The organism is Ferrithrix thermotolerans DSM 19514, assembly GCF_900128965.1.
GTDB classification, from domain to species: domain Bacteria; phylum Actinomycetota; class Acidimicrobiia; order Acidimicrobiales; family Acidimicrobiaceae; genus Ferrithrix; species Ferrithrix thermotolerans.
In genome coordinates, this window is the sequence record NZ_FQUL01000001.1 from 47,932 (window position 1) to 163,274 (window position 115,343).

A 115,343-nucleotide genomic window follows, 5' to 3' on the forward strand; every position below is an offset into this window, starting at 1 on the left:
AGAGGGTGTCCTCCCATAGATCCATAGAACCCTGCATCTCCAAAGGTAAAGATCCCTCCATCGGACGCTACCTCCTCATACCCAGGAGAGTAGGAAGCCGCCGCTAACGACGACGCAACCCTTGCGACCGGAGGTCTCACGACCTCCGGTCGGGCCGCTACATACATAATCGAAGATAACGTTGCAAGGGAAACCAACAGGCCTCGCCAGAGAGTCTTTTTTATCAACCCACTAAAGTGAGATCTACCGTTGAGACTATAAGCACTAGGTATTTGAGATCGCAAGGATCGTGGGATAAGACGAGTTCTGATCCCGTCAGATTTACGTTCCATCGGCGCCTCTTAACTCCTATCTTACCCAACGGTTAAGTTGACCGTTATCTAAAGCAAACTACCACCGTAACTCCAATCGGCGCATCTAGAATTCTCTCCTCCCAAGAACTGCCTCTCAGCGCCCGATCGTAAACCCTCCACTGATGTAGTCGATAATGAATCGTTATCGACTCATTCGAGGTTGCACTTTAGAGTGATGCAGGGCCTAACTGTATCGCATGACACCATGCGATACATCTCCACCTGTTACAGCCCATTTCACCTCCTGCTCTATCTGTCCAGCGATGACCGATGAGATAGAAACAACCACCAACGAAATACCGCTACAGAGGTTGACTATACACAACGGAGTTGAAACCGCTTCCTTGGGCTTCTTGTAAGAACTCCCACTCTCCAAAGATAGTATCGAACTGATGCTCTGGCTTTAGGCCTCGTTGCCCTACTTTATCGTACTGACGAGCTATGGGCACAGTTGCTAAGTTAACACTGCTCCGCTTCCCCCTAAGTGCACGCTAGGATCAACACTAAAAACTCCTATTTGGCATCTACTGATGCTCCCCTAGCACCGCTTCGAAACGGCCATGCCGAACTACCTAGTTACCTCCCTTTACCTAAAGTCACACTCCTCCTATCACTATTCACCAGTACTTTTCGATCAGCTCTATCACCCATGCTTATCTTTAGGGGCGACGGTGCGTAGATTAGCGTTCTTTGGGAAAGGGTGGTCCTTCATCGATCAACCGTCACATACACATTGGCGTCATGGTGTCTCTAGGGCGCCTGTGCTATCGATGAGTAATCGGCGTCGGGTCTTGTGAAGATCTTTATATCATATAAGAGTGCCCTCGGCCCATAGTGTCGCCATCAACTAAGGCAAATGGAACGGCCGCGCGCTTTGACGATCTGGCTCCTCGGAAAAGCAGTGCCAAATGCTACGAGAATTGGCTAAGGCCTGAGTTACCTAGTCCTTGGACGGGAAGGCTCGAAGTCGAAGTCACAAATATAGGCGCTGTCTATCTATGCCTTATCCGACCCCAAAACATCCCTAAGTGGGTTACTAGGGCAGACGCAGCAAGCATCGTGTGCACATCCGCTCTTCGGAGCTTGGACATAAGGGCCTACGAATACCCCTACCCCAAGGGTCTCTATAACCCTGGTGAGAGCCTTCACAGGAGACGGTGGTCCAACGCGTCCGGATACAACCAAATCCTCCCGTAAATAGCGCCCTCACTCCGATTTGCTCCAACAGGAAAACGAACAAGATCCAGAGGTAGCCATAATCACGACAACCAAGAAATCGAGACTCACAGGCAGCAGATCGTTTAGGGCAACCTAGATCATCTAACCGTTTACGGCGTTTACCTCATTCGCTCAGTTCTGCTTCGTTCGATCTCCAAGGCAGCTCGAGACTTATAGTAGGGAACTAGCTCCACCTCTCTAAGACCTCTCTTTGGCTCACATACGATGGCTCTTTCTGGAGCAATCCATGCCAGTCGATGAGGTTCAAGCAAAGGAGACTCTTTCAACCTTATCGAACGCGAAAGCGCGCTCCTGCGACGATCCCTCTGGTCGCTGAAGGAGTACTCTTTGCTAACTTTTATACCTGACAGCGCCGAGAGGTTCCTAAGCGTCTCAACGTCGGCCACTCCTGGAAGAAGTACGGTGGTTCCAAAGAGAGTGAGAAGACCCTTCGATAGCTTTGGCCATCTGGCTTCGGCTTGGGAAAGGTCTTGTAGACAAGCCATAAGAGACATGTTCTGACTTGCGCCCTCTGAAAGAATCGAACCCAGATTGGGAAGAGGTGCAATGTTCGCCATCTCATCTAGGAACAAGGCAACCCTGTCTGTTCTACCTTCGTTGCTTGAACGGAACGCTTCTTCTCTTATGCGATCGATTAGCGTGACCACTAAAGGTGCAACTACCTTTTGAATCGCAGAGGGCGAGACGATAAAGAGGGTGTCCGTCGAAGATACGAACTCCCTCGGATCGAAGTTGAAGTCATCTCCAACATCTAACGCACCATCGTACCTATACATCGCCAAGGCACCAGATGCAGAAGAGAATATTGCAGAACGTTCACGTTCCTCACTCTGCTCCACGCTAGAGAGTATCTGCAGAGCCCTATAAGCGGAGTGCGCGCTCAGTATCGCTTTAGGCTCCTCTAGAGCCCTTACGTCGATCCACCCCACCACGTCAGAGATAGGCGCTCGTGCGTAACTCGCCGCTAGAAGCAGCGGCGCCAACAGCGCCTTTGACCGTTCCGACCAGTGCCTATCCGCACCAGTTGCGACCCCTAACGCAACGTCAACACATACATCTGCAACCTTTACGGCACGATCCAAGGTATCAGACCCTTCCACTGGAGACCATCGAGCCTCCTTGACCCCCTCAACAACCTTGATAGAGCGGGAAGGATCGAACAACCATACAGTTCCCACCCTTGATCGATCTTGCAGAGCAGCCCGCAAGACGTCAGGTTTGGTCGATGTAACAACAGCGGGTCCTTGAAAACCGATCAGGTTTGGAATAATCAGGGAAGACGTCTTCCCTGACCGAGGGGGACCCAAGACTAGCACATGCGACTCGGGGTCACTAAAGACAGCATCGGATCTGCGGTTACCAAGAAAAAACATTACGCCCCAAGGGAACAGTGTTAGGCCACCACTTGGGAGTTGTACAACTCCGATACTTGCTCTTTAGAGTAGCCTAACTCCTTCAAAATTTCAGCTGTTCTAAGAGATGCTCCAACCAAATCCTGGACCTGCTCCTGTAATTTATTGTCGAAAAATCGCGGGGCAGGAGCAGGTTGGGGCACTCCGTCCACAGAGACGAACGAATCCCTTGCGAGGTTGTGGGGGTGACACTGAGCCTCGTCTAGTGTCAGCACGGGAGTCACACACGCATCCTTATCGAAGAAGACCTCCTCCCACTCCTTGCGGTCTTTGTGACTGAACACCTCTGCGAGTTTTGCTTCCATCTTTGGCCATTGCGACCTGTCGTACTGACTTGAAAAGATCTCGTCATCATCAAGACCGAGCGTACTAATAAGTTCCGCAAAGAACTGGGGCTCCAAGGCTCCAACACTTACGAACCCGCCGTCTTTGCACCTATATGTTCGATAAAAGGGAGCGCCCCCATCAAGCAGGTTAGAGCCCCTTGTGTCTTGCCAAGAACCTTTAGCCCTAAAGCCGTGAATCATCGTTGCAAGAAGTGAAGAGCCTTCTACCATTGAGGCATCCACCACCCGCCCCTCCCCACTTCGTTGTGCATAGGCCAAAGCCCCAAGCACTCCAATTAGCAGAAGCATGGCACCGCCGCCAAAGTCACCTACGTAATTAACTGGTACAGTCGGAGCTCCATCTTTAGTCCCGATAGTTGAAAGGACACCAGAGATCGAGATGTAGTTGATGTCATGGCCGGCTCGACTAGAAAACACCCCTTCCTGCCCATAACCAGTCATTCGACCATATACCAAAGTCGGATTTAACGACATTGCGTAAGACGGACCGTATCCGAGCCTCTCCATGACACCAGGGCGAAAACCCTCCAACAAGACGTTGGACCGCCTTATCAACTCATCTACTACACCATTTGCCAAAGGGTTCTTTAGATTGATCTCAATGATCTCCTTGCCTCGTAGGAATGGATCACCCTTCCTAGCCTCCCAACTACGCCCCATGGACGCACTGGTTCCAACTCTCTCGACGGTTATCACCCTTGCACCCATATCGGCAAGCACCATTGCGGCAAATGGGCAAGGCCCGATTCCAGCAAACTCAAGTACCGTCACTCCGTTCAGAACCTTATCCACAGCCACCTTCCTTGACGTGAGAGACCGTCGAGATATGAAGTTGAAGCAACTCCCTTACCTTTTCGTCTTGGCGTTCTTGATAATCTCGTCCCTAATCAACGGCCAATTATCGGCGTTCACCTCATGGCCCATACCCGGGATGATGAACAGCTTAGACCCTCGAACTGCCTCGTGAGTTGCTACGCCACCTGAGACGTCGACCACTGGATCACTGTCTCCGTGGATCACGACGGTCGGAATAGCCAATCTCTTTAGCTCCTGCGTTCGGTCACCACTTACAAAGATCGCAGCTAGCTGCCTCAAGATACGATCCATACTCGGTACGATGGCGGTCGCCTCTTTTAGATGGTCTCTTACGTCTTCGATGTCAGCCTCCACACCTAAGACGTAAGGAGTCAAAGAAGAAGCCTCATTTTTCGATGCCTTGCCCTTTACCATCTCCGGAGCTATCCCATTGAGTAAGGCCTCAACCACCTCCTTGGAAGGCTGACCGACCGACTTCGAACCTGTCGTAGACATAATCGAAGCTAACGACAGCGCCGAGTCAGGATAAGAGATACAGAACTGCTGTGCCACCATAGCACCCATGGAGGCACCGACCATATGAACCTCCACGATCTCAAGGTGTTCGATAACCGCCTTTACATCCGCCGCCATATCCATAAGGGTGTACGGAGCCGCCGCCTTGTTCCCCAAGAATGCAGAGATTATATCGACGGGCACCTCTACAGTAGAAGACACTCCAGAGTCCCTATGGTCCACTCTAACCACATAGAAGCCCGCACCAACTAGCTGTGACACAGCCTCGTCGGACCAGTCCCTCATCTCGCCCCCAAGACCCGAAAGAAGCACCATGGCTTCGTCTTGGTCGTCTCCGAACGTCTCGTACCCTATCCTGAGACCCTTTACATCTACGAACTCTACCAAATCTCACCTACCTTTACATCTCTCAAGCTACCACCGCATCTTTAGATACACTAAGGCGTGGGCTAAGAGGTGGCTTAGTTAGCTGAGATCGACCCCTGATCGCTTGGGTCTATGTGCAAAAGTCTGTCTTTGGCGACTTGGAACTCTCTTTCTGTGAGCATCCCCTCCTTGAGAAGCAGCGCAAGCCGTTCCAGGTCGTCCACGAGTCCACCCGTCCTCGGACCAGAGCTATCCGCCTGAACAGTCGGAACCACAGCCGCTTTTGGTGTCTCCTTGGTCGAAGCTGTCGCAATCGTGGATCTCACGGCCAAGGGTTCAGGTACACAGATGATCTTCTCTGACCCACTTAGGTTGGCTGAAGCGATCTCTATGTTTCCATAGTGAAAGATCCGACCAAACGGACTCTGTTGACATGAAACGTTGTTGATCTTGTTCAACGGAATCTCTTTAGTGCTTCTTGTAAAAACTCCCTTTTCAAGTACCACCCGTTTGGAGGTGATGATCATAAACTCATCTTTCCAAAACAGCCAGTTGTAAGCAAAAAACCCCGATCCTAAGACCAAGACAGCTAGAGAAAGAACTGTTCTATAGCCAAGAGACAAAGGCAGATAAGCGGCTATCACGAGAGCCATCAAAAATGCCCCTAAAAGAACCAAACCCGGGCGCAGCAACTTAACCCATTTCAGCCTAACTACCTGAACCAGATCCTCGTCTTCTTGAAGTGTCTGCTTGAGCAAAGCCCGGTATCTGCGGCTGCCATCAACTTCGGCGCTCATAATGGCTCTGGTTGGATGCCTAGGCTAACTTCGAAGCTACCGATGAGGCCGACCGTAGCACGGTGCCGTCCGCTCCGGCGGTCGTGGAGTAGGTCGAAGGGGAACTCTTTGCCTCTTCTAGATAGATCATCAACTGATCACCAAAGCTAAGCTTAGGCTCTATCCACAGATAGTGTGACAGAGACCCAGGGATAGTATTTACCTCGTTTAGGTAAAGCTCGTCGCCTTCAGAGGCTAAGAAGTCAACACGAAAGACAGAGCGCACACCGATTACCGAAGCTACCTTGTGAACTATCTCAGATACCTTCTTCTCCACCTCGTGAGAGACTTTCGCCGGGAGCTCTCGGGGTGCTGTCGCCATACCCTCGCCAGCTATGTACTTGTCCTTGTAGCTAAGTATCTCTCCGGCAGTCCCACGCTTCATAGGTCTTTCAAGTGGTGACAACGTCAGCTCAGGAAACGACCTAACCGCTAGCTGTAGATCGAACAGATCCGCTCTGTAGGGCTCTACAACCGCTCCATAACGCAGGTGGACGTTTGCACTAAGTCTCATTTTCGCCGTTGCGAGATCTTCAACTACATCTATACCCAGAGATGAACCTCCATAACGAGGCTTTACGATATAGGGTCCCTCGAAAGGCAGGGTCTCGGTCGTAGAGTCGAGGTTGGCTCTTTGAAGAACAGGCACGCCAAGGTCTTTCATCAAAGACCCAAACGAAAGCTTATCCATTCCAAGCGCAGCTGCTCGTGCGGTGGGTCCGGTATAGGAGATGTTGGCCTGATCAAAGATACCTTGAAGTGTTCCGTCTTCCCCTGGACCACCGTGGCAACAGTTTACTACTATATCAACATCGACCCTCTTCGACTTCGACAACAGGCCGCTTGCTCCTTGATAAAACCCAGGCTCGGACCCTAACCTTAGATAGATCGGTGACGCCTTTGGCGGCAGACCATTTGCAAAGTCCTTAGCCTCAGCCTGCGAATCGATCAGGTAGAACTCTCCCTGCTTACTCCAGTAGATCGGCACAACAGGGACCTTCTTGGAACTCAGCGCTCTTACCGCTTGAAGGCCGGTGAGAATGGATATATCGTGCTCGGGCGAACGACCACCGAATACTACCCCTATCAACTCCATAGAACTACCTCGTCATAACTAGAAAACCACGCCCTTTATCCTAAGGCTTGTCTAGGGAAAGTGATCTGGTAAGTCGTTCTCATACAAAACGACGTCACGATCGCTTAGATGCTCGCGCACCCAAGCCACAGCCGCCTCTCTTGTTCTGACCTCCACGATCTGGGTAAGGGTGGCGTCGGGTCCTGAAGCCCCCTCTTTGGCACCCCTTCTCAGAGCCTCTTGGTTAGTTCGACCAACGATAATAAGGATAGAGGCAACCTCTGCGATAGCCCTTGCGAACCTATAGTTCTCGATAAACTGCTTATGACCTAGTTCTATCATTCCAGGGGTGACCACCACCCCGCGCTTTCCAGTATCCACTCTTCTCTTTAGAGCCGCAAGAGCTCGCCTAGCCCCCGCAGGGTTGGAGTTGTACGTATCGTCGAGCACCTCCACTCCCTGTTCACCGGCGACAACGGCGTTGAGTCTGTTCGGCGGTGCCTTTATCTCCGATAAGGAGTCCGCTACTGCACTCTCTGGAACACCCACCGCAAGCGCAGCGGCCACTGCGCACGCCAGATTACCAGGAGAGATATCACCTTCGTCGACCGCACCGATTCGTCGCTGCTCCAGGTAGACCACCAACTTGCCTTCATCGTCACTCTTCACGCTAACGAATGCTGAGAAGTCCTTTTCAGAGACCCGGTACACCTTCTTTCCTGCCTGCTCGAGGTCGTTTGCAGCTAGAGCTAGCTTTGGGTAGTCGACATTGACGATAACTACGTCACAGGCGTCAGTGACCTCAAGTTCCGCCTTTAGGATCTGGTCCTCCGAGCCAAATCGCTCCAGATGGACCGGTCCAAGAGCACACATAACCGCTACGTCAGGAGGAATCCAGGTGCAAAGACTCGCTATTTCGCCGTGCGAAAACGTACCCATCTCAGCTACGAAGAGTTCAACTGAATCTTCTAGGTGCTCGTTTATCGTTCTAGCCAGTCCAGCTCTGTTGTTGTACGAAGCAGGAGAGGCCACGACCGACATAGAGCTTCGAGCCAACGTAGCTATGTAGTTCTTGGTCGTTGTCTTTCCAAAAGATCCACTTATCGCCACGATCTTGGGCTGCGTTCGCTTTAGCTTCGCCTCTGCCTTGGAGACGAACCTCGATAAACCTCTCGCCTCGATAGGTCTAGTAATCCAAAGCGCAACTTCCACTAAGACAGGCATCAACAACGGGACTAGGGCTAGATAGAGATACTCAAATTCGAGGGCAAGCGACACTCCAACGCCCAGTAGATACACAGCGGCTAAAGCCACCATAAGCCTCTTCATCCTCGCAGTCACGGCTAGCTTAGATGTTCTGCCTCTGAGCGAGAGCCCGAGCGGGAACACTGCCACCACAACTAATACCACCCCGACAACCAGGTCTTTTAGAGAGAGGGGTAGATCGTTGCGACTCTCAAAGCCAGCTAAGAGGTACGCAAGCACAAAGACGATCGAATTAATTCGAGCTGTCTTGTAAGACCACCATCTAATAGCGAATCTCGTGGTGTATCCGACGATGTAATGTTCTCTCTGTGCCACCCGGAGCCACTTGATCGCTGAGACCACCGAAGCTCCAGTTCCGAGCACAATTGCTACGGCCAGTACGTAGTCTCCTGTGCTCATAGCCCCGTCCTAAGAAGCGATGCCGCTTTATCCAATACTATCTCTGCGAGCACCTTTGGAGCCTCTACAGGCAGGAGGTGACCCACATCAGGAACGGTAACTACTTTGGCATCTGGCATGAGACCTTGAGCTACCTTAGCCTGCGCCACGGATGTGACACCGTCTCTTTCTCCAAAGAGTAAAGTAGTGGGACACTTTATTATCGGGAAAAGTTCCTCATAACTCTCGTTGACCGACCGGACCAGGATCTCTCGCATAACCCCTGAAGCGTTACGGTAGTCCTCTGAACCGTATCTCTGTCTCATCTTTTCCATCTTTGCATCGCTTAGAAGACCCAGAGAGTGCAGCTTTCTGGCAACCTTCACAGAGGGACTTACACGCGCCTTTTTCACATCTCTTATAAGTGGGGTTCCCACCAGAACCATATGACCGACTCTCTCTGGCATCTTTTTAGCTGCTAGCGAGAGCGCTACTCTTCCACCAAATGAGTGTCCCACGATCAGCACCTTTTCATCCTCACCCCGTCCCCCAAAGAGTTCATCGATCATCTCAGCGATCAGATCCGCATACTCCGAGGTTGACAGGGCAGAGCCGGGTACCGGTGATGAACCAAAGCCAGGGAGATCCACACGCACGGTCTTTAGACGCTCAGACCCCGCCTCACCGATCATCTCCGCCACGGTTGGAGCGAAATCCTGCGAGCTTCTACCCCAACCGTGCATCATTACGACCGATAGTTCGCCCTCGCCCTCGATGTGAGCAAAGACCTTGCCCTCACAAAATCCTTTTAGCAAAGCGAACTCTCCCTAGTAGTAATCGCACAAAGACCCTGCGATTCTATCACCGAGAAAGTTTATACCGAAGCAAACAGGTGCCCTTCGCTACCTAATCCCCTAAAGCGTTGCTGTCATCTGTGTGCGATGAAGATGAAGTGAAGACCTCGTCTTCATCGTCAAGGTACGCCAAACACCACGAGGCGTGGCCTTCCTCGGAGTCCCCCCCGCACTCCTCACATCTAACCTTCGGTTCGATAAACGCTCGCTTGGCCTTTCTCGCCTCTTCAAATTTGCGGTGGCGTCCTTTTTTCACGAGCAGCTCCTCGAATAATTAGACAACTACATAACATATTAGAGCCTAGTCTGTAATCGAACACCTAGACCAGGCTGGAGATATGCATTTCATATCTATTCGTACAACCCAACTGAACCTTGAGTTATGCCCAGATCGCGTCAGATAACGCCTTGCATCCAACTAACGTTTTTCTCATTATGGACGAGGTTTTTGAACCACAAGAGATGATCGATCGTTTCAAGCTCAGAGCAGAAGCGGTAAAGGCGCGACAGATACCACCGGTTGAAGGACAGGAACGGAGACTCTTTGTCGAACAAGCAAGGCTTGACTACTTTGACTTCTCCATAATCGCAGACGGCGAAGCTACCCTCGAAGACGGAGTCTTGACCATTAGGGTCGATCTGCGTCCCAAGCAGGAGAGCTAGCGATCCTATAGGCAAACTCTTTTGCCTCGTGCGCTTTGTAGGTTACATGATGCCAAGATCTCCAACCGATCGAGTCTCCTCGGTCTCTAGGAACGACATGAAAGTGAAGATGAGGAACCGACTGGCCTACGACATTGTTATTTAGCAGCAACACACCTTGACTCAAGCAAGCCTCCTTCACAGCCGCTGCTGCCCGTCTCACGACTTCAAAGTAGCCTTGAACCTCTTGCTTTTCGAGGTTGTATATAAGTTCTACGTGGCGTCTGGGGACGACCAGGACGTGCCCTTTGGCGACTGGACTATGGTCCAGGAACGCCAACGTCGAGCTGTCTTCATAGACGAGATATGCTTCGAGCTCCTTTGAGACGATCCTACAAAACACACAACGACACATAAGCCTCCTGTAGGCCTCGGACCCCAAGACGCAAGCATAGCGCCAAAGGGTTGGGTAGTGCCTAAAATAACACCTATAGAAATCGACAGATACACATATAACATAGGTTCCACGATCGATGGGCGTAGCACCAAAGCTTACTGGATCGACACGGACGAGGCTTTGGAGCGCCTCGTCTCTGTAATCTCCCAAGACGACTCCATAGCGATAGACACGGAGTTTCACAGGGAAAAGACCTACTATCCACGTCTTGCTTTAGTCCAGCTTGCGCGTTCAAACGGAGAGGTAGTGCTAATAGACCCTTTCCGAGTGCGCCTACGGGCTTTATCGACACTTTTTGAAGGTGATATAGAGTTTATTTTCCACGCCTTTGATCAGGACCTCGCCATCTTGGAACGTAGCGTAGGAACCATTCCAAGACGTCTTTACGACACACAGATATCCGCTGGATTTCTTGGAACCGCTCGGGCGGGACTGGGAACTTTGTTAGAGAGGTTCCTTGGGATAAAGCTTCAAAAGGCCGCCAGATTCTCCGACTGGACCGCAAGACCGCTTACAAAGAGTCAGGTTGACTACGCGTGTGAAGATGTGGTCTTTCTCCATTCTTTAAAAGACGCAATCGACGCTTCACTTCGCAGGTTAGGCAGGGTACCTTGGGTAGAGGAAGAACTTGCGCGCACTTTAGATCGAATGGGCAAGAGCGTCGAACCTGATGCCGCTTGGTTGAAGATCAAAGAGTGTAAGGGGCTAGACGAACAGTCAAAGCGAGTGGCTCGTTCGCTAGCTGCGTGGCGAGAGACAACTGCTCGTGAGAACGACATACCTTGCCGCTACATCCTGTCAGATCTTGCGATAGCCACTATATCCCACGCCAAGCCGCGTTCAATGGAGGTTCTTCTCAACCTACGTGGTGTTGACGCTGGAAAGCTTAGTCAAAAGACTCAGAACGAGATCATGGAGGCGATCAAAGAGGGGCTTGCCTCTTCGAAACCGACCGAGTCTCCCTACTACGAGGGAAACAACTACCCAAGACATCTTACCCCTCTCCTTCAGCTCTGCCAGGCTTGGGTAGCCGCAGTTGCTCAAAGGGAGCAGATCGACTCCACAATAGTAAGCTCAAAGGACGACCTTCAAGACCTGATCTCTAAGAACGAAGAGTCTCGTCTAAAAAGCGGTTGGAGGTACGAACTTGTGGGTCGTGACCTTGTAAATATCGTAACTGGACGCTACGGAGTTGCAGTCGATGCTGGCGACGCCTTGGAGATAGTACCTTTGGATCACCGGCGGTAGTGGGCTTCGTCCCTAATCGACGATCCAACGACTTAGCCTCTACAACATCGACGAAACTCCAAGTAAGTGGTCATTGGAAACTCTGCCCGGACATCTCTGCCAATGTCTCTGCGGCTAAGCGTCTTAGATCACCCGCACCAAACAGTAGTCCTTCTTGCCACGCCTTAGAACTATCAATTCATCGTGGATTAGATCCGCATCTGTGACAGCCTCTCCCTCTGATCGTTTTCGGTCGTTGACATAGAATCCACCTTGTCGAACCGTGCGGGCGGCCTCACTTTTGGACGACACAAGCGGAGTCTTAGATAAAAGGTCAACCGGATCGATCGCAAGAGTCTCCTTTGCTATCTCGATCTTTGGCGCTTCGGTAAGAGCGAGCATCAATATATCCTTAGGAGCCTCGTCTAGTCTACCCTGGTACAACAACGTGGATGCTCTTTGAGCCTTTATAGCTTCTTCCCTTCCGTGTACAAAAGCCGTTACCTCAAAAGCTAACGCACCATGGGCGCTCCGTCGCTCTGGATGGGTCTTCAACTCTTCCTCGAGCTCTCTAATCTCCTCCAAAGACAACAAGGTAAAGTAACGCAGATAGGTTCCCACCATCTCGTCTTCTGAACGGATAAAGAACTGATAGAGCTCATAGGGGGTAGTCTTTTTCGGGTCAAGCCAGACGGCGTTGCCCGCAGACTTACCGAACTTGGTTCCATCGGACTTTGTGACCAAAGGAGTCGTAGCGCCAAAGACCGTCTTGCCCGATACTCGTCGCACATAGTCGACTCCCGCCACGATGTTACCCCATTGATCCGAACCTCCAAACTGAACCCTGACTTCATAAGGCGGTAGAGACAGCTGATAGAAGTCGTACGCTTGAAGCAACATGTAGGAGAACTCGGTAAAAGACAGGCTCTGTTGATCACCTAGACGACTGCGAACGGAGTCCCTCTGCAACATAGTCGACACACTAAAGGACTTGCCGACGTCCCTTAGAAACTCAAGCAGTCCCATATCTTTAAACCAAGTGGAGTTGTTGACCAACAAGGCGCTACTATCTGAGGACTCAAAGTCGAGGTATCTAGAGAGCTGAGAAGATACGCAAGCCAAGTTGTAGGAGATAACATCTTCACTTAGAAGGTTTCGCTCTGAAGAGCGGCCAGAGGGATCTCCAATCATTCCGGTTGCGCCGCCAGCAACAAAGACTGGTCGATGTCCATACAGCTGTAGCCGCCTCATGGTGACGATCTGGAGCAGATTCCCCACCGTCAACGAATCAGCTGTCGGATCAAAGCCCACATAGATAGATAGTTTCTCGTCGTCTAACGCTCTCTCCAACTCTGGAGAACTCACCTGATAGATTACGCCACGTTCTTGAAGTTCGCTAAAGACACCCATCTGACACTTTCTTTCGTCCGTTTTGACTCAAGACACTATAGAGACTCTACAGCACATTTTGTTAGAGGCACAGTGCTACCAAGGCGGCCTAGATCTTTGCTACTGAGATCGCTGGACGTAGACAACCGTGCCGGCACTCCCAAAGTACACCGTACCACCGGGGTAGTACCAGGCGGTCTCGGGGTATCCATCGTAGGTAGTCGTACCGGTGGAACTCGGTTCTCCCCAAAGATCTATCACTTGAGCTTGGCTGTCCCCGTAAGGGATGTAGGGATAGCTCGAAGTTTGACTCACCACCGTAGTCGACGGGGTCGAAGGCGGCGAGGAAGTCCCAGATGAGGTGGGTAGAGACTGAGTCGTTGTCGCACCAGCTGGAGTTTGAGCCTGTGACCAGTAGAAGTTGAAGAGTGCAAGAGCAGAGGTGTAGACCGTTGGATTGGAGGTTATTACCCCGACCTCACGGTTGTTGTAAAGGGAGGGTTCCGAGAAGTTTTGGGAGCCAATAAAGGTCCTAGAACCAGCGACTATTAGCTTTGCATGCAGATAAGGTGTGCTAATCTCTCTAATTTGAACGCCGTAACTCATCAACTGGGACACATAGCTTGTCTCACCGGGACTAAGCGTCGAAGGTACAAGCATCCTCACCTGCGGTCCCATCCCTTCGATAGCTTGATATATCGATGGCGTGTACCCAAGCTCCTCTGTCATGATCTCAATTGGACCGCCTCCTTGAATCAACGAGATAAGCTGAGTCGCTGAACCAGGAGAAAGCACTAGGTAAGTACGCGCCTGAGGACCAGCGCTTACTCCGCTCCAGTCTGCACGAAACACGTCGTAAAGAGCCGACACTATCTGTGGATCAGAGGTCTCAAGATCGTCTTCTATGTTGTTTCCATCGAAGGCGCTGGCCGTAGCGTTAGCCGATCCAAAGATAGCTACGGCGTCTCTTTGCAAAGGATCGACCAGGAGGTACTTTGCGTGATCGTACGAGTACGTACCCTCAAATCTAGAGGGTGCCACCTTTATGTGCACCTTGGTGCCGTTAAAGATATTGAGCGTCTGAGCAGATGCATAGCTCTCTCCAAAGGGGTTACCGTCTATGATCACATCTACTGTCACTCCTCGGCTCGCTGCAGAGATAAGTGCCGATTCAACTGAAGAGTCAGTCAACAAATAGTAGTTTGCGTCAATCTGAGAGGTCGCTGACGATATGGCGTTGAGCCAGGGCGACTCTCCGTCTTTGGGTTCAGAGAGAAACGTCATCGACGAACCAGGAGAGCCAGAAACTTGCGAAGACTGCACTGTCTGGCTAGGTGCTTTGGTAGTTTGAGCAGGAACCTCAGTTGAAGTGGTGGTGACGGTGGTCTTCACCGCCGTCTCTTTGACATTGGTCTTTGGCACCCCAGCTCTCGCTGCAGGGGCGCCACAGCTGGAGAGTAAGAGAGCTGCGACCAAAGACGCAGTAAAGTTTTGATACAAAACTCCAAAGATAAAACGTGTTAGAGCCTTCATCGCATTGACAGTACCACAGAGAAGTTACACCTCTGTCACCTCAACGCCAAGACATAGAGTCTTCTTAGGGCCGGCGACTTCTAGCAAGGACCCATAAGTCCATTGCGTTAGCCATCTCCCACTTCATCTTTGTAAGCCCAACTACCCGAATTATCCCTGCGTTATGCGAAAGAGCTCTTTGGCGCGTGCACCATCGACAGCTTGTTCCTTCCCGTCTCCTTTGAGAGGTAAAGAGCCCTATCAACACTTTCGAGTAACTCCTCTGGGGTATCTGCACCATAACCACCAAAAGAGAGCCCTCCCAAAGAGATCGTGACGTTAATCTCTGTGTCACCGTATCGTATCTTTTGCGTCTCAACGTTCATGCGAATACGTTCCGCCAACGCCTCAACGTCGCCGTCCCCGGCTCCTGGAGCAATAATTAAGAACTCCTCCCCACCTACTCTTACAAGCACGTCGCCTTCTCGAAGGTTCTTTCGAACCGCATCCGACACGGCCTTTAACACTCGATCGCCGAAGAGGTGACCATGGGTGTCGTTGACCTTTTTGAAGAAGTCGATATCGAATGCGATGAGTCCTAGTGGTGCCTTATCCCGAACGGTTCTGGAAAACTCCTCACCGAGGCGTCCCATACCAAAGCGGCGATTGTATGTACCGGTCAAGGGGTCAACAGCGGCCAGTCGTTGGAATCTCTCGTGACTAATAGCGTTGATCAGAGTGACGGAGATCGCAGGCTGCAGGGCCTCAAGCAGACGAGTATGTCTAAAGGAGAGTCGGCTGTTACAGGCGAAGATCATCGCTCCAAGGGCTTGGCCCCCTACATGGACAGGAACGACCACGATAGATACTGGGCGAAAACTCAGCAGTGAGGTCACTACGACAACCTCTCTCGGAAGATCTAGTATCTTGATGGCAGAGGACTCAATGGCAGTTTCGATCAACTTTAGACTATCTAGGGCACTAAAGCGGATGTTCTGACCCTTCACCAGCTCCGTCGAGCCGTCCCTTACAACAAATAAGGCTGAAGCGTCAGCTCCGATCTCACTAGAGAGAAAAGAGAGTGTTGCAGCAGCGAGTTCTTCGAGATCAAGGTATTCAGCTAGCCTACTGCTAAGTGAATAGATCAAGTTTTCAAAGCTATGCGCTTCCTCCAGCGCCAGCACAAGGGCGTTGAACGCTTTGGCTGACTCTCCAAACTCGTCAGCAGAGTCGACATCCAAGGCGCAGAGATCTGAAGAACATCCGCTCCAGTCGCCGGTCATCTGCGCGTGCTCCAAAGATCTCGTAACCCCGGTCATTGACGACGCAAGCCTCTTTAGTCTCGCACCTACCACCCGATGAGCCAGCAGGAAGTTGACCGTACCGACACTAACCCCAGCTAGCACTGAGAGGGTGAAGAACCAAGGATTTAGTACTGCTTTGCCCTGTGGTAGAACTAAGGTAATCGCAATCGGAAACGTCAAGCCTGTTAGAACTCCAAAGCCACCCATCCACAGGGCGAGGTCCCAAAACACCCTCTTGGTGATGCGTTGACGTGAAACACCATCTTCAGTAACTGAAACACGCTGTTCAGGAAAGCTCATGCAAGGTGTTCGACATTTAGCGCGTAAAAATTTAGTTAGTGAACCATACTGTGTTATCACGAGAGACGCTGGGTTAGGTCTCAATAGCCCCTATTCGATGAAAACGTTGAAAGACGATCTCCATTTATCTGATATATGGACCAGAGTCGTGAGTACGACTTGAGATCTACTCGAGCGACAAGATAGCCCTTACCCCAGGCACCCCTGAGCTAGATATAGAGTTCATAGCCAACGAGGAGAGATAAAGTGGTGAAGCCCCATAAGACCTATATACATTAGGGCTGATAGATGTCTTTTCAATTTGGCCACCTACAGCGACAAAAGATGACTTTAGCAACGCCTGCAGGTTACCCTGGCTTCTTTGAATGGTTCTCTCTTCGCTTCTAATCTGAGCCACCAGAGACGACATCATGCAAAATACAACACCACCAGCTAGAACTGCTCTCGCTTTCTTGCTACCAACGCCAGTACCGAACACCTATAAAATCCTCTCTTTCGACTCAGATACAGTTGATAAGACGCACGACTTACCACCTTGGTTCAATTATCGCGTGGATAAAACAGCTATCGTCTCAAATACCACATAATTTCGCCTTCGTTCTCCGGTTCAAGCCAGATCCAACTACCACGAGGTGTCGTCTGCGGAGATGAATTCTGCCTAAAGCGTGTTGATCCTTTGACTATGGCCCCGCAACGCTGAGGGCTGGTAGATGGTGATAGTAGGTTGTGCGCCGTAGAAGGCAACACTCCACCGATCGCAAGGCTCACTACTTTGAAGTCGATAGGGGTGGCTTTAGAGGCCGGAGATTTTGCCCTCCTATAGGATCCTTATGGCTATCGTTAGCTACATAAATAACTCCGAAATATCGCTTGGAGCCATGGATTATCCAAAGGTACGGTCTATCTCACCAGCAGCCAGGGCGTAGAGGCGGTTGTGTTCTTTCAGGTTCGCCTCCCTATCACTTGAGACCAGACCCACGAAGACTTTAGAGGGGTTGTCCCTACTAAGGGAGAGTACCCTCTCGATGTCACTAAGTGAGTTCAAGGTGTCGACTTCTATATCCATCCCTCCTATTACGGAGCGCAGATCGATACCCTGAGGTGTACCGAAGAGACGCTCAAACTCTCCTCTTTCGAGTCTCTCGTGCTGGGACAAGAACGAGAAGATAGCGCCTCCTTCGTTGTCGGTCACAAATATCACTCCCCCTTGACCCTTTGAGTATAAAAGCGCAGTCAGATCATACAAAAAGGCAAGGTCTCCGATCAAAAGCACACTAAGACTCTTGGATCTCTGTCGACTCCAAGCATACGAAGCCCCAAAGAACGATGAGATTACGCCGTCGATACCGTTTGCGCCTCTGTTAGCCAATACCGAGACGGTGTTGTCTTTCATATCGGCAAAGAACTCTACGTCCCTAATCGGCATAGAAGACGAAACAAACAGCATATCGTTTGAGGTAAGTTGTGACACAACCTCTCTAGCCAGGTGCGCTTCACCAAGCGGGAGGGAGCTCCTCCGAGCCTGTTCAAGGTCAGCGTCCAAAACTTCTTGCACAGCTTGCTCACCTTTTTGCCAAAGCTCGATCCAACTGCCATCCTTCTCCTGGTTTTCCATAGATTCAATTGCATTGCACCAGCTGATAAGCGTTGCCTCTGGGTCACCGTCCAAAAAGACGCTTGTGTCTCTACCTGGATCCACTCTCACCCCCGGAGGCAACAAAGCGACGGTCGTAGCACAACCTCCTCTGGAGATAGAGGATCGGGACAAGAACTCACTTACAACCTTGGAGGCCTGAGGTTCTCCCACCTTTAAGATCACGTTCGGTACAGCCTTCTCAGCGAACACTTTTGATCTAAGCAGTAGATCTCCTCCGCGCACAAACGTTACTCCCTTATTTTTGGCCCCAAATCTGTGATCGATCAAAACAGGCCATCCAAGCAACTCAGAGATACGACAAAGCGTCGCCTCAGATACGAACGATCTGCCACCTGCTACTATCAGACCCCTTTTTTTTGGGTTGATCTCCTCTTCGACGATCTCCAGAGGAATCACCCCCCTCTTCTTGTAGGTCCTTGAAACTACGGTCTTAGTTAACAATGCTTCTAAGGCTTCTGACTCCCCTTCTTCTTGGTCGTAGAGGGGTTCAGCAAAGGGAAGGTTCATATGAACGGGACCAGCTCCTAAAAACTCATCGGTTGCACTTGCAAAGGCCTGTGCCGCTAAGGAGGTCCAGACCCTTATATCAGCGACCGATGGTGCCGAGAAGAGGATCTTTGAGTTGCATACATCGTCAAAGAGAGTGATCTGGGAGATGGTCTGCGGAGATGCTATACCTTGCAGCTCTGGAGGCCGATCCGAAGTCGCCACTAAAAGAGGGATCTTTGAGTGAAAAGCCTCCGTTATCGCTGGCCTTAGCTCCGTCGCTGCGGTGCCTGAGGTAGTGATGAGTAGCGTCGGACGCAGCGACACCTTGGAGATGCCCAGAGCGTAAAAACCTGCCGACCTCTCGTCTAGCTTCACATGAAGCGCAATCCTTGCCTCTCGGTTTGTCGCAACGGCCATCGGAGTAGAACGGGATCCAGGCGATATAACGGCATCGGTCACGCCGAGGGACGCAAGGGCAGAAACTAGGGTTGTAGCGAGAGCCATATTGACCCCATCGATAGACAGGACGGACTCTTTGGCATCGTTTGACATTAAAAGATCAAGCTCCTTTTGTCACATAGACTTCCTAGAAGTCGCTAGGACCAGTAAAACCACCACCACTAGGCTGGTATTCCTTCACGGCTTCTCCCAGCAACCCCAAGTATGGATGGCAACCGCACTACAGCTCTGTGATAAGTACCCAGCACGAGCGGATCTTGTATTTCTCCCAGGGCATGAAGGTTTAGACCACATGGCGACCAACAGAGAGGTTTTCCTCTTTGCGCTCGCAAAGTTTATAGGCGATGCACACGTTATCGCTTACTCCATGGGAGCAAGGCTTGTTCTATGGTCCCTGTCTCTCGCGCCTCGGATCGCAGAGCCATCCTCACTAACCCTTCTTAGTGGCCACAGTGGCCTGCAAAGTACTCATGATAGACCAAAGAGGTACAGCCAGGATCTGTCCCTTGCCCTTAGGCTCATGGAGATGGACAGGGATAGTTATCGTAGCTTTCTTATTGAATGGAACAAAAATCCAATCTTTGGCGAGCGAGTCCTCACGGAACGTGACCTCGACCTCAGAACCAGAGCTCACCCTCTCGGAGTCGGAAGCGCCCTGGCAGAGTACTCAACGGCGCTACAGCCAAACACGCTGTCGGCATTTAGAGAACTTGATTGCCCAAAGCACCTCTTCGTAGGGTCAAAAGATGAGAAGTATAAGATCATCGCGAACCAAATGATAAAGGCCGACCCAAGGGCCAAAGTGGAGGTGGTACAGGACTCTTCGCACGATGTTCTAGCAAGCGCACCAAGAGTTATCCTCTCTCATCTGGATAGGTTGTTGCATGAAGTCTAAAAAAGACTCGAATTCACTCTAGAGAATTACCTTAGACAAAACGACACCGAGAGACAGCAGCATCGACACGTAAAGCACAACCTTTGAGGTACCGCCCAAGACAGCTATGAGGTCTTTCCCCATACCACCTGAACGCACAACCTTTACCGCAGACGCAGCAGCAGGGATAGACACAAGAGATAGTAACGCAATAGGGTACCTAAAGGCCAAGGCGACGCAGAGAAGGTAGGACACCACCACTAAAGTAATGTAGAACACCCTGGTCCGAGAGTCGCCAAGACGAACCGCCAACGTCAACTTGTTGGTCTCTTTGTCAGTAGGAATATCTCTCAGGTTATTTGCGACAAGGACGGCGGTTATAAGAAGCCCCTCGACAACACCAGCGGCTACGACCTCTAGATCTACGGAGTTTGCCTGGACGTAAAAGGTGAACACGGTCTCTACGAGGCCAAAGAATAAAAAGGTGAAGACCTCGCCAAAGCCTAAGTACCCATAGGGCCTTTTTCCTCCCGTATAGTACCAACCTGCCGCAATCGACGCCATACCAACAAAGATCAGCCACCAGTGACTAAGAAACACAAGGATTAGACCAAAGACCGCCGCAACAAAAAACGATATGACCGCTGCGGCCTTTACGGATCTGGGTTCAAAGGTCTTAGAGGCCACAAGCCGCTTGGGTCCATTACGGTTCTCATCGGTGCCCCGAATCCCATCTGAATAGTCGTTTGCGTAGTTCGTCCCGATCTGCAGGAAAAGGGCGACGAAGACCGCAACAACCTCTTTGAGGAGATCGAAGTGTCCAGACCCATAGGCTAGAGCACCTCCAAGCACAGCTGGACCAACAGAGGCCGGCAAGGTACGAGGCCTCGAACCTGCCACCCAGTCTTTGAGATCTTGCCGAAGAGCCATAACTTTAGGGTCGTCTAGGGAACTTAGAGAAGTCAGGACGTCTCTTTTGCACGTAGGCGTCTCGACCTTCTTGGGCTTCTTCGGACATGTAAAACAACATTGTGGCGTCACCAGCTAACTGCTGCACCCCAGCTAGTCCCTCATCAGCCGCGTTGAAAGAGGCCTTCAGCATACGAAGAGCGATAGGCGAGAGCTCAAGCATCTCATGAGCCCACTTTATGGTCTCTTCTTCTAGTTTCTCTAGAGGTACGACCGCATTTACGAGGCCCCACTCATAGGCCTGCTGTGCGTCGTACTGCCGACAGAGGAACCATATCTCCTTGGCCCGCTTAAGGCCGATCGTCCTGGCAAGAAGACCTGCTCCGTACCCACCGTCGAAGCTTCCGACCCTTGGACCTGTCTGACCAAATCGAGCGTTGTCAGCTGCGATAGTTAAATCGCATACCAGATGGAGAACGTGACCACCACCAATTGCATATCCAGCCACCATAGCGATCACCGGTTTTGGCAGACGGCGAATCTGTACCTGGAGATCAAGAACGTTTAGTCGGCCTACACCGTGGCGCGCAACCTCATCGGACCCTATGTAGCCGTCGTCCCCTCGGATCCTTTGGTCTCCTCCAGAGCAAAACGCTAGTGGTCCTTCTCCTGTAAGGATAACCACACCCACAGAGATGTCGTCCCTAGCGAGACGGAATGCGTCTTCAAGTTCAAAGAGAGTCTGTGGCCGAAAAGCGTTCCTAACCTCAGGTCGAGCGATAGTGATCTTAGCTATCCCGTCACCGGACACCTCGTACCTTATGTCTTTATAACTTTTCACACTAGACCACTTCACAGAGTCAGACACCTTAGATCAACCCTCACTTTCGGTAGAGGTCGCAACGGCCAGATCTCTTGGAGCCCCGCATCAGAGGCTGCTTCTTTGTTATGAGATTTACGGCGAAAAGCGCTCTACTCCTTATAGCTTCAACTATGTGAACGAATTAGTAGCCATATTACTTCCAAGAAGCGACATACTAGTTTCGGCGATCGACTCGGTGATGCAAAGCGGAGATGCCTTTTGTGTGATCGATACTCGGTATCCGAAAAAGCAGATCGAGAGACTACTTAGCACGGCCGAACCCACCCAGATAATCGACGACCCTTCGCTCCTTCGAACGAGGCACGCTGGAGGGAGAAAGGTCGAGAACAAAGACGCCTATGTGGTATTTACCTCAGGGACCACGGGCGAACCCAAGGGGGTGGTCCATACACTAGATTCCATGCAGGCTTCCGCCAAGGCCACGAACCAGAGAATGGGGGTAGATCCTAGTAACGATCACTGGATCTGCGCTCTGCCTCCTAGTCACGTCGGAGGGCTCTCAATTATAACCCGTTCGCTTCTAAGTGGAACGAGGGTCAGCGTAATAGAGGGGTTCGACCAGGACGAGATCAAAAAGAGGCAGCGTGACGGCGCAAACCTCATCGCTGTCGTAACCTCAGCACTTAATAAGATTGAACCAAAAGACTACAAAGTCGTGCTACTTGGCGCTCAGGCACCCCCTTCAAATCTTCCCGATAACTTCCTCGTCACCTATGGAATGACAGAGACGGGATCGGGTGTGGTCTACAACGACTACCCTCTCCCAAGCGTTACGGTAAAGGAGGCTGAGGACGGTGAACTGCTAATAGATGCTCCGATGCTGGCGCGCTCCTATCGAGACGGAAGAGAGGTAAGAGGCGTAGATGGTTTCTATCGAAGCGGAGATGTAGGCTCCGTTGCTCCTGATGGACGGGTTAGTGTTGTTGGAAGAAGATCAGAGATGATCAACTCCGGCGGTGAGAAGCTGTTTCCAACACCTATAGAGCAGTCGATAGAGGCCCACCCTTCTGTGAAAGAGGCGGCGGTATTTGGCTACCCAGATCGCCGATGGGGAGAGGCGGTAGCCGCCGCTATCGTGCTAGTGGAGGGCACTAGAGCTCCCACGCAGGAAGAACTAAAGGAGCTCGTCTCAAACGACGTGGCTCCTTGGGCCTATCCCAGATACATCTTCTTCGTCGACTCCATACCAAGAACCCCTCTCGGAAAGATTCAGCGACGCGCTTTGGCCGAGTCTCTAATAGACAAGTCGCAGTAACCGTGGAGGTCACCACCGCATAAACACCAGAGACATAGCCAAGGTATGTCTCTTCAGATCCAGTGTTTGTAAAGACTGATCAATAGCTGTCGTTATCGTAAGAGTTGCTCATCGCCCGAGAGACATCTCGCCTGAAGGCTACATCTAGAGGCTCAGGCAGGAGCGGTATACATCGATATGGTAGTTGAACGATCCTCATAGGCAGGTCTTTGCAAGAGATACATCTTGGCCGTAGCTCCGAGAGAACCATCGTGGAAAATCCAAGACATCCATTGACATTTGCAGGTGGGGAGATGGATGAGGCTGGGTAGCCCAGCGACTAGGGGAACTATGGAGTTTAGGTGAGAATTAGTACTTTAGATCCAGATACAAATCACGTCTATGGCCTCTGCGCAGCTCTATCGATCTCCCGACCCCCATCTTTAGCATGAGTCTCACACAAGTAGGGCTCCGCCATCGACCACTAAGTTGGCTCCCGTAATCCACTCAGACAGCGAGGATGCCAGGAACAAGGCAGTGTTTGCAATGTCAGGAGTCTCTCCTATTCGCCGAAGTGGCAGAGTTGAGGCTAACGCCTCTTCGTAGCTGTCGACGAGCACCTTGGCCATATCTGTCCGTACAAGACCGGGAGCGATCGAATTCACCCTCACCTTAGGTCCCATCTCTGCGGCTAGCTGTTTGGTTAGGTGGATGACCGCCGCCTTAGAGACGTTGTAGAAACCGATACCGCTTCCTACCGACATCCCACCTATCGAGGCTATGTTAATCACCGTTCCACCTGTGCCGTCTTTCCAGTGAAGATCCCAGACCGCTTGCGTCCAGCGCATCAAAGAGACTACATTCACCGTCAGAATTTTCTCCATCTGTTCTTTGGAGACGGTGAGGATCGGACCATAGTGAGGATTGGTCGCAGCGTTGTTGACAAGGATATCGAGCCGTCCCATCTCAGAGATCACCGACTCTACGACAGAAAATGGAAGATCGAGGTCTGAGGCGTTGCCAACCCTGTAACTTATCCTCGCAAGCGGAGCCACCTCCAAGATCTCGTCTCGAGCTTTGATGAGAGACTCTTCTCGCCTGGAGAAGATAACGACGTCCGCTCCGGCAACAGCAAAGGTCTTGGCGATCTCGAATCCTATTCCTCGTGATCCACCGGTTACAACTGCCACTTTTCCAACTAAAGAGATGTCCATCGGACTAGTGTAACCAAGCTAGCAGAGCTTCTCCCGTCACCCATGAACAGTATCTAAAGCAACCCAAATGATGGTCTATGAAAAGCGACGTTCAGATACTTCCATCTCTCTCCACGACAAGCACCTTTGCCACGCCCTCGGGATAGGCAACATGATGGGTCCCTTCAGATGCAAAAAATATATCTCCTACGCGTAGTTGCGCGACCTCTTCCTTATCATGGTCTATCTAGTGCATGTTTAGAGCACCTTTTAGGACCACAAAGATCTCATCGCTGTAGTTGCCATGTTAGACATAAGGAGCGCTTGGATAATGGAGTTTCCTAGACGCAGCGTTAGTCACGGCGATGGGAAGTGATCCCTAAGGATTAGCTGAGCTAAAGTCACTGATTCGTACTGTTTCCAATCTCTTCCCCATCGACAGATACATCTGCACGCTTTGGACTGAAGCGAAAAGCTGAACCAGAGCTTCAAAGCTACCAAAGTCCGCACATCTCAAAAAGCTCGCAGCTAACGATCGCAAATTATCATCTAACCTTGAACTATGCACGATAACGACCAGCCGCAGGGAGCTTCCGCAAAGAGATTAGAGGGGGCTTTGTCTCCCTATCTACAGCATCATGCCCACAACCCAGTTGACTGGTGGCCGTTCTCCGATGAAGCACTACTAGAGGCAAGGACAAAGGATCTACCGCTATTTATATCGATAGGATACTCATCGTGCCACTGGTGTCATGTCATGGAGAACGAGTGCTTCGAAGACATCGAGGTAGCGGCTCTAATCAACTCGACCACTATTCCGATAAAGGTCGACAGAGAGGAGCGGCCGGACATCGATGCGATCTACATGGAAGCCTTGCAAGCGATGTCCGGCTCTGGGGGTTGGCCCATGACCATCTTTGCCACCCCCGATGGAAGGCCCTTCTTTGCAGCCACATACCTTCCAAAACACCCCAGAGGCTCTATGCCCGGACTCATGCAGATACTCGAGGCGGTTTCAAAAGCTTGGAACGACCGACGAAGCGAGCTAATAGACGAAGCAGAACGGATCACTAAAGCCATAAGAGCTCGTTCTACCTATGCCGGCGCATCCATAAAGGTCGACGAATATAACGATCCTTACGAAGCGGTGCAGAGATCCGTCTCTGAGTTCCTAAGCGTATACGACAAAGAGTGGGGCGGCTTTGGACGAGCCCCAAAGTTTCCCCAACCTGCCGTTGTTGAACTCCTGTTGAATCACTTCAGGGTAACAAAAGACCACACCGCCCTAGATGCAGCGACGCATACTCTGGACAAGATATATCGGGGTGGAGTCTTTGACCACATAGGCGGCGGGCTTTTTCGCTACTCGACTGATCGGTTCTGGATAGTACCACACTTTGAAAAGATGCTATATGACCAGGCGGGCCTTCTGCGAGCGGCCACCTCTCACTACCTTCTAACCAAGGATTTGGCCGACCTTTACGTAATCAACAGGATCCATCACTACGTTTCACAGACCCTTTATCGAGGCGATGGGGCCGTCTACTCTTCGCAGGATGCAGACTCTGAAGGCGAAGAAGGAGCCTACTACCTCTTTAGGGAGGCCGAGATCGAGGAGGTGCTCGGGGAAGATGCCGCTAGCTTCATCGGGGACTTTGGTGTAACCAAAGCTGGAAACTTCGAGGGAAGCAATATCTTGCACCGTGGTCCCGACGGACCGATGGTACCTTCAGAGGCGACCGCTAGGTCAATTGCGCGTCTTGAGCAGTACAGGCGACTCAGAGTGCCTCCCGAGATCGACAAGAAGGTGTTGACGGAGTGGAACGCTATGTGGGCAGGTGCTTTGTTTTACGCTGGCAGAGCTTTAGGGCGTCCTGACTTCATTAAAGAAGCCACAGAGGTCCTTCACTTCCTTCTTGAGAACCACTGCAACGAGAGCTTCAGCCTTATACACTCCTCTTACGAAGGAAGTAGCTCACCAGGCGGTTACCTTTCAGACTACGCTCATATCTCGTCGGCTCTGCTTGAGGCTTTCTTTGCGACCGCCGAACATCGATACGTAGATCTGGCTAGCTCTTTTGTTCGCTTCGCTATCGATCACTACTACGACACCGATGAAGGTGGATTCTACCTAGCAGATAAGGAAACCACGCTAATCGCCAACCCTAAAGAGATTCTCGATGGAGCAACACCATCATCTAACTCAGTACTGCTAAGAAGTATCGTTCGTATCGCCAGAGTCACAGACGATCCGACCCTGAACTCCGTCCTTCAAAGCTGCATAAGTTGGGGCAAGAAGGTTGCTCAACACTCAGCGTCAGGAACCGCAACCTTTGCACTGGCCGCCTATGAAGCTGAAGGAGGGTTAAACGAGCTTGTGATAGGAGATCAAGCCCCGAACGACCTGATCGAGTCGGTAAAAAAGATGTATCTCCCAAATACGCTGCTGTGTATAGGATCCTTCGGAGAAGGTCCTTTGTACGAAGGTCGTGACGAAAGGTATGCATACCTATGTGAAGGATACTCCTGTAAACAACCTACACAGGACTTAGACGAACTAGAAGGGATGTTAGGTTGATCCAGCAGAAGCCAGAGGCCGACAAAAAGAGGTCTGGGGGTGGCGAATATATATGGCTATCTTTGATAGGCGACGAGCACCTTCTCCTAGACAAGGCTGGTTCAAGGGTCGTACGGGTTTACCTGACGCAACGAAGTTTCGATGACTCTGTTTTAGGTACAGGTTCGCTCGTTGATCTTGTAGACATCAGAGACGACACCATAACCGACCAGGCCAGACCAGAGCTCATAACGGCCCGGGACTTTTTCTTCTACGATAAAAAACCTCTATCTATGCGTAGACTGAGGAAGAGTCTTAGGTCTGTATCTCTTAGTACCTCAAGTCCCCCGCTTTGGCGTCATGGACTTTCCACCTCATACTCTCTGTTCGATGGTTCAACCCCTTCGGTCTGTGTAGTACATCTTGAGAACAAGGTTGCAATCTTTAAAGACGGCCGGGACAATAAGGATCATATCGGCTTTAAATGGAACGGTGTCTTTCAGAGCTACCCTCTCTCTGAAACTTTAAGATCGAAGCTCAAAGTAGAGGTTGTGGACCGCATGATCAGCAAGAAGCAGATAAAACTGCTCTTAGGTTTTTATCCATCCTTCCTCGTCCTAGCCTATACAACCCCGGAGGAAGGGTACTGCAAGAAACTAGCCGTGGCACTACTGTAAGAGTAGGTCATCTCATATCTTCAACTAACCTAACTACCGCACAAGAGAGATTAGCCCAGCGTCACCCCTGTGATATGATCTTTCGAGAAAGTTCGATGTACATCGAAGAACCTCGGCGAAATAGCCATATCGTTACATAGATCGCCACACCTAAGACCCCAATGAGCGCTACTGCCTCGGCATTGACCCCAAATACAGCCGCCACACCTAGGACCGATCCAACTACCGACACTGCAAAGAAAGGTAGCAGGGTTCCCCAAATCGTAACCCGGCTTGACCAGCTAATTGGGTTGTCTCTTGGAAAATACAGGACTCCCGCTATCGCAACGGTTCCCACTACATAACAAGCAAGTGCTACGGAGGCGCTTCGAATCAGATCGGAAAGAGCACCCACGTTCACAAAGACGACAAGGGAGATGACAGATCCAAATAGGGATGTTACCGCCAGCCAAAATACAAAGAAGTATGCGATCGCCCCTGTACCTATCGGTGTGAGGATGAGAGTCGGAGTCAGTCGAAAACTCCACAAAGACACGCTGCGCAGAAGGGATATCGATGAGAACAAGGCCAGAAAAAGCTCAGGGGCGTCAAGCGGCCGAGAAAGGCCAATTATCAGCATCAGCGCCAGCGGGGAAAGGTAAGAAAAGGCCACAGACATACCGACCGGATCCCGGACGATCGATCGCAAAAAAGCGCTGAGCTGTGCAGCAAAGCCCTCTCGGCGGCTCATTACCTCCAGAATCAACGAGCCGGGGTTTACAGCAGTGGTTACATAGGAGGAGGCTGAGTTTCGTCTTCTTGTAGTCCTTTGCTCAGTCGGCTTTAGAGTTGCTCGACCGAGTTTGGACATCGCAACCTGAAGAAGAACAACCGCCACCGACAGATGTAGTAGCGCATAGAGGAAGGTAAGCCAGATCGGACGACCCATAGCGATCGATATCAGTGATCCCTGAGGAAAGAGACATAGCCATGTGTCGTAAGGATGGAGATAGGCACCCAGCCTTGTAAGAGCGACTCCACCTCCCAAAGACCCTATCGTTGCCCCATAGATCCCAAGTAGGGGCAAAGTAAGCAGTGTTATCAACAAGCTTTGGATCCCACCTTTTGTGTGCCTTATAACAGCCACACTGAGCAGGATTACCACTGCCAAGCAGCTAGCTACCAGGGACAGCGTTTCGCTCAAAACCAAGACATAACCATAAAGGGGATCTCCAATCTCGTAGAGGAGATAGACTCCGATTGCAACTGAGATAGTAAAAGATACCAATACAGGATTTAGGGTTGCTCCCAGGAGATAGGCTAGGTTGAACCTTCCCCGATGGATCGGCAGCAGCTTAGCCACCATGGAATCCTGACGCATCGATACCACATTTACAACGGTTCGAACCGCCGCGATCAAGTTGGCCAACACCGATAGGTCTACAAACACCACGTATGCAACGCTACGTTGAGTCAGACCGTGAAAGTTTCGGCTTGGCTGCGAGACAACGAAAGAGACGATCACTAAAGCAAGCACTATCAGCAGGCCGAGAGAGATGAAAAACCGGATGGCTACAGATCCCGTCCCACCGTTAGTCCTACCGCCCCTTAGAGTCGAAACCACCACGGACTGAGCAAGTAGCCAACTCGAGTAGGTACTAAGCGGCGCCTTAGTCCCCCGTTGGTACATCTTCAGGATCCGTTAGAGCAAAGAAAACCCTTTCAAGATCAGCCTTTTCGTCTACGGAGGCCTGATCTCGAAGGTCGTCGAGTATTCCAGAGCCGATAACCCTTCCAGCTTTCAGAACAGTCACCCGATCTACCACCGACTCCACCAACTCAAGCAGATGGCTTGAAAATACTATTGCAAGACCCTCCTCCTTAAATTTACACAACAGATCCTTGACTTTACGTATCCACATCGGATCGAGCCCTACTGTAGGCTCATCCAGAAGAAGAACCTTTGGGCGTGCGACTAAAGCTAGAGCAAGAGCCAGTCTCTTCTTCATCCCCCTCGACAACTCTTCAACTCTTGAATCTTTTGTCTCTAAAAGACCGACCAAGGACAAGACCTCCTCTGCCCGATCCTTCGAAGCACGTCCAAATCCAAAACAACGTGCAAAGAGCGAGGCGTGCTCGAAGGCGCTTAGGTTGGGAATGAAGATCGGTTCGTCAGCGACAAAACCAACCAGCGCTTTGATCGACTCGGGTCTGGGCCATACCGCTTTGCCACAAACATAGACGTTCCCTGACTTAGGTGGTACTAGTCCTGCCAATATGTTCAGGGTCGTTGTCTTTCCAGCTCCGTTTGCACCTAACAAGCCGTGGATCTCCCCAGCTTCAACGTTTAGAGAAAGACCATCTAAGACAACCTTGTCTGCATAGCTTTGATACAACGACTCAGCCACAAGCAAGTCGATGGAGATTGACATAGACTCTACTCTACATGGTAAGGCGGGCGCCGATCAAGCACGTAAAGGAGCAGATCGGTAACCACTTACGCCATCTTTACAGCCGTCGTTCCGAGCTGGCAAGATTTTTGGGGGTGCTAAGATGACGAATAAGGGGAGGAGACATGACAAAGGTACCTTATTGGTTTGGATCACTACCGACCATCGACGAGGTCGCAGACGAAGACGTAAAAGATACAGTCGTAAAGGTCACCGAGCGATCGGGCTTTACCCCAAATGTTTTCTTAGCACTGGCTAGGCGCCCTGAAGAGTTCCGGGCTTTCTTTAGGTATCACGACGCACTCCTAAATGCCGAGGGGTCTTTATCCAAGGCAGAGAAGGAGATGATTATCGTCTCGACCTCTGCAGCTAACAACTGTATGTACTGCGTCGTCGCACACGGCGCTATCCTGAGAGTCCGCTCTAAGGACTCTATAATCTCAGATCAGCTTGCAGTTGACTTTGAGAAGGCGGATATTACAGCACGAGAACGTGTAATGCTTCGCTTTGCACACAAGGTCTCACTACACGCTAACGAAGTAGTTCCTGATGACTTTGAACCTCTATACGAACATGGATTTAGTGATGACGACATCTGGGTGATCGGATCTCTCGCAGCCTTCTTTGCCCTCTCGAACAGACTTGCTGGCTTCTCAAACCTGCTGCCGAACCGTGAGTTTTACGCCATGGGGAGATAGATACACATGATTACTGGCTCATCTCAGATACTTGTCTGAGTTGGCGGCACCAAGACGCTTGGACCCTCGCCTCTTTAGAATCCTATAGCCACCCACAGCCGCCACGGCTATAGCTCCTATCTCAAGGATGTGAAAGGCTAATGAGGCGAATGAAAGCACTATTGACCCGACAAAGAGCACCACAACTACTGCAGCACCAGCCATAAGAAGCTTTTTCATCATTCACTTACCTACTTTCTCTAGAGGCACCTGCCGATATATCCTTCGTTACCAAAAAAGGCGTGTCGGAGTACTTACGAATAAAGGTTATGGCGCCGGCAATCATGATTCCCGCCAGTACTAGCGATACCATCTGCTTCTCCGCCTCGATCTTCTGCCCATACGCAACACCCCAAAGAACCAACCAAATGCAAGCAAAGGGAATGCAAAGTGTAGAGCTGGCGCAGCAGCAAACATTAGTGTTGTCAAGATTGGAAACATAAAGATTGCCAAGGCAACCATCGCCACAGAGCCTCCCCCTACGAGCCGCCTTTGCGGCTCGCTTGGATAGGTAGGGTACATCATGGCCAGTGGTTTCGACTCTGCGACGTACCCACCGAGACGCTGCACCAACTCCTCCCCTTTTGGAAGATCGACCACTAATTCCATAAGATCGCTATAGGTCACGGACCGATGCACTCTCTCAAGTCTGTCCTCAAACTCTGAGAGATCTAAACGCCCTTCTCGGTAAGCGATCTGTAGGTGTGCCTCCACCTCGACCCTGTCGTCTTGAGAGGCTCTTAAGCTCATCCAATCGTTAGCCATAAGATTCAATATAGCGAATCGAAAAAAATATTTCATGAGAGTCATCTAGATCCTTAGAAGAACACTTGGATCTTGATTAGCTACCAGATCCAAGATGGACTCTGTGGCTTCAAAGAAATTAGTACTCTTATACGACAAGCGTGCATAAGTATGCGGATCAGCTCAGGCGCCACGCGCTATAGATAGCTTCACTTCTCAATTTCTAAGCTTGCAGCGGGAAAACTCAAGTAGAACCAACCATTTGGGTTAGCGACTGTGGTAGCCTTGAAGTATTCAGGCAACCGAATAACGCAAGTGAGAAGCCTAACCCTGAAAGGAAAGGCTATGGGCAGAAATCCAGATCCAAATCGAAAGCGGGAGCTTGTTCAGGAGTCGATTCCATACATTCTTACAAACGGAGTCGCCACTTTGAGTCTCAGGCCACTAGCGGCACATCTAGACACCTCGGCGCGCAATCTCCTATACCACTTTGGAACCTCTTCTAGACTGCTGCAGCTCATAATGGATGAACTAAAGACACAGGAACTAGAGTCGCTTGCAGAAGTGATAGGAGATGCAAAAGATGCTTCGGAAGCATCCCATATCATCGAGACACATGTCAAACGTTACAAAGACACCTTTAAGGCCTACGTCGAGTACGCTCTCTCAGTTCCCTTTGACACCTTGCACCGACGCAAATACCTCCAGGAGATAGTGAACGTGTGGACCGAAACCCTTAGCATGAAACTGCCTAGATCGGTATCGGAGTCCGGCTTTGTAGAAGCTGAGATTCGGGCGGTATTTGGGGAAATCCTTCTGTCTTTAGCGCTTACTGAAGATACAGCACAAAACCTCTAGACGCTTGCACATTGATAGGAAAAGAGACGAACCTGCATCTTCGTTGATGTGCTCACTTTAACTCAACGCCCTCTTTTATCGAGAAAAACACCTTATCACCCACCTCAAACCTGGAAGGTGACTCAAGATCTGCAACCACCTCATCGACTAATCCCTCGACTGACAGCAGAACTCTAACTCTTTTGCCCAAGGTCGTACAGAGACTGACCCGAGCGCTAGCCACGAACAGCATCTCTTTTTGGAACAAACCAGCATCTTTCTCATAGCGCACGTCTATCGCATGGGCCCTTACCCCAAGAGCACGGGTATCTTCCGCTAACTCACAGGTCACCTCGAAGTCCAAGGTGTCTAGGTACTCACGGGGAAATACGTTATCGATACCCACTACCGCCGCTGTTTCGATCCTCCCTGGTTCGTCAAACACCTCGCTTGCACCACCAGATGAGACCTTCTCTCCGTTTGAGACACAGAGTATCTCCTCGCAAAGGATGACCGCTTCTTCTGGGTCGTGGGTAACGAGAATAGAGGAGACACTTCTTTGCTGTAGCCACAGAGCAACCTTCCTCTGGACTCTTTTCCTAAGGGCAAAGTCCAATGCAGAGAAGGGCTCATCCATCAGAACAAGATCTGGATACACCAAAAATGCACGGACTAGGGCAACAAGCTGGCGCTGCCCTCCTGAAAGTTGTCTCCCTTCCCGATAAAGAAGGTCTTTCACGCCAAAGTGATCGACAAGCTCAAAGAGGTGGTCTTGACTCACCCCATTTTCGCGCCTGATCAACTCTAGTTCTTCGTATACCCGATATCCCCTTGAGAGATAGGAGACTTGAGGAACCCAGCTAACACGGTATGGGCCAAGATATCCCGCCCTGGTCGTTCCTTTTGACTCCCCGATCTGGAGATAGCTTGTACTCGACACCTCTTTGAACAACGATGCTCCAGCGAGATACGATATAGCTAGCGACTTCCCTGAACCTGAAAATCCCAAAATAGACAGAGCCGCAGAGCCAGAGTGCGAGAGCCTTAGCGAAAAACCATCTACAGAGCCCTCTATGGAAAACGAGATGGGATGTGGCGCAGTTGGTGTTGGATCCTTGAGCCTTTTCTTCTCCCTCTTCATCCTCCAAAGTAAAGCCCTAGGAGATGGGATAGAGAGGAAGAACAACGATCCCAAAGCTCCAAACAACAACGTGACCAGCACTGTGCCCACGGCGGAAGGGACTCCGAAACCTGAAAACTGTACATAGGTGAAGATCGGAAGAGAGTAAGGGTGATACGCCACCAAGATCGTTGCTCCGAACTCCCCAAAAGCCCTCAACCACCCGAGTGCTAAAGCACTTCTAAGCTGGGGCCAGTTCTCCACAGACGCAAAGTACAAAAATGCCTTCGTCTTTGAAAACCCTAGCGTCGAAGCGACGGCCGCCGATAGTGGTCCATCGGCTTTGAACGCTGACCGGGCGATCTCAAAGACGAAAGGCAGGGAGACGAACAACTGAGCGAGCGTAACGGCAGCAAATGAGTTTACCAAAGACCCATTGAACGCTCTTCCCACCAAGGTGTAGGGACCAAATGCCAAAAGGAGCATAACACCTGCAACCAAAGGAGGAAGTCCCAGGGGTAGACGGATAAGATTCCCAAGCAGTCTCATAAAGCTCGAGGACGAGGTCGCAACTAGGTACGCCAAAGGGATCGCAAGGACGGCGTCTAATACAGTTGCAAGAGTAGTAGCACCGACAGATACATAAGCCGCAGAAGAGACACCGGCAAAGGTGATCTCCCGCCAGTTTGACGCAACGAAGAAGAAAAAGGCCGCCATAGGAACAGCGATGTAGAGCACCCCAAGACTTGACAGAACTCCGAGCAGACCCTCCTTGTGGCCCAAAGACTGCTTTGAGGTTTTCAACCCTTTATTCAACCTCCCACGATTGAGCGCAGTGCCGCAGGTAGATCACTTTTTGAACCAGAGAGCTTTGGAGCGGTAACCGTCAATCCGACTTCCTTTAGAAGTTTTTGACCTTCAAAAGAGTACAGGAACTGAATAAAGGACGAGGCCCCGGCACGATGTGGTGACCCCTTTACCACAGTAACGGTAAAGGTCGCGCCAAGGTTCACACCGGTCGAGATAGTGGGGATCTTAGCTAGTGCAGCTTCGTTGGAATAGAAGAAGCCGGCGTCTAACTGACCAGCCTCAAGCCGTGACACAAGGGTCTCCTCCGGAAAGACCTGAGCGGGGTTCTCCGTAGAACCAAGTATGTTGGATGACAAAGAAGGGTCGTGCAACCGTGCTGCCTCTACATCGACCAACTTGATCGTCAAGACGCCTTTTGGATCAAGCTTAGGGTCGGTTCGACCCAGGAGAAATCTCTTCTCTTGCATAACCTCGTACCATGGTTTGGTCTTTAGCTGTTGCACGAAAGAAGAGTGAGGGTTGTACCCAATTACCAAGGGTGCCTTAGCTAGATACAGATACCAGTTAACCCAGTTTCCATTTGCGGAACCCTCTAAGGTCTTATCGACCTTGGGAGAGGCCGATATAAACACATCAGCTACCTCCACCTCGTCTTTGATCTCATTCGCCAGTGCAGAAGCACCGCCTGGTAGACCCTGAAAGGTAAACCCAGTCGCTCTATCGAAAGCAGGGGCAATTACCTTTGTCATAGCTCCTACCAGCGAACCTGCATAGAGGACATCCACCGGACCAGATCCTTTTATGATAGATAAACTCACCGGCGCACTGGAACTTGAAGTGGTCGAAGAAGCAGCCGGTGCACCGTTTCCACATGCACTTACAACAACGCCACCAAAAAGCAACGAAGACAGTGCCATGAATCTAAACGAAGACAAAGAAGCTAATCCCACCTATCTAACCTTTCAACTATATAAAACGCAATATGCCAAACCGCTAGCGGTACCCAGACAGAGCAGTAAGCTCAAGTCGGAATCTTCGCGATGAGACGGTCTCCCCTACCTTTTCAACCAGGGAAGGATCCACGGCCTTGGGATCGTAGAGAAGTCGACTCTTTTGCAGGTCTATGGTTGTAAATTCAAGCGTGCGTGCTTTTGCGGCTGCTAGAGATGTCACTCCAACGTCCGCCAAAGAAAGAGATAGAGCAGACGCAACCTGTTCGTGATCCTTCAGTGAGAGATACCTTCCAAAGACTCCGCTGGGTTCACAACCATCCAAGGAGGGGTGCATGCTAAGAAAGTCAAAGACACCCGACCCCTTGGGGCGACCAGCAAACACAACACTTGTACCAACTAGATCTTCAAGAGATCTTCCACCTCTATAACCCGGACGAAAGGCTAGGACGAGCTCCCATTCAGAGAGCGGGAGCTCACTTAGCCCTTCAAAAGTGAAGTCTTTCGTGCAGGAGTGATGCATCACAGCGAAGTGAGCTTCATGAGAGAGAAGGCAGGATAGTGCTTCTGTATTAGTCCTATTCATCCAACGATGATGGGTCTTTGTGGTCGTATCTTCTAGGTAGCTCGATAAAAGTCCGAGCACTGGATCACAACCGCTAAAGAGGACCGAGTCCCAGCCGGTTGACATGACCTCTCGAATCTCTCCATCTTTTACCACTCCCATAGCGTCCGCACAGGCAGAGAGATCGCCTAGCTCAACCCCAACCTCGACATACCTTCGCTCTCCCGCTATATCTACCACCATGAGTCTCTTTGCCACTGAGGCTGTAGCGACAGCTTTTTGTCGGCCGGGCTCTAAGAAGAGTTCTTCCACAGAACAGCCGAGAACACTCGCCACCTTCAGAGCAACATCAACCCTAGGAGTCGCACTTTTGGACTCAATTGCTACGTATGCCTGACGCGACACCCCGACCGCTCTAGCTACCTCGGCCTGGGTCAGGCTCAGTCTCTCCCGTCTCTCCCGGATGCTCGTCACACGAGAGATACTAGCATTTTTGTCAAGCCGACACGACAGCATTGTCGCTTTTGTCATGTCTACATGACATATCTCAATTAATCCGCTAGGACTTCCTCCACGTATGAAGCGTAAGCCATGAGTTCCAGGTCGTAGCCAAACCGACCGACTAGCTGGACACCGATCGGATACGATTCATTTGAACCTCGATAGGGTACGGTCGCAACAGGTACTCTCGCCATGTTGAAGGGGTAGGTAAACTGCACCCAGTTGACCTCGCTTACCTCTTCACCTAGATCCTTGTCTAAATGAGGCGGGAGTTGGGCGGTAGTCGGAGTTACTAAGAGATCGTACCCTTTCATCTTTTCTAGCAGCCTCTGGTAGATGGTGCCACATAGGTACTGAGCCTCTAATAGCTGATCAGCCCTCAGATCGATGACAGATTCAAGCCATCTTCTACTAAGAGGCTCAATCGTCTCCCACCCCAAAGCGTCATCTAAATCACTACGGAGCGATGCAAGCGTATAAGTCAGGGCCATAGTCATATAGGGATGTACTGGATCTTCTTCAAAGAGGTCTTCGCACCAGGTGACCTCTACACCGTTGTTAGATAGGTCTAGTACCGCCTCTTCAAAGAGAGAAGAGACCTCCTCCGATACGTTGCCATAACCAAGCGTCTTTGAGGCTAAGACAGATGAGGGCATCTTTCGAGAAGCCCAGTTCATGTAAAAAAATCCTTTTGGAAGCGGCCGGCTCTTAAAGTCACGTAAGTCTGGACCAGCTACCTCATCGAGCAGGTACGCCACCTCTTTTAATGTCGATGCCATCGGCCCAACCGATGAGAGGTCGCTCCAAGATCCTCTCGCCAAGGCTGTAGGGACCACCCCGATAGAACACTTAAATCCCGATAGGCCACACGCCGCAGAGGGTATGCGTATAGAGCCTCCACCATCAGACCCTGTTGCGAACGGCACCATCGATGCTCCAACAGCGGCGGCAGAACCCCCAGACGAACCCCCTGCGGAGCGAGATAGATCCAATGGACTTCTGACGGAACCAAAAAGAGCGTTGTTAGTCTCGGACCTAAGACCAAACTCTGGAGTATTCGTCTTTCCGACAACGATCGCCCCTTGTCGGATGAGCCGCTCAACCATGGGGGAAGACGTCTTCGACCTCTCTGTTCTTACATAGAGTCTTGAACCCTTTGTGGTCACAAACCCCTCTGCGTCTTCTAGGTCCTTTACTCCAAAGGGCAGCCCAAGAAGTCGTCCATAGGCCCTACCTGAAACGACCTCCTCGTCGATGAACCTCGCCCTGTCAAAAGCCCGATCGATATCAAGAGCTGTAAAGGCCTTGTAGGTGGGGTTCCTTTCAGCGATCTCTTTGCCTGCTGCCTCCACCAACTCCCTAGCAGATAGCTTTTTACTGTTTACCAAGTCGACAAGTTCAACAACGTCTAGTCCTAAGAACACAGTCGCTTACCCATAAAAGAAAGAGGTGAACAAGGTCTTCGCGTCAACTCGGCTGAGTCCCATGTACATGCAAGTTGGCGATCGAGTCGCACCTGCGACCTCCGGCTTAGTCAACTATCCCTGTGGAGGAAGGAGGCCGTCCGCTAGCTTCTCAGCCATCGCCCAGCCAAAGACGACCAAAGAGTCGCAGTTGTCGCCGTCTACCCCCTCAAAGAACTGTCCATATCCGCTTAGGTCCCTGTTTCTTAGATCTCCATAGACCAAGTAACCAACCGCTGAGGCGTCGCCTTTTATTACAAAGGTCTTGTCGTCTAGCTGTGACTCAGCACCGTAACGCTTCGCAAGCCTTCTAGCCCAAGCTCTCTCCTCGCCGGTAGGCTTGTGCGAGGGTCTGGGGACGATATCTTCGAGGCCACCGTAGAGATCATATCCGTCAGGAGAGACCATTCGCACCCCGACTAAGACGTCCTCGTCCGGAAAGGCTAAGAGAGCCTTTCTGTACTGCTCCGCAAGCAACTCATAGAGGTAGTCCTTCTCATAGTCACCCTGTTTGGTTACTGAGAGTCCGATCAAGATACAAGGGGTTCCGCCGATTCTCTCAAGGGTGTAAAAGACAAACCCACAGAGTTCACCATCTTGGCGAATGTAGGAACACAGCACCCAGTCTTCACGCAGTTTTGAAAGGAACCCTATATCAAAACCAGCTCCCCTAGATAAAGCGAGCTCTGCGAAGCCTGCAAGTTCTGCGTCTCCCACAGTGATTGCGTCGCCGGTCGTTACGTCAATAGCCATTTTTGAGCTACTCCTATTTTCCGTGAACGTTACCCTCCATGCTACCACTGTTTGCGCTACTTCGCAGTAGCTAAGGGTCACAATAGGGATATCGATACCTCAGGCGAAAGACTGGGCTCCGAATAGTTCCCTTACAGCCCCAACAAAGTTAGGAGAACCATCGACCCAAAACTCCTTGTCAAGTAGGAATACCTTGTCGTCGACGCTCAGCCTGAGTGGAATGTCTCCTTTGTGTTCAACGATTAGAGACTTTAGACGCTCCAGGGACTCTAAAGAGGCCTGCACCTTAGATAGACTTATTCTTTGCACGACCGGTGGGATCTCCTGGTTGAGTTCGAGCACCTTGAGTTCAACAGCGACGAGCTTGGCCTCTTCTTCACGGGTGTCAAGCTTTCCTTTTACCAAGTACGCCGTGTCTTCTTCAAGAATGTGACTGAACTCGGCCATGGTCTTTGGAAACACAAAGACATCGATCTGTGACTCAAGATCTTCAAGTACAAAGTTTGCCATAAGTTCTCCCCGCTTAGTGTAACGTCGAGAGAGTGCTGTCGCAATTCCAGCAACGGTTACGATCTCTTCTTTCGATCCCGACTCAACCTGCTCTTTTAACGAATGGATAGTGGTCGAGGCGCTCCGTCTCAACACCTCCTCGTATCCCTTCAAAGGATGGTTCGAAACGTATAGACCAAGCATCTCTTTCTCATAGGCGAGGAGCTCTTTTTGACCCCATTCTTCCCTTGGAATCTCGATCTCAAGCGTAGGTATAAACTTATCGTCCTCATCGATTGGATCAAAGAGCGAAAAGACTCCCTTTGCGGCCTGTCTCTTCATATCGAGTGCCTTGGAGATCGCAGACTCATAGACGTTGAGGAGCCCCTTACGACTAGAGCCTAAAGAGTCGAATGCTCCCGCCTTGATCAAGGACTCTACGGCCCGCTTGTTCAACACCACCGGATCTGAGCGCATGACAAAGTCTGCAAAGGACTGATAGGGTCCGTTTGCTTCACGTTCCCCAACTATCAGCGAGACGAGGGCTTCGCCTACGTTTCTAATTGCAGCCAAGCCAAAGGAGATCCCGAGCTTTTCGTCTTGGGTCTTGACAACGGTAAAGTCTGCCATGGAGGCGTTGACATCTGGTACCAGCACCTCTATTCCTTGTGCAGATGCCTCATTTAGGTAAAGGGCTGTCTTGTCCTTATCATCTTTGACCGAGGTTAAAAGTGCAGCCAAATACTGGACCGTGTAGTTTGCCTTTAACCAAGCGGTCTGATAGGTGACAAGACCGTAACCATAGGAGTGACTCTTGTTAAATGCATAGTCTGCAAATGGCTCAATGATATCGAACAACGCAGTCCCTAGCTCTTCACCGTAACCGGTATCGATACAGCCCTTCACGAACTTTTCTCGTTCGGCTGCAATTAGAGCCCGAATTTTCTTCCCACAAGCCTTTCGCAGGTTGTCCGCTTCCTCGAGGGAGTAACCAGCAAAGCGCTGGGCCACCCTCATCACCGACTCCTGGTAGATCATAAGTCCGTAGGTGTCGCCCAAGATCGGCTCTAGGTCTGGATGGAGGTACTCGATCTCTTTGCGTCCATTTTTCCTATCCGCATAGTCGTTGTGCATGTTTGCGGCCATTGGGCCTGGACGATAAAGGGCTATCAAGGCTGCAACATCGCGAAACTCTGTTGGCGCCAAAGACCGGACCAACGTGCGCATCGGACCACCTTCAAGCTGGAACACACCGATAGTATCTGCCCGCTGCAACATCGCAAAGGTCTTAGGGTCATCTAGAGGTATGTGGTCTAGATCTGGACGGACTCCGGTAGATGCCTCGATTACATCTAGAGCTCTTTCTATCACAGAGAGTGTTCGTAGACCCAAAAAGTCCATCTTCAACAGACCTAGTTCCTCTACGCCGTGCATCTCGTACTGAGTCACGATCGGGGCTAGCTCAGGATCAACCCCGGGATCAGGTTTGCGCTGTATCGGAAGGTATTCGGTAAGTGGTTCGTTCGTAATCACCACTGCTGCGGCGTGGATTCCGTCTTGTCGCCTCAGACCTTCAAGCCCTTTGGCCAGACCTACGACCTTCGCAACGTCGGGATCGTTGGCGACCATCTCTCTGAGCTCAGCCGCCATCTTGTATCCGTCTTCGTAGCCGTCCTGAGGTTCGAGACAAGCCGCAAGTGGCGTGTCTCTTCCTAGAATCAGTGGTGGCATCGCCTTGGCTATCTTGTCTCCGATGCTGTAAGGCAGTGCTAGAACACGAGAGGCGTCCCTCACCGCTGCTCTCGCTTTGATGGTTGAGAAGGTCACGATCTGAGCAACGTGGTCAGAGCCGTAGCGCTCGGAAGCGTAGCGTATCATCTCCGAACGGAAACGCTCATCGAAGTCCATGTCGATATCGGGCATCTGCTTGCGTCCCGGGTTTAGAAATCTCTCAAATAGAAGGTCGTACTTGATCGGATCAAGATCTACAATTCTAAGACAGTAAGCCACGCAGCACCCTGCCGCCGAGCCTCTCCCTGGTCCAACCCTGATTCCACTGCTCTTGGCGTGCGCGATTAGATCTCCAACAACCAAGAAGTAAGCAGAGAATCCCATATCAGAGATGACCCGCAGCTCATATTCGATCCTATCGAGAACCTCCTGAGGAACTGGGTCTCCGTAACGTGCCTTTGCGCCTTCCATAGTTAGATGCCTTAGAAACGCACTCGCCGAGCTTTCGTAGCTATCCGATTGAAACTGAATAGGAACCTCAAACTCAGGGAGCTTGGGATGCCCGAACTCGATCTCAACGTTGCATCGTTCTGCTATGGCTAAGGTGTTGTCGCAAGCCTCTGGAACCTCTCTAAATAGCTCCCTCATCTCAAGAGCGGACTTCAGATAGTGTTCTTCACCCTCAAAGCGAAATCTTTTTTCATCAGATAGTCGGGCACCTGTTTGCACGCACAAGAGCGCGTCATGCACCACTGCGTCCTCTCTTTTTGTATAATGCGAGTCGTTAGTCGCCACAAGAGGAGCACCAAGTGCTTTCGCTATCTCAATTAGCTGTGGATTGGTTCTTCTTTGTTCTATAATCCCATGGTCTTGCAGCTCGATAAAGAGGTTCTCTCTTCCAAAGATATCTTGCAGACGTCCTGCTATCTTCTTGGCACCCTCGAAGTCATCCCTTAGGAGGGACTGGAGCACTAGACCGCCAAGGCACCCTGTGGTTGCGATCAGACCTTCATGGTATCGCTCTAGCAACTCCCAATCGATGCGAGGCTTGTAGTAATATCCCTCTAGATACGCAAGAGACGATAGCTGTACCAAGTTCTTGTAACCGGTGTTGTTCTCGGCGAGAAGAATCAGGTGGTAGTAAAGCTTCTCACCACCTTCTCCCTCCCCACCGCCATCATCTATCCTGCCGCGTCTCGTGGGGCGTTCACTTCGGTGCTCCTGGGCCATGTACGCCTCGATCCCAATGATTGGATTTATACCAAAGGAGCGAGCGGATTTGTAAAAGTCCAAAACTCCGTACATGTTTCCATGATCAGTTATTGCAAGCGCCGGTTGGGAGTCTGCACTGACCGCCTTCATCAGGTCTTTTACCCTCGCTGCTCCGTCGAGCATTGAGTACTCTGTGTGGGTATGTAGGTGAACGAAAGAATCACTGCCCATTGAATCGCTCCGAAGTCTAAAGGTGTCTGTAACCACAATAAGACCCAGGCTGCGTTATCCACATTTGGAAAGATCCAATACTTGATAAAGAGAGCTTCTAGTCCCGCTAGAAACACAAAACCGATAAAGCCCTTGCAATCTGGAGCTACATGCGCCTTTCACAATGTCGACATTTGCGATAACATCGACGTGAAGCGCAAATCTGCGAGCAATTGGAGGGGATATGAAAACGCAAGCTGCCGTATTATGGGAGATGAACGCTCCTTGGAGCGTCGAGGAAGTAGAACTCGACGACCCAAAGCCGAACGAGGTTAGGGTAAAACTCGCCTCTTCTGGTCTTTGCCACTCCGATGAGCACCTCGTTACCGGTGATCTGCCTTCCCCCCTTCCTATAGTTGGAGGACATGAGGGAGCAGGAGTCGTAGAAGCCGTTGGATCCGCTGTAAAGAACATCAAAGAGGGTGACCATGTAGTTCTTGGGTTCATACCCTCCTGTGGAAAGTGTGAAGCGTGTTCAAAGGGTTACCAAAATCTCTGTGAGATGGGGGCTTACATACTCTCAGGGGAGGAACTCGCCGGTGGTCAACGAGTCCACACAAGAGGTGCTGACATCGGGACCATGTGCTGTTTAGGGACTTTTTCACCCTACGTCATAGCGCACGAAGACTCAGTCATCAAGATAGACAACGACGTGCCGCTCGACAAGGCGTCTCTGGTTGGCTGCGGAGTAACAACAGGAGTGGGCTCGGCCATATACGCCGGTGGAGTCAAAGCCGGAGACACAGTAGTAGTTGTGGGCTGCGGTGGAATTGGCTCCAACGCCATCCAGGGAGCGAGGATCGCCGGGGCCGCAAAGATAGTTGCGGTGGACCCCGTTCCTTACAAACTTGAGCAGGCAAAGGTCTTTGGAGCAACACACTTTGCAAAAGATCTCTCTGAGGTGCAGTCCTTTATGGGAGATCTGACCAGAGGGAAGATGGCAGACGTAGCTATTATAACAACCGGAGTCGGAACAGGAGATCTCGTCGCACCCACCATGGCAGTTGTCGGTAAAAACGGCACCGTGGTGGTCACCGCCATTGCACCTTGGAGTCAGAACGAGGTGTCGCTCTCTTTATTGGATATGACCCTTTATCAAAAACAGATCAAAGGATCTCTTTTCGGATCTGCAAATCCACGAGCCGACATACCGAAACTACTTTCGTGGTACATGTCGGGAGTCTTGAAACTAGACGAACTAGTCACAAAGACGTACTCGCTGGACCAGATAAACGAGGGTTATCAAGACATGCGCGACGGCAAAAATATCAGGGGGATGATCCTTTTTGAATAATAAAGACGTCACTTCGGATAGGTCTTGTGTCAATTAGAGTCAAGGCAAGTCCAGCTATAGAGATTCTGGGGGTAGGAGACCAAGTAGCCATTGGACTGCGGTCTCTTCCCCTGGGTCTTGTAAAGTCTTTCCCCTACCACTACGAACGACACGTCAAAGATCAGATATCTAACACCGAAGCCCGGCTCATCGAGGAGTCCGTCTTATACCTAGAACCCGAATCTGATGGTGCCCAAGAGGACGTCGGTTTCGTGGTTCCGACAAGAGATCCGAACCCTTGTGATCTGAAGCGCACGCTCGCTTCAATCAGAAAGTTTTCCACATGTGCGCCACTGGTTGTAGTGGACGACGGATCCAAAAACGGCGACGAGGTTCTACGCCTGACTCGATCCTACGGCGGCTCGTACGTAAGGATACCCACACCGCATGGACCTGGGTTTGCCAGAAACACTGGCGCTGCAACTCTTATCAACGATATTATTGTCTTTGTAGACTCTGACGTGGAGTTTGAGTCCAGACAGCTTTCAACGGTTCTAGCACTTTTTGAAGCACAAGACGTCGTTGCGTCTGCGCCAAGGATCCTCTCAAAAAGCTCACGAAGCGCTACCGATCTTTTGAGAGATACCCACTTCGAACTCGACATGGGACCAGTCTTTGCATCAGTTCCAAGCCCTTATGTCCCTTATTTACCAAGTGCAACGCTGTGCGTAAGGAGAGGTGCGTTTGAGGAGTCGGGGGGTTTCGATCCCACGTTGTTTTTGGGAGAAGACGTAGATCTTGTCCTTAGGCTCCACCGACTCGGTCGCATCTACTACCTTCCTTCAGCTACGTTCTTCCACAAAGACACGCCTAATCCACTTAGAGCCTTTGAAAAGTCTTTTCGATACGGTCTTTCTTACTCAGATCTTCACAAAAAACATAGAGATCGCGTTCATACTCTCCCTCTTACCGCAAGAGATCGAGCTATCTTCATCGGCACCAACCTGCTAATCGGTCCAGATCTAACTGCGATTGTCAAGCTCCTGCTACGACTATTGCGTATCCTTGCGCACGCTAAAAGACTTGGCGTCCACCTGGATCGCGGGGGTATAGAGATCGCAACCAAAGCTGCATACAAAGATGTATTTAGGGAGATATCTGAGCTGTGGCTTCGGGTGTGGATCCTTCCCTTGGTCCTGGCGTCTTTATTTTCGACCAGGTGCCGTAGATTCCTACTGCTTTCCGCCTCAATCAAGTACCTTAGGTGGAGGTCAAAGACACAAGAACCCTTCACTCAGATGATCGCTTCTGACATAGGTTACTCCTTTGGAGTCATCACCTCATTGGTACTCGGTGCTGCACAGGAGATTCTTGCCTAAGTCTTCACTGTGTGAACGAGGATGTCGAAATAGTAGAGTTTATAAATGTAAGGAGGAAAAGATAGCTCATCACACCCACGCCTTTGACGACAAGAGTGAGCTGAAGGGCGAGAATATCTACCTTCGGCAACTCTTAGACAAAGACGCCCCCAAGATGCTTGATATAAGGATTAGAAATAAGGAGTTCTTCAAACCCTACGACCCTCCTGTTCCTCCAAGATACTTCACCTTACAGGGGCAGCTTGAGATCATACGCGAGTTTCAAAGATCTTACACAAACGGTACCGCAGCAGGATTTGGAGTATTTCTAGGCGATTCAGACGAACTTATCGGACGTGTCGCTTTGAGGAACATACAGAGGGGAGCTGCTCAGAGCAGCACGCTTGGATACTTTGTAGACCAGCGATACACGAATCGTGGATATATCACAGAAGCCGCCGGTCTGTTGGTAAAGTATGCCTTTGATGTCCTTGGTCTTCACCGTGTGGAAGCTGCAATAATGCCGAGCAACGCAGCATCGATAAGGGTCGTAGAAAAGTTAAAGTTCAGACGAGAGGGACTAGCGAGATGGCTTTTATTTATCGATGACGACTGGAAAGATCACTACATCTTCGCCATCACCAAGTCGACATCTCTGAAGAAGTAGACACGACGGTCTATAACTACATCTGTAAAGCGGACTCTCTGTGCACATCTAGCGATGCCGAGGGGCTCGCTACGAAGGACACCTCGACCTAAATAGTTTTGGTTGCACACCAACTCCAACGCCAATTTTCTCTCGATCACCACATCTAGAGTATCAAGGCTTTATAAGAGCTTCTCCTGGCGACCCCGAAGCGGTCTCAACAGATCTAAAGATGCCACGAAAGATACTATGGGTTTTAGTTATCGAAGCACCGAACCTATCAAATGAAAGCTCTCTACTGCAAGGCTATGGAAGATATACGCCTAGTGGATAACATAGTGCAGGTAAAGGGCTAGGCAGACTTTGAAAAGTACCCTAGGGGCTCTCCCCTTCCGATAAGTACTTATATTTGCCTATCCAGGCTTGCTGAACCTATTCCCATATCGTCCAGCAGCTCCAAAGTTAGATTTCGCAGATCTCCCGGCTTAGCCCAACGGTAAAGAGAACCTCTACCGTCAAGAGTCCGTAAAAAGGCCAACAGGCCAGGAAGATCAGAAATTTACTGGCCTGTTATCTTTGTTGACGTTCAGGACGGACCCTTAGAGAACCATCACAGACTTGATGGCAACGTAGGCCCCGACAATGAGGAGGAGGACAACGAAGGCTTTTGCAAGTGTCTTGGTAGGTACCTTATCAGACACCCTTCTTCCAACCAAGGACCCTAGAAGTCCTGCTATCGTAAATGGAATAGCGATCGACCATTGAACGTGCGAGGTGGCGACTCGACCAAGCAGGGCGATTGCAGAGTTCACTGCTATGACCAAGAGCGATGTACCTACCGCCTCAGGCATGTCGTACTTGAGGGCTAACACCAAGGCGGGGACGATCACAAAGCCGCCGCCAACACCAAAGAGTCCAGTGAGAAAACCCACGACCGTACCGGTTACAAGCACCAACACGATCATTTTGGTCCTAGAGTCAGTCTTTTGCGCCACTACTACGCTCGATCCATCCCCATCTGAGGGTAGATCTGCCGAGATACCGGTACCGGTGCCTCCTTCTGAGTCCCTGACTGCCTTTTGCTTCTTTGGCCACATACGGTACGCTGCAAAGAGAATCAGGAAGGAGAATAAAAAGAGCAAGAGGTTCGAAGGAATCTGCTTGGAGATAAACGCACCAACTAACGATCCACCGGTTCCTACGAGTCCAAAGACCAGACCAGGGCCGAGTTTCACCCGTCCAGCTCTGTAGTGAGACAACATTCCACCAAGAGCTGTTGCTCCGACGACCACAAGTGAGGTCGTGGTTGCGGCGTGGGGGTTTTGTCCAGCAACATAGACAAGGGCCGGCACCGCGAGGATGCTCCCGCCACCTCCAACGGCGCCCAGGGCCATTCCTATCAAAAAACCAAGCGGTGAGGCTAGTAAAGCTCGCACTTAGAACTCCTATATGAGAAAGTCAATAAATCAGTACTCATATATTAGATCAAAAACAAGTTGTCCGTACAACTTTTAGGAAAATGATAGGAACTATCTCCCTGCTTAGTCGCTCGTGGGCATTGGTCGAGATACGAGTCTGCGATTTGAGAAGAGGTACCTCCATGTCTTTTCTACAGCTTTTGTGATGCCAACCCTTGGAGCAGCCATTACTGGCGGTACAGAATCAATTCCTAGATCTCTAAGCCTCAAGTGAAACCCCTCTAGGTCCGTTCCCAGAGAAACAACTTTGGAGGTGAGCCTTGAGACGAGCAGGTTCGACACCAGATCAATACCACTATCTTCGACACTTAGTCCGAGATATCTGCCCACCCTTCCTGGACCTAGGACTATCTTACGATCTCCCTCTTCGTCTATCCCGATCCCCGATCGAACAAGTACAGCCCCTGGAGTTCTATCCTCATGAGCAACCACATTTACGCAGTGGTGCATACCGTAGGTGAAGTAAACGTAGAGGCACCCAGGGTCTTCAAACATCGCTGAATTACGTCTAGTCTTGGACCTATAGGCGTGAGAAGCCTGGTCGTCAGCGGCGCCATAGGCCTCTACCTCAGTGAGATAAAGGCGTCGTCCGCCAACTTTTAGAACAGACCCTAGCAACGTTGGAGCCACCAGACTCGGGTGCTGGAAAAGGACCTCTCGCTTTAGTGGTTGGATTTCAGACACTCTAACCTAACTCAGCAAAAGCCTTTCTTTGCTGATCGAGGAGGCCAGAGAACTCAGAGAGTTGACTTGCTACCGCTTCCTGACCCGAGCCACCTGGGGTGATTCTTCTTCGAATAGCACTTGCAGGCTCCAACAGCAACGAGGCTTCCGCTCCTAGGAGCGGATGGGCACTTACAAGCTCATAAAGCGGCACTCGGCGCTCTATTGAGTCCCTGACGAGACTCCCTACCAAGGAGTGTGCTTTTCTAAATGGCATTCCACCTTTGACTAAGAACTCAGCTAGATCAACAGCTACCAGGTACTCAGAGTCTGCGAAAGACTTCATACGCCCAAAGTCAAACGAGGAGGTTGCTATCATACCGCGCACCGCCTTGAGGGCAAGAGAGACCTGCTTAACCGAGTCGAACAGTCCCTCTTTATCTTCTTGGAGATCACGGTTGTAAGAAAGAGGCAATCCTTTCAAGGTCGTAAGTAGCGCCATTAGATTTCCGACAAGCCTTCCGGTCTTCCCACGCGCAAGCTCTGCTATATCGGCGTTTTTCTTGTGCGGCAATAAAGAAGATCCTGTCGAATAAGCGTCATCTAGTCGAACAAAGCCAAACTCCTCGGTCGACCATAGAATAAACTCCTCCCCCACCCTTGAGAGATGAACCCCCAAAAGAGCTATGTCGAATAGGATCTCTGCGACAAAGTCTCGATCAGACACCACGTCCACAGAGTTGGCAAAGCGTGCGGAAAAGCCTAGTTCAGACGCTACAAAGTCTGGGTCAAGAGGAAGTGTCGATCCACCAAGCGCACCAGCCCCAAGCGGCGAAACATCAAGCCTTCTATAGGTAGCCGCAAGTCTATCCAGATCTCTTAGGAACGCCCAACCATGAGCTAAGAGATGGTGAGACAAAAGGATGGGCTGAGCCCTCTGGGTGTGGGTGTATCCAGGAAGATAAGAGTCTTTAGCAGAACGTGCAATCTCCAAGAAAACCTCACACAGGGATACAACCTGCGTCCCCACCTCAGCGATAACACGCTTAGAGAACATGCGCATATCGGTCGCGATCTGATCGTTTCGCGACCTACCGGTATGAAGCTTCGCTCCAACGTCTCCAAGAAGTTCGGTTAGCCGACGCTCAATCGCTGAGTGTATGTCTTCATCTGACTCCAAGAAGACAAATCGATCGTCTTCAAACTCAGCTGTAATCTTATCCAAGCCATCCAAGAGAGCTTCGCCATCATCACTTGAGATGATTCCACTGTGTATAAGTCCACGAACATGAGCCTTAGACCCCCGAATGTCCTCCCTCCATAGAACCTTGTCAAATGAGAGGCTCTCTGTAAAAGACATCAACTCGCTCGAAGGTCCACTTGAGAACCTTCCCTCCCATAAAGTCATAGAACCTCCAAATTATGCTGCGATAAGACTAAGAGCGTCCGAGCTGGCGCTTGGCCCATGTCTCGATCCCAAGACCAAAGATCCTAACAAAGCCTTCGGAGTCTTTGTGTGCAAATGCGTCACGAGAGTCGTAGGTCGCCAGCTCAAAGTCGTACAGGGCGCGCTCGGCCCGCCTTCCAAGCACATAAGCCCGGTTTGGCTCAAGTCCTAAACGAACGTCTCCAGTGACAAATCTCTGAGAGTACTCACAGAATGTATCGAGGGCTTCCTTCAGTGGCGAGTACCACAGTCCGTCGTAAACAGCCTCCGCCCACTTAGAAGACAGACGCGCCTTTTCGTGGGCAAGTTCGCGCTCAAGGGTAATGTCTTCAAGCTCGGAGTGAGCCATGATCAGAGCCAAACCAGCTGGAGACTCATAGACCTCACGGCTTTTGATTCCGACTCTACGATTCTCCACCATGTCTATTCTGCCAAAGCCGTAAGCTCCAACGACCTTATTCAGCCTGCCCACTATCTCGAAAACCGACATCGAGATGCCGTCGAGACGCACAGGAACTCCTCGGTCAAATGAGACTACGATCTCTTGCGGCTCCATCTCCGACACGGCTGTCATCTCATAGACGTCTGAAGGCGGAGAAGCCCAAGGATCCTCCATCTCCCCACACTCAATGGCACGACCAAAGACGTTTTGATCGATCGAGTAAGGACTCTTCTTGGTGGCAGAGACGGTGACGCCGTGTTTGTTGGCGTACTCGATAGTGTCGTCTCGAGTAAAACCCCACTCCCTCACCGGTGCCTCGACCTCTAAAGAGGGATTTAGTGCCCGAATCGATACCTCAAAGCGCACCTGGTCATTGCCTTTCCCTGTACATCCATGAGCAACAGCGTCTGCCTTATATCTATATGCAGCCTCCACTAGATGTTTTGAGATAAGGGGCCTTGAGAGCGCAGAGACAAGGGGATACTTACCCTCATATAGGGCGTTCATCTTAATCGCAGGGACTACGAAGTCGTTTGCAAACTCTTCGCGCGCATCTACCACTTCGGCGGCTACCGCACCAGAAGCTAGCGCTCGATCTCGCGCTGCTTGTAGATCCTCACCCTGCCCAACGTCCACCGACAGGGCAACGACATCGTAGCCCCGCTCTATAGTTAGCCACTTCACCGCAACTGAAGTGTCAAGTCCTCCACTGTATGCTAAGACTACCTTTCGCCTTGACATCGTCATCACCTTCCAAAATGTCTGGCCGACCTATCTTTACACATATAAAGATGTTGATCAAACCCTTAGTTGCTACCTTCTATCCCTGCGAGTGAGCTAATCCTCTCAGCCAAGCCAGCTCCCCCAAGCTTCTCATCCGCCAGTATCAGAACCGTATCGTCTCCTGCCACCGTACCGAGCAGTCCATCCATCTGCGACCTATCGAGTGCAGAAGCGACTACGTGTGCACACCCAGGAGGTGTTCTAACCATCACAAATACCGAAGACGAAACCACATCGACAACCCAGTCACCCAAGACTCGACGCAGGTGCTCTTGAGTCGAGGTTTGATCCTTTGGAAGCTCCGGAATTGCATATATGCTCTGCCCTCCCCCAGACTTCACCTTGATTGCACCTAGTTCATCGAGATCCCTAGACACAGTAGCCTGCGTTGCAACCACTCCTTCCGTCGCAAGCAGCTCGACAAGTTGCCCCTGGGAGTAGACGGAGTTACTCTGAAGAATCTTTACTATCTTGTACTGTCTCTGACTCTTCGCCATCTGCCCCTTCTCCGATAACAAACCAACTAAAGACCTTGTGAGACCTTGGTGATAACGTCGCAGGCCTCATCTACCTCTTGCTTTGAGATCACAAGTGGAGGCGCCACTCTAATGATCCTGTCAGAGAGTGCGTTTAGCACAAGACCCCCTTCCAAGGCTTTAGCAACCAAGGCTTTCGCAACGGGCTGCTTCAAGTGCATACCCAAAAGCAATCCCATTCCACTTACCTTTGAAACAATCTCTATCCCCACAAGCTTCTCTCGTAGATAACTTGAGATCTCCCTTACCTGACTGAGAAGATCAAGGCGGTCAATCTCTGCAAAGACCGCTAGCGCTGCGGCAGCTGAGGTAGGACTTCCACCAAAGGTACTACCGTGGTCTCCAGGGATAAAGTGGTTAGCTACCTCCGCCTTCGCCCAGGTTGCCCCGATAGGAAACCCATTACCAAGAGCCTTCGACAACGTCACGATATCTGGGTCTAACCCAAAGTGTGAGAACGCAAAGAGCGCCCCTGTACGTCCCATTCCAGTTTGAACCTCATCTACGATCAGCAAGATATCCTTGGCCTTACAGAGTCTCTCCAGTGATTGGAAGTACAGTTGCGGTGCGTCAACGACACCACCTTCACCTTGTACGATCTCAATCATAACCGCTACTACCTGTGGATCTGAAAGCGCAGTCTCCATCGATGAGATATCTCCAAAGTCGACATAGACGAAACCCGGAGGAAGCGGTTGAAATGGACGTTGCTTTGTCGGCTGTCCTGTAGCCGCCAACGCACCCATAGTCCTCCCGTGAAAAGAGTTGAAACACGTCACGATCTTGTACCTCTTGCCGTCTCCGTAGCGTCGGGCAAGCTTTATTGCGGTTTCATTTGCCTCCGCACCGGAGTTAGAGAAAAACACCTTCCCGCTTCGGTCTCTTGCGACGCGGCTACATATCTCACTTGCCAGCGCTGAGGTTGTAGGGTTTATGAAGAAGTTTGAGAGATGTCCAAAACTACGCATCTGTTCGGTCACCGCCTGATTGACCGCCTCATTGGCGTGTCCAAGGGACACAACGGAGACCCCGGATAGGAAGTCTAAGTACTTGCGTCCGGTATCGTCGTAGAGGTAGCATCCACTCGCTCGCTCTATTATGACACCGTAGTCTGTGTAGGTTGGCATAAGCGCTGAACGCATACTTTCCGTCCTAGCCTTATGCTCAAGGTCTGTATCTATGTTATGCATACAACATCGTTCCTATTCCATGGTCGGTAAAGACTTCGAGTAACAAAGCGTGTGGGAGCCGGCCATCTAATAGATGGACAGAGGCTACCCCTCTCTCTATCGCTAAGAGAGCGGAGTTTGCCTTGGGAATCATCCCTCCAGATATCGAGTTATCTTGTAACATCTCTTTGAGCTCGTCGGCTTTCATCTGTCGAATCAGCGTTGAAGGGTCGGAAGCGTCTCCCCTAATCCCTTCTACGTTGGTCAAAAACACCAGTTTCTCAGCCTTTAGTGCACCGGCAAGTTCAGATGCAACAAGATCAGCGTTGACGTTATAAAGCTGTGCCTCTTCATCGACTCCGATAGAGGCTACAACGGGTATGCGTCCCATCTGAAGAAGATTTTCAAGAAGAGAGGGGTCAACCCTTACAACCTTACCCACATATCCATGCTCCTCAGAGATCGCCCTACAAAGCACCATAGAACCATCGGCTCCAGAGACTCCCACACCTAGAGCACCATGAAGATTTATCCTTGAGACCAACAGTGGATTCATCTGCCCTAGAAGTACCATCTTGACCGACTCCAAAGTCTCTGCGTCGGTGACTCTCAGACCACGCACGAAAGACGATGCATGTCCCAGGCGTGAAAGAAGAGCGTCGATTTGAGGACCCCCTCCGTGAACAACTACGACCCTTATCCCCACAAAGTTCAACAACACCACGTCTTCAACGAAGGTGTCCAAACTCTTTGGCTCATCAGATACTGCGTTTCCGCCATACTTGATGACTACAGTCTTACCCCAGAATCTCTTTATGTAAGGCAGCGCCTCCGTAAGGGTGTGAGCCTTAATCGAAAGCTCTTCGATATCGGCTTGTGCAGCAGTCATGAGGTACCTTTGTTCTCTTCGATGTAACCAGGTCCAAGATCTGTCGTGGTGATCGTAGCTTCGTAGCTGCCTAAAGAGAGATCCGCTACAACCTCGATCTCACGCTCCCTCATCAAAAGCGCCAGTTCCTTTGAGTCAAAGTCAACCGCGACCCCCCCAGCTGCTACCACCACTCCCTGATAGGAGACCGAAAGCCGCTCAAGGTCAAATTCGATCCCTGCGGATCCAAGCTCAGAGGCAACACGTCCCCAGTAGGGATCCTCTCCGTAAAACGAGCACTTTACTAGTTGCGACTCAGCCACCTTGCGTGCCCCCATCAGCGCCTCACTGTACGAGACCGCCCCTTTTACGCTAACCCTTACCAGCTTTGTCGCACCTTCAGCGTCCAGGGCAATCTGGTCAGCCAGGGACTTGCATACCGCTTTTAGACCATTCCTAAAGTGTTCGTCTGCTTGACATAGCCCTGAGGACATAAGGACTACAGTGTCGTTGGTAGATGTGCATCCATCTATTGTTACCAAGTTGAAGCTCTCATCTACCGCCTCTTTCAAAGCGTCGTAGAGTTCTTCCTGGCTCAGAGTCGCATCGGTTGTAATCACCGCCAACATGGTTGCCATGTTCGGAGCTATCATCGCAGCTCCCTTTGCCATCGCGCCGATTCGATAGCCGCTTCCTTCATAGGTCGCAAACTTAGAAAACGTGTCGGTTGTCCGAATTGCCTCGGCGGCGATATCTCCATGTCGAGGTTCCTCCCCAGCCCCTTGTACAAGCTCTGCAATCTTGGCCAAGGGTTTTTCTACGGGTAGGTCGATTCCTATCAGTCCGGTTGAGCATACACCTACGTAATGGCCGTCTACTCCCAGCTCACTACCTAACGCGTCACACATAGAAGTGGCTGCTTGAACCCCTTTCTTACCTGTGGCAGCGTTTGCGTTTCCCGAAGAGAGTATCCAGCCCACCATCAAGTTATTCGACTTTGCGAGATGATCCTTTGACACCTGAACAGGGGCGGCGGCTGATCTATTTGTGGTAAAGGTTGCTACACATGGCACAGGCTTACCGTCTGCGGATATGACGACGCTTAGATCTAAATCCCCGTTCTCTTTGATTCCGCAGGCTAACCCATTAGCCTTGAATCCCCTTGCAAATACTACGCTCACGGCCACACTCCCATCTCTTTCAGACCTTCGTCTTCGTCGTAACCAAGCACGATGTTGGCACACTGAACAGCCTGTCCCGCTGCCCCTTTTGTCAAGTTATCCAGTGCCCCTAGCGCTACAAACCTCCTAGTCCTACGGTCAAAGGTAGCGTAAAGCGCCACGTTATTCGTTCCATAGACACTAGATGTGCCGGGCGGCCTGGTCGAGCATCGAACAAAGTGGTCAGAACTATAGTGATCCTGATAAAGCTCGTATAGCAGATCTTGCACCTCTTGTTGGCTTAGATCCGAGGTCTCATCCAAGAAACTCTGGGTCGGCTCCAAGTAGCAAGTAGCAAGTATGCCCCTTTTCATCGGTGCAAGATGCGGAGTGAACAGTACAGAGAGATCGAGATTGTGCTCCATCTCCACTGTGTGGCGGTGTCTTAGGAGCCCATAGGCTCGAAAGTCCTCCTCCACAGACATCGCCAGGTACTCAGGCTTCAAAGATCGTCCTGCCCCTGATACTCCTGATGCCGCATCCACGACAACCCTTTTCCCAACAAAACCCCTATTTACGAGAGGCTTCATCGCTAAGGTTGCAGCTGTAGGATAACAGCCTGGAACTGCTACCAACTTGGCGCCTGCAATTCCATCTCTGCTCAGCTCGGGCATACCATAAACCGCAGACTTTAGAAGTGTAGGACAGCTATGTTCTTCCCCGTACCAAAGTTTGTACAGCTCAGGATCTTTGATCCTAAAGTCCGCAGCAAGATCGACAATGTGGTCCGTAACCTCCATGAGCTTCGGCACGAGATTCTGAGACTCACCGTGGGGAAGTGCCAAAAAGACAAGGGGGACTCGCTCTGTCTCTATTTTTTGAATAAGGTCGTCGATGTCAAGATAAGGAAGTGAAGCAACGTCAGGCGGAGCAGCCTCATAGAGATCACCGACAGCTCGGCCAACGGATCCTTTGCCTCCTACGAAGGCGACTGAGATGTTGGGGTGGCGCGCTAAAACCCTGAGAAGCTCTGCCCCTGCGTAGCCAGAGGCCCCAAATACGGCACATTGCATAGATATACAATACAACTTAATGTATAGCCATACACCGATCTTTGAAAAAGATCTACCTCTGTTCCCTAAGAACTCCTCCGAGCGACTTTGCAACTGCTTTGGAGGTGCTGTCGATAACGGACTGAACCTCAACTTCACTGACGGCGTGTTCGAGATTCTCCAATCTGAGACGCACCGCAATACTCTTGTCGCCATGACTTAACTTCTCAGAGCGAAATACATCAAAGATTCGCACCGACTTGGCGATCTCTCCTGCTGCGTCTTGAACCACTCTTACAAGTTGAGAGGCTCCAACCCCTTCAGGAAGCTCAAAGGCAAGGTCGAGGTCGGTGGAGGTGAAACTAGAGTATGGTTCCGCCTTGTCATCTTGAACTGACATAGCCATAACGGCCTCGAGGTCAAACTCGATCCATCCGAATCTATCCTTCGAAAACGGCCTTATCATCTCGGAGACCACGTTAGGCGACAACTCCCCTGCAACTAGAACGATCTCGCCGTTTTCGTCCCTGACCGCTCCTGTCCTTCCTCGGTGCAACCTTGGAAAGTAGCCATAGCGCGAAGGCGAAGGATCACCCACCAGGCCTTCGAAGGCTACTTGATCGATAGAGAAAAACTGCAGTAGCAAAGATATCATCTCCGCAGTCCGAGCGGCGGCGTCTGTTGGATCACTAAGCAAAACTCCAACCCTCACCCTTTCATTAGGGAGGCCTTCGTATCTCTGCGACCCTTCCTTTGAGACAACCCGCCCTAACTCAAAGAAGGAGATATCGTAGTTCCGACGAGAAAGGTTATGGACCATCGCCTTCAGATGTCCGGGAAGTAGCGACATCCGAAGCGCTAGTTCGTCTTTGCTGAGCGGATTTGCGACGAAAAGCGGGTCAGCCAAGATACCAACCGCCTCATGATCCTTGCGGCTTAGCAGCGAGGAGGTCAGTGTTTCGTTTAGACCTCTGTCTCTAAAAAATAATCTCAGTTGTCGGACTAGCCGCTGCTGCTCAGTGAGGCGTCCTACGTAAGGTGAACGGAGCTCTGTCTTTTTGATGTTGCTGTAACCGTAGTGACGAGCCACTTCTTCGATTACATCGATCTCACTGTCGCAGTCAGGGCGAAACGTAGGAACCTTGACCTTTAGTGGATCGCCCGTTGTATCCACCTCAAACCCGATAGGTTCAAGAAGTCTGCTGATGTCAGCTTTGTCCAGATCAGAGACCCCAAGCAGCGAACGCACTTTGTTCACCCTCAAATCTATAGATCTCATAGCTGGGTCTGTATCGCCTACATCTGTCACAGCGGTCGGTTCCACCGACAGAAGATCACAGATACGAGCAAGTACCTTCTTGGTTGCAGCTGGATCAACACCCCGTTCGAACCTCATCGAAGCCTCTGAGCGGAGATTGAGACGCTTAGAGGTTCGGGCTATTGCAGCTCTATTGAACGCTGCTAGTTCTATGAGAACCTTTGACGTACCAGGACCTATCTCTGTCTCTTTGCCACCCATCACCCCTGCCACGCCCACGACGGAGTCAGAGGCATCGGTAATCACCACATCACCGAAGGTTCCCTCTTGTCCACCTTTTAGGGTTCGCACAGTCCCATCTAGGGTTTGGACTACCTCACCGTCACGAGCTTGGCGAATACGTATGGCTCCCCCATCTAGCTTATCGTAGTCGTAAGGGTGAGAAGGGAAACCGTACTCTATCATTACATAGTTGGATGCGTCCACAATGTCCGAGACAGAGCGCATACCACAGAGATATAGACGCCTTCGAACAACGGCTGCATCTTTGAGTGACACAGGCTGTTCAATGATCGCAACAGTAAGCCTTGAGGCTGCTTCTCGGTCTACGATTGCGCAGTCTTTGATAGTAGAGAACGTATCCTCTTCCTTCCCAAGGCCACCCAGAACCCGAGCTGGGTCTACAAACTTGCCTCCGAGCCTTGGAGCTAGATCTCTTGCGACTCCCGCGATACAGTTTGCGTCCGGACGGTTAGCCTCAATAGCAAGGTCAAATACAACGTCATCGAAGATGCCAAGAGCCTCTTCTAAGGACGCTCCCGTCTCCAAAGCCTCTGGCAGAATCATAAGCCCGTCGCTATCTTCGGCTAGACCCACCTCTTTGGCGGAACAGAGCATACCGTTTGAGACCACGCCCTTCATCTTGCGTCTGGCGATCTCAAAACCGCCGGGAAGAACCGCTCCTACCTTCGCAAAAGGCACCTTGTCTCCAACTGAGAAGTTGTAGGCTCCGCAAACCACACTTACGGGCTCCGGCTCATCGCAAGATACCATAATCTTGCGGATGTGATCTGCACCCTCTATCTCCTCAATCTGTTGAACCTGCGCGACGACTACATTTTTGAGTCCGGTAGTCACCGTTTCTACCCCCTCCACAACCATGCCGAGGTCATTGAGGGCGTCGGTGACATCTCTTACGAACGACTCAGAGAACTCAACACCATCGAAGATATCGTTGCGCCTCGACTTGAGATCCAAAAACTCGATGAGCCAGGATAAGGGAACTCTCATTGCACCCCTTTGAACTGAGAGAGGAACCTAACATCATTTTCCAAAAACACCCGCATGTCTTCAATAGCGTGTTTCATCTGAACCAGGCGATCGATGCCGAAGCCAAATGCAAAACCACTGTAGATCTCAGGATCTACTCCAACTGAATGGAATACGTTAGGGTGAACCATGCCACAACCACCCAACTCTATCCACCCCGTCGACGAGCACGTCCTGCAACCCGACCCCAAACAGATAGCGCAAGTAATCTCAAACTCTGCCGACGGCTCAGTAAATGGGAAATACGCTGGTCTTAGCCTTGATTCAAAGTTAGAGCCAAAGTACGCCTTCGTGAAGGTAGATATAGTCGCACTGAGGTGTGCCATGGTAATACCTTTGTCCACCACTAAACCCTCTATCTGATGAAAGTTAGGAGTATGACGTGCATCTGGAGTGTCCCTTCGAAAGACCTTACCGGGAATGACCGCATAAATTGGAAGCTCTTGAGTCTGCATCAACCTAATCTGCATCGGAGAGGTGTGTGTACGCAACAACAAAGCTCCGTCTTTACCCTCAGGAGCATCTATAAAGAAGCTATCCTGACCGTCCCTTGCGGGATGAAACTTTGGAATGTTCAGAGCCTCAAAGTTGTGCCATTCAGTTTCGACCTCCGGACCCTCTGCGACGACGTAGCCCATGCCCAAGAAGATATCTTCAAGCTCTTCTCTAGCCTGAGTGACAAGGTGAAGAGATCCAAGCCTAGGAGTGTTTAGTCGAAACAGGAACTCAGAGAGATCTATCTTCTCCTCTATCTCGGATCTTTCAGTTTCAAGCTGGCGAAGAGCTCTTTGCCTCTCTCCAGCGAGGCCTTCGATCAGCTTTCTCAGAGATCCTATACGGCGTCCGAACTCGCGCTTTCCCTCTGCGTCGAGTTCTGTGATCTCACGGGACAACATAGAGACGACTCCGCCTTTCCCAAGGAACTTACGCTCGACTTCTTGGACCAACGAAGATGACCCCGCTTCTTCAACGAGAGAGAGGAACTCGGCCTCGGCTGCATCACAACGATCCAAAAGCGCCTTCAAACTCCGTGCATCATTCAAGCCGCACCCACCTCCCAGTCAATATCACGGCAACTCCACCTTGGTATTTCTTCGAAGGAACTCGAACAGAGCCAAAGAACCTGCTACGGAAACGTTGATAGATTCTACTACATCTGCCATTGGGATCGAGACCGACCGATGCGCGATCCGGTGCAGATCTCCCTCTATTCCACCACCTTCAGAACCAACAACGATGCCCAGAGGTTGCATTAGGGGGACTTCAAAGATTGAGACTTGTGCATCTCGTTCTAGGAAGTACAGGTTCCCTTCCCACTTAGTGATAAGAGAGAGAGCATCAAATAGATCTCCCACCCTTACCACGTCGATCGCTCCTACAAGACCCGCGGAGGCACGCACCGCCTTTGGAGAGTAGGGATCGCAAGACTTGGTGTCTAACAAAACCTTGAAACCGCCCACCGACACAGCTGAGCGAATAAGAGTTCCCACGTTCCCTGGGTCCTGAACTGCATTTAGAACTAACCAGTTACTCGCCGAGCCATCGCTAAGAGTCATCTCCAATACCTTAAATCCCATCTCGGCAAAGACACCTTGAGATGTCCTGGTATCGCAGACCTGTGCAGCGAGCGACTCGCTCAATATGTAGATGTCCAAAGCTTCGCCAAAGTCTTGGGTAGAGACGGAGTTTAGAAAGGTTTCCGAGGCTCCGTCGGAGAGGTAGACTCCTCTAACTAAGTCGCTGCGCCTTAGAGCATCTAACACGAACTTGGGACCCTCCAAAAGGTAACTTCTTTCCTTCCAGCGCACCTTGGCCGAGGTCCCAAGCTTTTTTAACCTTTGAACCTTTGCATTCTCCTTAGAGGTGATCCGCAACGGTTCCTTTATCTTCACGCCTTGGCAGCTTCTTCTTTTTCGAGAGCTTCCTTCGCAGCCGTGACAACCGCTTTGAATGCATCGGGATCTAAAAGTGCCATGTCGGCGAGTACCTTACGGTCCACCTCAATCTCGGCCAACTTTAAACCGTGCATAAACCTGGAGTAGCTAAGTCCATGCTCCCGCACTCCGGCATTAATTCTTTGAATCCATAGCTTCCTAAAGTCACCTTTGCGAGCTCTTCTATCCCTGTGCGCATAGGTGAGAGAGTGCATCACCTGCTCGTTGGCTGCCCTAAAACTTCTGCTTTTGTTTCCGTAATATCCCTTAGCACGCTCTAAGACCTTTTTACGATGCTTTCGTGCACCCACTGCTCGTTTTACTCTTGCCATATCACTTCACCTTATTTCCTTCTCTAAACAACCGAACACAGATCAAAGACAGATCTGAAGAACCTAGATACCGAGCTGCTTTTTGACCGTCTTTGCCATGCCGTTTGAGACGTCGTCCATGCGAGACAACCTTCTTGTTCTCGTAGACGCCTTTTTCTCTAAGAGATGCGACTTATTGGGTTTGCGCCTTCGTATGCGGCCGGTTCCAGTCACTTTAAAACGTGCCTTTGCACCTTTATCGGTTCTAATCTTTGGCAACTCTCTACACTCCTTAAACTTTCAAAGACAACCGCTACGAGGCGGTGCCACCTATACTGCTAGCTGCCTCACCGGTCTCCATCACAACTGCGTTGGTAACCTTCGCCTGAGGCGAGTCGCTCTTCGAAGATCCGCCGACCTTCCGATCCGGAGCTAAAACCATGAGCATGTTCCTGCCGTCAAGTTTTGGAGCTACCTCAACCTTGCCCACTTCAGTGACCGCTTCGGCGATTCGGTCCAAAATATCCTTACCGATCTCCGGGTGATAAAGCTCTCGTCCTCTGAACATGATGGTGACCTTTACCTTGTGTCCCTCTGAAAGGAACTTTGCAACCTGACGTGTCTTGGTATCAAAGTCTCCAGTTCCTATCTTTGGACGGTACTTCATCTCCTTGATCTGGGCTGCGGATGACCTACGTCTAGACTCCTTGGCTTTTTGGGCTGCGTCAAACTTGAACTTTCCGTAATCCATTATCTTGGCAACGGGCGGATTGGCCATCGGAGCCACCTCAACGAGGTCCATATCCATACGTCTGGCTAGTTCTAGAGCTTCCTGAATCGGTCTCACACCTAGCTGTTTGCCCTCTGGATCAACTAAACGGACTTCACGAACTCTAATTCTTTCGTTTATCCGCGGCTCGCTTGATATTGGTGTGGCTATCTAGCATCACTCCCTTCACTCTGTTTCAGCTACTCGAAAAAGGCAAAGCGAAGCTACGTCACACCAGTTATGTACCATGCGCACCAACTTTTTGTCAATAGTGGCAAGGTGGGAGATTAACTCCGCTTAACTTTATCGATCAACCGCCTAATCTAGCAGTTCGTGAGTACACTTTGGACACCAAGCGGCGAACACGAGCCTAAAAATAGCAAAAATATCAAAGAAGACCCTATCGATCCTTCAAAAGAGGAGGAGTTGGAAGCACAACAACGCCTAGAAGACATAAGGGAACAGCTAGCACAAGCTGACGTCAGAGAGTTGATTGCGAACCACTGTTACGGGTTGTTTGAGCTTGCTGCTATCTATTTATCGCAGTCACCTCCAAAGCTTGAAGAAGCAACCGTAGCCATCGACGCACTCAACGGCGTCGTCACCGCGCTCAAAGGCAGGCTCGGGCCGAACGAACATACCATCACAGAAGGGCTGCACCAGCTCCGTCTTGCCTTCGTGCAAGTGTCGGTCCTAAAAGACAGAGACAGCGAAGCAGCTGGCGGTCGTTCTGAGCCTTCAGAAAAAGACCCATCGTCTTGATGAAGAAGGTAGCCGATTTGAAGATAGCGGTGGTCTGTGCTGGCAACATATGTCGTTCCCCTATGGCAGAAGCCATACTCAAAGATGAGATAAACAAGCGGGGCCTAACATGGGAGGTAGCTTCGAGAGGAACCGGCTCATGGCACCAGGGCGACGGCGCCGACCCAAGAGCTATTGAGACACTGAAGCGACACCGCCTAGATGCAAGCTATCACAGAGCCCAAAGATTCTCTGACGACGATTTCAGCGTGTTCGACTGGATATTGGTCATGGACAAGGAGAACTTAGAAGCTCTACGATCACGAGCGAAGAACCCAGACATGGTATCCAAGATACATCTTTATCTTGAGCTAGCAGGATCCAAAGGCCCTCTCCGGGAAGTTCCGGATCCTTACTTTGGGGGGACCGACAACTTCGAAGCAGTCTTCCAGCTGCTGCGGCGATACACCCCTGATTTGATAGATCGCATCTTGGCCCAAGAGTGAGGCCCGTACCCATAGGCACTTACCCTGACGTGTCGTTTATTTGCCCCAGAGACAAAAGGGTAACGCTATCTAGGGCGAGTCACGCAATACGGTTACGGGTGATGGTACAAAGTTACTACCATCGTGAGTCGATGGCACTCGAATCTAGACAAAAGAGTCCGCACACCCAAAAGTTTTAGAGATGGTTGCGGTGGTCAGACAGCTCACGCCAAGCCACCCACATAGGCAATGCTGGGTCGTAGAAGTCGTAATATCGATATTCAAAGTGGACTCATGCACACTCTAATCTTTTCGCTCCATAGATCAAAGCAAAGACAAACTCTCGTCTACCAACAATGGGTACGCCAGGCAGCACTTTCAACACGACCTACGATGCGACCTCAAAATCTAGCCTCTATGGAGTGAACATATCTTCTAACAACTGGCCGCGCTCTTATAAAGACTGGGGAATTCCTGTGGGTAGACTTGGCTGATACAGATCGACTGTGTTGAGGGTAGTGATGGCTTGGTATCTATGATAAACAAGGGGTTAGGTGTTAGAAAGAATCTGTCTCAGTTCCTCATCTATAGCGTCATAACTTTCCTTATAGGTTCAGTGATGGGGATTGAGAGGGTGGCGGTTCCACCACTGGCGAAAGATGGGTTTCACATAACCTCTATCGTCTACGCTGTCTCCTTTCTAAGCGCCTTCGGTGCCGTAAAGGCTGTTATGAACCTAGTATCTGGACGTCTCTCCGACCATCACGGACGACGCTCGCTGTTGATCTTGGGATGGCTCTTTGCGGTGCCCTTTGCACTGCTTGTAATCTTTGCAAAGTCCTGGCTCTGGGTGGTTCTAGCTAACCTATTCCTAGGAGTAAACCAAGGTCTGACTTGGTCAATGTCAGTTACGGCAAAGATCGATCTGGTCGGCCCCAAGGGTCGCGGATTTGCGGTAGGAATCGATGAATCCGCCGGGTATTTGGGTGTCGGTGCGGGTTCATTTCTAGCTGGAGTAGTCGTGACCCGCTTTGGACTACGTCCAGCTCCTTATGTGGTCATCCTTGGAATCTTTTTAGCCTCTATGGTTCTCTCAACCTTCTTCGCCCGTGAGACAAAGACCTGGGCCACCATGGAGGCCTCCCAACTCAACGGCGTGGACGAGGTCTATCCTCCAAAGTTGTCAAAGCTTGCATCTTATATGTCCTTTAGGGACCGGGAGATGGCTGCGATATGCAATGCGGGATTTATAAACAAGTTCATCGACACCCTGATGATAGCCTTCATACCAATTTACCTGATCAGAAGTCATGTGACTATCTTTCACATAGCTCTAGCAGTTAGCCTCTATGCATGGATCTGGGGTCTCGGTCAAGCCTTTACTGGCCACCTCGCCGATAAAATAGGTCGCAAGACACCCATCGTCTTTGGAACATTTCTCATCTCTCTCAGTATCGGCTCTATAGCCGCCTTTAGAAGCTATCAAAGCCTTATCGTAAGCTCGTCCATCATGGGTTTAGGAATGGCACTTGTCTACCCTAACCTAATCTCTGCCGTGGGAGATGTTGCCCATCCGACCTGGCGTGGCGGCGCATTGGGTGTATTTAGGCTCTGGCGCGACGGTGGTTATGCAGTTGCACCTTTAGCCCTCGGAGCGATCTCTGCCTTACTTGGAGATAAAGCTTCCATCTACATCGGGGCGGTTCTCGCCTTTTTATCCGCAGTCACGCTGTTTTTTCTCTACCATGAAACCGAACCGTCAAAGAGGAGGCTGCCCTTTATGTGGCAAGTACACCCTGAGTGGGTAAAACCTAGGAGTAGAGCTACGTGATCGATCGCACGCTGAACACCACTTACAGCTATGATAGGATCCACTTCGCTAGACACCTCCTGAGATAACGCGAGAAGGTCTAAGTCTTATGGCACAATCTTGGAAAGCGGGATCTCCAAGATATCGCTGGCTCCGTGATCTTTTAGCGCAGGTATGAGGGTGTTTATAGTGTGGCGTGGGACCACAGCCTCTACTGCGTACCCCAAGTCGCCGTAGAGCTTAGAGATAGTAGGTGCTTTCATGGAAGGCAGGAGACCGATCACGACATCTAGATCCTCCTCCGCCACATTCAGCTTGACAAGAACCTTTGAGCGAGCGGCTAAAGTACCCTGTAAGAGCGTCATAAGCTGCTCAATAGCATGGAGCTTGAGCGGATCTGAGACTACATCTTTGTTGGCGATCACCTCGGTATGGGAGACCAAAATTGTGTCTATGATACTTAGACCGGCCGCTCTCAAAGCCTTACCTGTCTCTGTGATCTCAACCACGGCATCTGCTATATCGGGCACCTTCGCCTCCGTGGCGCCGTATGAGAACACAACCTCCACCTCTACGCCAAGATCCTTGAAGTACCGCTTGGTAATAGAAGGGTACTCGGTCGATACTCTCACGCCATCTCGTAGATCAGAAGGGGTCTTTACATGAGACTCTGCCGGAACCGCAAGTACAAGCTTTATGGGTCTAGTTGTCGCCTTGGAGTACTGAAGCTCACCAAGTGACACCACGTCAGCTCCGGTCTCTTCGATCCAGTCCCTACCAGTGATACCAAAATCGAAAAGTCCGGCTTCAACGTAGGTAGGGATCTCTTGTGGCCTAAGAATCCTCACCTCGGAAATACGCGGATCATCGACAGTGGCCCGATAATCGACGTCGCTACTTCTTTCAACACCTAGGTCAGCGGCGCTGAACAGCTCTAGTGTTGCCTTCTCCAAAGAACCTTTGGGCAAGACAAGTTTTAGCACGATCACTCCCTACTAATCGTTCTTTCCCAACAGGCGAACCTTTCGTACAAGATCCGCCATCTCTACCGCCACCATGGCCGCTTCGAAGCCTTTATTCCCAGCCTTGGCCCCACTTCGGTTTATTGCCTGCTCAATGGTATCGGTAGTCAAAATGGCGTTTGTCACAACGACGTTGTACTGTGCTGCAACTGAGCTAAGCCCAGACGCACTTTGATTTACAACTACGTCAAAGTGCGCAGTCTCACCGCGAATCACTGCGCCAACTCCTACGATAGCGTCAAAGAGGTTGGTCTCAGCCAAAGCTCTGGCGGCCTGCGGGATCTCCAGCGCTCCAGGTACCATAACCTCAACTATCTCAGATTCAGAGGCTCCCAGTCTCAAAAGACCGTCTCGAGCTCCTTCGAGGAGTCTCGCCGTAATGAACTCATTGAACCTAGCACACACAAGAGCAAAGCGCATTCCCGATGCCGAGAGGGTCCCCTCCAGCTTTGTGATACCAACACTGTCTCTCTCAGACACTTGAACCCTCTCCGCGCTCTTGGTACTTAGCTTCATACTCTTCAAGCCCCTCCAAGAGGTGACCCATCCTATTGCGCTTGGTAAGGAGATAGTTTAGGTTCTCAGGGTTTACCTTTGGACGTAAAGGAACCCGCTCAACGATATTTAGTCCGAAGCCTTCTAGTCCTCCATACTTCGATGGATTATTGGTCATCAGTCTCATAGAGCGGACACCTACGTCCACAAGTATCTGCGCTCCAATTCCGTACTCTCTTGAGTCGATCGGAAGTCCAAGCTCTAGGTTTGCATCGACCGTATCGGTCCCGTTTTCTTGCAAGGAGTAGGCGCGCAGCTTGTGCCCGATACCTATCCCCCTGCCTTCATGGCCTCTAAGGTACACAACCACGCCCGAACCCTCCTTTGCGATCTGCTCTAGGGCCGCTTCAAGTTGAGGGCCGCAGTCACAGCGGAGGGATCCAAACACATCTCCGGTTAGGCACTCTGAGTGAACCCTTACAAGGACGGGTCGATCAGGATCCAGCTCCCCCTTTACCATCGCTACGTGCTGTTCCCCATCTAAAACAGACTCGTAACCGATGCAGGTAAAGTCACCGTAGATAGTGGGTATCCTCGCTACCGCGCCTTCAACCCTTCTGACCAACTTGTCAGTTCGCTTTCGATAACGAATCAGATCAGCGATGGAGATAATAGGCATATCATGACTCTTTGCAAACCGGGTTAGTTCGTCCAGGCGTGCCATATCCTTTTTGTCCTCAGTCACTATCTCACATAGCACCCCAGCTGGATACAGCCCCGCAAGCATCGCCAGATCGACAGCCGCTTCGGTGTGACCGCCCCTTTTTAGCACCCCTCCCTCTCTGTATCTGAGCGGGAAAATGTGCCCAGGACGGGCAAAGTGGGCGGCTTTGGCGTCAGGATCTACCAACGCCTTGATTGTAGCACTTCTGTCCTCTGCTGATATGCCTGTTGTCGTACCTCTTTTATAGTCCACCGAGACAGTGAAAGCGGTCCTTTGAGACTCCGTATTGTCCTGCACCATAAGCGGAATGTTGAGTTCATCGAGCCTCTCTCCGCGCAGAGGAACACAGATAAGCCCAGATGTGTAGTTCAAGAAGAACGATATCGCCTCAGGAGTAACAAACTCTGCCGCCATGATAAGGTCGCCTTCGTTCTCGCGATCCTCATCGTCGACGACTACCACCATCTTGCCGGACCTTATCGCCTCTATCGCCTCTTCGATAGTTGATAACGCCACTGTTCTTGAACTCCTTGCTAAAGCTGACAGCTAAGAGGCTTTGAAGTTGATCAACTTCTCGACATACTTAGCAATCACATCAAACTCGAGGTTGACCCTGTCGCCAATCTCTCTAACACCAAGTGTAGTAACTCCCATGGTGTGCGGTATTACAGCGACCTGGAAGCGATCGTCTAAAGCTTGAACCACCGTAAGAGATATACCGTCGATGGCAACTGAACCCTTTTCCACAAGGTACCTTCCCATCTCTGGTTCAAATCCAACCCACAAATCAGGAGACTTTGCCAGTACCCTCCCAACGGTGTCAACGTGACCTTGTACTATATGACCGTCTAATCGCTCACCGATCGCCCTTGGTCTCTCCAGATTTACCACATCCCCGACCCGAAGATCACCGAGATTCGACCTCCTGTAGGTCTCCTCTACCACGTCCATGTAGAGCGAGTCACCCTCAAGAAACACTACGGTCAGGCAGACCCCATTTACCGCTATCGAGTCTCCAATCAGAACTTCGGAGGCCACCTTTGGCCAACGAAATCCTAGGCGGCCTTCTTCAACAGATACCACCTCACCGAGGTGCTCAACTATTCCTGTAAACACTAAGACTCCTTATGATAGATACGATCAAGTGCAACACAGCTCGCCGTCAACACAGTTTTCCTCCAAGTTTCTCCACAGTAGAGAGGCTAAATGAGAGATGATCCAACAACATCTTTCGAGATGAATCAGCTAAAAGAGTCACCTTTATGTCATCTCCTAGCTGCTTGACCATCTCGTAAGACGACCTCCAGAAATCGGCTACGGTTCTTCCCTCCCCACCAGAAAAGGCATCGATCGCTCCACCTAGACCAAGAGCAGGGGCTATGTAAAAGACGTACTCATCGACTAGCCCCTCTGCGTGGAGACTATAAGCCACCGAAGGGCCACCTTCGAAGAGAACCTGCATCACCTCCTCGGTGCCTAGCCGACGTAGCAGTACCTCCAAGTCACCCTTGTAGGACTCAGCGGGAAGTACCTTAGCGTCATCGGGGATGTCGCCGAGCACGATCCTTCGAGGCTGAAAGACAAGGTGTTCGTCGGCTGCATTGCGAGCTCTAAGGGAAGGGTTGTCCAACCTGACTGTGTTCGCGCCAACTACTATCGCTTCAGACCTTTCACGTATAAGGTGTGCGTCTCTGCGAGCTTCAACCCCGGTTATCCACTTCGACGATCCGTCTCTCGCTGCGACCTTCCCATCTAAAGTGATCGCCAGCTTGAGCACAACCCAAGGTCTCCCCTGGTAACGCTGTTTGATATAGGGTCTAAGACCAAAGATAACTTCGTAGCTATCTTTTAAGACCTTTACAGCTACGCCTGCCTCCAGCAATGCCTGCACCCCTAGACCCCGCACCTTAGGATCAGGATCAAGAGTCCCTATCACCACCTCTTCGACGCCCTCTTTCACTATCCTAGATGTGCACGGTGGGGTCCTACCAAAGTGTGCGCAGGGCTCTAAGGTCACATACAAGGTCGCTCCCTTGGGGCTAACTCCTTTCGAGAGAGCCTCATCAAAGGCCACTATCTCTGCGTGTCGCCCTCCTGGACCTTCAGTTGCGCCAACAGATACAACCTCAGAGCCGAAGGCCAAAGCTGCACCCACCCAAGGATTGGGCCTGGCAGAACGTACCACTGTAAAGCTTTTCCTTAGCGCCTCAGTAAAGACATCCCGCTCATAGCACTTAGAGGTCATCTATCTACTAGCTTGGGACGCGTCTGAGTTTGGGTGCTTTGAGTGGTAGTCGAGAAGCAGCGACAGAGCATGATCCAAGATGTCTTCGACCGCCGCTATCGACTCAATCGCTCCCTTTGGTGAACCTGGGAGATTGATAATTAGAGTGTCGCCGCGCACTCCCGCAACTCCTCGGGAAAGCCTCCCCAAAGGACTAACGAGGCGCATCGCCTCAGAAACCCCAGGGGCGAGTCTTTCAAGTACAGCCAATGTCCCCTCAGGTGTCTCGTCTCTTTTAGAAAATCCAGTACCTCCAGTAGTAACGATAAGACCAGCAAAACCGTTAGACATCTCCAAGAGCACTTCCGATACGTTTTCTTTGCCGTCCGCAACAACCCTTTGTTCGACAACCTCGTATCCGAGTGCCTCTAGCCTCTCTCTAAGACTGGCTCCTGAAGAATCAATGCGCGTGCCTGCTATGACCCCGTCAGAAACGGTTAGCACCTTAGCTTGAAATCCCAAGACAACTCCCCTCGCACAAAACGACCACCTCGCCAAAAGTCTACGTGTGATACCCAAAGACTCTCCCGTAAAACTCGCCAGGGCTCAATGCTTCCTTTACATGACCGTAGCACCAGAGACCAGCTGTACAACAGCTCCGCTTCGGCAAAGCTATCGGTAGAGTTATCTATACCCTCAAAGACACACGGTCGGATGAAGCCAGCCTACGAAGCCGTATGCGTAGCAGAGCGTCTAACTAAATTAGTCCAACACGAAGCAACCCTTTGATAAAAACCATAGCTAAGAATCAAAGACAGTTCTAGGTCTGAAGCCCTAGGGAGGGAATGCTTATGCATCCCACCAAATAATCCAACGGCAATAAAGCCTTCCCATGAACTACCCTCACGACAAAACTGTAGTTATCTAAAGAACCAAATGAAGTCCCTCAAGGTAGCTCTTTGTGCTCTGAACTGCCCTTAGCCAGCTATGGCTAATCTCGCCAAAGTCACTGGCAAGCTCACTCCAGAGTTGTTCTTGCCGCTCGCACTCGCAAACGAGCCATTGGAGTACCTCTTTAGGTCGATCACCTAAGAGATTCTCAAGCATGAAAGACTTTGTTCCAGGGCGGGTAACGGCATCTGTCTCTCTTGCACAGCGAAACATATCATTTTGAGACAGTATCAACCCAGACGAAAAGGGAGAGACCAGCAGAGATACGCTCAACTTGGCTTCAATGTTTAGACCCTCATCGCCAAAGAACCTACGATCCCTAAGTACGATGGGGAGCCGACCTATCACATCGAGCTCCAACTCCTCGACCTCGTCTCTAAGGAACTCAAAAAGCGCCTCGCTAAATAGTCCAAAGTGATCGTACGACTCAGATAGAGCAGTTAGATAAAATGGGACCCAGGCTAAGAGGTGTTCAAACAAAAACGCTGATCGAAGGTGCCTCACCCTCTCTAGGGTTAGATCATCCTTAGAACTTTCTAGCGTCTCGATAAGCCCCTGGTAGTGCTCGAACATGGTGAATAGCGCATCTGGTTCCTGAGGGACTGGAAGTCCAATCGCCCGATAGTACCCCGCTGCAACGTCCCTGGCCTCGCCTCCTAGCGTGGCAACCTCAGAGAGGTATATAGATGCATACGGCTTTAGATCAATCGCAAATACTTGCGTGTGGACCTCGGGAGTATAGTTCCCAAGGTCCAGCGCAGCAATCAATTCAGGGTGTAACTTTGGTGATACGAGCACCTCTCTCGCTATCTTGAGCAGCTCGATACGCTCAGACAGTTGAGAGGTACCATCCACCTTACTCACCGGGTTGCTGGTCCCTCACTAAGCGTTGCTGGGGGAATAACAAACGCCTCCTTGGATGGCTTCAACGGTCGCATAAGCCATCTTGGTCGCCTCGTCCCATCGGGCGACACGGTAACAGCAGAACGGGTCTTTTCCATCCACAGTAGATACTGTTCCCTGGCTTTCTTGGTATCCACATAAACCTCTCCGTGAACATCTCCAGGGTGGGCTTTGGTCACACGCACCGCCTGATGCCAACAGTGCATACCGGTTACCGGGTCCGGGTGCACGGGAAAGGTGAGGTTTTGGTGAACACCGACGTCTCCCCACCAGATTCTCTTGGTGTCGGGGTCTGAACTCTCATACGGTCCGACCTTAGACTTAGGATCTAAGTGCCACTCGTCTCCAGCTTTTGTAAGGGCAACCGTCCGCATCATCTGACGTTGACCGTCGTCATGAAGCTTCCATCGACCCATGTGATGGGAGCAGGCCACCACGCCGGGCTTTATTCCCTCGGTTATCCAAGGCTTCGCCACGAAGAATCCTATGTCAGTGTTCACTCTAACAAGGTCACTTTCAGATATTCCAAGTCTTTCTGCATCCAAAGGGTGGATCCACACCGGGTTCGTGTGTGCGATCTCATCAAGCCACTTGGAGTTTGCAGAGCGAGTATGGATCTGAACCGGAAGTCTGAAGGTAGATATCAGCACCATCTGATCCTTGTCCAACTTCTCAGGATGCACATGACTCTTGATGTAACCTGGTATCGCGTACTCGGGCCATCCCCACTGGGCAAGCGTCGCAGAGTAGAACTCAAGCTTGCCAGAGGGAGTTGGGAAGCCCTTCAGGATCTCTCCGTCTACGACGACTCCGACAGGCCGTCTACCTTCTGGGTCCGGATCTGGATCACCCATGGGCACTATATTCTTCGAAGACGGCTTTGGCTTCTTGGTAAACACACGACCAAAGGCTCCCACAGCGGGGTCCTCCAACTCTTCCTGTTCTACCGGTTCTTCGTAGAGTGCTCCTATTTTCTTCTTGATCTCAAATGCGCCATATCGCCTCATATAGCCGAGCGGCGTTAGCCCCTCTTTTGCTGCAGCCTCAGGAAGACCAGGAACGGAGTTCTCGAATATGTACGCATAGTACTCATCGATGGTCATCCTTTCACCCGGACGCTCCTTGGACTCGTAGTACTTTCTGATGCCGAGTGACCCATCTGGATCGATTCGCCAAGAGAGTTCGAACCAGAACTCGTTCTCCTCCCAGACCTCGCCGGGATTAACCTCGCGTGTATCTGTAACTTTTTCCCCGTTTTGTTCCTTGTAAGCCCTAAGGACCGGTTGCCGAAAAGATATCCACTGCCCATCGTACTGCTCGTAGGAGTGGAGGTCGTGCCTCTCTGAAGCATGACCAACCGGCAAAATATAGTCAGCGAAGTAGGAGCTTTCATTCCAGGTCGGAGTCAAGGCCACGTAGCATCCAACCATCGTCTCATCCATCAACGCCTCTACCCAGCTCATACCATCTGGGTTTGTCCACACAGGATTGTAGACTCTCGAGAAGTACACCTGCAACTTGCCCCTTCGGTCCTTTAGCAGATGAGGAAGGAGCTGAGACAACTCGTTCATCGAGAGTGGGTACTCGATAGGCCACGATAGCTCGTTCCACTTGTGGGGGTGATCAGGTACGTGCATCGGCCTTGGAACGTACTTATTCCATGCATTAGGAAACGTCCCACCGGGCGTCGCTACCGATCCCATGAGGGCATTTAGCATAAGTAGGGTACGAGCGATCTGCCAACCCCCTTCATTCCCTGCGGCAGCGGAACGCCAGGTATGGGTAGCTAGCGCCGTTCCCGCCTTCGAGACGACCTTTGCCACCTCTTCAAGTACCGACGCTTCGACTCCTGACTCTTGGGCTGCGTACTCAAAGGTAAAGCCCTCATAAAGTGTCTTCAGGACCGCTTCAAAGTCTTCAAAGGTTGCCTCAGGTTCACCTCTCACCTCAGCCATGTACTGGTCCCAGTTCCACCAACGGCGTACAAACTCCCTGTTATAAAGGTCGTTTTGAATAAGGTAGTTTGCAATAGCCAGGTTAATTGCAGCCTCCGAACCTGGCTGCGGCGATAGCCAAAAGTCTGCGTGAGTAGCCGTATTCGACAACCTCGTATCCATAACAATAAGCTTTGCGCCGTTCATCCTGGCTTCGGTGATGCGCTGAGCGTGCGGATTGAAGTAGTGTCCTGTCTCGAGATGAGATGAGATAAGCACGATCACCTTCGAGTTTGCGAAGTCAGCACTCGGCCGGTCTATACCTGTCCAGTAGTGCCAGCCAGCCCGTCCGTTAGATGAACAGACGTTAGTGTGTGAGTTATGACCATCGACGCCCCAAGACGCTAGAACTCGTTCGGTAAATCCGTCCTCACCTGGTCTTCCAATATGACAGATGACCTCATCGGTAGCACCCTCAGAGATCGCCTTGCGGAGCCTCGCCGCAAGGTCGTCCAGAGCCTCATCCCAGGACACTCTAACCCACTTACCCTCTCCTCGTCCCCCGCTTCGCTTGAGAGGATAAAGTATCCGATCAGGATCGGTGATCTGATTCAACACCGCCGGTCCCTTGGCGCAGTTACGACCACGAGAACCAGGATGCTCCGGATTACCCTCGAACTTTCTGACAGAACCTGAACTCTTATCGACATAAGCCAGGAGTCCACAGGCAGACTCACAGTTGAAGCATGTTGTAGGTATAAGCGAGTATGTTTTGATCTTCCTTTCGGGCCAGGCCTTGGAGTCAAGCTCGCTCCAGTTGCTCCAAAGCTCCTTTGGCGGAAACGAAGAAAGATCGGTCGATGAAGGACCTTGATAGAAGGTCTCCCCCTTGCTCTCCACGTTTTTTCGTATCGAACGAATATGAGCTGAAAGCTCAGTGTAACTCAAGCCTTTAGGCATCTAAACCCCTCATTGAAACTTATTAAGCGAGCGGAACTCGCTGCGCTGACTGGACAAAGGCATGCTCGTAACTGAGCAGACCCAATAGAGCTATGGACACACCCACAAGTGGTGAAAGAATAAACAGAAATCCAAGGGCAATTGCTGCCACTCCGAACCAGAAGAACTTCGCCATCGTTGATCGAGTCATCTCGAACACTGCCAGGTGTGCACCTGCGGTTGGATGGGGAATAAGTATCTCTGCGAAAACAAAGAGCGTATGTAACACCAGCATCGTAAGAAATACATCAGCGGCCCATCTGTAGCTGGTCACACTGAGATAGCTATGCAACAACGCAACTCCGCCAGAGCCGATCAGAGCCGCCTGCACTAACAGCATGGGACCCAACAGCGGCGACTGCCAAAGGTCACGAGCCTTCGACTGAGCGAATAGAAACGCTGTATAGACGGCGGTAAGAGCCCCGAGCACAATCGTAACTGGTCCTAGATCCTTTACATAACCAGAGTTGTGAGTAAACCCTAACAGAAGACTTAGAGCAAGAGCCGCTCCATAAAGTGAAATTATTACACCACCTCTTACGAGCCAGCTTTTCCACTGAGGATGAGTAAAGAGCAGGTAAAACCTCTCTGGATGTTTTAGGTCCACGATAAGGAGTACTCCTGTGATACCTAAAAAGACCAATGAAACCACCGGACCGATTACACGAGTCATCTCCGAGGAAAAAGACAGCTTTGCAAAGTAGCTAAGCAAAAGCACGAAAGGAAAGAATCCAGCGGCGACTCCCTTTGTCCAAGTATAAAGACTCACCTTCCACCCCCAGGGCACGGAGTGAGATATATCGTAGGACAACTTGGCTGCAGCCGATGAGTTGTGATGTCCTTTTTCTGGATGTCCCGAGTTCACAGTTTTGGTGGAGTCCTTCAGTTCAGACCACATGAAAGTTGATCCACCAGGTCTGGTCGCTGCTATGGGATCCAACGTCGCCGCATGAGCACCCTTGTAAAACAGCCCAGGCCTAGTATGCTTCTCAGCTTTCCTTACCGAGACATGTTCCCTTTGAACGACCTTTGAGACCCTAGAGTTCGGGTCTTTGATGTTGCCTATAAAGATCGCCTCTGTGGGGCAGACAGCTACACAGGCTGGTTCAAGACCGATCTCAATACGGTGCGCACAGAAGTTGCACTTCTCCGCAGAGTGGTCTTCTGGATTAATGAAGATTGCATCGTAAGGACAGGCGGCCATACAGGCTTTACAACCAATGCAGATTCGCTTGTCAAAGTCGACTATTCCATCTGCCCGCTGATACATAGCACCGGTCGGACACGCCGTCACACACGGTGGGTTTTCGCACTGATTACACCTTGTGACTTGAAATGCCCGCCTCACGTTCGGATAAGATCCCACATCAACAGACTTTACATAGGTGCGAGTAACGCCGAGCGGCACCTCATTTTCGCTCTTGCAAGCTGTTGTACACGCATGGCATCCAATGCAGCGGGTTTGATCCAACACCTTTACCCACCGTTCGGGCCCTCTTGAACCGACGTCTCGGCCTCCAGCGGATGGTCGGGCGTTCTCCACAACTCCTTCGTGACTTCTAAACATCACTGAGTTGACAGGGTTTTGCATCTGCGTCAACTATCCCCCTAACTCTAAAACCAATAGCTATAGGGTAGAGCATTACGGGCATATAACGCAAACACTAACGAAGCTATAGAGCTATATTTATCTTATATCACATGTAATAGCTACGCTAATGAAGCCATCTTCTAGAGATACGCGGCGTATGAACAAGTCAATCTTTTGGCTTACGACTTGCAAACACAGGAACTAGCCACCGAGAATGACTTTGTTCGTTCTCATTCCCCTTAAGAAGTCTTCAAAGGACATCTCCCGAGACCCTTCAGGCTTAACCCTAAGAGGTATCAGTAAGCCATCTCTACAGAGAACGCCGCCGGGATACGACTGGCTACTTATCACCTCGCCGTGCTCGTGCTGATTCGCCAGATTTTCTCCCCATGCGGCGGTTTCCGCTCTAAGTATCTTTAGGCGTCTTCCCTTTGCTGTGGTGTATGCTTGCTCCAGGCGTACCTTGGCCAAAGCCTCCGCCACCGTCTTACTCCAATCGATCCGGTAGAACTCCTTATCCAACTTTGGTGCAAAGGTCACCTCTCCCACCTGCGGCGCTCCTGTTAGATACCAATCATCATCTCTGCTAAACCAATCGATCACCATCTCGGTCCCTAAGGAGGTCAGGAGCCTCGAGATCTCCGATAGATACAGCCCCGAGATACTTACACTTCGCTGATCGAAGATACCGCCAGCGTCGAGTTCCTCAGTGATCCGCATAAGGGTAACGCCGCTTATCGCATCGTTTGAGAGAATAGACCACTGCATCGGTGCAGCCCCTCGAAAGCGCGGTAGCAAGGAGTAGTGTACGTTGATCAAGGGGCGGGTATCAAGAAGATCTTTTGGAACCAGCCTTCCGTAGGCCACCACAAGTCCAATGTCAAAGTAGCTAGGATCTACCTCTTCCAAAGAGTAGACGACTCGAATTCCATGGACTTGAGCCAGTTCTTCCACTGGGGAGGGAAGTAAGGAAGAACCTCTGCCTCTGCGTTTCGGCAGCCGGGTTACGACTAAGGGAACATCGAATCCGTTAGTTATTAGAGCTTTGAGATAGCTAGCTGATATCTCTGGCGTCCCAAAAAACGCTACCCTCCGATTAGGAGGTACAGAGACAGACACCTCCTAAAGTTCTTCCTTAGGTGGCCTTCTCATGGTCCCACCACCTTTTACCACCTCATTGCGGATCACCTTCATAGCCTTTTTTCGCTGATCCTCATCGAGCCGTTCAACCAGCAGAACTCCCTCAAGATGGTCGAACTCGTGTTGGAAGACGCGCCCCAAGAGATCTGTACCTTCGAGCTCGACCTCATTCCCCTCTAAGTCGACGCCGACAATAAACACGTCCTTAGGTCTGGTTATCGGCCACCAAAGTCCCGGTACAGAAAGGCACCCCTCCTCATACACCCACTCACCAGCGGTCTCTTTGATCTCGGGATTGACGAGAACCTTTGGCCCATCACCCACGTCATAGACAAAGAGTCTTTTATCTACCCCGACCTGGGGAGCCGCTAAGCCGACCCCTGGAGCATCGTACATCGTCTCGATCATATCGTCTACCAACGCAACCAACTTATCGTCTATCTCTTTTATATCTTGGGCTCTCGATCGAAGAACCGGATCTCCGTAGGTTCTAATAGGTAACAGTGACACAGTTACAACTTAGTCCCTTACAGTCAGTCGTAAGTACTTGAGGTCCCGTCTTTGACCTCTAACGACTCTTCGTTCAGGTTGTTGATGGTACAGTTGTAGTTCCACTAAGAGCTATGTACTAAATACCTTCACCTCGTAGCTCTGTCCCACCGTCTTCAAGACAAACAATCTACAAAGCTTCTGAGCGTAGAGGTGTGAAACATGTATAAAGCCTCAATGCTTTAAGTGCTGCGAAGGCGCTGCTTACGGCCTCCCCAGCAAAGATCGTATCTTAGCTTCACCAGGTCGCAACGACAAACATGGGATCCCGTAGGCTCCGCCTCAAGGTCATACCTCGAGGTAGCGGCGTACCGCCAGAGCTGAACCCATGGTGCCAACCACCACGCCAACGACAAAGACAACTATCTCTGTCATCAAGACGTCATGCGAGGTAAGAACGAAACCGCTTAGTAGGTGCACCTGGAAACGTTCGATTAGGTAGTTGAATAGCGCTCTAATAGCCAAGACCGCTCCTGCGGCGATTAGTGCACCTAGTAGTCCCTGAGTAAAGCCCTCGAGCATAAAAGGAATACGAATAAACCAGTTCGTTGCACCGACAAGCTTCATCACCATGACCTCTCGCCGGCGGGAAAATATTGCCACTCTGATGACGTTTAGAATTAGCACGGTCGCCGACAACAAAAGTATGACAGCTAGTCCTATAATCACGCCTTGAGCGATAGAAGAGATCTTCTCTAGCGTCTGGATAGCAGCAAAGTTATAATCGACCGCCTTGACTCCAGGCTGACCGTTAAAGATCTGCCCGATCGAAGGTGCCTCCGAGGGATTCTTTAGAACCACTCGGTAGGAGGGAGGTATCTGACTCTCACTGACGGAGTTCAAAAGGTCAGGCTGGTTCGCAAAGAGACGCCTGAACTCCTGATAGGAGACTGCCTTGTCTACGTAGAAGTACTTCTCGATAGAAGGGAGAGTTTGAAGTTGAGTGACGACCGCCCTATCCTGCGACTTGGTAGCGTTTGGTTGCATAAAGATTAGCAGTTGCACGCCGCCCTTCCACGCCTGGGTCGAGGTGGCCACTCCTTGCTTGAGAAGAAGAGCGGAGCCGACAAGCGCCAGCGACACTGCGATAGTCAACATAGCCGCCAACGACATAAGCCTGTTTCTCCAAAGATTACCGGCCGTCTCGCGCACTACGTATTCAACTGATAGACCCAAAAAATTACCTCACTATAAATCGAACGGCATCACACACCGTAGTCGACCTGTCAGCGTACCGTAAAAACCTAACAGCTATGCCTTACTGTGCCACTCCGAGTCCATAGACTCCACGTACTTGGTCTCTTGCGATGCAGCCAGAGTCCATCTCGATAACTCGACGCCTCATCTGATCGACGATCCCCACGTCGTGGGTAGCCATAACAACCGCCGTACCGGTTCTATTTATCCTCTCAAGCAGACGCATCACACCCCATGCAGTCTCTGGATCGAGGTTTCCTGTGGGCTCATCTGCGAGCAGAATAAGGGGGCGATTGATAAACGCCCTTGCAATTGCCACTCGCTGTTGCTCTCCCCCAGAGAGCTCGTGGGGAAGTCGATGCATCTTGTCCGCCAGGCCGACCAGCTCAAGTATCTGGGGAACTTGCTTCTCTGCAACTTTACGAGACTTACCGATCACCTCAAGGGCAAAGGCAACGTTTTCATAGGCTGTCTTGTTAGGAAGAAGTCTAAAGTCCTGAAAGATAGATCCAATATTTCTTCTAAAGTACGGTACCTTCCAAGAGGGTATCTTAGCTAAATCCTTTCCAGCTACCCAGACGCTTCCCTGATCCGCCGTGTCTTCTCTCAGTAAGAGACGCAACATGGTAGATTTTCCAGACCCCGACGGTCCGATCAAAAATACGAACTCGCCTCTTTCAATCTCTAAAGATACTCCCTTGAGAGCGTATTGACCCTTAGCGTAAGACTTATAAACGTTCTCTAGACGGATCACGTATGCGTTCCTTCCTCGTCTTTATGACAGCATCGGCACATAGACGTGCCTTACTTAGTCATGAGACTGTTATGAACCTTTTATCAATCTACCAATTTACCACAGTTGGTACGGTCTTACCGGTCAAGATGAGACCGTCTCCACTTCAAGAACTCTAGAACAAAACCTTTCAAATCCCCGTCCAGGACCGCTTGAACGTTGCCATTTTCATACTCTGAGCGGTGGTCTTTCACCATCTGATAAGGGGCTAAAACGTATGAGCGAATCTGCGAACCCCACGAAACATCGTCTTGGGGTCCGGCGATCCTTTCCAGAGACTCCCTGTGCTCAATCCGGGCTCGCTCTGCAAGCTTCGCCCTTAGGATTTCCATCGCCTTAGCCTTATTTTGCAACTGAGATCTTTCATTTTGACACGAAACCACTATCCCGGTAGGAAGATGCGTTATCCTCACCGCCGAATCCGTGACGTTTACATGCTGTCCACCTGCGCCCGAGGACCGATAGGTATCGATGCGAAGATCTTTGTCCTCAAGTGTCACCTCAGACGATCCCTCCTCTAGAAGCGGAATAACCTCTAGGGATGCGAAGGAGGTTTGTCTTCTGTGTTGAGCGTCAAAGGGAGATATCCTTACCAGCCGATGTACGCCTTTTTCAGCTGCAAGGTAACCATAGGCAAATCTGCCTCGAACGATAAAGGTCGCCGATAGTATTCCAGCCTCTTGACCTTCTGTAACGTCATCGAGCTCAAACTCCATGCCCTCAGACTCCACAAACCTTTGGTACATCCGAAGCATCATCTGTGCCCAATCCTGCGCATCTGTCCCGCCCACGCCCGCATGTATCTCACAGACCGCGTCACCTTCATCAAAGGGTCCTCCGAGAAGGGTCCGCAACTCCACCTCTTCAAGCAGCTCAAAGAGCCGTTCGGACACCTCGTCGAGATGTTCCCTGAAGCTATCGTCGCCTTCTTCGATAAAGACCCTTGCGATCTCCAGATCCTCGAGGTTTTCCTTTAGAGTCCTTAGAGTCTCGAGGTCTTGACGTATCTGACCGTATCTCTTCGTAGTATCTTTCGCTTTAGCTGGATCATCCCAAAGATTTGGATTGGCCATCTCAGCCTCTAAAAGTACGTGCTCTTGTAGCAGCCTTTCATGCCCTAGATACTGCATCGCAGCTCTTACTCTTGCAGCTGCTTCCTCATAGATCTCCTTATAATCCGCCAAAGTTGTCCTTAGACCTAGCTCGCTTTCCCGTGGCAGTGCTTAAACTTGATACCCGAGCCACACCAACACTTTTCGTTACGTCCCAGTTTCTCGGTGTCGTCCTTCACGTAGGGCTCTTGACTTTCTTCGACTTCTGCGCCAGCTGGATCGTCGTCATCGCCCTTTGACTGCATAATCTCACTTAGAGGTACAGCTCTACCTGGGTTGATAAGAGAGATGTCGTTAGGATCATTCGCTCCCCAGTAAGAAGCCTGATTTAGATCCACCTGGGCGACCGGCTCAGCGATTACGTCTACTGTCATAACGTATCGCAGATAGTCAGCGTCGATCTCTTCCATCAGTTCGCTAAACATCGCATAACCTTCGCGTTGCCAAGCGACCAGCGGATCTTGCTGACCCATCGCGCGTAAGTTTATACCTTCTCGCAGGTAGTCCATCTCTGATAGATGCTCTCTCCATTTTTGGTCTATCACCGTGAGCATCACCTCACGCTCGATCTCACGGGCGGTCTCCGCTCCTCCAGGCAGCCTCTGCTCCTTGGAGTCGTAGTACTCCTCGGCTTCAACCACCAGAGACTCAACGAGCTGTTCCTTTGAGACCGCTTGGGCCAGGTCGGAGAGAACAAACTTCGTCGGCCAGTAGGTTTTCACAGCAGAGATCAACCCGTCAAGGTCCCACTCCTCCTGAAAATCGCGCTCACAGTAGGTATCCACTAGATCTTGAACGACCTCGTCCAAGATTAGAGAGGTTCTCTCTCTCAGATCCTCGCCCTCGAGAACCTGCCGGCGCCTCTTGTAGATGATCTTTCTCTGTTCGTTGAGCACCTCATCGTACTTGAGAACCTCTTTACGGATCTCTGCATTCTTACCTTCAACCGTCGTTTGCGCGCGTTCTATCGCCTTTGTTACCATCTTGGCTTCGATAGGCTGATCTTCCGGAAATGTCTTCTGCATCATCCAGCTGACCGCACCACCAGAGAAGAGTCTCAACAGATCGTCTTCGAGGGAGAGGTAGAAGCGTGACTCTCCTGGGTCGCCCTGCCGTCCAGATCGTCCACGCAACTGATTGTCGATGCGACGGCTTTCGTGTCTTTCAGATCCCAAGACATAGAGTCCACCAAGCTCTCTAACCCTGTCACCTTCTTCCTTACAGATGACTTTGTACTTGGCGAGAGTCTCTTCGTAAAGGGCACGACCTTCGTCATCTTCGGGAGACCTACCCTGAGCAAGCACCTCCTGCAACGCTAGACCTTCAGGATTGCCCCCAAGCAAAATATCGACTCCACGACCTGCCATATTGGTCGCCACAGTGACCGCTCCCAGGCGACCCGCCTGAGCCACTATCTGTGCCTCAAGAGCGTGATGCTTTGCATTTAGTACAAAATGTGGCACGTCGTTCTTTTGGAGAAGCTGCGACAGTAGCTCCGACTTAGCAACCGAGGCGGTACCGACTAGTACAGGCTGACCTGACTCGTGTCTCTCCAAAATGTCGTCCACCACAGCCTGGAACTTACCCATCTCGGTCTTGTACACAAAGTCAGGTCGATCGATTCTGCGCAGTTCTCTATGGGTTGGTATAGGTATCACCTGCAGACCGTAGGTACTAGCGAACTCGGCAGCCTCGGTCTCTGCGGTTCCAGTCATTCCGGAGAGTTTTTCATACATACGGAAGTAGTTCTGCAAAGTAACTGTGGCCCAGGTGTGGTTCTCTTCCTTGATTCTCACCCTCTCCTTTGCCTCCACCGCCTGATGGAGACCTTCTGACCATCTTCGACCCTCCAGAGTTCGGCCCGTAAACTCATCAACGATCTTGATCTCACCGCGCTCAACTATGTAGTCTCGGTCTCTGTGATACAGTTCCTTTGCCCTGAGTGCCTGGTTCAGCTGGTGCAGATAGACCATCGCCGAGATATCAAAGAGGTTGTCGATGCCAAGGGCTTTTTCAACTCGCTCGATACCTTCCTCGGTTGGCAGAACGGTCTTTTTCTCCTCATCGACCTCGTAGTCGCGCCCGTTCTTTAGGGTCCTTACGATCCCAGCAAAGCGGTAGTAAAGCTCTTGTGACATATCTGAGGGCCCAGAGATGATAAGAGGGGTACGTGCCTCGTCGATAAGTATCGAGTCAACCTCGTCTACGATACCAAAGAAGTGTCCTCTTTGGACGATGTCGTCTAATGAACGCGCCATGTTGTCACGGAGATAGTCAAATCCAAACTCAGTATTAGTACCGTAAGTTATGTCACAGAGATAGGCCTCTCGCTTAGCCTTGGCATCGGGTATGTCAGGAGTTACCCTTCCGACAGAAAGACCTAGAAAGTTGTAGATTCGACCCATCCACTCCGAGTCCCTCTGTGCCAGGTAGTCGTTAACTGTAACAACATGAACACCCTTGCCTTCAAGGGCGTTTAGGTAAACTGGAAGAGTGGAGACCAAGGTCTTTCCTTCACCGGTCTTCATCTCTGCGATCCAACCAAAGTGGAGCGCCATTCCTCCCATAAGCTGAACGTCGTAGTGTCGCTGACCTATAGTACGCTTCGCCGCCTCCCTCACCACAGCGAACGCCTCGACAAGAAGATCATCAGTAGTCTCACCCAGCGCCAGACGCTCTTTAAACTCATCGGTCTTGGCGCGCAAAGCTTCGTCACTAAGTGCTACCATCTCATCTTCAAGATCGTTTATTAGAGGAACGATCTCGGCAAGTCTTTTAAGTTTTCTTCCTTCACCTGCTCGAAGGACCTTATCAAATATTCCCATTCAACCTACACAGTAGTAAGAGCCAAGATTCATCAAAGCGTTACGCGTTGCTTTAATACTTCAAGAATACAACTTCGGATCAGCTACATAAGATCTAAAGAGCGACAGACACCTCAGAAACGGCTAGAAACCAAACAGGGTCCCGAGTGACCCATGAAGCGAGAGGACTCGGAACCCATGACGACTATCTTCAACGCAACCAGGCGATTCTTAGTCGGCTTCCTGGTCGATAAGGCCGACCGTTCCATCTTCTCGTCGGTAGACTACCGCTGCTCTTCCTGTCTTGGCGTTAGAAAAGAGATAAAACGAGTGCGAGAGTAGATCCATCTGAAACGCCGCCTCTTCAGGATCGAGGGTGGGAACCTTAAAACTCTTCGCCTTGGCTATACGCACCTCTAAGTCTTCGCCCAGATCTTCATTTGCTACCTTGGCGCCTCGGTGATGAGGGTGAGAACGGTGAAGTACCTTTGTCTTGAGACGTTCCAGCTGGTGTCGGAGCTTACCCTCAACCCTGTCGAATGCCTGCAGAAGCTCCAATCCCGTGCTATGCGCCCGTACTACGTATCCGTGGGAGACGACGGTCACCTCGCAGAGGAACCGATCTTCCTTAGCCTTCGTGTTATTCTCCTCAAAAAACACCTCCACCCGCTTTGGCTCGTCTAAAAAGCGAGTCAGGTGATCGACTCGTTTACTAACAAGTTCTTTGAGAGAGTCATCCAGGTGACAACCCTTGTGCCGGAACTCCACTTGCATCTATTTCCCTCCTTATAAAGACGCTTGGATACCCACGAAAGAGACAGCTCTAGCGGTGGGTCAAACCCCGGTCCAACTACCACCGCACGGCCATCGGGCATGGAACTCTAGTTTGTACCTACAGTCCAAGACTCAAGGTACTGTCGCTGCGCCTCGGTCAGTACGTCAAGAGTCACACCCATAGACATAAGTTTGAGACGCGCCACCTCCTCATCGATCTCCTTGGGCACATCGTACACCTTTGGCTCGAGATGATCTTTATGAGTGGCTAGCCACTCAACTGAAAGAGCCTGGTTAGCAAAGCTCATATCCATAACAGATGCTGGATGACCCTCCGCTGCTCCGAGGTTCACAAGACGACCTTCGGCTACGACCATCACTTTACGTCCCGTATCTCCCACGAGGTACTCATCGACCAATGGCCTTACTTTACGCTTGCCGTTCGGGCCTGCTATCGCATTTAGGGCTGGTATATCTATCTCGATATCGAAATGTCCAGAGTTTGCAAGGATGGCCCCGTCTTTCATCAACTTGAAGTGCTCTTCTCGGAGAACATCCCTGTTGCCTGTAACTGTTATAAAGACATCGCCTTCTGGAGCTGCCTGGACCATCGGAAGAACCCTAAATCCATCCATTACCGCCTCTAAAGCAGGTAGCGGATCAATCTCAGTGACTATGACCTGCGCACCCATACCCCTAGCGCGCATAGCCACCCCTTTCCCACAGTAACCATAGCCAGCAACTACAACTACCTTGCCGGCAAGGAGCACGTTGGTCGCTCTAATGATTCCATCGAGGGTTGATTGACCTGTGCCGTATTTGTTGTCGAACATATGCTTTGTATTCGCATCGTTTACAGCAACTACTGGATAGCCCAAAGCTTTAGAGGCTTCCATGGCCCTAAGGCGAATAACTCCGGTTGTCGTCTCCTCGGTTCCAGCCACCATCTCTTTCAGCTGTTCCGCTCGTGTAGCGTGCAGACGGCTGACCACATCACAGCCGTCGTCCATAGTCACGTTGGGGTGCCAGTCAAGCACCGCATCTATGTGCTTGTAGTACGTATCGGAGTCCTCGCCCCTAATTGCGAAGGTCTCGATGCCCTCATGTTTCACCAAAGCTGCAGCCACGTCGTCTTGGGTAGAAAGAGGGTTCGAGGCACAAGCCCTGATCTCAGCGCCACCCGCCTTTAGTGTCTTGAGCAGATTTGCCGTCTCTGTGGTAATGTGAAGACACGCTGCGATCTTTAGCCCGACGAGAGGCTTTTCTTTCTCAAAGCGCTCCCGTATAGACCTTAGAACATCCATGGAGCTCTCCGCCCACTCCACTCGCTGTTTACCAAGTTCGGCAAGTGCTATATCTGCTATGTCGTAGTCCATAACCTCATGTCCTTTACTCATATCTGTAGACTTAGCTACATCTTTCTATTACGAGCTTACTAACCTTTGAGCCGTTCTTTAAACTCAACCAGTACCGGGATCGGTCCTGGGTCAACCCCAGCCAGTTTGGCTAGATGTAGCGACACGAAGTCACCTACGATTACCAGGTCCATAAGCTGCGCCAGCTCCCCCTCTCCTTCAGCACGATGTTCTTGGTACGTCTTTACCTTTGTAGCTAGGAGATCCTTTGCCAAAGAAAACCTTCTGCTGACCTGGGGGTGTTCAAGATCATGACGGAGAATGACCATGGAGAAACCGCCACTTCCCCCATATAGATTCTCCCATCCGGTGATCTCGTTGTGACAGGCTTCAGGGAAGACCCCATAGAAAGCTGGGGATTTTACGTTCTCGTTTACTTGCGCCTTCCAACGCATGGCTGCAGTGAGGCCCATAGCCGCCGATGAAAGAAACAGGGGAACGGTCGAGGCGATGTTCTCAGCGATCTCCTCTGCCACGGATCCCTCAAGAAGCAGCTGGTCTCTTCTGCGCTTTAGTTGGGCAACCGCAAGATCGATCCAGTGGGTCGCTCCGGGAAACAGACCTATCTCCTCTAACACCACTAGGGGAGGTATGGAAAGAGCCCCTATTGCTGCCCGAGGCTGCGGAATATTAGAGGGTACTTCTATAGAAGGGAACCCCGAGGACTCAGCGAAACGGGCGAGCTCTCCACCTGAGCTTACAACAACTACCTGCGCACCCTGCTCTGCAGCTATCGTTACCGCTTCGAGCACCTCCTCGGTGTTACCCGAGAAAGAGACTGCAAATACCAACGTGGAGCTTCCGACGAATGCCGGGACGGTGTAAGACTTGATCACGACTACCGGTACCGCCAAGAATGGACCCGCAATCGACAAGAGCACATCTCCCGTGATTCCACTTCCACCCATGCCGAGTATCACGATATTTTCTATTTCACTGCGTATAGGCAGTCCGTGAAGGGCCACGGCTGCGCTCGCTGCCGCTTCCACCTGCTCAGGGAGCGAGGCAGAAGCATTCCACATATCCAACGAGTCCAACTGAATCATAACGGTCTTGAAACTTCTCTTTCTTCTTCTACGCTATTGTGCAAGACTTAGCTACTTAGAGTCGAGACTTAACGATTTTTTCGTGTTCGTCCTCGCCCACTAGCTCAGACTCCTCCACCAACATAACAGGTATATCGTCTATTACTTTGTACTTTCGCCTCAACCTTGGGTTATAGAGGAAGTCACCGTCTTTTATGTACCAAAGCTCCCCTTTGTCCAGTGGACAAACAAGAATATCTAAAAGACCCTTTGAAAGTGCCATAATTATTTTCTCCTGATCTCTACAGATACTACGAGTCCGCTTTGGTAATGACCGCTAAGACCTCTTGGGTCTTGGAGGCGACCTCCAGGTCGGACTTGGCCTCGAGGTTGAGCCTCAAAAGTGGCTCGGTGTTCGAGGGCCGCACGTTAAACCACCACTCGCCAAGGTCCACGGTCAACCCATCTAGATGGTCGATCTCGCCCCTGCCTTGATAGGCGTTCTCGATAAAGACAAGAACAGCCCCCACATCTCTAACCTTGGTATTGATCTCACCTGAAGCGCTGTAACGCTCTAGGGGCTTCCTAAGAGATGACAGTGGTTCGTTAGCCTCCGACATGACAGAAAGCACAAACATGGTAGCGATAAGCCCTGAGTCGGCCCTGTAGTTGTCTCGAAAGTAGTAGTGGCCCGAGTGCTCTCCCCCAAACGCCGCACCTGTGTCTGCCATAACCGCCTTTATGTAGGAGTGTCCGACTCTTGTCTTCAGGGGAACCCCACCGTTCTCCTTTATTACCTCTGGCACTGCTTTGGAGCAGATGAGGTTATAAAGGATCGTAGCCCCCGGATTCTTCTCGAGCATCGCCTTGGCGACGAGAGAGGTCGTCGTAGAACCTGAGACTGGATTCGCTTTATCGTCAACCAAGAACACACGGTCTGCGTCGCCGTCAAAGGCAAGCCCAACGTCAGCTTTCTTGGAGACGACCAGATTCTTTAGATCTACTAAGTTCTCTGGCTGGATCGGATCGGCTGGGTGGTTTGGGAAGTTGCCGTCTAACTCAGGATAAAGTATCTCTAACTCGACGGGAAGTCCTTCAAATACCCTAGGGACGACCAAACCACCCATTCCGTTTGCCGTATCTGCGACGACTTTGAGCGGCGCAAAACTCTTGACGTCGACGAAAGAACGAACGTGAGCGACAAAGTCATCGAGAAGGTCAAGATCCTTGTTGTCAACGCCCTTGAAAGGCGTAGTAGCAACCGCTCCTGACTCGATCTGCAGAGCCAAATCCCTTATCACAGATAGTCCCGTATCTGAAGAGATAGGCGAGGCTTTCGGACCACAGAGCTTTATGCCGTTGTACTTGGCTGGGTTATGAGACGCTGTAAACATGGCACCTGGAAGCCCCAGCTTGCCTGAGGCAAAGTACAACATGTCAGTTGAACAAAGACCAATCTTTACAGCAGATACCCCGGAGGAGTTGAGTCCTTCGATGAAGGCGTGCACCAGCTCCTCGGCAGAGCTTCGCATATCGTGCCCCACAACCACCTGGTTTCCCTCAATGAATCGCCCGAACGCAGCTCCAATCGCTCTGCAAGACTTTTCATCCAACTCTTGAGGAACGACCCCTCTTACGTCATAAGCTTTGAAGATCGATGTATCCATCTCTGTTAAGACTCACCACCTATCACTGGTTCCGTGCTCCGGCAACCCCTAAAGGTTAGTCAGATAGGCAGACCTTCCGCCATGTAGTTTCCGTCTTAGTGTTGTAGGTACATCAAACAGTAGTTCGACTATCCCAATTACAGCTACGAGCGTCACCACGTCACCGGCGATGCTGGCCACTGTCGTTCCGTAACTAAGAACCACATGAGACGCCGTAGGAACCACCACCATCAAGTTTGGAGCCACCCGGTAAGGGCCCTCCGCTCCACTTACGTGCCAGTTGGGAAAGTAAGACTCCCTTACCACTACAGGCACTCCGATCTTCGAGACGCTAAATGATATCGAGTCCGTCTTGACTTCTGTGTTGTAAATAGAGACCGAAGGAAGTGTAGCCTCAGAGGGCGCTTGTGACCCCGGAGCTATCCTCTTCCAGTTGCTCGGACCATTTTGTGCTCGATATACACCCCACTCTTTGGGATTTTGGTACCACGATACTGAGTACTTTAGCCAATCACTCTTGCCGCCTCGCATGCCCTTCCACACGACAGGAAGGTGCGTAAGTGGGACAACGCTCTGAGATCCTTTCACGAGATATATGTTCCAACTTTGACCTAGAACAGACCCGCTTTGAGCTAGACCTGGATTCACAGCCGGAACGGTGGTGAGAAGCATTAGGTTCTTGTCTGCTGAGGCCTCCGCCTTGACCGTGGGAGTAAAGGCCATGTAGTACCTGACACCGAGCATCTGCAGGTGCTTTACCCCTAGAGCAACGTTCAGACCGTTGTAAGGAAGCCCAGCCATCGCATCAGAGGGCGAGTACGAGAGCTCCGATTGATCTATGAAGTGGTATGGAGTCGTAGCGGAGGACTCAAAGAAAAGACCTTCCATAGAGTCCACACACCCATGCGTCCAAAACGGTAGCAGCATCAGAGCCATAGGTGTTCCAAAGTTATTCTCGTTGGAGTTGTACTCCCACATCGCCGGACCGCACCCGTAGTTCTTGCCTACGGAGTTCATAGCCCCCATCAGCCTCTCGTACTCAGGCCAACCTGGCTTGGCCTGATAGCCCGAGTAGTTCCAACTAGCCCAGCTCGGTACAAACGACTGAGTAACATGACTTTGTAGCCAAGAGGGTAAGTCGACCACAGGAGCGACCACGCCCAATATCGTCACCAGAACGAAAAATAGCACCGCTCCCACCTTGGCCCGCTTTGAGTCACGCTCAAGTCGGCTTTGCACACCCAGCCCAAAGGACTGTCCTTGGTACTTAGAGCGCTCCCACAACTGATTCAGGTAGTCGAGATCGTCATCTAGATCTCTGTCTTTCCTCTCAGATAACTCCTTACCAAAACTAGCGACAGTGAGAGGATCTAGTTCGTCATGAGCTATGAAGTCCATACCTTCTTGCGAGGAACCCATGTAAGCTACGACCTTGGGTACCCAAAGTGCAAACTCCGCAACCGCTGTAGCAGCTAGGACATATATCGACATGACAAAGAAAGGCAAAGCTCTTGCGTTGTAGACTGCACCCTGGGGTAGTAGCACAAAGGCTACCACCGATACCACTGCCACGACGCTGAAGGTAAGACCGAGACGCCTGCGCCGATACATTGAAAAAACCACTCCAAGAACCGCCAGGTAGATCCATGGCCTAAGCTCGTCAGGCGCTAAAGCGTTTACGTAAGTGGTGACCTTGGTCCACCCCATGGAGGTTGTGTAGTAGATATTGGCCGCAAAGGGGATAAGCCAGAGGCCGCACAGTAGGGTACCTACGGCCCCAGCTAACGCTAGCTTTAGAATCTCTCTGCGGTCGGGACCCAACAGAACGTAAACTATCGCAACTGCAGCCACAAAAAAGGCCGGGAGCAGGTGAGACAGGGCGGTAAGAGCATACAAGACGGCCGCGCCAGCTATCTTTTTGTTGGAGTTGAGACCAGAGAACACCACCGCTAAGAACGCAACACCAAATGCTAGCGCCAAAGAAAATGAGTACTCACCAGCAAGGGTCGAAGCTATGTTGCCGCCATCTATCGTGTAGGTCCTATCAAATAGGTAACCAAGGGAAGCTAGTGCCAAGACGGTGGGATATGGCTCCTTTAGCTTTGCACTCCTGCCAAGTACATACATAAGTGGCGGTAAGGCAAGAGAACCTAACAACGTGATCAGCTTGAACGCTATGTCGTAAGGTATGAGAAAAGACAGTAGATCAACCAGTAGAGGAGGAAGCGGAAAGTAAAAGGTCAAGAGCGGAAACCCGTTGTACCAGATTCGAGACCATCCGCCTAGTTCAAAGTGCGAAAACACATCTTTCCAGGCAAAATACGGAACGATGAAGTGGGCGCCTGTGTCCCCTCCGGCTGTAGTGGTATTTGCAAATATCAGCGAAGGGTGAAGAGACAGCAACACAAACGCTGAACAAGCTATAGAGATGAGTGCTCCGTAGTTGCCGCCCACAAAGCGTCGAAGCCCTGACAATCTGGAGGCTGCGTTCGTTGCTCCTCCCCCGACTCCCTCGACTAGCACCGGTGACTCTGAGATCTGCACAGACTCAGCCTACATAACAGTTTCCAAGAAAATCGCCAGCACTCACGTGAATCTCAGCTTCGATTTGCCACAGCAACTACCTTTTGCCTTGTGATGCCAACTCCAACACCTCGGTGACCTCGGAGGTCTGTCCATCTTTGTGCCACCACCTCGACTCACACGCCGAACAGCTACTAAGCATAACCTTGTGACCTCCGACGGTCAGCGAGATTTCAACCAGTGACGTCTCTGCACAGTTTGGACAGATATTGGATGACACAACAACCTCCACACATCGAGCTGAACGCAACTCTCCCAACGCCTTACTATCGGCAGCACAGAAAAAAGCTTTAGCCGTAAAATATCCAGCGACGTTTTGCCCGGTTACGATATGGCTACCTGAAGTTAGTCAAGGCGACGAAGGCGACCAAGTTAAAGCTCATATGTGCGCTGATGGACATCCCCAATCTCCTGGTCCGATATGCCATAAAGCTAAGAACCATACCGACCACCCAAAGTCCCAAAAACTGTAGCGGTTCAAAGTGCGCAACAGCAAAAAACGCTCCTGTGATGAGAACAACGAGAACTCCCCTAGCCCTAGAGCCAACTCGCAAAAATAACGACTCCAACGACCTAAGGGTAAGTCCCCTGAAAAACAACTCTTCCATGATCGGAGCGCCTATCACAATCACCAAGAACACAAGAGCCTCACCACCTGAGCGTCCCGATCCAACCAAGGTTTTGGCGGGCTGAGAAAGCGCCTTCGCAAATGACGGGTTTCCCGCTTCAAAGGGGTAGTAAAGAGCCGGGAGCACAACGAGTTGGCAAAGCGCGCCAACCACTAAACCGACAGGAAGATCAGGCCAGAGCCTTAGAGAAAGTCCGTAATCGCGCACAAAGGAACCGGTGCCGTAGCGCTTGACACCGATAAAAAGGGCGACCATAAACACTACCCAAAGTCCAATCTCATCCACCGCTAAAAGCGGAGCATTGATCTTTAGGTGTGCGGTGTTTTGGTTCTGCAAGGCCGCTACTACCCCAGCAGAGATCGAGGCCACCAGGAGGGCTAAGGGCAAGGAGATCAAAGGGAGCCAAAAAGGAAAACTTTTGCCCCTAGGGGTATAGGAGAGATTTGGCTCTTTCATATCGAAAACCTTACCTTACAAGGGACTACAGATATACATCTAGCTCAGGGAAAGATAATTTACATCTATGAGTATCCTTAGAGAGCACCTAAAAGCACCTGTTATCCCATAAAACCGCTTAACATCTATAGGTATGAGTCGCAACTTGAACGACATGAGGTCATCAAACAACCAAAGACCACGGCCCTCAGCCGACCAAGGTTGGAAATGGATTGCTATCGGCATCTTCATCGTAGCGGGAATCTTCTTCATCTACTCATCGATCTCGCCTCGAAACACGGCACAGCAGATCCCCTACAACACCTTCGTAAAGGACATCTCTGGTAGCCAGGTATCCAGTGCAAACCTCGATAACACCACAGGAACAATAACGGGTACCTTGAAGAACGGAACCTCCTACAGCGTAAATGGTCCTTTGCCGCCTCTTAGCTCTGAGGTTTCACAACTTCAAAAAAGTGGCGTAAATCTAACGTTCTCCAACTCTTCGGCAGGGCTTTTAGCGTCGATACTCTCTTACGCGATCCCCTTTATCCTCTTCCTAGGTCTAATCATCTGGTTTAACCGAAGAGCTCAAGGACAGATGTCAGGAATAATGTCCATCGGCCGTTCTAAAGCCAAGCAGTACTCATCGGAGAGGCCTCGAACAACTTTCGAGGATGTAGCGGGATACAACGGAGTGAAGGCGGAGATAAAGGAGGTCGTAGACTTTCTCAAATCCCCAATGAGGTTTAAAGCTGTCGGAGCACGCACCCCAAAGGGCATCTTGCTCGTAGGACCTCCCGGAACCGGTAAGACCCTACTTGCCCGAGCGGTGGCTGGAGAAGCGGGTGTTCCCTTCCTCTCTGTCAGTGGGTCAGACTTTATGGAAATGTTCGTCGGAGTCGGGGCGAGCCGGGTCCGGGACTTGTTCCAGACCGCCAGAAAACAAGCTCCAGCCATAATCTTTATAGACGAGATTGACTCCATAGGTCGCAAGCGTGGGGCTGGTCTCGGCGGAGGCCATGACGAACGAGAACAGACATTGAATCAGATGCTTTCTGAGATGGATGGTTTCGATCCTGCAGAAGGCGTTGTAATAATGGCAGCCACGAACCGGCCAGACATACTCGACGAGGCGCTGCTTAGACCAGGAAGATTTGATCGCCAGATCGTGGTTCCGCTCCCCGATCTCGAAGAGCGGCTCCCTATTCTCAAGGTCCACTGTCGCGGTAAGAAGCTGGCAAGCGACGTCGATCTAGCCGTAATCGCTAGAGGAACACCAGGCATGAGCGGAGCTGATCTCGCAAATCTAGTGAATGAGGCTGCGTTGCACGCCGTTCGAAGAGGTTCGGATGAGATCTCGATGGCAGACTTCGAAGATGCAAGAGACAGGGTTCTGATGGGTCAGCGCAGGGACTCAATGGTTCTTTCAGAAGAGGAAAAGGAGAGGGTAGCCTACCACGAGGGCGGCCATGCTCTATTAGCGTACGTTCTCAAGTATGCAGACCCCGTGCACAAGGTGACTATCCTACCCACCGGCATGGCACTGGGTGTGACGCAGCAGCTCCCCATGGAGGAGCGACACCTATATCCAAAGGAGTATATCGAGGACTCCCTGGTCGTTCGGATGGGAGGCCGGGTCGCTGAGATGCTCGTCTACGGTGACCTCTCAACCGGAGCGTCCAACGATCTGGTCGGAAATACTGAGCTTGCTCGCAAGATGGTACGCGAGTGGGGCATGAGCGATCGTATCGGTCCGATGGCCTGGGGTTCACAGGGAATGGTCTTTTTGGGCGAGGACCTCATGCACTCAAGAGACTACTCAGAAGATACCCAGAGGGTGATCGACGAAGAGGTTGAGAGAATTCTGAGGGAGCAGGAGCAGCGTGCCACAGACCTAATGGTTGAACACCGATCTGGCCTCGAAGCCATCGCAAGAGCTCTTCTTGAGAAAGAGACGATCGACGGAGTTGAGGTTGGTCGTCTAGTAGATGAAGCTTACGGGCGAGAGGTACACCCAGGAGGTAAGAAGACCGGTGTAGTCCCACGGCTCGAAGCCGTTCAAAACATTGCGATGAATGCTAAAGACGAGCTCTAGTTTCTCCGCGCTCAATGTCTCCTCTTTGCCGAAATAGGGCGGCTATCTAAAGGGGTTGTCTTTGTAATTGCTACTTCCATGTCCTCTCACGCCTTCAGTCGGAGCGGACATGTACTTTGTAACACCTCTGTATCAAGATATGGATATGACAGAGATGCAAACACTGTTTCCAGAGGACGAACTTAGATTCGAACGATCTCGCTTTGTGATCACGGCTGCTGATCGAGAAAGGGGGCTGCTTCAGATAAAAAGAGCCAGAGAGATCCTAGCTCGCAAGTCAGAACAGGACGCTCAAAGTTCTGACCGGTCTAAAGATCTACTCACCCACTATCTGACCACATCACTTAGACAACACAGCGATACTCGACGTAGGAGGTAGTAACCAGTCTTGCGCACTCTAGTACCTTTGACGAGTCGGATCCCGAGCCGGTGAGAACCTAAGGTGCCATAGAGGTCGAGTTCCTCTCTGCACCGTTGCGGTGCTCCTCCTTTTAGACTCGTACTTGCTGTGAAAGATAAAACTCCAACACTCCTTAGCGTCCATGCTCACCCCGACGACGAGTCGTCGAAAGGCGCACCAACTATAGCAAAGTACAAGTCCCTCGGAGTTCGCTGCATACTTGTAACAGCGACCGGCGGTGAAGAGGGCGACGTATTGAACCCCGAGATGGATCGGGAAGAGGTTCGAGCAAATCTTCCCAGAATCCGAGATGAAGAACTCACGGAAGCATCAAAGATTATCGGGTATGATCAGGTAATCCGGCTGGGGTACAGAGACTCAGGCATGCCAGATACCCAAGCCAATAAGCGCTCGGACGCCTTTTGGAACATACCTATCGATGAATCAACCGATCGTCTTGTAGAGATCATAAGAGAGCAAAGACCACAGATAGTGATAACCTACCCCGAGGACCAGTCGGGATATCCCCACCCTGATCACATAAGGGTGCATGAGATATCGGTTAGGGCCTTCGAACTCGCAGGAGAAGCAGGTTACAAGCCTGAATTAGGAGAACCGATCACAGTATCCAAGCTTTACTACTCGTTGTGGACAAAGGCTAAGCTCTTAGGAATCGTGAAGAGGTTCGAGGCTTTAGGTATGGATCCACCTTTTTCTCCGAGCCGTCTGGAACGACAAGGGCAAGATCACTTGGTCACGACCATGATCGATGTTGGTGAATATCTAGATGTGCAACGCCGGGCCTTGCTCGCCCACCGGACTCAGATAGATCCAAAGTCACCATTTTGGTTCGGACTGCCGACCCAAGAGTTAGCAGCGGCCTACTCCACAGAGGACTACCACCTGGCCAGGTCGAACGTAGCTGTGGCTTCTATCTCAAATGGAGGTATAGAAACAGATCTGTTCGAGGGCATCGCCTACGACGACTAGTTTTGCGCCCTGAGCCCGCAAGACAAACAAATGATATGGAAGAGGAGTTCGGAAATACATGGGTAGATGGCTATCACAACAGTGGATAGAAGACACAAAGCGTCTCGGTATGGATATGCCCAAACAAGAAGGCATGTCGGCTGCGATTCAGTACACAATCTCAAACACTCCAAGTGGTGACGTCTCTTACGCTTGGATCGTAAAAGACGGCCAGCTGATAGACGCCTACCTGGGTGAGTGCAAAGAACCGGATGTAACTCTCACCATCGCAATGAGCGACGCTAGGTCCATGGCAAAGGGAGAGCTTGACGCGACCGCGGCCTTCATGCAGGGCCTCATCGGCGTAGAAGGAGACATGAACAAACTGATATCACTTCTGCCACTTACAACCTCAAAGGAATACCAGGATCTTGAGAAACAGCTCGCTACCCTTACGGACTTTGAGTTATAAGCTTACTTAGTCTTTAGCGCCCTTAGAGAGTCTCTTATACGTCTGTAGGTCGTTGTAAAGACGTTACGGCTACCCAGGAACCGGGTTAGTCTGTCGAAGTCTAACATAGCTTCTAGCCAAAGTGTTTGACTCTCCCAGTCACCAGAAAGAGCCCTGATCTCAGGTGAGTCTATTGCCAAAGAGCAAGTTATCTCAGTCACCCCGGGTTTAAGCTGTTCTTCGAAGATCTCGTCAAGGGCGACCATGGGTGAGGAAAACTCTGAAAGTTTCACATTAGATAGATCGACAACCTGATCGATTGAGACCAATCCTCGATCCCCGACAAGCTGCTTTGCTGGATAACCGAGGCGATCTTCTGTCGAGTTCGGCATGAGTCGTATGGGTAAAAGGTGTTCGGACGCCAGGTCCAAGACGATATCGAAAAACTCAGGTCGTTCAACAAGTGAGTCCTCGAAGCTAGATAGGTGGGTTACGTCAAAACCCCAATACAGTGCTCTTTCAAGCTGAGCACGCACCTCCCGGCGCAGTTCATCTATGTCAGCGTGACTCCAGAGATCTGCGGCCGTCGTAGGTAGACCCCCACCCCCATCCACCAGCGACGGTGCATTGGTAAGGGGTGATAGGTGAAAGATCTCGTTCCTACACGTTAGAGCAAGAGATACGCCAACGTCTTCACCGCCATAGTTTCTAGCTGCGTGTCTAATCCATGGACCGGGAACTACGAGCCGAGCGGAGTTGAGCGCCCCGCTCCTTAGAGCTTCGAAAACCGCCGCGTTCTCTGCGTGAGAGAAACCCAAGGGCTCCCCGCAAAACACAACTACTCGGTCGTAGTCGTCCAACCCCAGAAGCTCCTGCAAAGATTCGTCCATACATGGGATGTTAGCGGCAGACGAAGTCGCTGAAACGACTTCTTTACAGGTCATCTGGAGACCCTAGATCTTTCTAGATCCAAAGAGGCAGGTCCATTTATAAATCAAGAAAGTAGCGAGACCCATCAGAGACACCGCCTCCACCACTAGGTTTCCTAGAGTAAAGATAGCGGCCCCGCTAAATAGGACGGCAACCACAGCTAATGCTCTGCTCCACAGCGGAGGCTTATCTAGGCTACAAGATTTCTTTATATGGATAGACTTCACGACAATACTTTAGAATCCAGATCAAGATATGTGTCAAATCTAGGAGGAATATAACCGCCTCCCTGGCACTTGTAAAGGGGCAGTAGGAGGTTTGCTAATGAAACCTATCGTGGTATACGGAGCGTCATGGTGTCCAGACTGCCATCGGACGAAGCGTTTTTTAGATGGACACAAGATACCTTACGAGTGGCACGACATAGACGAAGACGATCAAGCGCTACGCATAGTGCAGGAGATCCAAGACGGAGGTCGAACCATACCCACAGTGGTGATCGACGACGGCCTAGGTCCCCTATTTGAGCCCACGGACGAGGAGCTAGCCTCCCGGCTTGGACTGCTAGTGCACACAAAGAAGACCAGATATGATCTAGCGATCATAGGAGGCGGTCCAGCCGGTATCGCAGCATCGATCTACGGTGCGAGAGAAGGAGTGGACACGGTGCTAATTGAAGCGTCTTCCTTTGGCGGCAACGCAAGCGTTACCGAACGAGTCGACAACTACCCCGGCTTTCCCGATGGCGTCGCAGGAGGAGATCTGATAGACCGATTTGTGGCTCAGGCGAAGCGCTACGAGATAGAGATGCTGGCGGCCACAAAGGTCGTATCGGTTCAGGCTGATGCCCCTTACCACAGACTGACGTTGTCAAATGGAGATACCTTAGAAGCTGCAGCAGTCTTAGTCGCCACCGGTTCCTCTTACCGCAGACTAAACGTAGATGGAGAGAACGAGCTTCTTGGGAAGTCCGTGCACTACTGTGCAACATGTGATGGACCGTTTTACCGTGGCTCGAAAGAGCTCATGGTCATCGGTGGTGGAAACTCAGCATTAGAAGAGTCGATGTTTCTCAATGCGTTCACGGAGCATATCCGCATAGTTCAACTTGAAGATCACCTCACTGCGTCGCCCATCCTTGTCGAAAAGGTTCTCAACTCATCGAAGTATGACGTCCATCTAAGCTCCGAAGTAGTGGAGTTCGAAGGTAGCGAAAAGTTGAGCGCCGTAAAGGTGAAGAACCTAAAAACCGGAGAGATCAACGTATATCACCCAGAAGGTGTCTTTGTGTTCATTGGACTCACTCCAAATACCGCCATCTTTGACGGCCTGCTCACCATGGACGAGGGCGGTTTCATCGTCACAGATCGTTGCCTCTCCACTAACATCGAGGGGATATTCGCCGCTGGAGACGTGAGGAGTGGCTCTACAAAACAACTTGCCTCTGCCTCCGGGGAGGCTGTTGCAGCGCTACTTCAGATCCGCAACTATCTAGCCCGACGAAATTAATCACCTCAAAATCCTCAGGGAGACCAAAGGAGTGAGCCTTCCTACTCATTCTCGACACAGGTATCGCGCATAGTCCAAACTCATAATTGACTCAACTCAAGCCCCGACTTATCTCTGCCATGGATAGGGTTTTGACTAATTTTAAAACCGCTTTACCGTCACCGGCATAACCTCCTAGCTTCTGCGATTTGAAAGGCTTGCTGTCAAAAAGGCGGCTTAGTAAAGATCTCCTACACACCCATGCTAAAAATCACAAGAATAGGTATTTTTACGGCACATGTGGAAATATTGACGATTGACTACGCATTGGCACTAAATGGTCTCTACCCATACATGATGATAAAAAGATCTATTGCACTTCAATAGATAAGTTACCGGTCGAACTTCCACACACGTCCTACCAAAATCCCTAGTAGAGATGGTACAACCTAGGCTTTTAGGCGATAAGGTCAATCTAATTGCTCTAAAAGCTCAGCCGGTGGCTCGATTAGTTCGAGGATTGACAAAGCGCCTTCGGACCGTCTCTCATCTGCGCTATTACCCAAAATCTGAGGGTTAGGGAGATCACTGACCACCTCACCAAGGAAGGTCGACCCTAGTGTACCCTGCTCGCCTGGGAGCCTAACCTTTATGAAGCTTGTAGCACCTCTAAAGACGGACTCATCAGCCGATAGAGACCCTTTGAACACCGACTCCGCAAAAGAGGTGATAGCGTCGAAGTTGCACTTTGACAACTCTACTGAAGAGGCAAAGGTACATCCCTCTAGGTGAACTGGGCCACTAAATTCAGACCTGAAAAAAGCTACCGGTCCTTTGAAGACACACCCCCGTACATAGAGCGGTCCGGTACTCCAGCACCGCTCGAGCGAGAGATCCTTATGGAACTTCGCTCCAACCATCTGAAACTGGCCTTCAAAGTTCACTCTTGAGAGATCAACATCGTCTTCAAAGACGGCTGCGGATAACTCCGCCCTTCCCTTAAATTTCGCCTCAGAGAACGAGACGAAGCCCAAGAACTTCGCCCTCGAGAACTCTGCATCACCACCAAAGACGCAGGAGTTATAGACGCAGGACCGTTCAAAATTCGCCGCAAAGAAGTTAGCGCCCGCTTCAAAGTTTGCATAGCTGAAACTAACCGAGTTGGAGAAGGTTGCGTTCATGAAGGCGACTTTGTCCATAAATCGAGCCTTATAAAAAGTGCTTCTCTCAGAGATTTGGGCGTTGGTAAAGTCGGTGCCTTTGAATACGGTTCGGTCTCCATGAAAAGTCGTCATCGAGAAGTCAACGCCGCCAAGAAACGACGCTCCAGAGAAAGACCCTTTGCCCACGATCTCAGCTCTGGTAAAGTCAACGTGCCCACTGAACTTCGTACCTCTGAAGTCGACACCCCCTAAAAAACGAGCTCCAGAGAAGTCACAGATACAGAGGAGCTCTAGTTTAGACAGATCGAACAGTCCAGGGATCAAGGCTCCTTTGAGATTGAGACGAAGCGCAACTTTACCTTGCCCACCGTCACCCCTTAGCAACTGGGTCAAGCCCTCCAAAGCGACCTTTTTAAGCTCCACCGACCCCACATCAACATCGATCTCTGCATCAAAGGAACGTAAAAAAGCGCTGTAGACATCGGCTAGATACTGCCTAAGTTCTGATGGAGGTGTTCCGACTCTAAGTAGACCCCTCAATCCAGCAACGAGGACAAGAGGATCGTCGCTTTGTAGCAACGAAACACATTGACGTATCTGCGACCCAATACTTCGCTCCAGGTTAGCTGACATCGACCTCACCCATCAAGAGCCCTCACCCTCCCTGCAACCGTAGGTAGAAAATCAGAACCACTTGACAATCAAACTAACCTGTTCACCATGAAGGTGGAGCGCAAACGGGAAAACTTGTGTTACCGATAGAAAATACCACAAGAGATTGACTGATCCTGAGTTTGGGTCTCAACCCTCGATCCCAAAAAACGCCTTGTGAAGCACCTCTTGGTTCTCAAACTCCGTAGTCGACCCCTCAAAACTCACCCGTCCCCCTTCAATGACACAAACCCTGTTGCTTAGTTGAAGAAAAGACACGTTCTGCTCGGCGATGACCATCGCTCTACCCGTACCGGTCAGAGTGGAAAGGGACGCTATAACCTCTTTTACATAGAGAGGAGATAGACCCGAGGAAGGCTCGTCCATCACAAGAACCTTTGGATTTGACATGAGCGCCTTTCCGATCCCAAGAAGTTTGCGCTGGCCTCCCGAGAGTGAGCTTGCAAGATCGCCCTTGCGACCTTTAAGCTCAGAGAACAGCGAATATACCTCTTCAAGTCTATGACGAACGTCAGATCTTTTCAGTCCATAGGCGCCGAGCATGAGATTTTCATGGATTGACAGAGTTGGAAACACTCCAAGCTCGCTCATGTAGGCGAGACCCATACCGATTCTCTGATGGATCTTGTACTTGCCGACATCCTCACCAAGGAGCTCGATGGAACCTTCTTTTAGTGGCAACTCTCCGATAATCGTCTTGATCATGGTGCTTTTTCCTGCTCCATTTGCGCCAAGAACGACGAGAGTCTCATTTTCAGTAACGTCCAGGTCAATCCCCCACAACACGGGGAGATCACTATAACCAGACACCACGTTAGAGAGTCTAAGAACGAAACGACTATCCACCTAAGAACACCTCGACTACCTTTTTATCTCTAATTGCGTCTTTTATGTTGCCCTCAAAGATCTCCTTACCGGCTTCTAAGACGACAACTCTGGTCGTAAGCGCCTCCAAGAAGCCCATCAGGTGCTCCACGACGATAAGCGCAACGTTTAACTTAGAGATTCCTCGGAGCATCTCAGCAAGATCGGAGAGCTCCGAAGGATTTAGTCCCGCTCCAAGTTCATCGACGAAGAGAACCTGCGGGTTAGTCGCCAGAGCTCGCGCCAGGTCAAGACGTTTTTGTTGGGCAGTATTAAGCGTAGAAGTCACACGATCCTTCAGATCCTCAAGACCTGTTGTACCAAGCACCGAGTCTCGTAGAGAGCCGTGGCGTCCCCCAAAGTTCCATGCGAGTTCGACATTCTCTTGTACCGTCATGTCTTTGAAGGGTTTTGGGACCTGAAAGGTGCGATTTACTCCAAACAACACTCTCTTATGCGCAGGTAGGTGAGTAACGTCTTTCCCACCTAGCCGTACAGATCCTCCGTCGCACGAGTATATCCCAGAGACAACGTTTACAAGAGTTGTCTTGCCACAGCCGTTGGGCCCAACCAACCCTACGATCTCACCTTGAGATACCTTCAGGCTTACACCATTGAGCGCCTTGAATCCACCGAAGGACTTTACGACTCCATCTACCTCAAGCACGTTAGTCAAGGTCACTACCCCCTCTGTCGCTGTCCTAAAGATCCCAAACGATTGATCGCGGTTCCTAAGAGTCCTACGATACCTTTAGGCACAAAAAGAACGAACACAACGATGATTGCCCCAAAGATCAGCTGAAAGTACTGAGGTTGCGTCACGCCAACGTAGGAGTAAAGACCGTAGAGAACGACAGCCCCTATTACTGGACCCATTGTCGTGCCCACTCCACCAAATAGTGCGAAGACGATAGCGAAAACGGATATCGAGATGTCAAAGACAGCGCTTGGATAAAAGATTGTTATCGTCCATGCAAAGACTCCTCCCGCTAGCCCTGCTATCGCCGCCGATATAAGCCATGCTTTTGTTCTCTCTACTACGACGTTTACCCCACTTAAAGAGGCGCTAACGGGATCGTTTTTGATAGCACGGAGTGCCAGACCAAGCTTGGATCGCTTCACAGCTATCACGGTCAAGATGCTAAGCCCTAAGAGCACCACGGCTACGACATAGCTCCCGCCAGAGCTATAGACAGAACCGATGTTGATCCCATAGGGACCTTGCGTAATTGACTTGAGTGACGGATTACCGATAATCGCATAGAGAGCTTCGGCTGCCGCAAGGGTGGCGATCGCAAAGTAAGAACCCTTCAGCCTCAAAAGCGGCATGAGAACAAGAGCAACCAATGCTGAGATCGCTCCCCCAACTATGATCGACACCTCCGGTGGCAGGTTAAAGTCCAGTATGGCCAAGGATGTCGCATATGCTCCTACACCGTAAAAACCAACATACCCAAAGGGAAGGTACCCAGTAAATCCGTAGATAATGTTCACACCTTCAGCTAGGGCAACGTAGATCATGATAGATATAAGCAAGATCTCATTGGAGTAAAAGTGAGGCGCAAGCGAGAATATAACCACCGGAACCACTACCGCTAAAAGATCCTTCAGGTTGCGTCTCTTAAGTAAAGACCCAAGGCCTCTAAGACTTTGACCCTTATCTGTCATCTGTCGATCGCCGCTCTTTGCGGGGATATCACCCAACTTCTCCTCGCTACGCACTACGAACCCTCTTCCCTAATACACCACTGGGTTTGAACAACAAGACCGCTAGCAAAAGGACGTAGGGAATAAGCGAAGACCAGGAAGGAAGGTATAACTGAGCTAGCTCGAAAGCTACTCCAAAGATCAAACCTCCCACCACGGTCCCTCCAATATTACCCAGTGAACCTATAACGATCACAGCGAAGGCAAGTATGGTGAGATTGACACCCTCCGAAGGATCGACCCCACCGATCATAAAGGGAGCGATAGCTCCTACCGAGGCTGTTATCGCAAGACCCACGCCAAAGGTGATAGCGGACACCTTCCTAACATCGATTCCGACCGCTGCCGCTTCTATCGGATCCGCCATGATCGCTCTCGTGGCGGTCCCTAGCTTGGTCCGATATAGATACAAAATCACTAGCCCCACCATTGGAATGGACGCTCCCGCAACTATCCACCAAACGCCGGGATAACTCTGTCCCAGAAAGTGCACAGGGCCATGCACGAGCGAAGAATCCGGTATGGAGCGCTGATTGTTACCCAAGAAAATCGTTACCAACGCCTCCAAGATCTGAGATACTCCAAAGAATAGAATCAGTGACAACATCTCAGGGTCTTGCGCCCTCGATAGAGGCCCATCGATGAGGCGATAGATGATGAATCCTGCCAACACCGTGGGCGGAATGACTAACACCACCGACAGCAGAGGGGAGATGTGATAGGTGTAGTACAGCTCCCAGGAGGCGAACCCGCCGATCATTATAACGTCGCCGTGAGCTAAATTTACGATGCGTTGCACACCAAAGACTAGGTTGAGACCTATAGACAAAAAGGCGTAGAATAGACCGAACAGTACCCCTGCCACGACGGCATACTCAAATAACACCATACCTCCCAAGCCAACTCGAAAGCGCAAACACACCTAGGACACATAAGCGGATGCTTCTCAGGTAAGAGTCGCACCACTAAGAAGCATCCGCATAACTAACCCTTTAGAACCCTCTATCCAGAGTCCTCCTCAGGGCGCAGGATACACAGCTGAAGCTGTCGCCTGCGAGGACGGATAGACGATTTGGACGGCGGTGTTGGTGTTACCCTGTGTAGGCATGAGCTGCGCTACAGGTAGTAGCTCTCCGACCTGGGCACCCTCGGAGTTTAGCTTAAACAAGCCTTCAAGTGTCGTAATCTTTCCAGACTCTGCCATCAGAGCAGAACGCAGACTCAGCTGAGAGATACTTGAGGCGTGATTGAGGGCAAGTTGGATCGTAAGTCCAGTATGGTAACCGTATATCTCAGGAGCGTTTACAGGACCTGGATACTGTTTCTGAAACGCAGCTTCGAAGGCGGTCGTTCCCATTCCAAAGTTCACGTTGTTGTATGAGATAAGCGGAGGTGCTGCATAGGTGTAGGTATACGCAAGTCCGCTTTCACCAACGTTCTTTTCAAGCAGCTGCTGCAGCTGTCCGGGAAATACGGTAAAGACCATCTTGAAGTGTGTCCCGCTCGACGCAAGATTACTAAGAAATGCTATGTCGTTATTTGCGTAACCGAGCTCAATCACCGCGTCTGGGTGAGTCGCAGCCACGGCAGAGATGGTCGTTCCATAGGAAGATGTCGTTGTCGGTATCGCTTGGTTGTATACAGGGGTAATGCCCGCTGCTTTAAGACCATTTACGATTGTCGTGTCTTGTGAACCATCGAAGTCGTTTGAACCGTACACCAAGGCTACCTTGTTGATCTTCTTCGCTATCAGGAACTGTACCAGAGGCTTTGGCCAAAGTGCGGAGGTCGGAAGGTCAGCCAGGACGATGTAGGGGTTATTCGGGGTAAAGAAGTTGGTTCCAGTACCGCTCTGGTCAAACAGTACCATGTGGTGTTCCTCTGCGATAGTCGCAGCAGGAGCTGTAAGAACAGACCCAAAGTCAGAGACAAATATGTTGACTTTATTTTGAGTTACAAGCTGATCGTATAAGGTGGCCGCCGTTGCTGGAGAGCTCTGGTCGTTGTAGGCAACCAGCTTTACCGGAATACGCTTCTTGTACGCTGCCACATATACCCCACCTTTAGAGTTCTCGTGACTAACCCAAAACTTGAGACCGTCATACTCAGGCAGAGACTGATCAGCAAACGAACCAGAGCCAGCATACAAAGTGCCAACCGTTATCTCGCTAGGCGCTGCCGAAGCAGATGAAGAAGACGCGGAAGACGATGCACTTCCGCAAGCCGCACTTACCAAGGCAGAAGCAAGCAACACTCCGCCAACTTTAAAGTTAAACCGATTCAATCGCATGGAAATGGTAATCTCCCCCTTCAAGCAACTTCAAATACATGGTGTATGTAGTGTATACATGAAGGCATTCCATTTCAAGCGGAAAGGAAGATTTTTGTTAACACTTTCTAAAAGTTTTGTTTCTCAACCATACCAACAGAGGCGCAGTTTTAGGCTAGGAACCCCACAGGTACTTTTCAACAAAGCTGCCTTGGGATAGAAGTTCACCTGGGCTTCCGTCGACAACGATAGAACCACCTTCTATTACGTAAGCTCTATCTACAAGCGACAGTGTCCTATCGATGTCCTGTTCCACTAGGATGATACCAACCTGATAGGCAGCTATATCTGGCAACGTTCTTGCCAGTGCATCTGCTGAAATGGGAGAGAGTCCTAAAGACAGCTCATCGATCATCAAAAGCGAAGGCCGCGACATAAGTGCTCGGCCAAAGGCGCACTGCCTTCGCTGATAGGCACTTAGAGAGCCTGCCAGCATAGAAAGACAGTTCTTTAGGTCTGGGAACAAGGTAATTACCATCTCTATGTCCTCGTCACCTCTGACCATCCCACCAACCATCAGGTTCTCTCGAACGGTCAAGGATCTAAATACACCTGGTCCGTCTGGAACGTAACCAAGGGACCTGCGAATCCTCTCTTCTGGGCCTAGTTGGGATACATCCACGCCATCGAGGGATATCTTTCCTGTTGTCGTCTGGATAAGACCCGCCACGGCGTTAAGCAGCGTCGTCTTTCCAGCTCCGTTGGCTCCGACTATTCCTACTATGTCTACCGTGTCCACCTCGAAGGAGATCCCCTCAAGCACCCTCTTGCCTTCCAAGGAGACTGAAAGTTCTTCGACGACAAGTTTGGACATCGAAAATATCCCTAGAACTGGCCCCTGCGCAGAAAACGACCACCGAGATACATCTCTACGATATCTTCTCTCGCCAAGACCTCTCGGGGCTCGCCCTCCCCGATCAGCTGTCCGTTAGACAAAAATATGGCTGAGTCCGCTATCTCTAGTGCCGCCCTTACAACATGCTCTACAGCAACTACGGTGATTCCTAAGGACCGTAGTTTCAATATAAGTTCCAGCGTCTCGTCCACCTGCGTAGGTGAGAGTCCGCCTAACGGCTCATCTAGTAGTAACAGTCGTGGATTTAGACCCATGGCTCTAGCAAGCTCCAGTCTCCTGGTTTGCGCAGTTGACAACTCTTTGGCCTCTAGGTCACTTTGATCGATGAGTCCACAGAGCTCAAGCATGTGGGCGGCCTTCTCCGCCGCCATCTTCTTCGATCCAACACCACGTGACTTTGCATATATCGGCAAGAATACATTGTCGAAGGTATTTAGATGAGAGACAACTCTTGGTATCTGAAAGGTTCTTGCGATACCTAAAGCTGGGACCTTCCACGCCTTAGCTCCAGTTATCTCCTTGTTCTCAAGGAAGACCTTACCCTTCTTAGGTTTAAACTCCCCGGAGATACAGCCTAAAAGAGTTGACTTTCCTGCACCGTTTGGGCCAATTACAGTGGTAATCGATTCCTTTGACAAAGAGAACGATACGTCCCGTAACGCATCGACGCCACCAAAACGACACCTTAGATTCACGACCTCCAAGAAGGGGTTAACCGCCATTGCCACCCGACCTTAGGGCTCTCAACGCCTTGGGTATGTATACGTAACTTCTTTTGTAGAACTCTGGATCCGTTGTCGGATCCGATCCAGGAACCTGCGGTGAAGGCCCTGAAGGCGGGGGGAAGCTCTCTGCATGACGCAAGACACCCAGTATTGAGATTAGAGCTACAACCACATCTTGGGTGGCATTGGAGTGTCCACCCACTACAGAAAGCGCAGCTGTGACCACAACTGCGCCCAGTATAGGTCCTAGCACAGTTCCACCACCACCGATCAGAACCATAGCTACCATAGTGAGAGAGAGCCTCGGATTAAATACAAGGTTGGGATCTAATGCCACCTGCTGAAACCCAAACACACCCCCTGCCAAGGCCGCTATAGCTCCCGAAGCTGCAAAGGCAGCGACCTTATACAACCTGGTATTTACTCCAACAGACCTTGCAATGGACTCATTTTCCCTTATCAGACGAAGAGCCCCTCCCAAGGGTGAGCTAACCACGAACGCAACAGATAAGGTCGCAACAACAGCAAGCGCCAGATAGATAAGGACAAATCCCCTTGTAGATGGATAGGCCATAATAGGAGAGGTCCCATAGGTTGTAATTGTAATTCCAACCCCACCTGGCGTCACCGACGAGTACCAGGAGAACACCTCAGAGACCGCAAGAGACGCCACCAAGGTGGCAACAGCGAAGTACGGGCCTCGAAGTGACAGTAACGGTACGCCCATTACAAGCGCAAATAAAACGGCAGCCACTGCCGCCACTGCCAGACTGGTAGCGAAAGACAGATGGCCGTACTCAATGGAGACCCCCATAGCGTACGCCCCTATACCAAAAAACGCGACCTGCCCAAGACTAGAGTACCCGGTAAGGCCACCGATCAGATTCCAGGACTGAGAGAGCGTAACAAGAAGAAACAGCTCAGCAAGGGAGCTGGTTCCTTTGAAAAGCAGCTCTAACGCCGACGAGATCACTAGAGCAACAAATAGGTATGTACCTTTCTTATAGGACCACTTACCGAGATGTACCTCAACCCTGCTCATCTAGTTGTACTTCCTCTAGAGGACACTCTTGGGATAAAGTCGAATCGAACAGACAACACGACCACCATGACAGCAAGAACTACCACGTCGATGACTCCACTTGGAACCAGTAACTCAAGTAGAGATCCAAGGGTGACAAACATCATTGTCACGAAGTATCCCCGCCAGAGACTTCCTAGTCCCCCCACGATCGCCGATGCTGCGATGTAAAGTGTCATCTGATCGTAGCTAGAACTGCTAATGGGCGAGGACACGGCATACAAAGCTCCCCCAGCAGCCGCTAGGAATGCAGCGATCGCCGATGTAATGGCAACTACTCTCGCTGAATTGATTCCACTTATAGTAGCCAACACCTTGTCGCTGCTTACAGCCCGTACAACGAGTCCAAATGAGGTCCTCTCGCTAAGCAGCACTATGATCAATGTAACCAGCAAAGATATCGAAACGGTAGCTGGGGTGACCAAAGACAGATCGAACCCATCTTGTACCAGATACGTCGTACCCAACGCTACAGGAATTGAGCGATAGTCTGAGGTCAAAAAGATACCAAGCAGTCCTGTCATTCCAAGACCGAGGGCGTAGGTCAGCACAATGTTGTAAAAGATCGGCCGCTGGGTAAGCACGGTGATGACCTTCGCCTGAAGTAGATATGCAAGTAGAACACAGACGGTAACCGCAAGGGATACAGCACTTAAAAGGGGAAGGTCAAAGTTAGAGTCGAATAGCCAAGACAGCAGACCCCCTCCAAGGAAATAAGCCCCTAGTGACAGATTTACAACACCTGAGACTTTCCAGAGGAGAGTAAAGCCAACCGTCGCTAAAGCTATCGCCGCCCCTTGCCCTACCCCAATCGCCAGGTTTCCCATGAGCTCAGCGGTATCCCGGTGCTAGCGGGAACGGTCAACAAGCAATAGAGCTAATGGATCATCGGTATCCTCAGACGCTTCTTGCGCACTTCTTAGGCGAGCAAGTCCATCTAAGATAGAGTTTCGGGTTATAGACTCCGCCTGCTCTTTATCCCCTACTCGAATCGCCTCCAACAAGGTAGCATGCTCCGACTTCGAGTGCTCCGCCGCACCAACCAAAGATACGTGCACACGACTATAGGGTTCTACGAGGTTCTGAACCTGGGTGACAAGCCTAAGGGCGTGTCTTTTTCCAGCTAGCTCGAAGAGTCTGCGGTGAAATAGATAGTGTTGCGACGCCCAACCGTCGAGATCATCGCTGGCAAGTTCCGACATCTTAATGAGAAGGGTATTGAGTTCAGCAAAGTCACTAGCACTCATTCGGTCGACCGCTGCGACCGTAAGTGGAGGCTCCAACTGGAGACGAAGTTCAAACAACTCCTCTATTTCTTTTCCGCGAAGTTCAGTAATGACCGCTCCCACACCCGGCCTCATCACTACAAGACCTTCACCAACTAGTGTCCTAAGCGCCTCACGTAGTGGTATGCGACTTACGCCAAACTTTTGCGCCAACTCGTCTTGGTTCAAAGATTGACCGGGGAGAATAACCCTCTCCCTCACCGCTCTGCGAAGAAGTTCAACGATCTGATCTGGGTGCATGTTTCGAGCCACTATCGACATAATATAACTCAAGGAGGTGAACCATCCCCCAAAGACGACGCCAAAATATTAATTCGCTTACTGTGGTAAGTCGCTCATTGAGATCCAAGGCGCTGAGTCAGACTATACATCCACCGGGAACCACTCGAGATCGCCCGAAGATCTCTTTTCGATGGATAGCGTTTATCCTCGCTCTATCCTTTACTGCGTCGGCCTGCCAGATAGTCAACTCCGCTCCATTGACGCAGAGTCGCGTCGTCACCATAGGCACCTTGTACGCAGGCAGCGGTGCGTTTGAGAGTTCATCCTTGCCAGAGCTTGAGGGTTTGAAGTTCTGGATCCATGAGGTCAATAAACGAGGAGGAGTATATGTTAGGGCGTATGGAGGTCTTGCCACTGTAAATCTCGTGGCACTTGATGACAAAAGCTCGCCCTCCCTAGCTCGCTTACTCTACCGGGAACTTATCACGAGATACCACGTCAATCTACTGGTGTCCGACTTCGGGTCGGTGCTCACACAACCCGCCATCGCCATGGCCCAGCAGCACCAGATGGTGCTGTTCGATCAAAGTGGAACGGGGTCCGGTTTCTTCCTCGCTAACGACCCTTTCTTGGTTCTATGCGATCTACCGACCTCACAGGTATGGCCTCTACCGCTTGGCAAGTTTCTGTTAAGACAGATGGTCAAGCGCGTGGCGATAATCTACGCCTCAAATCCTTTCGACTCAGCACAAGACCAAACGGTATCGACGGTACTAACCAAAGCAGGGCTACCTCCTGTCGCAAATATCTCTGTACCCACCTCAACCACCAATTATGCTCGCTACCTTCGTCAGATAGAACCCTTGAAACCTAAAGCGGTAATAGAGTTTGGATACTTCAACAACGACGTTGCATTTTTGAATCAGATCTACCACACTCCACTTGACGAAGCTTTGCGCTTCACGGCATTTCCCGGACAACTGTTATCTGACTTTATAGGTAGGGTACCCCCGCAGGCATTAGCGGGCACCTTCACCTATAACTTTCCTCCCTCGCTCCGCTACAGAACGACTAACTCAGGTCTAGATACTCAGAGATTTGACGAGATCTTTATGGCGTGGTCGAAGCATCCACCTAACTTCCTAGACGTTGCTGGATACAACACAGGTTTGATAATACAAGCCTCTCTACAACACGCAACGGACGATACTCAGCTTGGCATTCGAGCTGCGCTAAATTCGATCTCCGGCCACCTAAACACACTAGAGGGTACCTTTGAGATCGACTCATCCGGTGCCCAGCTAGGCGAGTCGCTTCCCATAGCCAAGATACTTTATCGGCACAGAACGGAAAACTTCATGAGTTTAAAAACTGTATACCCATAGACCGCTTAGCTCACAGTAGCTCCAATCACTACTTCAGCATCGACATAATTGATACAAGCTCATACCCTAGGTGTGCTGCTGCGATCGAGGTAATCTCGGCATGGTCGTAAGCGGGAGCAACCTCAACTATGTCCGCTCCAACTATGTTTGCACCCTGCAAAGCCCTCAAGATATGCAGGAGTTCTCTTGAGGTCAATCCCCCTGCTTCAGGCGTTCCGGTTCCTGGTGCAAAAGCGGGATCAAGAACGTCGATATCGATTGAGACATACAGAGGGGCATCATCTAGCTCTTCTCTAAGTTGCATTGCACAGTCTCTCCATCCCCTCTCCTCCACTTCGGATACCCCGATAACCCTGAAGCCAAAGCTCTCATCGTCATCTAGGTCCGAACGGTCGTACAGAGGTCCCCTGGTGCCGAGGTGGAAACATCTTTGCGAATCTAAAAGATTTTCCTCGAAAGCTCTGCGAAAAGGCGTTCCGTGCGTATAAGGAGCTCCAAAGTAAGTGTCCCACGTATCAAGATGTGCATCGAAGTGAAGAAGAGCCACTGAACCGTAGTGGGCAGCCATCGATCTGAGTATAGGAAGGGCTATGGTGTGGTCACCGCCAAGTGTAAGTACTCTCCTTCCCCGCCTTACATGTTCACTTACCCTGCTCTCTATCTGACCAAGCGCCTCATCGATATTGAACGGATTGACGGCGACGTCTCCGTCATCGGCGACTTGAACATTTTTAAATGGATAGGTATCTAAGGCTGGGTTATAGGGTCTTAGGAGTTTGGAGCCCTGTCTTATCGCACTTGGGCCAAAACGGGCTCCCGGTCTATAGGACACGCCCGCATCGAAAGGCACACCAAGGATGATCACCTGGGCGTCTTTGACCTCATCGGTCGAAGGCAAACGCGCAAAGGTGCTAGAGGTGAGAAACCTCGGAGCTACTAGAGAATTAGGTGGGCCAAGCGGCTCTTTGTCCATATTTTCCTCCCGATGTTACACGACACTAGCTCTGACAACAATGTGTCGATCGGAAAGCTTGCTGCACTCGACCGATACCTCATACCTCTGCCAGGTAGGCGTTATAACTTTTAAAAAAATACCAGTTTTTGAAATATTTCTAAAATACTTTGTCACACAGATTGCAACGTTCGTTTATTATAGGTCAAATCAACGTCAAGGGGGTATGTTGCAGGTGGCAGACGAGATCAATATCAAGGCACCTATAGGAATAGAAAAGCACTCAATAGATTGGATTCCAGATCAAGAACGCCACGGAAAGCTATGGCACCAGGCGCCCCTTTGGTTTCTTGGTAACTTCCAGTACTTTACGATTCCAATAGGCTTCATTGGGCCCTCCCTGGGTCTATCCATCTGGTGGACCTTTGTGGCAGGGGCATTGGGAATCGTAGTGGGCACAACTTTCATGGCTTTTCACGGCTCCCAAGGACCAAAGCTGGGACTACCGCAGATGATACAGAGTCGGGCGCAGTTCGGCTACAAAGGGGTCGTCATAGTACTCTTTGCCGCTCTGTTCACCTACGTAGCCTTCAACGTCACAGACCAGGTTCTTATGGCCCAAGGACTGTCAGGTGCATTTCACTTCAACGCTCAATTAGTGTCGTTGGTTGTGACCGTTATTGCAGCAGTCCTAGCCGTTCTAGGACACGACTGGGTACATAGGGTATTTCGTGTTCTGCTCGCTGTTTCGTTCCCTCTGATGGTAGTACTCACTATCGGTGTGATTTCAGGACACGCTGGAGCAGTGCCCAACAAGACCCACTACGGTTTCAGCGGAGTCGGTTTCATGGCTGAGTTCTCGGCCGCTGCAGCTTACAACATAACCTACGCGCCTTACGTCTCGGACTACTCTCGATACTTGCCCGGCAAAACAAGGAGCTTATCGGTCATCTTCTCCGTCTTCTTCGGTGCGTCCACCTCGGCCATCTGGCTCATAACTTTAGGAGCTTGGCTCGCAGTTGCACTAGGAGCATCAGACGGACTCGTCGGTCTCAAGGAGGCCGGCAACAACTTCATTGGGGGTCTCGGGTCTTTGACGGCCATATTCTCAGCTGCTGCCTTGGTAGCTACTATGGGCATGAACGCCTATGGTGGTGCACTTACACTTCTCACAGGAATCGACGCTTTTCATCGCATCAAACCTTCTTTGATGAAGAGAGCAAGGGTACTGGCCGTGCTGGCCTTGACTTTGCTTTGGTACTTCGTCGGCGAGTCCATCACTGCAAATGCCGTGAATACGGTCTTTACAGCACTTACACTTATGCTTTACCTTTTAGTTCCATGGACCGCTACTAACCTCATCGACTTCTTCTTTGTCCGCAAAGGCCACTATGCGATCTCGGAGATATTCAACCCAAAGGGCATCTATGGTTCTTGGAGTTGGAGAGGTCTTTTAGCCTACGTGGTTGGATTCCTATTCGAGATTCCCTTTATGGTGCTTCCCCAACTCGGGCCACTTAGCTACACCGGTCCGATCGCCAAAGTGCTTTCAGGAGTCGACATCTCATGGCTTGTGGGTCTCGCTACGACAGCAATCACCTACCTTTTAGTGACAAGATCGCTTGATACGAAAGAGGAGTCATTATTGATCGCAAAGTCCAATGAAGAGCTCCAAAACTCTTTTTCTTGACATCTCCGTCAGTATCGGTCCATCTCTAAGGTAGTAAATTGAAAGAGTTCCGAATTGGGCAGCGCCTAAGACACGCCAGAGAAAATACCCAACTCTCGCTCCAAGAGCTGTCTACGCGAACCGGCCTCTCCAAAGGTTTTTTATCGAAGGTCGAGCGAAACGAGACAACTCCATCTATCCCCTCACTCATCTCCATAGCAGAAGCGGTGGGGATCTCGATGGAAGAGTTGTTTCGAAAACCAGAGACGACCCTTGTTAGGGCGTCGGATCGACCAACGGTCACATTGCCGGGCAAGTTTGTGGTAGATACCCTTCTTACTTCAATAACAGAAAAGCGCGTCGCAGTGATTGAGACCGTCGCATCAAACAACGGCTCAGGTGGAGATCAGCTCTATAGCATCCCAAGTGACTGCGAGGTCTGTTACGTGATCCAAGGGCAGATCGAGATCAACTTAGATGGAGACCTTTACAGCCTTAGTGCTGGAGACTCCCTTACCTTCAACGCCAAGATACCTCACACCTGGAGGTCTGTATCTAAGACTTCTCCCGCAAAAATTCTATGGATAGTGGCACCCGCGATGCCAGACCCCCTGTTCTACGCAAATGTTCCAGAGCGCACCCAGGATCTAAAGTGACTCTAACCGTTGCTGCGGTGCAACTTTGCCAAGCCTCAAGAAATACGGAAACTAGTCTCCGCAAGGCACTTAGCTACATCGAGGTTGCTGCTCAGGCAGGAGCACAACTAGTCGTACTACCAGAGTTGTTTAGAACCGGATATCTCTTCGAAAGCTACGAAGACGCCCTCCCCTTCGCCGAACCATGCCACGGCAATACCTTCTGCTCGGTTCTGGGAGTCGCAAAGAGGCTGCAAGTGACCGTCGTTTACGGATACATGGAGTTAGAAGAAGATACAGGTCTGCTGTATAACTCAGCCTCTGTGGTAGACGAAAGCGGGCTGGTTGCCAACTACAGAAAACTTCATCTCTTCAGCGCCGATACCACTTGGGCAACCGTCGGGGACCAACTTCCTCCAACCTTTGAGGTCGCCGGCGTTAGCGCAACGGTAGCGATCTGCGCGGACATTGAATTCCCAGAGAGCTTCATCCTTCCATCAGCAGACAAGAGGCCCGCAGTTATATGTCTACCGACAGCGTGGGTCGACGAACCAGCACCCGCCTCGCAGTGGTGGCTCAGAGCGAAGGAAATGAACTGCTACGTTGTTGCAGCTGATCTCAGCGGCGTGGAAAAAGATGTTCGCTACTCAGGAGGAAGCTGCGTAATCTCCGACACAGGGACGGTAGTGGATATAGTTAGTGAATGCGAAGGTCTCGCTCTCGCAGCTATCGAACCTCGCTCGACGCAGATCAAAGTTTCACACCAAGATCTCAGCCCGAAACTCTTCTTAGCTCCATATGACTTTACATCCAATATCCTTAGAGATAGGATTCCATCACCTATCAGTCCACCTGGCTATAGAGCAATAGGGTGTTTCTCCTTTCCAACGAATATGGAGTGGCAAGGCACAACGCCGATTGAGTCCATTTCATCGGTCACTTTGGCCCATATAGATCAAGACAGCTCCGACAGATCAACAGCTCCCGAGTTGTTAGTGATAGCTATAGGTCCGTTGCCAAGCATTGATCAAAAAGGACAAAGTGGGATTGAGCTAGAGTTTCAAAAAGAGGCCGAGAAACTAATTAGTTCGTCCACCTACAGCGACGTGGTGATCGTATTTCCAGCTCCGAACCAAACAGATCAGCGACCGCAATATGTACATGCAGGTCGAAACGCAACCAGGTTCACCAAAGAAGGTACTATCGAACTGCTAGAACCATACCTGAAGATCAAGGTAATCACGGTGGATGAGCTATGTACTTGGGAGCCTGCACGTCTTTTTGCATTGGAAGGCGGGCACATGATAGTTGCGATAGGGAAAGAGAGTCCAGACTTTTCATCACAACCAAGACCTGCTCACCTCTGTGATCCGTATTGCAGTGATGGATACCCCCATGATCTCTCAGTTGGAAGGGTGCGCGCCGGAGAGAACAATCTAATTGTATTAGTGGCAACATCTTTAGCGACTAACGAAGTGTCCTCACAATCAGGCGTATTTGGACCCGACCATACAAGGGTCCCACTACAAGAACACTCGCTCTATATGAGTAATGAAGTCTTAGCCTTTCACCGATACATCCTTGAACCTGGGTCGAATGACCTTGTTTGCCTGAGCGAAAAGCCTTACTTACGACGTCGCAAACCAACCGTCTACGCTACCGCCCTTGGCCCAAAAAGTTACTATAGATATGGTCCAAAGCAATAGCCAAAGAAGGACCAAAGACTATTGGGAGGACGTTCCAGATCGAGGACCCCTTGTTGTTCAACATCCTATGTCGAGCCGTGTGTTTGATCCATCAGATCTATAGATTCTCCTTGAGAGACACTTCCAAGGTCTGAGCTAGAAGAACCATTACGAAGTTGCCACTATGAAACAGCTTTGACGCAATGCGCCGGTAGGAGCACAAAGCACACGAGCCGTTTTGGACTTGGGTCATTTAGGCGTGACGTTAACAAAGACATGATGTTCCAAGGACCGGTCCACTAAACACTACCCTGCAAACGGTAAAGGTGTATGTCAGCTCAGAGACGCCACCGGGTGTCTAGTTGCCTAATTCTTGGTATACCGGTACGCTACAGTTGTAAGGAAGTCCGGCAACTCGGAAGAGAGAGCCACTTCGCGCAGGATCTGTGCAGCTGTCCTTACCGTCTCATCTGAACCTAGCATCTGCACCTCTTGATCGATGAGGTTTTCAACTACCGAGCTTTCAACCCTTACACCCTCTGCAAGTTCGACTGAGTTGTTGACCCATTGCCAGATCTGCGAACGCGCTATCTCGGCGGTTGCCGCATCCTCCATTAGGTTGTAGATAGCCACCGCACCTTGACCTTTGAGCCAGGAGGTGATGTACCTCAACGAGACCGAGACGTCATTTGTTAGCCCCTCCATCGTCATCGTAGCTCCGTTGAAGTTTATATCACTAAGTTCACTCTCTCTTACAACAACGTCGTCCCGCAAGACCTGTAGCTGGTTGGGCCGACCCTTTAGACCGCTTGAAAACACCTCCATACACACAGGTACCAGATCGGGATGCGCAACCCAAGATCCGTCGAAGCCTTGTTGTAACTCGCGACTTTTATCTGATCTCACTCTTTCAAGCGCTGACTCATTTACCGCAGGATCTTTCCTTGAGGGAATGAACGCAGCCATCCCGCCGATAGCGTAAGCGCCTCTTCGGTGGCAACTTTGCACCAAAAGGTCGCAGTAGGCTCTCATGAAGGGCACATCCATTGTGACGGAGTTCCTATCGGGTAGCAGATATCTCGATCCCAGCTTGCCGTAGGTCTTGATAAACGAGAAAAGATAGTCCCATCTACCTGCGTTCATGCCTACAATCCAGTTACGCAGTTCATACAAGATCTCATCGATCTCAAAGACAGCCGGAAAGGTCTCCAACAAGACAGTCACCTTTATCGTTGAATGCTTTAAATCAAACCAGCGTTCAGAAAACTCAAAGATCTCGGCCCAAAGTTTAGCTTCTTCGCCGGACTCTAGTTTGGGCAGGTAGAAGTATGGACCTGACCCGATGGACTCTAGTTGCTTGTAGTTGTGGACTAGATACAAACCAAAATCGAACAAAGCTCCGGCGATGGGATCTCCATCGACCAGCAAGTGGCGCTCCAAGAGGTGCCATCCCCTGGGTCGGATGA

At 50.9% G+C, this 115,343-nt stretch carries 107 protein-coding genes (1 of these 107 running past the window's edge); 23 read left to right on the forward strand and 84 right to left on the reverse strand.

Annotated features, from left to right (window positions below):
• From BUA24_RS12355 to BUA24_RS00310, 11 genes are all read right to left on the reverse strand, one after another.
• The coding region (locus BUA24_RS12355; RefSeq protein ID WP_218587366.1) for a hypothetical protein at window positions 1-227 on the reverse strand (227 nt) is incomplete at its 3' end.
• Window positions 224-361 carry a hypothetical protein gene (locus BUA24_RS12760; RefSeq protein ID WP_218587367.1) on the reverse strand — a complete coding sequence of 46 codons (138 nt, stop codon included), beginning with the start codon at window positions 359-361 and terminating at the stop codon, window positions 224-226. The genes BUA24_RS12760 and BUA24_RS12355, both read right to left, overlap by 4 nt.
• Window positions 362-655: 294 nt before the next feature.
• Complete coding sequence (locus BUA24_RS12360) at window positions 656-802, reverse strand: hypothetical protein (RefSeq protein ID WP_178138643.1); 147 nt, start codon at window positions 800-802, stop codon at window positions 656-658.
• A gap of 888 nt (window positions 803-1,690) precedes the next feature.
• Window positions 1,691-2,965: a type IV secretory system conjugative DNA transfer family protein gene (locus tag BUA24_RS00275; protein WP_072787581.1), complete on the reverse strand. Its 1,275-nt coding sequence runs from the start codon at window positions 2,963-2,965 to the stop codon at window positions 1,691-1,693.
• 20 nt (window positions 2,966-2,985) lie between these two features.
• The gene (locus BUA24_RS00280; protein WP_072787591.1) at window positions 2,986-4,143 is read right to left on the reverse strand and encodes a CaiB/BaiF CoA transferase family protein; all 1,158 of its coding nucleotides are present in this window, start codon (window positions 4,141-4,143) and stop codon (window positions 2,986-2,988) included.
• A 54-nt stretch (window positions 4,144-4,197) separates the two neighbouring features.
• Window positions 4,198-5,070, reverse strand: coding sequence for an alpha/beta fold hydrolase (locus BUA24_RS00285; RefSeq protein ID WP_072787593.1), 873 nt, complete (start codon window positions 5,068-5,070; stop codon window positions 4,198-4,200).
• A gap of 74 nt (window positions 5,071-5,144) precedes the next feature.
• Window positions 5,145-5,846, reverse strand: coding sequence for a PH domain-containing protein (locus tag BUA24_RS00290; RefSeq protein WP_072787595.1), 702 nt, complete (start codon window positions 5,844-5,846; stop codon window positions 5,145-5,147).
• 19 nt (window positions 5,847-5,865) lie between these two features.
• Window positions 5,866-6,981 (reverse strand): D-alanine--D-alanine ligase, encoded by a 1,116-nt coding sequence (locus BUA24_RS00295; RefSeq protein ID WP_072787597.1) that lies wholly within the window; start codon window positions 6,979-6,981, stop codon window positions 5,866-5,868.
• A 51-nt stretch (window positions 6,982-7,032) separates the two neighbouring features.
• Entirely contained in the window at window positions 7,033-8,625 is a 1,593-nt protein-coding gene (locus BUA24_RS00300) for a Mur ligase family protein (RefSeq protein ID WP_072787598.1), read from the reverse strand.
• Window positions 8,622-9,419: an alpha/beta fold hydrolase gene (locus tag BUA24_RS00305; RefSeq protein WP_072787600.1), complete on the reverse strand. Its 798-nt coding sequence runs from the start codon at window positions 9,417-9,419 to the stop codon at window positions 8,622-8,624. Before BUA24_RS00305 ends, BUA24_RS00300 begins: the two co-directional genes overlap by 4 nt.
• 91 nt (window positions 9,420-9,510) lie before the next feature.
• Window positions 9,511-9,714: a hypothetical protein gene (locus tag BUA24_RS00310; protein ID WP_072787602.1), complete on the reverse strand. Its 204-nt coding sequence runs from the start codon at window positions 9,712-9,714 to the stop codon at window positions 9,511-9,513.
• 179 nt (window positions 9,715-9,893) lie between these two features.
• Between BUA24_RS00310 and BUA24_RS00315 the strand changes: the two genes are divergently transcribed.
• Window positions 9,894-10,121, forward strand: a complete 228-nt coding sequence (locus tag BUA24_RS00315; RefSeq protein ID WP_072787604.1) for a hypothetical protein — start codon at window positions 9,894-9,896, stop codon at window positions 10,119-10,121.
• Here the strand turns inward: BUA24_RS00315 and BUA24_RS00320 are convergent.
• The gene (locus BUA24_RS00320; protein WP_218587368.1) at window positions 10,087-10,503 is read right to left on the reverse strand and encodes an HIT family protein; all 417 of its coding nucleotides are present in this window, start codon (window positions 10,501-10,503) and stop codon (window positions 10,087-10,089) included. The genes BUA24_RS00315 and BUA24_RS00320 overlap by 35 nt on opposite strands.
• A 69-nt stretch (window positions 10,504-10,572) precedes the next feature.
• Between BUA24_RS00320 and BUA24_RS00325 the strand changes: the two genes are divergently transcribed.
• Entirely contained in the window at window positions 10,573-11,805 is a 1,233-nt protein-coding gene (locus BUA24_RS00325) for a ribonuclease D (protein WP_072787609.1), read from the forward strand.
• Between the two features lie 123 nt (window positions 11,806-11,928).
• Here the strand turns inward: BUA24_RS00325 and tyrS are convergent, their stop codons facing one another.
• The 5 genes from tyrS to menD form a co-directional block, all read right to left on the reverse strand.
• A complete protein-coding gene (tyrS, locus tag BUA24_RS00330) occupies window positions 11,929-13,194 on the reverse strand; it encodes a tyrosine--tRNA ligase (protein WP_072787611.1) in 1,266 nt (421 codons plus the stop codon).
• Between the two features lie 99 nt (window positions 13,195-13,293).
• Window positions 13,294-14,706 carry a phospholipase D-like domain-containing protein gene (locus BUA24_RS00335; RefSeq protein WP_072787613.1) on the reverse strand — a complete coding sequence of 471 codons (1,413 nt, stop codon included), beginning with the start codon at window positions 14,704-14,706 and terminating at the stop codon, window positions 13,294-13,296.
• Window positions 14,707-14,867: 161 nt separating this feature from the next.
• On the reverse strand, window positions 14,868-16,289 hold the full coding sequence (locus BUA24_RS00340; protein WP_072787615.1) for a GGDEF domain-containing protein: 1,422 nt from the start codon (window positions 16,287-16,289) through the stop codon (window positions 14,868-14,870).
• Between the two features lie 166 nt (window positions 16,290-16,455).
• A complete protein-coding gene (locus BUA24_RS00345; protein WP_072787617.1) occupies window positions 16,456-16,767 on the reverse strand; it encodes a hypothetical protein in 312 nt (103 codons plus the stop codon).
• Between the two features lie 405 nt (window positions 16,768-17,172).
• Window positions 17,173-18,987 carry a 2-succinyl-5-enolpyruvyl-6-hydroxy-3-cyclohexene-1-carboxylic-acid synthase gene (gene menD / locus BUA24_RS00350; protein ID WP_072787619.1) on the reverse strand — a complete coding sequence of 605 codons (1,815 nt, stop codon included), beginning with the start codon at window positions 18,985-18,987 and terminating at the stop codon, window positions 17,173-17,175.
• On the opposite strand from menD, the gene BUA24_RS00355 reads away from it, so the two are divergent.
• Window positions 18,971-19,789: an alpha/beta fold hydrolase gene (locus tag BUA24_RS00355; RefSeq protein WP_072787621.1), complete on the forward strand. Its 819-nt coding sequence runs from the start codon at window positions 18,971-18,973 to the stop codon at window positions 19,787-19,789. The two genes, menD and BUA24_RS00355, sit on opposite strands and share 17 nt — an antisense overlap.
• Before the next feature lie 18 nt (window positions 19,790-19,807).
• Here the strand turns inward: BUA24_RS00355 and BUA24_RS00360 are convergent, their stop codons facing one another.
• Window positions 19,808-20,698, reverse strand: coding sequence for a 1,4-dihydroxy-2-naphthoate polyprenyltransferase (locus tag BUA24_RS00360; protein WP_072787623.1), 891 nt, complete (start codon window positions 20,696-20,698; stop codon window positions 19,808-19,810).
• Between the two features lie 4 nt (window positions 20,699-20,702).
• Complete coding sequence (gene menB / locus BUA24_RS00365) at window positions 20,703-21,545, reverse strand: 1,4-dihydroxy-2-naphthoyl-CoA synthase (protein ID WP_072787625.1); 843 nt, start codon at window positions 21,543-21,545, stop codon at window positions 20,703-20,705.
• Window positions 21,546-21,672: 127 nt separating this feature from the next.
• On the opposite strand from menB, the gene BUA24_RS00370 reads away from it, so the two are divergent.
• On the forward strand, window positions 21,673-22,815 hold the full coding sequence (locus BUA24_RS00370) for a class I adenylate-forming enzyme family protein (RefSeq protein WP_072787626.1): 1,143 nt from the start codon (window positions 21,673-21,675) through the stop codon (window positions 22,813-22,815).
• A gap of 434 nt (window positions 22,816-23,249) precedes the next feature.
• Here BUA24_RS00370 and BUA24_RS00375 read toward each other — a convergent pair whose 3' ends face one another.
• On the reverse strand, window positions 23,250-24,008 hold the full coding sequence (locus tag BUA24_RS00375; protein WP_072787628.1) for an SDR family oxidoreductase: 759 nt from the start codon (window positions 24,006-24,008) through the stop codon (window positions 23,250-23,252).
• Between the two features lie 541 nt (window positions 24,009-24,549).
• Between BUA24_RS00375 and BUA24_RS00385 the strand changes: the two genes are divergently transcribed.
• Complete coding sequence (locus BUA24_RS00385) at window positions 24,550-26,565, forward strand: thioredoxin domain-containing protein (protein WP_084660020.1); 2,016 nt, start codon at window positions 24,550-24,552, stop codon at window positions 26,563-26,565.
• Window positions 26,562-27,221, forward strand: a complete 660-nt coding sequence (locus BUA24_RS00390) for a hypothetical protein (RefSeq protein ID WP_072787634.1) — start codon at window positions 26,562-26,564, stop codon at window positions 27,219-27,221. The genes BUA24_RS00385 and BUA24_RS00390 overlap by 4 nt, the downstream gene beginning before the upstream one ends.
• 61 nt (window positions 27,222-27,282) lie before the next feature.
• On the opposite strand, the gene BUA24_RS00395 is transcribed toward BUA24_RS00390, so the two are convergent.
• Complete coding sequence (locus BUA24_RS00395; RefSeq protein ID WP_072787635.1) at window positions 27,283-28,890, reverse strand: hypothetical protein; 1,608 nt, start codon at window positions 28,888-28,890, stop codon at window positions 27,283-27,285.
• Window positions 28,871-29,632 carry an ABC transporter ATP-binding protein gene (locus tag BUA24_RS00400; RefSeq protein ID WP_072787637.1) on the reverse strand — a complete coding sequence of 254 codons (762 nt, stop codon included), beginning with the start codon at window positions 29,630-29,632 and terminating at the stop codon, window positions 28,871-28,873. The genes BUA24_RS00395 and BUA24_RS00400 overlap by 20 nt, the downstream gene beginning before the upstream one ends.
• A 143-nt stretch (window positions 29,633-29,775) precedes the next feature.
• Between BUA24_RS00400 and BUA24_RS00405 the strand changes: the two genes are divergently transcribed.
• Window positions 29,776-30,348 carry a peroxidase-related enzyme gene (locus BUA24_RS00405; RefSeq protein ID WP_072787639.1) on the forward strand — a complete coding sequence of 191 codons (573 nt, stop codon included), beginning with the start codon at window positions 29,776-29,778 and terminating at the stop codon, window positions 30,346-30,348.
• A gap of 18 nt (window positions 30,349-30,366) precedes the next feature.
• On the opposite strand, the gene BUA24_RS00410 is transcribed toward BUA24_RS00405, so the two are convergent.
• Genes BUA24_RS00410 through BUA24_RS00415 form a run of 3 tightly spaced genes read right to left on the reverse strand, consistent with a single transcriptional unit; the run spans window position 30,367 to window position 31,152 of the window.
• Window positions 30,367-30,570, reverse strand: a complete 204-nt coding sequence (locus BUA24_RS00410) for a hypothetical protein (protein WP_178138644.1) — start codon at window positions 30,568-30,570, stop codon at window positions 30,367-30,369.
• A gap of 4 nt (window positions 30,571-30,574) precedes the next feature.
• Window positions 30,575-30,700, reverse strand: coding sequence for a hypothetical protein (locus BUA24_RS13060; protein ID WP_272867267.1), 126 nt, complete (start codon window positions 30,698-30,700; stop codon window positions 30,575-30,577).
• Window positions 30,688-31,152: a DUF1707 SHOCT-like domain-containing protein gene (locus BUA24_RS00415; RefSeq protein WP_178138645.1), complete on the reverse strand. Its 465-nt coding sequence runs from the start codon at window positions 31,150-31,152 to the stop codon at window positions 30,688-30,690. The genes BUA24_RS13060 and BUA24_RS00415 overlap by 13 nt, the downstream gene beginning before the upstream one ends.
• Window positions 31,153-31,476: 324 nt before the next feature.
• Between BUA24_RS00415 and BUA24_RS00420 the strand changes: the two genes are divergently transcribed.
• Entirely contained in the window at window positions 31,477-31,989 is a 513-nt protein-coding gene (locus tag BUA24_RS00420) for a TetR/AcrR family transcriptional regulator (protein WP_072787645.1), read from the forward strand.
• 52 nt (window positions 31,990-32,041) lie between these two features.
• On the opposite strand, the gene BUA24_RS00425 is transcribed toward BUA24_RS00420, so the two are convergent.
• The 6 genes from BUA24_RS00425 to dnaE form a co-directional block, all read right to left on the reverse strand.
• Complete coding sequence (locus BUA24_RS00425) at window positions 32,042-33,892, reverse strand: ATP-binding cassette domain-containing protein (RefSeq protein WP_143146298.1); 1,851 nt, start codon at window positions 33,890-33,892, stop codon at window positions 32,042-32,044.
• Window positions 33,893-33,900: 8 nt separating this feature from the next.
• Entirely contained in the window at window positions 33,901-34,848 is a 948-nt protein-coding gene (locus BUA24_RS00430) for an extracellular solute-binding protein (RefSeq protein ID WP_084660021.1), read from the reverse strand.
• Window positions 34,849-34,891: 43 nt separating this feature from the next.
• Window positions 34,892-35,887: a helix-turn-helix domain-containing protein gene (locus tag BUA24_RS00435; RefSeq protein WP_178138646.1), complete on the reverse strand. Its 996-nt coding sequence runs from the start codon at window positions 35,885-35,887 to the stop codon at window positions 34,892-34,894.
• Window positions 35,888-35,964: 77 nt separating this feature from the next.
• On the reverse strand, window positions 35,965-37,338 hold the full coding sequence (locus tag BUA24_RS00440) for an amidase (protein WP_072787651.1): 1,374 nt from the start codon (window positions 37,336-37,338) through the stop codon (window positions 35,965-35,967).
• Between the two features lie 114 nt (window positions 37,339-37,452).
• Window positions 37,453-38,130 carry a hypothetical protein gene (locus BUA24_RS00445; RefSeq protein ID WP_072787652.1) on the reverse strand — a complete coding sequence of 226 codons (678 nt, stop codon included), beginning with the start codon at window positions 38,128-38,130 and terminating at the stop codon, window positions 37,453-37,455.
• 99 nt (window positions 38,131-38,229) lie between these two features.
• Window positions 38,230-41,793, reverse strand: coding sequence for a DNA polymerase III subunit alpha (gene dnaE / locus BUA24_RS00450; RefSeq protein ID WP_072787654.1), 3,564 nt, complete (start codon window positions 41,791-41,793; stop codon window positions 38,230-38,232).
• A 223-nt stretch (window positions 41,794-42,016) separates the two neighbouring features.
• Between dnaE and BUA24_RS00455 the strand changes: the two genes are divergently transcribed.
• Genes BUA24_RS00455 through BUA24_RS00465 form a run of 3 tightly spaced genes read left to right on the forward strand, consistent with a single transcriptional unit; the run spans window position 42,017 to window position 45,130 of the window.
• Window positions 42,017-43,126 (forward strand): NDMA-dependent alcohol dehydrogenase, encoded by a 1,110-nt coding sequence (locus BUA24_RS00455; RefSeq protein ID WP_072787655.1) that lies wholly within the window; start codon window positions 42,017-42,019, stop codon window positions 43,124-43,126.
• A 26-nt stretch (window positions 43,127-43,152) separates the two neighbouring features.
• Window positions 43,153-44,484 (forward strand): glycosyltransferase, encoded by a 1,332-nt coding sequence (locus BUA24_RS00460; RefSeq protein ID WP_072787657.1) that lies wholly within the window; start codon window positions 43,153-43,155, stop codon window positions 44,482-44,484.
• Window positions 44,477-45,130, forward strand: a complete 654-nt coding sequence (locus tag BUA24_RS00465; RefSeq protein WP_084660024.1) for a GNAT family N-acetyltransferase — start codon at window positions 44,477-44,479, stop codon at window positions 45,128-45,130. The genes BUA24_RS00460 and BUA24_RS00465 overlap by 8 nt, the downstream gene beginning before the upstream one ends.
• Window positions 45,131-45,708: 578 nt before the next feature.
• Here BUA24_RS00465 and BUA24_RS00470 read toward each other — a convergent pair.
• From BUA24_RS00470 to infC, 15 genes are all read right to left on the reverse strand, one after another.
• Window positions 45,709-46,545, reverse strand: coding sequence for a sulfite exporter TauE/SafE family protein (locus BUA24_RS00470; protein ID WP_084660025.1), 837 nt, complete (start codon window positions 46,543-46,545; stop codon window positions 45,709-45,711).
• A 105-nt stretch (window positions 46,546-46,650) separates the two neighbouring features.
• Window positions 46,651-47,271, reverse strand: a complete 621-nt coding sequence (locus tag BUA24_RS00475; RefSeq protein WP_218587370.1) for a DNA-3-methyladenine glycosylase — start codon at window positions 47,269-47,271, stop codon at window positions 46,651-46,653.
• A 1-nt stretch (window position 47,272) separates the two neighbouring features.
• A complete protein-coding gene (argH, locus tag BUA24_RS00480; protein ID WP_072787659.1) occupies window positions 47,273-48,658 on the reverse strand; it encodes an argininosuccinate lyase in 1,386 nt (461 codons plus the stop codon).
• Between the two features lie 28 nt (window positions 48,659-48,686).
• A complete protein-coding gene (locus BUA24_RS00485) occupies window positions 48,687-49,880 on the reverse strand; it encodes an argininosuccinate synthase (protein ID WP_072787661.1) in 1,194 nt (397 codons plus the stop codon).
• A 65-nt stretch (window positions 49,881-49,945) separates the two neighbouring features.
• On the reverse strand, window positions 49,946-50,419 hold the full coding sequence (gene argR / locus BUA24_RS00490) for an arginine repressor (RefSeq protein ID WP_072787667.1): 474 nt from the start codon (window positions 50,417-50,419) through the stop codon (window positions 49,946-49,948).
• A gap of 26 nt (window positions 50,420-50,445) precedes the next feature.
• On the reverse strand, window positions 50,446-51,648 hold the full coding sequence (locus tag BUA24_RS00495; protein WP_084660026.1) for an aspartate aminotransferase family protein: 1,203 nt from the start codon (window positions 51,646-51,648) through the stop codon (window positions 50,446-50,448).
• The gene (argB, locus tag BUA24_RS00500) at window positions 51,641-52,516 is read right to left on the reverse strand and encodes an acetylglutamate kinase (RefSeq protein WP_072787669.1); all 876 of its coding nucleotides are present in this window, start codon (window positions 52,514-52,516) and stop codon (window positions 51,641-51,643) included. Before argB ends, BUA24_RS00495 begins: the two co-directional genes overlap by 8 nt.
• Window positions 52,513-53,676: a bifunctional glutamate N-acetyltransferase/amino-acid acetyltransferase ArgJ gene (gene argJ, locus BUA24_RS00505; RefSeq protein WP_072787779.1), complete on the reverse strand. Its 1,164-nt coding sequence runs from the start codon at window positions 53,674-53,676 to the stop codon at window positions 52,513-52,515. The genes argB and argJ overlap by 4 nt, the downstream gene beginning before the upstream one ends.
• A complete protein-coding gene (argC, locus tag BUA24_RS00510) occupies window positions 53,673-54,728 on the reverse strand; it encodes an N-acetyl-gamma-glutamyl-phosphate reductase (protein ID WP_072787671.1) in 1,056 nt (351 codons plus the stop codon). The genes argJ and argC overlap by 4 nt, the downstream gene beginning before the upstream one ends.
• A gap of 52 nt (window positions 54,729-54,780) precedes the next feature.
• Window positions 54,781-57,255, reverse strand: a complete 2,475-nt coding sequence (gene pheT, locus BUA24_RS00515) for a phenylalanine--tRNA ligase subunit beta (RefSeq protein ID WP_072787673.1) — start codon at window positions 57,253-57,255, stop codon at window positions 54,781-54,783.
• Window positions 57,252-58,337 (reverse strand): phenylalanine--tRNA ligase subunit alpha, encoded by a 1,086-nt coding sequence (pheS, locus tag BUA24_RS00520; RefSeq protein WP_178138647.1) that lies wholly within the window; start codon window positions 58,335-58,337, stop codon window positions 57,252-57,254. The genes pheT and pheS overlap by 4 nt, the downstream gene beginning before the upstream one ends.
• A 24-nt stretch (window positions 58,338-58,361) precedes the next feature.
• A complete protein-coding gene (locus BUA24_RS00525; protein ID WP_072787676.1) occupies window positions 58,362-59,186 on the reverse strand; it encodes a TrmH family RNA methyltransferase in 825 nt (274 codons plus the stop codon).
• The gene (rplT, locus tag BUA24_RS00530; RefSeq protein ID WP_072787677.1) at window positions 59,183-59,560 is read right to left on the reverse strand and encodes a 50S ribosomal protein L20; all 378 of its coding nucleotides are present in this window, start codon (window positions 59,558-59,560) and stop codon (window positions 59,183-59,185) included. The genes BUA24_RS00525 and rplT overlap by 4 nt, the downstream gene beginning before the upstream one ends.
• Window positions 59,561-59,623: 63 nt before the next feature.
• Window positions 59,624-59,818 (reverse strand): 50S ribosomal protein L35, encoded by a 195-nt coding sequence (rpmI, locus tag BUA24_RS00535; RefSeq protein ID WP_072787679.1) that lies wholly within the window; start codon window positions 59,816-59,818, stop codon window positions 59,624-59,626.
• A 34-nt stretch (window positions 59,819-59,852) separates the two neighbouring features.
• On the reverse strand, window positions 59,853-60,479 hold the full coding sequence (gene infC, locus BUA24_RS00540) for a translation initiation factor IF-3 (protein WP_336433310.1): 627 nt from the start codon (window positions 60,477-60,479) through the stop codon (window positions 59,853-59,855).
• 162 nt (window positions 60,480-60,641) lie between these two features.
• Here infC and BUA24_RS00545 point away from each other — a divergent pair, with 162 nt between their 5' ends.
• The 3 genes from BUA24_RS00545 (at window position 60,642) to BUA24_RS00555 (ending at window position 63,365) form a co-directional block, all read left to right on the forward strand.
• Window positions 60,642-61,070, forward strand: a complete 429-nt coding sequence (locus BUA24_RS00545) for a hypothetical protein (protein ID WP_143146299.1) — start codon at window positions 60,642-60,644, stop codon at window positions 61,068-61,070.
• Between the two features lie 17 nt (window positions 61,071-61,087).
• Window positions 61,088-61,555, forward strand: coding sequence for a low molecular weight protein-tyrosine-phosphatase (locus tag BUA24_RS00550; protein ID WP_178138648.1), 468 nt, complete (start codon window positions 61,088-61,090; stop codon window positions 61,553-61,555).
• Between the two features lie 514 nt (window positions 61,556-62,069).
• Window positions 62,070-63,365 (forward strand): MFS transporter, encoded by a 1,296-nt coding sequence (locus tag BUA24_RS00555; protein WP_143146300.1) that lies wholly within the window; start codon window positions 62,070-62,072, stop codon window positions 63,363-63,365.
• Window positions 63,366-63,451: 86 nt separating this feature from the next.
• On the opposite strand, the gene hisG is transcribed toward BUA24_RS00555, so the two are convergent.
• The 23 genes from hisG to BUA24_RS00670 all read right to left on the reverse strand — a co-directional run bounded on the left by hisG (window position 63,452) and on the right by BUA24_RS00670 (window position 90,331).
• Window positions 63,452-64,327, reverse strand: coding sequence for an ATP phosphoribosyltransferase (gene hisG, locus BUA24_RS00560; RefSeq protein WP_072787781.1), 876 nt, complete (start codon window positions 64,325-64,327; stop codon window positions 63,452-63,454).
• Between the two features lie 12 nt (window positions 64,328-64,339).
• On the reverse strand, window positions 64,340-64,786 hold the full coding sequence (gene ribH / locus BUA24_RS00565) for a 6,7-dimethyl-8-ribityllumazine synthase (protein ID WP_419187288.1): 447 nt from the start codon (window positions 64,784-64,786) through the stop codon (window positions 64,340-64,342).
• A 52-nt stretch (window positions 64,787-64,838) separates the two neighbouring features.
• Window positions 64,839-66,101, reverse strand: a complete 1,263-nt coding sequence (locus tag BUA24_RS00570) for a bifunctional 3,4-dihydroxy-2-butanone-4-phosphate synthase/GTP cyclohydrolase II (protein ID WP_178138649.1) — start codon at window positions 66,099-66,101, stop codon at window positions 64,839-64,841.
• Window positions 66,102-66,131: 30 nt separating this feature from the next.
• Window positions 66,132-66,701, reverse strand: coding sequence for a riboflavin synthase (locus BUA24_RS00575; protein WP_072787688.1), 570 nt, complete (start codon window positions 66,699-66,701; stop codon window positions 66,132-66,134).
• A gap of 46 nt (window positions 66,702-66,747) precedes the next feature.
• Window positions 66,748-67,830, reverse strand: a complete 1,083-nt coding sequence (ribD, locus tag BUA24_RS00580; RefSeq protein ID WP_072787690.1) for a bifunctional diaminohydroxyphosphoribosylaminopyrimidine deaminase/5-amino-6-(5-phosphoribosylamino)uracil reductase RibD — start codon at window positions 67,828-67,830, stop codon at window positions 66,748-66,750.
• Window positions 67,831-68,331, reverse strand: a complete 501-nt coding sequence (locus BUA24_RS00585; RefSeq protein ID WP_072787691.1) for a MogA/MoaB family molybdenum cofactor biosynthesis protein — start codon at window positions 68,329-68,331, stop codon at window positions 67,831-67,833.
• A 402-nt stretch (window positions 68,332-68,733) separates the two neighbouring features.
• Window positions 68,734-69,624, reverse strand: a complete 891-nt coding sequence (locus tag BUA24_RS00590; protein ID WP_072787693.1) for a molecular chaperone TorD family protein — start codon at window positions 69,622-69,624, stop codon at window positions 68,734-68,736.
• A complete protein-coding gene (locus tag BUA24_RS00595; RefSeq protein WP_072787695.1) occupies window positions 69,621-72,557 on the reverse strand; it encodes a molybdopterin-dependent oxidoreductase in 2,937 nt (978 codons plus the stop codon). Before BUA24_RS00595 ends, BUA24_RS00590 begins: the two co-directional genes overlap by 4 nt.
• A gap of 22 nt (window positions 72,558-72,579) precedes the next feature.
• The gene (locus BUA24_RS00600; RefSeq protein ID WP_245790229.1) at window positions 72,580-74,187 is read right to left on the reverse strand and encodes a 4Fe-4S dicluster domain-containing protein; all 1,608 of its coding nucleotides are present in this window, start codon (window positions 74,185-74,187) and stop codon (window positions 72,580-72,582) included.
• A 201-nt stretch (window positions 74,188-74,388) separates the two neighbouring features.
• Window positions 74,389-75,306: a methionyl-tRNA formyltransferase gene (locus BUA24_RS00605; RefSeq protein WP_072787697.1), complete on the reverse strand. Its 918-nt coding sequence runs from the start codon at window positions 75,304-75,306 to the stop codon at window positions 74,389-74,391.
• Window positions 75,307-75,309: 3 nt separating this feature from the next.
• On the reverse strand, window positions 75,310-75,837 hold the full coding sequence (gene def, locus BUA24_RS00610) for a peptide deformylase (protein WP_072787698.1): 528 nt from the start codon (window positions 75,835-75,837) through the stop codon (window positions 75,310-75,312).
• A gap of 327 nt (window positions 75,838-76,164) precedes the next feature.
• Window positions 76,165-77,052 carry a cell division protein FtsX gene (locus BUA24_RS00615; RefSeq protein WP_072787700.1) on the reverse strand — a complete coding sequence of 296 codons (888 nt, stop codon included), beginning with the start codon at window positions 77,050-77,052 and terminating at the stop codon, window positions 76,165-76,167.
• Window positions 77,053-77,134: 82 nt separating this feature from the next.
• Window positions 77,135-77,827, reverse strand: coding sequence for a cell division ATP-binding protein FtsE (gene ftsE / locus BUA24_RS00620; RefSeq protein WP_072787702.1), 693 nt, complete (start codon window positions 77,825-77,827; stop codon window positions 77,135-77,137).
• A 116-nt stretch (window positions 77,828-77,943) separates the two neighbouring features.
• Window positions 77,944-79,050, reverse strand: coding sequence for a peptide chain release factor 2 (gene prfB / locus BUA24_RS00625; protein WP_143146301.1), 1,107 nt, complete (start codon window positions 79,048-79,050; stop codon window positions 77,944-77,946).
• Window positions 79,051-79,064: 14 nt separating this feature from the next.
• A complete protein-coding gene (gene secA / locus BUA24_RS00630; RefSeq protein WP_072787704.1) occupies window positions 79,065-81,803 on the reverse strand; it encodes a preprotein translocase subunit SecA in 2,739 nt (912 codons plus the stop codon).
• A 210-nt stretch (window positions 81,804-82,013) separates the two neighbouring features.
• Window positions 82,014-82,556 carry a ribosome hibernation-promoting factor, HPF/YfiA family gene (hpf, locus tag BUA24_RS00635; protein WP_072787706.1) on the reverse strand — a complete coding sequence of 181 codons (543 nt, stop codon included), beginning with the start codon at window positions 82,554-82,556 and terminating at the stop codon, window positions 82,014-82,016.
• A 107-nt stretch (window positions 82,557-82,663) separates the two neighbouring features.
• The gene (gene ahcY, locus BUA24_RS00640) at window positions 82,664-83,932 is read right to left on the reverse strand and encodes an adenosylhomocysteinase (protein ID WP_072787786.1); all 1,269 of its coding nucleotides are present in this window, start codon (window positions 83,930-83,932) and stop codon (window positions 82,664-82,666) included.
• 59 nt (window positions 83,933-83,991) lie between these two features.
• Window positions 83,992-85,017 (reverse strand): bifunctional phosphoglucose/phosphomannose isomerase, encoded by a 1,026-nt coding sequence (locus BUA24_RS00645; protein WP_072787707.1) that lies wholly within the window; start codon window positions 85,015-85,017, stop codon window positions 83,992-83,994.
• Between the two features lie 55 nt (window positions 85,018-85,072).
• A complete protein-coding gene (locus BUA24_RS00650; protein WP_072787709.1) occupies window positions 85,073-85,279 on the reverse strand; it encodes a Trm112 family protein in 207 nt (68 codons plus the stop codon).
• Window positions 85,280-85,307: 28 nt separating this feature from the next.
• The gene (locus tag BUA24_RS00655) at window positions 85,308-86,663 is read right to left on the reverse strand and encodes a phosphohexomutase domain-containing protein (RefSeq protein WP_072787720.1); all 1,356 of its coding nucleotides are present in this window, start codon (window positions 86,661-86,663) and stop codon (window positions 85,308-85,310) included.
• 48 nt (window positions 86,664-86,711) lie between these two features.
• Window positions 86,712-89,207: a glycosyltransferase family protein gene (locus BUA24_RS00660; RefSeq protein WP_072787722.1), complete on the reverse strand. Its 2,496-nt coding sequence runs from the start codon at window positions 89,205-89,207 to the stop codon at window positions 86,712-86,714.
• A gap of 76 nt (window positions 89,208-89,283) precedes the next feature.
• The gene (locus BUA24_RS00665; protein ID WP_143146302.1) at window positions 89,284-89,496 is read right to left on the reverse strand and encodes a hypothetical protein; all 213 of its coding nucleotides are present in this window, start codon (window positions 89,494-89,496) and stop codon (window positions 89,284-89,286) included.
• Window positions 89,497-89,581: 85 nt separating this feature from the next.
• Entirely contained in the window at window positions 89,582-90,331 is a 750-nt protein-coding gene (locus tag BUA24_RS00670) for a CPBP family intramembrane glutamic endopeptidase (RefSeq protein ID WP_072787726.1), read from the reverse strand.
• Window positions 90,332-90,464: 133 nt separating this feature from the next.
• Between BUA24_RS00670 and ftsH the strand changes: the two genes are divergently transcribed.
• The 4 genes from ftsH to BUA24_RS00690 all read left to right on the forward strand — a co-directional run bounded on the left by ftsH (window position 90,465) and on the right by BUA24_RS00690 (window position 94,249).
• Window positions 90,465-92,408: an ATP-dependent zinc metalloprotease FtsH gene (gene ftsH, locus BUA24_RS00675; RefSeq protein WP_143146303.1), complete on the forward strand. Its 1,944-nt coding sequence runs from the start codon at window positions 90,465-90,467 to the stop codon at window positions 92,406-92,408.
• 109 nt (window positions 92,409-92,517) lie between these two features.
• Window positions 92,518-92,787, forward strand: coding sequence for a hypothetical protein (locus tag BUA24_RS00680; protein WP_143146304.1), 270 nt, complete (start codon window positions 92,518-92,520; stop codon window positions 92,785-92,787).
• 129 nt (window positions 92,788-92,916) lie between these two features.
• Window positions 92,917-93,798: a PIG-L family deacetylase gene (locus BUA24_RS00685; RefSeq protein WP_072787729.1), complete on the forward strand. Its 882-nt coding sequence runs from the start codon at window positions 92,917-92,919 to the stop codon at window positions 93,796-93,798.
• 58 nt (window positions 93,799-93,856) lie between these two features.
• Window positions 93,857-94,249 carry an SCP2 sterol-binding domain-containing protein gene (locus tag BUA24_RS00690; RefSeq protein WP_072787731.1) on the forward strand — a complete coding sequence of 131 codons (393 nt, stop codon included), beginning with the start codon at window positions 93,857-93,859 and terminating at the stop codon, window positions 94,247-94,249.
• Window positions 94,250-94,251: 2 nt separating this feature from the next.
• On the opposite strand, the gene BUA24_RS00695 is transcribed toward BUA24_RS00690, so the two are convergent.
• On the reverse strand, window positions 94,252-95,172 hold the full coding sequence (locus BUA24_RS00695; RefSeq protein WP_072787733.1) for a ChbG/HpnK family deacetylase: 921 nt from the start codon (window positions 95,170-95,172) through the stop codon (window positions 94,252-94,254).
• A gap of 310 nt (window positions 95,173-95,482) precedes the next feature.
• Between BUA24_RS00695 and BUA24_RS00700 the strand changes: the two genes are divergently transcribed.
• Window positions 95,483-96,667: an FAD-dependent oxidoreductase gene (locus BUA24_RS00700; RefSeq protein WP_072787734.1), complete on the forward strand. Its 1,185-nt coding sequence runs from the start codon at window positions 95,483-95,485 to the stop codon at window positions 96,665-96,667.
• Between the two features lie 449 nt (window positions 96,668-97,116).
• Here the strand turns inward: BUA24_RS00700 and BUA24_RS00705 are convergent, their stop codons facing one another.
• The 12 genes from BUA24_RS00705 to BUA24_RS12765 form a co-directional block, all read right to left on the reverse strand.
• On the reverse strand, window positions 97,117-98,442 hold the full coding sequence (locus tag BUA24_RS00705) for a pentapeptide repeat-containing protein (RefSeq protein WP_084660032.1): 1,326 nt from the start codon (window positions 98,440-98,442) through the stop codon (window positions 97,117-97,119).
• A gap of 168 nt (window positions 98,443-98,610) precedes the next feature.
• Window positions 98,611-99,327 (reverse strand): ABC transporter ATP-binding protein, encoded by a 717-nt coding sequence (locus tag BUA24_RS00710; RefSeq protein ID WP_072787737.1) that lies wholly within the window; start codon window positions 99,325-99,327, stop codon window positions 98,611-98,613.
• Complete coding sequence (locus BUA24_RS00715) at window positions 99,320-100,027, reverse strand: ABC transporter ATP-binding protein (RefSeq protein WP_072787739.1); 708 nt, start codon at window positions 100,025-100,027, stop codon at window positions 99,320-99,322. Before BUA24_RS00715 ends, BUA24_RS00710 begins: the two co-directional genes overlap by 8 nt.
• Window positions 100,027-101,049 carry a branched-chain amino acid ABC transporter permease gene (locus tag BUA24_RS00720; protein ID WP_245790225.1) on the reverse strand — a complete coding sequence of 341 codons (1,023 nt, stop codon included), beginning with the start codon at window positions 101,047-101,049 and terminating at the stop codon, window positions 100,027-100,029. The genes BUA24_RS00715 and BUA24_RS00720 overlap by 1 nt, the downstream gene beginning before the upstream one ends.
• A 10-nt stretch (window positions 101,050-101,059) precedes the next feature.
• A complete protein-coding gene (locus BUA24_RS00725; RefSeq protein ID WP_072787800.1) occupies window positions 101,060-101,941 on the reverse strand; it encodes a branched-chain amino acid ABC transporter permease in 882 nt (293 codons plus the stop codon).
• Between the two features lie 129 nt (window positions 101,942-102,070).
• The gene (locus BUA24_RS00730; RefSeq protein ID WP_084660033.1) at window positions 102,071-103,342 is read right to left on the reverse strand and encodes an ABC transporter substrate-binding protein; all 1,272 of its coding nucleotides are present in this window, start codon (window positions 103,340-103,342) and stop codon (window positions 102,071-102,073) included.
• A 154-nt stretch (window positions 103,343-103,496) separates the two neighbouring features.
• Window positions 103,497-104,195 (reverse strand): ABC transporter ATP-binding protein, encoded by a 699-nt coding sequence (locus BUA24_RS00735; protein ID WP_072787743.1) that lies wholly within the window; start codon window positions 104,193-104,195, stop codon window positions 103,497-103,499.
• 11 nt (window positions 104,196-104,206) lie between these two features.
• Window positions 104,207-104,959 carry an ABC transporter ATP-binding protein gene (locus BUA24_RS00740; protein ID WP_072787744.1) on the reverse strand — a complete coding sequence of 251 codons (753 nt, stop codon included), beginning with the start codon at window positions 104,957-104,959 and terminating at the stop codon, window positions 104,207-104,209.
• Window positions 104,949-106,004 carry a branched-chain amino acid ABC transporter permease gene (locus BUA24_RS00745; protein ID WP_072787746.1) on the reverse strand — a complete coding sequence of 352 codons (1,056 nt, stop codon included), beginning with the start codon at window positions 106,002-106,004 and terminating at the stop codon, window positions 104,949-104,951. The genes BUA24_RS00740 and BUA24_RS00745 overlap by 11 nt, the downstream gene beginning before the upstream one ends.
• Window positions 106,001-106,870 carry an ABC transporter permease subunit gene (locus tag BUA24_RS00750; RefSeq protein WP_072787747.1) on the reverse strand — a complete coding sequence of 290 codons (870 nt, stop codon included), beginning with the start codon at window positions 106,868-106,870 and terminating at the stop codon, window positions 106,001-106,003. The genes BUA24_RS00745 and BUA24_RS00750 overlap by 4 nt, the downstream gene beginning before the upstream one ends.
• Window positions 106,871-106,891: 21 nt before the next feature.
• Window positions 106,892-107,602, reverse strand: coding sequence for a GntR family transcriptional regulator (locus BUA24_RS00755; RefSeq protein WP_143146305.1), 711 nt, complete (start codon window positions 107,600-107,602; stop codon window positions 106,892-106,894).
• A gap of 85 nt (window positions 107,603-107,687) precedes the next feature.
• Entirely contained in the window at window positions 107,688-107,921 is a 234-nt protein-coding gene (locus tag BUA24_RS12765) for a hypothetical protein (protein WP_218587376.1), read from the reverse strand.
• On the opposite strand from BUA24_RS12765, the gene BUA24_RS00760 reads away from it, so the two are divergent.
• Complete coding sequence (locus BUA24_RS00760) at window positions 107,878-108,936, forward strand: ABC transporter substrate-binding protein (protein ID WP_245790231.1); 1,059 nt, start codon at window positions 107,878-107,880, stop codon at window positions 108,934-108,936. The genes BUA24_RS12765 and BUA24_RS00760 overlap by 44 nt on opposite strands.
• Window positions 108,937-108,964: 28 nt before the next feature.
• Here the strand turns inward: BUA24_RS00760 and speB are convergent, their stop codons facing one another.
• Window positions 108,965-109,909 (reverse strand): agmatinase, encoded by a 945-nt coding sequence (speB, locus tag BUA24_RS00765; RefSeq protein ID WP_072787750.1) that lies wholly within the window; start codon window positions 109,907-109,909, stop codon window positions 108,965-108,967.
• A gap of 214 nt (window positions 109,910-110,123) precedes the next feature.
• Between speB and BUA24_RS00770 the strand changes: the two genes are divergently transcribed.
• From BUA24_RS00770 to BUA24_RS00780, 3 genes are read left to right on the forward strand one after another with little or no spacing between them, the layout of a single operon-like run.
• Window positions 110,124-111,578: a purine-cytosine permease family protein gene (locus tag BUA24_RS00770; RefSeq protein WP_245790226.1), complete on the forward strand. Its 1,455-nt coding sequence runs from the start codon at window positions 110,124-110,126 to the stop codon at window positions 111,576-111,578.
• A 38-nt stretch (window positions 111,579-111,616) separates the two neighbouring features.
• A complete protein-coding gene (locus tag BUA24_RS00775) occupies window positions 111,617-112,213 on the forward strand; it encodes a helix-turn-helix domain-containing protein (RefSeq protein ID WP_072787754.1) in 597 nt (198 codons plus the stop codon).
• Window positions 112,210-113,898 (forward strand): nitrilase-related carbon-nitrogen hydrolase, encoded by a 1,689-nt coding sequence (locus BUA24_RS00780; protein WP_072787756.1) that lies wholly within the window; start codon window positions 112,210-112,212, stop codon window positions 113,896-113,898. The genes BUA24_RS00775 and BUA24_RS00780 overlap by 4 nt, the downstream gene beginning before the upstream one ends.
• Before the next feature lie 345 nt (window positions 113,899-114,243).
• Here BUA24_RS00780 and aceB read toward each other — a convergent pair whose 3' ends face one another.
• Window positions 114,244-115,343, reverse strand: the 3' portion of a protein-coding gene (aceB, locus tag BUA24_RS00785; protein ID WP_218587373.1) for a malate synthase A. Its footprint extends 472 nt past the window's final position; the window shows 1,100 of its 1,572 coding nt (coding positions 473-1,572); its start codon lies beyond the right edge, outside the window; it ends in the stop codon at window positions 114,244-114,246.

Excerpts from the sequence above, each read along its gene's own strand:
- BUA24_RS00275 (WP_072787581.1), bottom strand. The coding sequence starts at position 2,965 with ATGTTTTTTCTTGGTAACCGCAGATCCGATGCTGTCTTTAGTGACCCC.
- BUA24_RS00290 (WP_072787595.1), bottom strand. The coding sequence starts at position 5,846 with ATGAGCGCCGAAGTTGATGGCAGCCGCAGATACCGGGCTTTGCTCAAG.
- BUA24_RS00295 (WP_072787597.1), bottom strand. The coding sequence starts at position 6,981 with ATGGAGTTGATAGGGGTAGTATTCGGTGGTCGTTCGCCCGAGCACGAT.
- BUA24_RS00300 (WP_072787598.1), bottom strand. The coding sequence starts at position 8,625 with ATGAGCACAGGAGACTACGTACTGGCCGTAGCAATTGTGCTCGGAACT.
- BUA24_RS00315 (WP_072787604.1), top strand. The coding sequence starts at position 9,894 with ATGGACGAGGTTTTTGAACCACAAGAGATGATCGATCGTTTCAAGCTC.
- tyrS (WP_072787611.1), bottom strand. The coding sequence starts at position 13,194 with ATGGGTGTCTTTAGCGAACTTCAAGAACGTGGCGTAATCTATCAGGTG.
- BUA24_RS00335 (WP_072787613.1), bottom strand. The coding sequence starts at position 14,706 with ATGAAGGCTCTAACACGTTTTATCTTTGGAGTTTTGTATCAAAACTTT.
- BUA24_RS00340 (WP_072787615.1), bottom strand. The coding sequence starts at position 16,289 with ATGAGCTTTCCTGAACAGCGTGTTTCAGTTACTGAAGATGGTGTTTCA.
- menD (WP_072787619.1), bottom strand. The coding sequence starts at position 18,987 with ATGTCAAACGATGCCAAAGAGTCCGTCCTGTCTATCGATGGGGTCAAT.
- BUA24_RS00360 (WP_072787623.1), bottom strand. The coding sequence starts at position 20,698 with ATGGCTCTTCGGCAAGATCTCAAAGACTGGGTGGCAGGTTCGAGGCCT.
- BUA24_RS00375 (WP_072787628.1), bottom strand. The coding sequence starts at position 24,008 with ATGGACATCTCTTTAGTTGGAAAAGTGGCAGTTGTAACCGGTGGATCA.
- BUA24_RS00385 (WP_084660020.1), top strand. The coding sequence starts at position 24,550 with ATGCACGATAACGACCAGCCGCAGGGAGCTTCCGCAAAGAGATTAGAG.
- BUA24_RS00395 (WP_072787635.1), bottom strand. The coding sequence starts at position 28,890 with ATGTACCAACGGGGGACTAAGGCGCCGCTTAGTACCTACTCGAGTTGG.
- BUA24_RS00400 (WP_072787637.1), bottom strand. The coding sequence starts at position 29,632 with ATGTCAATCTCCATCGACTTGCTTGTGGCTGAGTCGTTGTATCAAAGC.
- BUA24_RS00405 (WP_072787639.1), top strand. The coding sequence starts at position 29,776 with ATGACAAAGGTACCTTATTGGTTTGGATCACTACCGACCATCGACGAG.
- BUA24_RS00410 (WP_178138644.1), bottom strand. The coding sequence starts at position 30,570 with ATGATGAAAAAGCTTCTTATGGCTGGTGCTGCAGTAGTTGTGGTGCTC.
- BUA24_RS13060 (WP_272867267.1), bottom strand. The coding sequence starts at position 30,700 with ATGGTATCGCTAGTACTGGCGGGAATCATGATTGCCGGCGCCATAACC.
- BUA24_RS00415 (WP_178138645.1), bottom strand. The coding sequence starts at position 31,152 with ATGGCTAACGATTGGATGAGCTTAAGAGCCTCTCAAGACGACAGGGTC.
- BUA24_RS00420 (WP_072787645.1), top strand. The coding sequence starts at position 31,477 with ATGGGCAGAAATCCAGATCCAAATCGAAAGCGGGAGCTTGTTCAGGAG.
- BUA24_RS00445 (WP_072787652.1), bottom strand. The coding sequence starts at position 38,130 with ATGGCTATTGACGTAACGACCGGCGACGCAATCACTGTGGGAGACGCA.
- dnaE (WP_072787654.1), bottom strand. The coding sequence starts at position 41,793 with ATGGGCAGTGATTCTTTCGTTCACCTACATACCCACACAGAGTACTCA.
- BUA24_RS00455 (WP_072787655.1), top strand. The coding sequence starts at position 42,017 with ATGAAAACGCAAGCTGCCGTATTATGGGAGATGAACGCTCCTTGGAGC.
- argH (WP_072787659.1), bottom strand. The coding sequence starts at position 48,658 with ATGACTTTATGGGAGGGAAGGTTCTCAAGTGGACCTTCGAGCGAGTTG.
- BUA24_RS00485 (WP_072787661.1), bottom strand. The coding sequence starts at position 49,880 with ATGTCAAGGCGAAAGGTAGTCTTAGCATACAGTGGAGGACTTGACACT.
- argR (WP_072787667.1), bottom strand. The coding sequence starts at position 50,419 with ATGGCGAAGAGTCAGAGACAGTACAAGATAGTAAAGATTCTTCAGAGT.
- BUA24_RS00495 (WP_084660026.1), bottom strand. The coding sequence starts at position 51,648 with ATGCATAACATAGATACAGACCTTGAGCATAAGGCTAGGACGGAAAGT.
- argB (WP_072787669.1), bottom strand. The coding sequence starts at position 52,516 with ATGACTGCTGCACAAGCCGATATCGAAGAGCTTTCGATTAAGGCTCAC.
- argC (WP_072787671.1), bottom strand. The coding sequence starts at position 54,728 with ATGCAATGTGCCGTATTTGGGGCCTCTGGCTACGCAGGGGCAGAGCTT.
- pheT (WP_072787673.1), bottom strand. The coding sequence starts at position 57,255 with ATGAGAGTTCCCTTATCCTGGCTCATCGAGTTTTTGGATCTCAAGTCG.
- rplT (WP_072787677.1), bottom strand. The coding sequence starts at position 59,560 with ATGGCAAGAGTAAAACGAGCAGTGGGTGCACGAAAGCATCGTAAAAAG.
- BUA24_RS00555 (WP_143146300.1), top strand. The coding sequence starts at position 62,070 with ATGATAAACAAGGGGTTAGGTGTTAGAAAGAATCTGTCTCAGTTCCTC.
- ribH (WP_419187288.1), bottom strand. The coding sequence starts at position 64,786 with ATGCGCTTTGCTCTTGTGTGTGCTAGGTTCAATGAGTTCATTACGGCG.
- ribD (WP_072787690.1), bottom strand. The coding sequence starts at position 67,830 with ATGACCTCTAAGTGCTATGAGCGGGATGTCTTTACTGAGGCGCTAAGG.
- BUA24_RS00595 (WP_072787695.1), bottom strand. The coding sequence starts at position 72,557 with ATGCCTAAAGGCTTGAGTTACACTGAGCTTTCAGCTCATATTCGTTCG.
- BUA24_RS00600 (WP_245790229.1), bottom strand. The coding sequence starts at position 74,187 with ATGCAAAACCCTGTCAACTCAGTGATGTTTAGAAGTCACGAAGGAGTT.
- secA (WP_072787704.1), bottom strand. The coding sequence starts at position 81,803 with ATGGGAATATTTGATAAGGTCCTTCGAGCAGGTGAAGGAAGAAAACTT.
- hpf (WP_072787706.1), bottom strand. The coding sequence starts at position 82,556 with ATGCAAGTGGAGTTCCGGCACAAGGGTTGTCACCTGGATGACTCTCTC.
- ahcY (WP_072787786.1), bottom strand. The coding sequence starts at position 83,932 with ATGGACTACGACATAGCAGATATAGCACTTGCCGAACTTGGTAAACAG.
- BUA24_RS00645 (WP_072787707.1), bottom strand. The coding sequence starts at position 85,017 with ATGATTCAGTTGGACTCGTTGGATATGTGGAATGCTTCTGCCTCGCTC.
- BUA24_RS00650 (WP_072787709.1), bottom strand. The coding sequence starts at position 85,279 with ATGGCACTTTCAAAGGGTCTTTTAGATATTCTTGTTTGTCCACTGGAC.
- BUA24_RS00655 (WP_072787720.1), bottom strand. The coding sequence starts at position 86,663 with ATGGATACATCGATCTTCAAAGCTTATGACGTAAGAGGGGTCGTTCCT.
- BUA24_RS00670 (WP_072787726.1), bottom strand. The coding sequence starts at position 90,331 with ATGAAAGAGCCAAATCTCTCCTATACCCCTAGGGGCAAAAGTTTTCCT.
- ftsH (WP_143146303.1), top strand. The coding sequence starts at position 90,465 with ATGAGTCGCAACTTGAACGACATGAGGTCATCAAACAACCAAAGACCA.
- BUA24_RS00680 (WP_143146304.1), top strand. The coding sequence starts at position 92,518 with ATGTACTTTGTAACACCTCTGTATCAAGATATGGATATGACAGAGATG.
- BUA24_RS00690 (WP_072787731.1), top strand. The coding sequence starts at position 93,857 with ATGGGTAGATGGCTATCACAACAGTGGATAGAAGACACAAAGCGTCTC.
- BUA24_RS00695 (WP_072787733.1), bottom strand. The coding sequence starts at position 95,172 with ATGACCTGTAAAGAAGTCGTTTCAGCGACTTCGTCTGCCGCTAACATC.
- BUA24_RS00700 (WP_072787734.1), top strand. The coding sequence starts at position 95,483 with ATGAAACCTATCGTGGTATACGGAGCGTCATGGTGTCCAGACTGCCAT.
- BUA24_RS00705 (WP_084660032.1), bottom strand. The coding sequence starts at position 98,442 with ATGTCAGCTAACCTGGAGCGAAGTATTGGGTCGCAGATACGTCAATGT.
- BUA24_RS00725 (WP_072787800.1), bottom strand. The coding sequence starts at position 101,941 with ATGGTGTTATTTGAGTATGCCGTCGTGGCAGGGGTACTGTTCGGTCTA.
- BUA24_RS00730 (WP_084660033.1), bottom strand. The coding sequence starts at position 103,342 with ATGCGATTGAATCGGTTTAACTTTAAAGTTGGCGGAGTGTTGCTTGCT.
- BUA24_RS00735 (WP_072787743.1), bottom strand. The coding sequence starts at position 104,195 with ATGTCCAAACTTGTCGTCGAAGAACTTTCAGTCTCCTTGGAAGGCAAG.
- BUA24_RS00740 (WP_072787744.1), bottom strand. The coding sequence starts at position 104,959 with ATGGCGGTTAACCCCTTCTTGGAGGTCGTGAATCTAAGGTGTCGTTTT.
- BUA24_RS00745 (WP_072787746.1), bottom strand. The coding sequence starts at position 106,004 with ATGAGCAGGGTTGAGGTACATCTCGGTAAGTGGTCCTATAAGAAAGGT.
- BUA24_RS00750 (WP_072787747.1), bottom strand. The coding sequence starts at position 106,870 with ATGGGAAACCTGGCGATTGGGGTAGGGCAAGGGGCGGCGATAGCTTTA.
- speB (WP_072787750.1), bottom strand. The coding sequence starts at position 109,909 with ATGGACAAAGAGCCGCTTGGCCCACCTAATTCTCTAGTAGCTCCGAGG.